Source organism: Microbacterium sp. GXF0217, assembly GCF_054798195.1.
Map to the genome: position 1 here is coordinate 1 of NZ_JBSJZG010000004.1, position 112,043 is coordinate 112,043.

116 protein-coding genes, 3 tRNA genes and 1 pseudogene (1 of these 120 running past the window's edge) are annotated in these 112,043 nt (G+C 67.3%); 67 read left to right on the forward strand and 53 right to left on the reverse strand.

Annotated elements, in window-relative coordinates:
* Positions 1–621 precede the first annotated feature (621 nt).
* The gene (locus ACWAT3_RS09060; protein ID WP_460797760.1) at positions 622–1,197 is read left to right on the forward strand and encodes a hypothetical protein; all 576 of its coding nucleotides are present in this window, start codon (positions 622–624) and stop codon (positions 1,195–1,197) included.
* A gap of 481 nt (positions 1,198–1,678) precedes the next feature.
* Here ACWAT3_RS09060 and ACWAT3_RS09065 read toward each other — a convergent pair whose 3' ends face one another.
* Both ACWAT3_RS09065 and ACWAT3_RS09070 read right to left on the reverse strand, forming a co-directional pair.
* On the reverse strand, positions 1,679–2,275 hold the full coding sequence (locus ACWAT3_RS09065; RefSeq protein WP_460797762.1) for an RNA polymerase sigma factor: 597 nt from the start codon (positions 2,273–2,275) through the stop codon (positions 1,679–1,681).
* A 178-nt stretch (positions 2,276–2,453) separates the two neighbouring features.
* Positions 2,454–2,828 (reverse strand): helix-turn-helix domain-containing protein, encoded by a 375-nt coding sequence (locus tag ACWAT3_RS09070; protein ID WP_460797764.1) that lies wholly within the window; start codon positions 2,826–2,828, stop codon positions 2,454–2,456.
* A gap of 382 nt (positions 2,829–3,210) precedes the next feature.
* Between ACWAT3_RS09070 and ACWAT3_RS09075 the strand changes: the two genes are divergently transcribed.
* Entirely contained in the window at positions 3,211–4,098 is an 888-nt protein-coding gene (locus ACWAT3_RS09075; RefSeq protein ID WP_460797766.1) for a sce7726 family protein, read from the forward strand.
* Positions 4,099–4,100: 2 nt separating this feature from the next.
* Positions 4,101–5,039, forward strand: a complete 939-nt coding sequence (locus ACWAT3_RS09080) for a sce7725 family protein (RefSeq protein ID WP_460797768.1) — start codon at positions 4,101–4,103, stop codon at positions 5,037–5,039.
* Positions 5,040–5,201: 162 nt separating this feature from the next.
* Here ACWAT3_RS09080 and ACWAT3_RS09085 read toward each other — a convergent pair whose 3' ends face one another.
* Positions 5,202–6,065: a hypothetical protein gene (locus ACWAT3_RS09085; protein ID WP_460797770.1), complete on the reverse strand. Its 864-nt coding sequence runs from the start codon at positions 6,063–6,065 to the stop codon at positions 5,202–5,204.
* Between the two features lie 62 nt (positions 6,066–6,127).
* On the opposite strand from ACWAT3_RS09085, the gene ACWAT3_RS09090 reads away from it, so the two are divergent.
* Positions 6,128–6,523 (forward strand): hypothetical protein, encoded by a 396-nt coding sequence (locus tag ACWAT3_RS09090; protein WP_460797772.1) that lies wholly within the window; start codon positions 6,128–6,130, stop codon positions 6,521–6,523.
* A 13-nt stretch (positions 6,524–6,536) separates the two neighbouring features.
* Here ACWAT3_RS09090 and ACWAT3_RS09095 read toward each other — a convergent pair whose 3' ends face one another.
* Positions 6,537–7,034, reverse strand: coding sequence for a hypothetical protein (locus ACWAT3_RS09095; protein WP_460797773.1), 498 nt, complete (start codon positions 7,032–7,034; stop codon positions 6,537–6,539).
* A 122-nt stretch (positions 7,035–7,156) separates the two neighbouring features.
* Here ACWAT3_RS09095 and ACWAT3_RS09100 point away from each other — a divergent pair, with 122 nt between their 5' ends.
* Positions 7,157–8,455, forward strand: coding sequence for a hypothetical protein (locus tag ACWAT3_RS09100; RefSeq protein ID WP_460797776.1), 1,299 nt, complete (start codon positions 7,157–7,159; stop codon positions 8,453–8,455).
* Positions 8,452–10,242: a hypothetical protein gene (locus tag ACWAT3_RS09105; RefSeq protein WP_460797778.1), complete on the forward strand. Its 1,791-nt coding sequence runs from the start codon at positions 8,452–8,454 to the stop codon at positions 10,240–10,242. The genes ACWAT3_RS09100 and ACWAT3_RS09105 overlap by 4 nt, the downstream gene beginning before the upstream one ends.
* Positions 10,243–10,264: 22 nt before the next feature.
* Here the strand turns inward: ACWAT3_RS09105 and ACWAT3_RS09110 are convergent, their stop codons facing one another.
* The 3 genes from ACWAT3_RS09110 to ACWAT3_RS09120 form a co-directional block, all read right to left on the reverse strand.
* Positions 10,265–10,723, reverse strand: coding sequence for a hypothetical protein (locus ACWAT3_RS09110; protein ID WP_460797780.1), 459 nt, complete (start codon positions 10,721–10,723; stop codon positions 10,265–10,267).
* A complete protein-coding gene (locus ACWAT3_RS09115) occupies positions 10,720–11,175 on the reverse strand; it encodes an ImmA/IrrE family metallo-endopeptidase (RefSeq protein ID WP_460797782.1) in 456 nt (151 codons plus the stop codon). The genes ACWAT3_RS09110 and ACWAT3_RS09115 overlap by 4 nt, the downstream gene beginning before the upstream one ends.
* Positions 11,176–11,497: 322 nt before the next feature.
* The gene (locus ACWAT3_RS09120; RefSeq protein ID WP_460797784.1) at positions 11,498–11,653 is read right to left on the reverse strand and encodes a zf-TFIIB domain-containing protein; all 156 of its coding nucleotides are present in this window, start codon (positions 11,651–11,653) and stop codon (positions 11,498–11,500) included.
* Between the two features lie 536 nt (positions 11,654–12,189).
* On the opposite strand from ACWAT3_RS09120, the gene ACWAT3_RS09125 reads away from it, so the two are divergent.
* Entirely contained in the window at positions 12,190–13,602 is a 1,413-nt protein-coding gene (locus tag ACWAT3_RS09125) for an ATP-binding protein (protein WP_460797786.1), read from the forward strand.
* Between the two features lie 253 nt (positions 13,603–13,855).
* Here ACWAT3_RS09125 and ACWAT3_RS09130 read toward each other — a convergent pair.
* A tRNA-Leu gene (locus tag ACWAT3_RS09130) sits at positions 13,856–13,939 on the reverse strand.
* A 261-nt stretch (positions 13,940–14,200) separates the two neighbouring features.
* Here ACWAT3_RS09130 and ACWAT3_RS09135 point away from each other — a divergent pair.
* The 7 genes from ACWAT3_RS09135 to pknB are packed head-to-tail and all read left to right on the forward strand — an operon-like array spanning position 14,201 to position 23,114.
* Positions 14,201–14,917: an FhaA domain-containing protein gene (locus ACWAT3_RS09135; RefSeq protein WP_460797788.1), complete on the forward strand. Its 717-nt coding sequence runs from the start codon at positions 14,201–14,203 to the stop codon at positions 14,915–14,917.
* Entirely contained in the window at positions 14,914–15,459 is a 546-nt protein-coding gene (locus ACWAT3_RS09140; protein WP_460797789.1) for an FHA domain-containing protein FhaB/FipA, read from the forward strand. The genes ACWAT3_RS09135 and ACWAT3_RS09140 overlap by 4 nt, the downstream gene beginning before the upstream one ends.
* A gap of 7 nt (positions 15,460–15,466) precedes the next feature.
* The gene (locus ACWAT3_RS09145; RefSeq protein WP_460797790.1) at positions 15,467–16,774 is read left to right on the forward strand and encodes a PP2C family protein-serine/threonine phosphatase; all 1,308 of its coding nucleotides are present in this window, start codon (positions 15,467–15,469) and stop codon (positions 16,772–16,774) included.
* The gene (locus tag ACWAT3_RS09150; RefSeq protein WP_460797792.1) at positions 16,771–18,156 is read left to right on the forward strand and encodes an FtsW/RodA/SpoVE family cell cycle protein; all 1,386 of its coding nucleotides are present in this window, start codon (positions 16,771–16,773) and stop codon (positions 18,154–18,156) included. The genes ACWAT3_RS09145 and ACWAT3_RS09150 overlap by 4 nt, the downstream gene beginning before the upstream one ends.
* A gap of 1 nt (position 18,157) precedes the next feature.
* Positions 18,158–19,615 carry a peptidoglycan D,D-transpeptidase FtsI family protein gene (locus ACWAT3_RS09155; RefSeq protein ID WP_460797794.1) on the forward strand — a complete coding sequence of 486 codons (1,458 nt, stop codon included), beginning with the start codon at positions 18,158–18,160 and terminating at the stop codon, positions 19,613–19,615.
* Complete coding sequence (locus ACWAT3_RS09160) at positions 19,612–21,378, forward strand: protein kinase domain-containing protein (RefSeq protein ID WP_460797796.1); 1,767 nt, start codon at positions 19,612–19,614, stop codon at positions 21,376–21,378. Before ACWAT3_RS09155 ends, ACWAT3_RS09160 begins: the two co-directional genes overlap by 4 nt.
* A gap of 44 nt (positions 21,379–21,422) precedes the next feature.
* Positions 21,423–23,114: a Stk1 family PASTA domain-containing Ser/Thr kinase gene (pknB, locus tag ACWAT3_RS09165; RefSeq protein WP_460797797.1), complete on the forward strand. Its 1,692-nt coding sequence runs from the start codon at positions 21,423–21,425 to the stop codon at positions 23,112–23,114.
* Here pknB and ACWAT3_RS09170 read toward each other — a convergent pair.
* The 3 genes from ACWAT3_RS09170 to ACWAT3_RS09180 are packed head-to-tail and all read right to left on the reverse strand — an operon-like array spanning position 23,096 to position 24,701.
* Positions 23,096–23,746 carry an anthranilate synthase component II gene (locus ACWAT3_RS09170; protein WP_460797798.1) on the reverse strand — a complete coding sequence of 217 codons (651 nt, stop codon included), beginning with the start codon at positions 23,744–23,746 and terminating at the stop codon, positions 23,096–23,098. The genes pknB and ACWAT3_RS09170 overlap by 19 nt on opposite strands.
* On the reverse strand, positions 23,743–23,898 hold the full coding sequence (locus ACWAT3_RS09175) for a hypothetical protein (RefSeq protein WP_460797800.1): 156 nt from the start codon (positions 23,896–23,898) through the stop codon (positions 23,743–23,745). The genes ACWAT3_RS09170 and ACWAT3_RS09175 overlap by 4 nt, the downstream gene beginning before the upstream one ends.
* A gap of 11 nt (positions 23,899–23,909) precedes the next feature.
* On the reverse strand, positions 23,910–24,701 hold the full coding sequence (locus tag ACWAT3_RS09180) for a class E sortase (protein ID WP_460797802.1): 792 nt from the start codon (positions 24,699–24,701) through the stop codon (positions 23,910–23,912).
* Positions 24,702–24,780: 79 nt separating this feature from the next.
* On the opposite strand from ACWAT3_RS09180, the gene ACWAT3_RS09185 reads away from it, so the two are divergent.
* Positions 24,781–25,020, forward strand: a complete 240-nt coding sequence (locus tag ACWAT3_RS09185; protein ID WP_429459153.1) for a cell division protein CrgA — start codon at positions 24,781–24,783, stop codon at positions 25,018–25,020.
* Between the two features lie 149 nt (positions 25,021–25,169).
* Here ACWAT3_RS09185 and ACWAT3_RS09190 read toward each other — a convergent pair whose 3' ends face one another.
* Positions 25,170–26,063 carry a rhomboid family intramembrane serine protease gene (locus tag ACWAT3_RS09190; RefSeq protein ID WP_460797804.1) on the reverse strand — a complete coding sequence of 298 codons (894 nt, stop codon included), beginning with the start codon at positions 26,061–26,063 and terminating at the stop codon, positions 25,170–25,172.
* Between the two features lie 22 nt (positions 26,064–26,085).
* Positions 26,086–26,643, reverse strand: a complete 558-nt coding sequence (locus ACWAT3_RS09195) for a peptidylprolyl isomerase (RefSeq protein WP_460797806.1) — start codon at positions 26,641–26,643, stop codon at positions 26,086–26,088.
* A gap of 159 nt (positions 26,644–26,802) precedes the next feature.
* On the opposite strand from ACWAT3_RS09195, the gene ACWAT3_RS09200 reads away from it, so the two are divergent.
* The gene (locus ACWAT3_RS09200) at positions 26,803–27,291 is read left to right on the forward strand and encodes a DNA helicase (protein WP_460797808.1); all 489 of its coding nucleotides are present in this window, start codon (positions 26,803–26,805) and stop codon (positions 27,289–27,291) included.
* Entirely contained in the window at positions 27,288–27,770 is a 483-nt protein-coding gene (locus ACWAT3_RS09205) for an aminoacyl-tRNA deacylase (RefSeq protein WP_460797810.1), read from the forward strand. Before ACWAT3_RS09200 ends, ACWAT3_RS09205 begins: the two co-directional genes overlap by 4 nt.
* A gap of 7 nt (positions 27,771–27,777) precedes the next feature.
* Here ACWAT3_RS09205 and ACWAT3_RS09210 read toward each other — a convergent pair whose 3' ends face one another.
* Positions 27,778–28,200: an NUDIX hydrolase gene (locus ACWAT3_RS09210; protein WP_460797812.1), complete on the reverse strand. Its 423-nt coding sequence runs from the start codon at positions 28,198–28,200 to the stop codon at positions 27,778–27,780.
* 59 nt (positions 28,201–28,259) lie between these two features.
* Between ACWAT3_RS09210 and ACWAT3_RS09215 the strand changes: the two genes are divergently transcribed.
* The 4 genes from ACWAT3_RS09215 (at position 28,260) to ACWAT3_RS09230 (ending at position 31,770) form a co-directional block, all read left to right on the forward strand.
* Positions 28,260–28,490, forward strand: coding sequence for a tautomerase family protein (locus ACWAT3_RS09215; RefSeq protein ID WP_460797814.1), 231 nt, complete (start codon positions 28,260–28,262; stop codon positions 28,488–28,490).
* A gap of 3 nt (positions 28,491–28,493) precedes the next feature.
* Complete coding sequence (locus ACWAT3_RS09220) at positions 28,494–29,516, forward strand: acetylxylan esterase (protein ID WP_460797815.1); 1,023 nt, start codon at positions 28,494–28,496, stop codon at positions 29,514–29,516.
* A complete protein-coding gene (locus ACWAT3_RS09225) occupies positions 29,513–30,472 on the forward strand; it encodes an acetylxylan esterase (protein WP_460797816.1) in 960 nt (319 codons plus the stop codon). Before ACWAT3_RS09220 ends, ACWAT3_RS09225 begins: the two co-directional genes overlap by 4 nt.
* 218 nt (positions 30,473–30,690) lie before the next feature.
* A complete protein-coding gene (locus ACWAT3_RS09230; protein WP_460797818.1) occupies positions 30,691–31,770 on the forward strand; it encodes a 3-deoxy-7-phosphoheptulonate synthase in 1,080 nt (359 codons plus the stop codon).
* Positions 31,771–31,779: 9 nt separating this feature from the next.
* Here ACWAT3_RS09230 and ACWAT3_RS09235 read toward each other — a convergent pair whose 3' ends face one another.
* Entirely contained in the window at positions 31,780–32,055 is a 276-nt protein-coding gene (locus ACWAT3_RS09235) for a hypothetical protein (protein ID WP_460797820.1), read from the reverse strand.
* Between the two features lie 101 nt (positions 32,056–32,156).
* Here ACWAT3_RS09235 and ACWAT3_RS09240 point away from each other — a divergent pair, with 101 nt between their 5' ends.
* Entirely contained in the window at positions 32,157–32,708 is a 552-nt protein-coding gene (locus ACWAT3_RS09240; protein ID WP_460797821.1) for a hypothetical protein, read from the forward strand.
* On the forward strand, positions 32,591–33,550 hold the full coding sequence (locus ACWAT3_RS09245; protein WP_460797823.1) for a hypothetical protein: 960 nt from the start codon (positions 32,591–32,593) through the stop codon (positions 33,548–33,550). The genes ACWAT3_RS09240 and ACWAT3_RS09245 overlap by 118 nt, the downstream gene beginning before the upstream one ends.
* Before the next feature lie 33 nt (positions 33,551–33,583).
* On the opposite strand, the gene ACWAT3_RS09250 is transcribed toward ACWAT3_RS09245, so the two are convergent.
* From ACWAT3_RS09250 to dnaA, 13 genes are all read right to left on the reverse strand, one after another.
* Positions 33,584–34,291, reverse strand: coding sequence for a hypothetical protein (locus ACWAT3_RS09250; protein ID WP_460797825.1), 708 nt, complete (start codon positions 34,289–34,291; stop codon positions 33,584–33,586).
* A gap of 302 nt (positions 34,292–34,593) precedes the next feature.
* Positions 34,594–34,666: transfer RNA gene (locus ACWAT3_RS09255), tRNA-Ala, on the reverse strand.
* A 27-nt stretch (positions 34,667–34,693) separates the two neighbouring features.
* A tRNA-Ile gene (locus ACWAT3_RS09260) sits at positions 34,694–34,767 on the reverse strand.
* A gap of 52 nt (positions 34,768–34,819) precedes the next feature.
* The gene (locus ACWAT3_RS09265; protein ID WP_460797826.1) at positions 34,820–35,761 is read right to left on the reverse strand and encodes a DUF4097 family beta strand repeat-containing protein; all 942 of its coding nucleotides are present in this window, start codon (positions 35,759–35,761) and stop codon (positions 34,820–34,822) included.
* A complete protein-coding gene (locus ACWAT3_RS09270) occupies positions 35,758–36,441 on the reverse strand; it encodes a response regulator (RefSeq protein WP_460797828.1) in 684 nt (227 codons plus the stop codon). Before ACWAT3_RS09270 ends, ACWAT3_RS09265 begins: the two co-directional genes overlap by 4 nt.
* Positions 36,429–37,694 carry a sensor histidine kinase gene (locus ACWAT3_RS09275; RefSeq protein WP_460797830.1) on the reverse strand — a complete coding sequence of 422 codons (1,266 nt, stop codon included), beginning with the start codon at positions 37,692–37,694 and terminating at the stop codon, positions 36,429–36,431. Before ACWAT3_RS09275 ends, ACWAT3_RS09270 begins: the two co-directional genes overlap by 13 nt.
* 152 nt (positions 37,695–37,846) lie before the next feature.
* On the reverse strand, positions 37,847–38,251 hold the full coding sequence (locus ACWAT3_RS09280) for a DUF3566 domain-containing protein (RefSeq protein WP_429459087.1): 405 nt from the start codon (positions 38,249–38,251) through the stop codon (positions 37,847–37,849).
* 5 nt (positions 38,252–38,256) lie between these two features.
* The gene (gene gyrA, locus ACWAT3_RS09285) at positions 38,257–40,806 is read right to left on the reverse strand and encodes a DNA gyrase subunit A (RefSeq protein ID WP_460797832.1); all 2,550 of its coding nucleotides are present in this window, start codon (positions 40,804–40,806) and stop codon (positions 38,257–38,259) included.
* 63 nt (positions 40,807–40,869) lie between these two features.
* Complete coding sequence (gene gyrB / locus ACWAT3_RS09290) at positions 40,870–42,939, reverse strand: DNA topoisomerase (ATP-hydrolyzing) subunit B (RefSeq protein WP_460797834.1); 2,070 nt, start codon at positions 42,937–42,939, stop codon at positions 40,870–40,872.
* Positions 42,940–43,057: 118 nt separating this feature from the next.
* A complete protein-coding gene (locus ACWAT3_RS09295; protein ID WP_460797835.1) occupies positions 43,058–43,561 on the reverse strand; it encodes a DciA family protein in 504 nt (167 codons plus the stop codon).
* Positions 43,558–44,751 carry a DNA replication/repair protein RecF gene (recF, locus tag ACWAT3_RS09300; protein ID WP_460797837.1) on the reverse strand — a complete coding sequence of 398 codons (1,194 nt, stop codon included), beginning with the start codon at positions 44,749–44,751 and terminating at the stop codon, positions 43,558–43,560. Before recF ends, ACWAT3_RS09295 begins: the two co-directional genes overlap by 4 nt.
* 83 nt (positions 44,752–44,834) lie before the next feature.
* Positions 44,835–45,977, reverse strand: a complete 1,143-nt coding sequence (gene dnaN, locus ACWAT3_RS09305; protein ID WP_460797839.1) for a DNA polymerase III subunit beta — start codon at positions 45,975–45,977, stop codon at positions 44,835–44,837.
* A 664-nt stretch (positions 45,978–46,641) separates the two neighbouring features.
* Positions 46,642–48,033: a chromosomal replication initiator protein DnaA gene (gene dnaA / locus ACWAT3_RS09310; protein ID WP_460797841.1), complete on the reverse strand. Its 1,392-nt coding sequence runs from the start codon at positions 48,031–48,033 to the stop codon at positions 46,642–46,644.
* A 318-nt stretch (positions 48,034–48,351) separates the two neighbouring features.
* On the opposite strand from dnaA, the gene rpmH reads away from it, so the two are divergent.
* The 11 genes and pseudogenes from rpmH to ACWAT3_RS09365 all read left to right on the forward strand — a co-directional run bounded on the left by rpmH (position 48,352) and on the right by ACWAT3_RS09365 (position 58,117).
* Positions 48,352–48,489 carry a 50S ribosomal protein L34 gene (rpmH, locus tag ACWAT3_RS09315; protein ID WP_013584598.1) on the forward strand — a complete coding sequence of 46 codons (138 nt, stop codon included), beginning with the start codon at positions 48,352–48,354 and terminating at the stop codon, positions 48,487–48,489.
* A gap of 6 nt (positions 48,490–48,495) precedes the next feature.
* On the forward strand, positions 48,496–48,846 hold the full coding sequence (gene rnpA / locus ACWAT3_RS09320) for a ribonuclease P protein component (RefSeq protein WP_460797844.1): 351 nt from the start codon (positions 48,496–48,498) through the stop codon (positions 48,844–48,846).
* Positions 48,843–49,193 carry a membrane protein insertion efficiency factor YidD gene (gene yidD / locus ACWAT3_RS09325; RefSeq protein ID WP_460797845.1) on the forward strand — a complete coding sequence of 117 codons (351 nt, stop codon included), beginning with the start codon at positions 48,843–48,845 and terminating at the stop codon, positions 49,191–49,193. Before rnpA ends, yidD begins: the two co-directional genes overlap by 4 nt.
* A gap of 3 nt (positions 49,194–49,196) precedes the next feature.
* The gene (gene yidC / locus ACWAT3_RS09330) at positions 49,197–50,264 is read left to right on the forward strand and encodes a membrane protein insertase YidC (protein ID WP_460797847.1); all 1,068 of its coding nucleotides are present in this window, start codon (positions 49,197–49,199) and stop codon (positions 50,262–50,264) included.
* A complete protein-coding gene (locus ACWAT3_RS09335; RefSeq protein WP_460797848.1) occupies positions 50,264–50,758 on the forward strand; it encodes a Jag family protein in 495 nt (164 codons plus the stop codon). The genes yidC and ACWAT3_RS09335 overlap by 1 nt, the downstream gene beginning before the upstream one ends.
* Positions 50,724–51,412: pseudogene (gene rsmG / locus ACWAT3_RS09340) on the forward strand (16S rRNA (guanine(527)-N(7))-methyltransferase RsmG). Before ACWAT3_RS09335 ends, rsmG begins: the two are co-directional and overlap by 35 nt.
* Before the next feature lie 2,269 nt (positions 51,413–53,681).
* On the forward strand, positions 53,682–54,575 hold the full coding sequence (locus ACWAT3_RS09345) for a ParA family protein (protein WP_460797849.1): 894 nt from the start codon (positions 53,682–53,684) through the stop codon (positions 54,573–54,575).
* The gene (locus ACWAT3_RS09350) at positions 54,575–55,534 is read left to right on the forward strand and encodes a ParB/RepB/Spo0J family partition protein (RefSeq protein WP_460797851.1); all 960 of its coding nucleotides are present in this window, start codon (positions 54,575–54,577) and stop codon (positions 55,532–55,534) included. The genes ACWAT3_RS09345 and ACWAT3_RS09350 overlap by 1 nt, the downstream gene beginning before the upstream one ends.
* Before the next feature lie 70 nt (positions 55,535–55,604).
* Positions 55,605–57,044, forward strand: coding sequence for a sugar porter family MFS transporter (locus ACWAT3_RS09355; protein ID WP_460797853.1), 1,440 nt, complete (start codon positions 55,605–55,607; stop codon positions 57,042–57,044).
* A 9-nt stretch (positions 57,045–57,053) separates the two neighbouring features.
* Positions 57,054–57,389 (forward strand): tryptophan synthase subunit alpha, encoded by a 336-nt coding sequence (locus ACWAT3_RS09360; protein WP_460797855.1) that lies wholly within the window; start codon positions 57,054–57,056, stop codon positions 57,387–57,389.
* A 209-nt stretch (positions 57,390–57,598) separates the two neighbouring features.
* Positions 57,599–58,117, forward strand: coding sequence for a GrpB family protein (locus tag ACWAT3_RS09365; protein ID WP_460797857.1), 519 nt, complete (start codon positions 57,599–57,601; stop codon positions 58,115–58,117).
* A gap of 54 nt (positions 58,118–58,171) precedes the next feature.
* On the opposite strand, the gene trxA is transcribed toward ACWAT3_RS09365, so the two are convergent.
* The 4 genes from trxA to ACWAT3_RS09385 all read right to left on the reverse strand — a co-directional run bounded on the left by trxA (position 58,172) and on the right by ACWAT3_RS09385 (position 63,357).
* Positions 58,172–58,495, reverse strand: a complete 324-nt coding sequence (trxA, locus tag ACWAT3_RS09370; protein WP_429459046.1) for a thioredoxin — start codon at positions 58,493–58,495, stop codon at positions 58,172–58,174.
* 60 nt (positions 58,496–58,555) lie between these two features.
* Positions 58,556–59,530 carry a thioredoxin-disulfide reductase gene (gene trxB / locus ACWAT3_RS09375; RefSeq protein ID WP_460797859.1) on the reverse strand — a complete coding sequence of 325 codons (975 nt, stop codon included), beginning with the start codon at positions 59,528–59,530 and terminating at the stop codon, positions 58,556–58,558.
* 69 nt (positions 59,531–59,599) lie between these two features.
* Positions 59,600–61,216, reverse strand: a complete 1,617-nt coding sequence (gene murJ / locus ACWAT3_RS09380; protein WP_460797861.1) for a murein biosynthesis integral membrane protein MurJ — start codon at positions 61,214–61,216, stop codon at positions 59,600–59,602.
* Entirely contained in the window at positions 61,213–63,357 is a 2,145-nt protein-coding gene (locus ACWAT3_RS09385) for a DUF6049 family protein (protein ID WP_460797863.1), read from the reverse strand. The genes murJ and ACWAT3_RS09385 overlap by 4 nt, the downstream gene beginning before the upstream one ends.
* Positions 63,358–63,429: 72 nt before the next feature.
* Between ACWAT3_RS09385 and ACWAT3_RS09390 the strand changes: the two genes are divergently transcribed.
* From ACWAT3_RS09390 to ACWAT3_RS09400, 3 genes are all read left to right on the forward strand, one after another.
* Complete coding sequence (locus ACWAT3_RS09390) at positions 63,430–64,974, forward strand: class I SAM-dependent methyltransferase (RefSeq protein ID WP_460797864.1); 1,545 nt, start codon at positions 63,430–63,432, stop codon at positions 64,972–64,974.
* A gap of 149 nt (positions 64,975–65,123) precedes the next feature.
* On the forward strand, positions 65,124–66,179 hold the full coding sequence (locus tag ACWAT3_RS09395; RefSeq protein ID WP_460797866.1) for an LLM class flavin-dependent oxidoreductase: 1,056 nt from the start codon (positions 65,124–65,126) through the stop codon (positions 66,177–66,179).
* A gap of 129 nt (positions 66,180–66,308) precedes the next feature.
* Positions 66,309–67,736 (forward strand): CCA tRNA nucleotidyltransferase, encoded by a 1,428-nt coding sequence (locus ACWAT3_RS09400; protein WP_460798560.1) that lies wholly within the window; start codon positions 66,309–66,311, stop codon positions 67,734–67,736.
* 18 nt (positions 67,737–67,754) lie between these two features.
* Here the strand turns inward: ACWAT3_RS09400 and ACWAT3_RS09405 are convergent, their stop codons facing one another.
* Together ACWAT3_RS09405 and ACWAT3_RS09410 are read right to left on the reverse strand one after the other, a co-directional pair.
* Complete coding sequence (locus ACWAT3_RS09405; RefSeq protein ID WP_460797867.1) at positions 67,755–68,759, reverse strand: LacI family DNA-binding transcriptional regulator; 1,005 nt, start codon at positions 68,757–68,759, stop codon at positions 67,755–67,757.
* 9 nt (positions 68,760–68,768) lie between these two features.
* Positions 68,769–70,028 (reverse strand): Gfo/Idh/MocA family protein, encoded by a 1,260-nt coding sequence (locus ACWAT3_RS09410; protein WP_460797869.1) that lies wholly within the window; start codon positions 70,026–70,028, stop codon positions 68,769–68,771.
* 138 nt (positions 70,029–70,166) lie between these two features.
* Between ACWAT3_RS09410 and ACWAT3_RS09415 the strand changes: the two genes are divergently transcribed.
* Genes ACWAT3_RS09415 through ACWAT3_RS09425 form a run of 3 tightly spaced genes read left to right on the forward strand, consistent with a single transcriptional unit; the run spans position 70,167 to position 73,411 of the window.
* Positions 70,167–71,108, forward strand: coding sequence for a carbohydrate ABC transporter permease (locus tag ACWAT3_RS09415; RefSeq protein WP_460797871.1), 942 nt, complete (start codon positions 70,167–70,169; stop codon positions 71,106–71,108).
* A 15-nt stretch (positions 71,109–71,123) separates the two neighbouring features.
* Positions 71,124–72,041, forward strand: a complete 918-nt coding sequence (locus ACWAT3_RS09420) for a carbohydrate ABC transporter permease (RefSeq protein WP_460797873.1) — start codon at positions 71,124–71,126, stop codon at positions 72,039–72,041.
* A gap of 20 nt (positions 72,042–72,061) precedes the next feature.
* Complete coding sequence (locus ACWAT3_RS09425) at positions 72,062–73,411, forward strand: ABC transporter substrate-binding protein (RefSeq protein WP_460797874.1); 1,350 nt, start codon at positions 72,062–72,064, stop codon at positions 73,409–73,411.
* A 129-nt stretch (positions 73,412–73,540) separates the two neighbouring features.
* Here the strand turns inward: ACWAT3_RS09425 and ACWAT3_RS09430 are convergent, their stop codons facing one another.
* From ACWAT3_RS09430 to ACWAT3_RS09440, 3 genes are all read right to left on the reverse strand, one after another.
* The gene (locus ACWAT3_RS09430; protein WP_460797876.1) at positions 73,541–76,138 is read right to left on the reverse strand and encodes a carbohydrate-binding protein; all 2,598 of its coding nucleotides are present in this window, start codon (positions 76,136–76,138) and stop codon (positions 73,541–73,543) included.
* A gap of 163 nt (positions 76,139–76,301) precedes the next feature.
* Complete coding sequence (locus ACWAT3_RS09435) at positions 76,302–77,435, reverse strand: hypothetical protein (protein ID WP_460797877.1); 1,134 nt, start codon at positions 77,433–77,435, stop codon at positions 76,302–76,304.
* Positions 77,432–78,388 (reverse strand): hypothetical protein, encoded by a 957-nt coding sequence (locus tag ACWAT3_RS09440; RefSeq protein ID WP_460797879.1) that lies wholly within the window; start codon positions 78,386–78,388, stop codon positions 77,432–77,434. Before ACWAT3_RS09440 ends, ACWAT3_RS09435 begins: the two co-directional genes overlap by 4 nt.
* 168 nt (positions 78,389–78,556) lie before the next feature.
* On the opposite strand from ACWAT3_RS09440, the gene ACWAT3_RS09445 reads away from it, so the two are divergent.
* The 9 genes from ACWAT3_RS09445 to rplI all read left to right on the forward strand — a co-directional run bounded on the left by ACWAT3_RS09445 (position 78,557) and on the right by rplI (position 86,262).
* Positions 78,557–79,528, forward strand: a complete 972-nt coding sequence (locus tag ACWAT3_RS09445; RefSeq protein WP_460798561.1) for a glycosyltransferase family 2 protein — start codon at positions 78,557–78,559, stop codon at positions 79,526–79,528.
* Positions 79,525–80,874: a polysialyltransferase family glycosyltransferase gene (locus ACWAT3_RS09450; RefSeq protein WP_460797881.1), complete on the forward strand. Its 1,350-nt coding sequence runs from the start codon at positions 79,525–79,527 to the stop codon at positions 80,872–80,874. The genes ACWAT3_RS09445 and ACWAT3_RS09450 overlap by 4 nt, the downstream gene beginning before the upstream one ends.
* Positions 80,871–82,139 carry a cytidylyltransferase domain-containing protein gene (locus ACWAT3_RS09455; RefSeq protein ID WP_460797883.1) on the forward strand — a complete coding sequence of 423 codons (1,269 nt, stop codon included), beginning with the start codon at positions 80,871–80,873 and terminating at the stop codon, positions 82,137–82,139. Before ACWAT3_RS09450 ends, ACWAT3_RS09455 begins: the two co-directional genes overlap by 4 nt.
* Positions 82,140–82,223: 84 nt before the next feature.
* A complete protein-coding gene (locus tag ACWAT3_RS09460) occupies positions 82,224–83,096 on the forward strand; it encodes an N-acetylneuraminate synthase family protein (RefSeq protein WP_460797885.1) in 873 nt (290 codons plus the stop codon).
* Positions 83,093–84,493 (forward strand): DUF6716 putative glycosyltransferase, encoded by a 1,401-nt coding sequence (locus tag ACWAT3_RS09465; protein ID WP_460797887.1) that lies wholly within the window; start codon positions 83,093–83,095, stop codon positions 84,491–84,493. The genes ACWAT3_RS09460 and ACWAT3_RS09465 overlap by 4 nt, the downstream gene beginning before the upstream one ends.
* A 152-nt stretch (positions 84,494–84,645) precedes the next feature.
* Complete coding sequence (rpsF, locus tag ACWAT3_RS09470; RefSeq protein ID WP_429458997.1) at positions 84,646–85,011, forward strand: 30S ribosomal protein S6; 366 nt, start codon at positions 84,646–84,648, stop codon at positions 85,009–85,011.
* 5 nt (positions 85,012–85,016) lie between these two features.
* Positions 85,017–85,517 carry a single-stranded DNA-binding protein gene (locus ACWAT3_RS09475; RefSeq protein WP_429458995.1) on the forward strand — a complete coding sequence of 167 codons (501 nt, stop codon included), beginning with the start codon at positions 85,017–85,019 and terminating at the stop codon, positions 85,515–85,517.
* 26 nt (positions 85,518–85,543) lie between these two features.
* Positions 85,544–85,798, forward strand: a complete 255-nt coding sequence (rpsR, locus tag ACWAT3_RS09480; protein WP_071641238.1) for a 30S ribosomal protein S18 — start codon at positions 85,544–85,546, stop codon at positions 85,796–85,798.
* An 11-nt stretch (positions 85,799–85,809) separates the two neighbouring features.
* Positions 85,810–86,262 (forward strand): 50S ribosomal protein L9, encoded by a 453-nt coding sequence (rplI, locus tag ACWAT3_RS09485; RefSeq protein WP_460797889.1) that lies wholly within the window; start codon positions 85,810–85,812, stop codon positions 86,260–86,262.
* Between the two features lie 10 nt (positions 86,263–86,272).
* On the opposite strand, the gene ACWAT3_RS09490 is transcribed toward rplI, so the two are convergent.
* The 3 genes from ACWAT3_RS09490 to ACWAT3_RS09500 form a co-directional block, all read right to left on the reverse strand.
* Positions 86,273–87,268, reverse strand: coding sequence for a DNA topoisomerase IB (locus tag ACWAT3_RS09490; RefSeq protein ID WP_460797891.1), 996 nt, complete (start codon positions 87,266–87,268; stop codon positions 86,273–86,275).
* 249 nt (positions 87,269–87,517) lie between these two features.
* Positions 87,518–87,748, reverse strand: coding sequence for a hypothetical protein (locus ACWAT3_RS09495; RefSeq protein ID WP_460797893.1), 231 nt, complete (start codon positions 87,746–87,748; stop codon positions 87,518–87,520).
* A 92-nt stretch (positions 87,749–87,840) separates the two neighbouring features.
* A complete protein-coding gene (locus ACWAT3_RS09500) occupies positions 87,841–88,968 on the reverse strand; it encodes a hypothetical protein (protein WP_460797895.1) in 1,128 nt (375 codons plus the stop codon).
* A gap of 504 nt (positions 88,969–89,472) precedes the next feature.
* Between ACWAT3_RS09500 and dnaB the strand changes: the two genes are divergently transcribed.
* Positions 89,473–90,867 carry a replicative DNA helicase gene (dnaB, locus tag ACWAT3_RS09505; protein ID WP_460797896.1) on the forward strand — a complete coding sequence of 465 codons (1,395 nt, stop codon included), beginning with the start codon at positions 89,473–89,475 and terminating at the stop codon, positions 90,865–90,867.
* Between the two features lie 84 nt (positions 90,868–90,951).
* Here the strand turns inward: dnaB and ACWAT3_RS09510 are convergent, their stop codons facing one another.
* Positions 90,952–91,389: a hypothetical protein gene (locus ACWAT3_RS09510; protein WP_460797898.1), complete on the reverse strand. Its 438-nt coding sequence runs from the start codon at positions 91,387–91,389 to the stop codon at positions 90,952–90,954.
* Positions 91,390–91,525: 136 nt separating this feature from the next.
* Between ACWAT3_RS09510 and ACWAT3_RS09515 the strand changes: the two genes are divergently transcribed.
* Genes ACWAT3_RS09515 through ACWAT3_RS09525 form a run of 3 tightly spaced genes read left to right on the forward strand, consistent with a single transcriptional unit; the run spans position 91,526 to position 92,967 of the window.
* A complete protein-coding gene (locus ACWAT3_RS09515) occupies positions 91,526–91,834 on the forward strand; it encodes an Rdx family protein (RefSeq protein ID WP_460797899.1) in 309 nt (102 codons plus the stop codon).
* Positions 91,835–91,864: 30 nt separating this feature from the next.
* Positions 91,865–92,839, forward strand: coding sequence for a quinone oxidoreductase family protein (locus ACWAT3_RS09520; protein ID WP_460797901.1), 975 nt, complete (start codon positions 91,865–91,867; stop codon positions 92,837–92,839).
* Positions 92,836–92,967: a hypothetical protein gene (locus ACWAT3_RS09525; RefSeq protein ID WP_460797902.1), complete on the forward strand. Its 132-nt coding sequence runs from the start codon at positions 92,836–92,838 to the stop codon at positions 92,965–92,967. The genes ACWAT3_RS09520 and ACWAT3_RS09525 overlap by 4 nt, the downstream gene beginning before the upstream one ends.
* A gap of 15 nt (positions 92,968–92,982) precedes the next feature.
* Here the strand turns inward: ACWAT3_RS09525 and ACWAT3_RS09530 are convergent, their stop codons facing one another.
* From ACWAT3_RS09530 to pnuC, 3 genes are read right to left on the reverse strand one after another with little or no spacing between them, the layout of a single operon-like run.
* On the reverse strand, positions 92,983–93,282 hold the full coding sequence (locus tag ACWAT3_RS09530) for a Dabb family protein (protein ID WP_460797904.1): 300 nt from the start codon (positions 93,280–93,282) through the stop codon (positions 92,983–92,985).
* Positions 93,283–93,312: 30 nt separating this feature from the next.
* A complete protein-coding gene (locus ACWAT3_RS09535; RefSeq protein WP_460797906.1) occupies positions 93,313–93,540 on the reverse strand; it encodes an RNA-binding S4 domain-containing protein in 228 nt (75 codons plus the stop codon).
* Between the two features lie 9 nt (positions 93,541–93,549).
* Entirely contained in the window at positions 93,550–94,260 is a 711-nt protein-coding gene (gene pnuC / locus ACWAT3_RS09540) for a nicotinamide riboside transporter PnuC (RefSeq protein ID WP_460797908.1), read from the reverse strand.
* Positions 94,261–94,318: 58 nt separating this feature from the next.
* On the opposite strand from pnuC, the gene ACWAT3_RS09545 reads away from it, so the two are divergent.
* The gene (locus ACWAT3_RS09545) at positions 94,319–94,585 is read left to right on the forward strand and encodes a GntR family transcriptional regulator (RefSeq protein ID WP_460797910.1); all 267 of its coding nucleotides are present in this window, start codon (positions 94,319–94,321) and stop codon (positions 94,583–94,585) included.
* 9 nt (positions 94,586–94,594) lie between these two features.
* Positions 94,595–94,774: a hypothetical protein gene (locus ACWAT3_RS09550; protein WP_460797913.1), complete on the forward strand. Its 180-nt coding sequence runs from the start codon at positions 94,595–94,597 to the stop codon at positions 94,772–94,774.
* On the opposite strand, the gene ACWAT3_RS09555 is transcribed toward ACWAT3_RS09550, so the two are convergent.
* Positions 94,775–95,752, reverse strand: a complete 978-nt coding sequence (locus ACWAT3_RS09555; protein WP_460797915.1) for an FUSC family protein — start codon at positions 95,750–95,752, stop codon at positions 94,775–94,777.
* 106 nt (positions 95,753–95,858) lie between these two features.
* Between ACWAT3_RS09555 and ACWAT3_RS09560 the strand changes: the two genes are divergently transcribed.
* On the forward strand, positions 95,859–96,245 hold the full coding sequence (locus tag ACWAT3_RS09560) for an SHOCT domain-containing protein (protein WP_460797916.1): 387 nt from the start codon (positions 95,859–95,861) through the stop codon (positions 96,243–96,245).
* A gap of 70 nt (positions 96,246–96,315) precedes the next feature.
* On the opposite strand, the gene ACWAT3_RS09565 is transcribed toward ACWAT3_RS09560, so the two are convergent.
* The 3 genes from ACWAT3_RS09565 to ACWAT3_RS09575 form a co-directional block, all read right to left on the reverse strand.
* A complete protein-coding gene (locus ACWAT3_RS09565) occupies positions 96,316–96,987 on the reverse strand; it encodes a GAP family protein (RefSeq protein ID WP_460797918.1) in 672 nt (223 codons plus the stop codon).
* The gene (locus tag ACWAT3_RS09570; protein WP_460797919.1) at positions 96,984–98,645 is read right to left on the reverse strand and encodes a SulP family inorganic anion transporter; all 1,662 of its coding nucleotides are present in this window, start codon (positions 98,643–98,645) and stop codon (positions 96,984–96,986) included. The genes ACWAT3_RS09565 and ACWAT3_RS09570 overlap by 4 nt, the downstream gene beginning before the upstream one ends.
* Before the next feature lie 92 nt (positions 98,646–98,737).
* Positions 98,738–99,640, reverse strand: a complete 903-nt coding sequence (locus ACWAT3_RS09575) for a DnaJ domain-containing protein (protein ID WP_460797921.1) — start codon at positions 99,638–99,640, stop codon at positions 98,738–98,740.
* Positions 99,641–99,716: 76 nt separating this feature from the next.
* On the opposite strand from ACWAT3_RS09575, the gene ACWAT3_RS09580 reads away from it, so the two are divergent.
* Complete coding sequence (locus ACWAT3_RS09580) at positions 99,717–100,214, forward strand: hypothetical protein (protein WP_460797922.1); 498 nt, start codon at positions 99,717–99,719, stop codon at positions 100,212–100,214.
* 18 nt (positions 100,215–100,232) lie between these two features.
* Here the strand turns inward: ACWAT3_RS09580 and ACWAT3_RS09585 are convergent, their stop codons facing one another.
* Complete coding sequence (locus ACWAT3_RS09585) at positions 100,233–100,745, reverse strand: GNAT family N-acetyltransferase (protein ID WP_460797924.1); 513 nt, start codon at positions 100,743–100,745, stop codon at positions 100,233–100,235.
* Between the two features lie 133 nt (positions 100,746–100,878).
* Between ACWAT3_RS09585 and msrA the strand changes: the two genes are divergently transcribed.
* Complete coding sequence (gene msrA, locus ACWAT3_RS09590; RefSeq protein WP_460797926.1) at positions 100,879–101,415, forward strand: peptide-methionine (S)-S-oxide reductase MsrA; 537 nt, start codon at positions 100,879–100,881, stop codon at positions 101,413–101,415.
* A 122-nt stretch (positions 101,416–101,537) separates the two neighbouring features.
* On the opposite strand, the gene ACWAT3_RS09595 is transcribed toward msrA, so the two are convergent.
* Together ACWAT3_RS09595 and ACWAT3_RS09600 are read right to left on the reverse strand one after the other, a co-directional pair.
* Positions 101,538–102,455, reverse strand: a complete 918-nt coding sequence (locus tag ACWAT3_RS09595; protein ID WP_460797928.1) for a DUF808 domain-containing protein — start codon at positions 102,453–102,455, stop codon at positions 101,538–101,540.
* A gap of 31 nt (positions 102,456–102,486) precedes the next feature.
* Positions 102,487–102,957, reverse strand: a complete 471-nt coding sequence (locus tag ACWAT3_RS09600; RefSeq protein WP_460798563.1) for an MFS transporter — start codon at positions 102,955–102,957, stop codon at positions 102,487–102,489.
* A gap of 41 nt (positions 102,958–102,998) precedes the next feature.
* Between ACWAT3_RS09600 and ACWAT3_RS09605 the strand changes: the two genes are divergently transcribed.
* The gene (locus ACWAT3_RS09605; protein ID WP_460797930.1) at positions 102,999–103,172 is read left to right on the forward strand and encodes a helix-turn-helix domain-containing protein; all 174 of its coding nucleotides are present in this window, start codon (positions 102,999–103,001) and stop codon (positions 103,170–103,172) included.
* Positions 103,173–103,240: 68 nt separating this feature from the next.
* Positions 103,241–103,774 carry a VOC family protein gene (locus ACWAT3_RS09610; RefSeq protein ID WP_460797932.1) on the forward strand — a complete coding sequence of 178 codons (534 nt, stop codon included), beginning with the start codon at positions 103,241–103,243 and terminating at the stop codon, positions 103,772–103,774.
* Positions 103,775–103,780: 6 nt separating this feature from the next.
* Here the strand turns inward: ACWAT3_RS09610 and ACWAT3_RS09615 are convergent, their stop codons facing one another.
* Positions 103,781–104,830 (reverse strand): NAD(P)-dependent alcohol dehydrogenase, encoded by a 1,050-nt coding sequence (locus ACWAT3_RS09615; protein ID WP_460797934.1) that lies wholly within the window; start codon positions 104,828–104,830, stop codon positions 103,781–103,783.
* A gap of 131 nt (positions 104,831–104,961) precedes the next feature.
* Here ACWAT3_RS09615 and ACWAT3_RS09620 point away from each other — a divergent pair, with 131 nt between their 5' ends.
* Positions 104,962–106,467: an MATE family efflux transporter gene (locus ACWAT3_RS09620; RefSeq protein ID WP_460797935.1), complete on the forward strand. Its 1,506-nt coding sequence runs from the start codon at positions 104,962–104,964 to the stop codon at positions 106,465–106,467.
* On the opposite strand, the gene ACWAT3_RS09625 is transcribed toward ACWAT3_RS09620, so the two are convergent.
* Positions 106,406–107,176 (reverse strand): alpha/beta fold hydrolase, encoded by a 771-nt coding sequence (locus ACWAT3_RS09625; RefSeq protein WP_460798565.1) that lies wholly within the window; start codon positions 107,174–107,176, stop codon positions 106,406–106,408. The two genes, ACWAT3_RS09620 and ACWAT3_RS09625, sit on opposite strands and share 62 nt — an antisense overlap.
* A gap of 197 nt (positions 107,177–107,373) precedes the next feature.
* Here ACWAT3_RS09625 and ACWAT3_RS09630 point away from each other — a divergent pair, with 197 nt between their 5' ends.
* The 6 genes from ACWAT3_RS09630 to ACWAT3_RS09655 all read left to right on the forward strand — a co-directional run.
* Entirely contained in the window at positions 107,374–107,574 is a 201-nt protein-coding gene (locus tag ACWAT3_RS09630) for a hypothetical protein (RefSeq protein WP_460797937.1), read from the forward strand.
* An 82-nt stretch (positions 107,575–107,656) separates the two neighbouring features.
* A complete protein-coding gene (locus ACWAT3_RS09635) occupies positions 107,657–108,541 on the forward strand; it encodes a MurR/RpiR family transcriptional regulator (RefSeq protein ID WP_460797938.1) in 885 nt (294 codons plus the stop codon).
* Between the two features lie 130 nt (positions 108,542–108,671).
* Complete coding sequence (locus ACWAT3_RS09640) at positions 108,672–109,811, forward strand: ABC transporter ATP-binding protein (protein WP_460797940.1); 1,140 nt, start codon at positions 108,672–108,674, stop codon at positions 109,809–109,811.
* Positions 109,812–109,843: 32 nt separating this feature from the next.
* Complete coding sequence (locus ACWAT3_RS09645) at positions 109,844–111,190, forward strand: extracellular solute-binding protein (protein ID WP_460797942.1); 1,347 nt, start codon at positions 109,844–109,846, stop codon at positions 111,188–111,190.
* On the forward strand, positions 111,187–111,939 hold the full coding sequence (locus tag ACWAT3_RS09650; protein ID WP_460797944.1) for a tyrosine-protein phosphatase: 753 nt from the start codon (positions 111,187–111,189) through the stop codon (positions 111,937–111,939). Before ACWAT3_RS09645 ends, ACWAT3_RS09650 begins: the two co-directional genes overlap by 4 nt.
* A 24-nt stretch (positions 111,940–111,963) precedes the next feature.
* On the forward strand, positions 111,964–112,043 hold the start of the coding sequence (locus ACWAT3_RS09655; protein WP_460797946.1) for a phosphodiesterase. The gene runs 826 nt beyond the window's last position; 80 of the gene's 906 nt are visible here — the first part of the coding sequence; it begins with the start codon at positions 111,964–111,966; its stop codon lies off the right edge, out of view.

Consider the following 112,043-nt stretch of genomic DNA (forward strand, 5'->3'; position numbering starts at 1 on the left):
CGAGCCGCGCCCGACCAGACTCCGCCTTGGGCCAGATCAGACCGTCACCCCTGGGCCACTTCAAGTTGACATAGCCAGACCTTTTCGGCGTACTGCTGGATCGCCGCTGTTGACAGTCGCGAAACGGTGTGTGCCATGATGCCCCTCCCCTCAGGTGGACAGTTTAGACGTAGATCCCGACACTCCGCGTGATGCCTTGCCGAATGTGTGAGGTGTCGTCTAGTCACCTGAATCCGATGGGCCTTGATACGCGTACCGAGTCTTTTTCTGGGCATGCTCATCTATGCGCGGCGCCAGCATATTCATCCGTAGATGAGCGTTTCGGGCGTGCGGCATGGTCGCGACAAGACGTTCGGTGACCCTCGGCAGGTGTGCAGTGAGCTCGGGTAGCGCTTCGCAGTAGCAGCGTTGCGGGTCCGGTCGAGCGCGGCCGTCGTCGCCCACGCCGAGTCACGCCTCGATCTACCACCGGTCTAGCCCCTACTACAGGGTTTGCGCCAACTGTCTTTCTTATTTCAGCGACTTCTCCACGTATTCGGACAGCGGTGACCCCGGCGGCCGGAACCCCCGAGACGAGGTTGGACATACCGAAGCGAATCCAACCCTTACGGAGGAGCTTCTGTGTCCCGACCACTTTTGTCTGCAACCGCAGCGCTGTTCACCGCGCTCGTCATCATGATCCCCACATCCGCACACGCGGAGACATCATCCGAACCACCGGCAGCCTGCACTGTGGGCGGCGTGGCCGTTCCGGACGGCGCAGTAGTCCCGGCGGAAATACCGAGCATCATCTCCTGCTTCGAGTCCGTCGAGGAAGCGGAACAGTTCATCGCGGATGGTGCGCCAGGCGACTATGAACAGCTCCAGCCCGCCGGGCTGGCCGCGCCTCTTGCCGCGGCAGCCACCGTAACCATCGGAAAGGTGTGGACAGGCACGTCGCGCAGTGGCTCGGTCCTGATCCATTGGGGATCTGGAACGGGGTGCCATGGTGTGACCTACGGGTTCCCGAGCCTCACGTCGAGTTGGAACAACAACATCCGTTCCGCTGAGGGCTTCAGCAATTGCTGGTCGTCACAGTACGACGGCACCAGCTACAGCGGATCGGTGCTGACCTGCGCGCCGTACTGCTCGGCCCTCGGGTCCATGGCGGCGAAGACTTCTTCTATCGTCTACCGCCCCGTTGGCACCTTCGGTTGATATGGGTGCAGTTTGAGGACAGAGCACTCGATCCGCTCAGGGACGACTGCGGCTTCGCCCTGATCTGTCACGCACACGGTGAAGTCGGACGGCGCTTGCGCGGGGGCCGGCGTCGCAGCTAACGGGTCAGTTTCGGCGAAAGCGCCCGACTCCCACATCTGAGCGCACAGTGCCTCAGCATCCTCGATTGCAACGACGCCGTCTGGCGTGGCAATACTGACCGCCGCGCCAGACAGCGTCCCATCGGAGTTTCGATAGGGCCCCTCCATGCATTGCACAACGCTGGTTTCGTTAACCGGACGCTCCTCAAGCAGAACGACGGCCGCGACCCCGGAGCCGACGAGGGCGAGTGCCCCACCGCAGATGGCGATTCGGCCCCAGATAGTTGCCCACCACTTCTTGCGGGACAGATCACGTCGCATTCTCTCGATGAGAAGGTCCTGTACCTCAAAGTGGTGCGGCATTTGGCCACCATCACGGTTCACGCTTGCACCTCCTTCGTCGTAGGAGAGTACCGCTCAAGAGCGCCGCGGAGGCGGGCCTTGACCCGAGACAGCCGAGATTTTACGGTGCCCTCAGGAATTCCCAGCGCGACGGCGGCTTCATGCATCGGCAGTTCATGGATTACACACAGGACCAGGACGCTCGCATCACGAGCTGGAAGTTTCAGCAGCGCGTCACGCACATCGCCGGAGATGTGTAGGACGTCCATCGCGTGGGCTACCTCATCAGCGTGGTCGGGAACGTCCCCGTCATGGGGAATGCGGCTCAACAGTCGCTGATAGCGTCGGCTCGAACGCTGACTGTTCTTAGCTGCATAAGAGGTCGTGGCGAACAGCCACGGCAGAACCGAACCGTCGACAAGACGAACCTTGTCGCGCTTCCTCCACAACTCAAAGAAGGCTGTAGCCGCAACCTCTTCAGCGTCCCAGGTGGACCGCATAAGTACGAGAGCGAGGCGATAAACGGCGGCTTGGTGACGGTCATGGAGGAGCCGGTAGGCGGGTTCATCGCCGCGCGAGAGACGAAAGAGCAGTTCCCCGTCGCTTGGCGCGCTCTGGGGCTTGAACTCCGGCACAACTCACCTCGAACATCAGGGCAGAATCGTTCTATCTGACCACTGAGCATCGAGTCTACGTCGACTCACCTACGCCTCATGCCGAAAGCCCCAAACGTTCAGGTTTCGTGATCCAGCAGATTCTGCGGGCAATGGACTGCAGAGATAGAGACGAACCCGGATGCGGACGAACGGAAGCTCACGCAGCTTCGGACGGTTCACGGACCGCACGCAACGCCCCCGCGCGGTCGCGGCGTGCCTCGCGCGGCGAGCAACGTAGGTACCTGTGGCACTGAGCTCGGAAGGTCTCGTAGTTGCTGTACCCGCAATATCGTGTGATCTCCGCCATGGCGACGGTCGGGTTCAGCGCGGCGAGCACCACCACCTGCTTCAAGCGGCGCTTGGCCAGGAGCTCCGCAACGCCTGCACGGGCGGAGAACGCCCGGTCCAACTGCCGCCTTGAGACGTACAGCTCGCGCGCGAGCCAGGTCGGGCCGACCTGAGGATCTCGATAATGCTCGTCGATGAGTGCAAGACATCGCTGACGCAGCGCTATGAAATCGGTAGCCCTCATATCTAGTCATGTCCGCCACGACGTTTGGGGTTCCATTTTCATTGCGGCCGTGAAGAACCTGATCTGCGTACTGTGATGCCAGAGCTCGATACCTCGTTTTCCGTGCGTTAGAGCGGATGCACAGGGTCGGCAGCATCTCCGCATGCACACGGCCTACAACGGGCTGAACCTCACGGCCGTGACCTTCGAGACAGCTAGCGGCTCGCGTAACGACAGCAAGCGGCACCGCCTCGTACATGAGCGGTATGCACGTTCGACTCGCTATCCGTCTGAAGGGTTATGCGGCGCGCATAGAGAGGTAGTCGTCGTGCTCCGGGAGGCGACAATCAGCGTTGGGTAGAATCGGGCCGCACCTCCGGCTCGGGGATGGGAAGGGGAAACGGTGAACCTTAGCAGCGCCGAACTCGCGCCCCTCAGCCGCATGTTCTCCTCGGCAGTCCTGCGGGAGCTTGGAAAACACGGTCAGTCCGCGCTGCTTGGCCGGCTGCTTGCTCAGACAAAGATTCCCTCGGCGATGAGCTCGCGGGCGACGGTCGGCGATGCGTTCGACCACGCCTTTGCGACGCTGAGCCGTCTGGGTAACCGTGACGAGTACGTCTACCGCACAGCCATCACTCAGAAGATCCTTCTCGGACATCACAGCCTGCGCACCGCATCGATGCTGGGCGAGGCGCGAGTCGGGATGAACAAAGCAGACGTTGTCGTGCTCAACGGCACATCGACCGCATATGAGATCAAGTCCGAGCGTGATTCGTTGTCCAGGCTTCAGAGCCAAGTGACGAGCTACAGCACAGTGTTCGCGGCTGTGAACGTCGTCACGAGCTCGAAGCATGTCGAGCAGATTCTCCGCCAGGTACCGTCCGATGTCGGAGTGCTGGTCCTGTCGCGACGGTTCACCCTGCAAACAGAGCGAGCAGCAGCCATCGACGCGAGCCGAACAAGTTCGCTCGCCATCCTCGACTTCGTGCGCGTCGACGAAGCCGCGGCGATACTCAGGGCATTCGACATTCAGATGCCGCAGGTCCCGAACACTCAAGTGCGCTCCAGACTTAGAGACATTTTCGCGACCCTCGACCCCGCGCGTGTTCATGCAGAAATGGTCAATGTTCTCAAGCAAACGCGTTCACAGAGAGCCTCCTCCGAGCTCATGAAGTCGATTCCCTCATCTCTGCGTGCTGCCATGCTGATGTTGAAGATGGATCGCGCGTCGGAACATAACATCCGGGAAGCGACACTTCTCCCTGTCAGCGCCGCAGTCACCTGGAGATAGCCATGTACCACCCGTACTTCCGAGGTAAGCAGTACGAACTTCTGGCGCTGCGGGAGACTGCGGAAGTTCTGGCTTCCGCATCTTTTGTCCCTATCATCGAGCCCGTGCGTCAGTCGCTCGCGGGACTCGAACGGGCGCTTGACGAGCTCAGTGACGCAGGCGCTCAGGCTATCGTCATCGTCAACCCCCGTCATGGGGACCTCCGCGTCGATGGTAGCGACGTTAGCGCGTTCCTCGACCGTCACTACCGTAACAACGACGCGATCTTCGCTGGCCTTCTCCTCCACAGCAACGTATCGACGGCGGCCGCGGTCGCACTCATAGACAATCATGCTGACCTCAACCCGGTCGTCATCCACGCTGGCTTCACTGAGGCTCGCGCTCTCGCAGAGGCGCTCGGTGACCGGGCACTGTCGTTCCCTCACGTCTTCGTCGAGGACCAGGCCAGCACCTTGTACCGGAGGCACTTCGAAGGCGCCATCCGAATCCTCGTCCGCGACGGCTTTGAAGCGATGAACAACGCAGATTACGGGGCCGTCGATCCGTTCTCAGACCTGCATGTCACGTTCCCCGAGTTCGGCGTTCAAGGCTATGGTGATTTCCTCACGGTTGGAGACCGCTACACCGAGGGCGGTGGGCCGGCATACGCGGTCGCGATCCACCTGACGTTCATCGATCCTGACAACGATGACGAAATGCTCGTTCAGCACTTCGTCTCAGATACGAACGGAACCCCGTCGGACACCGCGGGAAAGTTCCTGGAGGCGCTGGACAAGCTCATCGCTGAAGTCGACAGTGGTCACTCGAAGATTCTAGGAACATCGGGCGTGGATGAGTTCCGCAGACTGCATGCAGATGGGCACTACCCCGGACTCGGCTACGTCAAGAAGCTCTCGATGCGACACCACATCGAGACGCTGGCGGACTTTCACGGACATTGAAGACGCCGCACCCGCAAGTGACTGATCCCTACCGGCGCTCCTGGCTTGCGCGCTGCGCTCAAGAGGTGTCGGGAGCTCGCGCCCGCTCTCTTCAGAATCCTCCCCGCCTGCAGTTCGACCAGTTCGGAATGCGGGCTGTTGGAGCACGCTGGCCTCTGATCCTCAAGCCCGCGGCGATGAGTGCATCGTGAGTTCACTGAATTCCCGTCGAGAATCGGACGCTTCGGCAAATCCGGTGTAGCGGGTGAATGCTTCAAGGGAGTCCACACCAGCTGCTCTCATCAACGTGATGACGTTCGTGCCTGCGTTGAGGTGCGCGACGATCCACGTTGCGCGCAGTCGCTGCGGTTGAGGGCGGATGTCCTTCGGGAGGCGGCTGACGAAGTTAGAGACTACGTTGCGCCAACTCGTCTCGCGGTCTGGTCGGAACAGGAATCCGTCGGGATCGCCATCGTTGTTGGGGATGATCTCGTGCGCCCAGCGTCTCACCATGACCACCGAACGCTCACGCGCCCCGTGGACGAGGAGGACGACGTCGTTCCCCTCGAACGTGACGTGTCGCCAGCGCAGACTGGCGATCTCGCTCGTGGAGAGACCTGCGCCCAACCCCAGAGCCAGGAGGTTGATAGCGCTGGCCCGGCGGCTCGGTGTCGCATGGGTGTTCGCCCACGACATCATCGATGCGATCTCGCGTCGCCCGTATGGCTTCGCTGGATTCGCTGGCGGCAACGCGGAGATGGGGACCCGGCGACCGTCGGGGTCGCCTATCTGTTCTGCCAACCGGAACAGCCTTGTACGAATGTTGCCGAGCACACCAGCGGAGTAGTCTCGGGCTGCCGATTGAACATACTGCTCGATAGTTCGGGTGGAGAACAGCTCGTCGAGCTCGGGATCCATACCTGCCTCCAGCACCGTCCATCGAAGGAACGGCACGACGGCGAAACGAATATCGGTTTCGCTGTACGGGGTGCGGCGGCCGAGCTCGACGCACTGCTGGATGATGTGGGCAACGGACGTGGCTGGCATGTCGACGTTTGTACCGCGCGGCACGGACATGCACGAACCGCCAGACCGCGCATATGTGATGCATGACTTCGATTCGCCACTCGACCTATCTGTTCCACACCTTCGCCGACATCTACGACTGCCGAGGAACCTTCACCTGGGCCGACGAGTTGCCCGAGGGCATCATGCTGGGCCCCTGGGCGGTCCACCGCGCGGATCAGGTCGCCGAATGGCTTCGCCAGTACCCGGAGATCGAGGCGGACTACACTCCCATGCCCCCGGCCTCGATGTTCCTCCGACTCACCGACACGGACGGCGTCACGCACGAAGTGCCCATGAACCCCATCCACCTCCGGCACCTGGAACGCGAATCCGAGAACAGGGGAGTATCTGTCTCGGATGTCGCGGCGGAGCTCGCGTTCCAGGGCGGGATCACCCCGCCGCTTCGCCTAAGCACCGGTCAGATCACGGCCTGGTAGACCGGCCCCCCAATCACGCCTCCCGCTCACGCGGGCGAAGCGCCGAAGACAAGGCGAGGAACGTACGTACCGCCCTGTCGGCGTCGACGGAAAGATCGGCACTCACGAGCAACCCCGCCATCAGCCCATCCGCCGCACTCGCCAGCCCGGCGATACGCGCATTCGCAGACTCGGAGGATGGTACGACTCCCAGGCAGTCGGCGCACACGTCCCGCAGACGTTCGGCGCACTCGCGCGTCACGACGTCGTACGGCCGCTCCCAGCGGCCCGCGCCTTCGTCGTACACCCGGTAGTGACGCATCTGAACCTCGATTCGAGCCCGCGCGCGGGTCACATCGTCAGTGGACAGCAGCACACGCGCACGATTTTCGGGGTCGCGTTGAGCCAGCACCCACTTGTAGTGATCCCGGGTCCGCGACTGCAGTTCGTCGGCGAGGAGCCTGCGGAGTGCGTGCGTGTTCGGGACCGTCCGGCGCAGCCCACCCAGTGACAGGCCGGCCGTGTCGGCCAAGCGTCGCAGTGTGAGCCATTCCACTCCTCCCTCAGCGACCAGGCCCCACGCCGCTGCCCCCAGCTCTCGCTGGCGACGGGCACGGTCCAGAACGCGGGGCATGCACGCAAAATAGCACAGGCGTGCTCTTTCAGAGCCTTGAGTTTCTGCGGATCCCCGACTGTGCTGTCGCGTTTTCCTGGCCGGTGCGTATAGCCGCCCCGGAAAGGAAACACGTCATGACCTCACAATCCGGGCCACACCGCCCGCCCCAGAACCGACTCCGCTCGAGCGACGAGCTGGACACTCGGCCAAGTTCGGCCCTCGACGACACCGAGGAGCGTGGAGTGGTTCACGCCGAGCTGCTTCGCGAACGCGCGAAGTCCACGCTCAGCGATGACCTCACGGAGCACAATCGCGACACGTCGGGCGACCTCGCCGGCGACGTCCTCGGAGGCAACGTTGGGCCAGCTGCCGCTGAGGTCAGCGGGGCTCTTGCGGGGAACTCCGACCATGCCGCCCATGCTATGTCGGCGGGTAGTGGTTATGTTCTCAACCACCCCTTGTGGCCCGCCCTGGAGAGGTACGAGCCACAGGACACGCACCTCTGGAAGGACATCCGCACCATGGTCATGCACGTCGTCGCCGCATCTGTCCGTCCGGGCTTGAAACGCCCAAGCGTGCGTCTCAAGCTCGCTCGCGATTTCGTCCTGTACGCCCACGAGCATCTGGCCGCTGAGCTTGACCTTGAGGACGTGTTCACCGAGCACAACGCCCGGCTCTTCCTTCAATACGGTACCGACGCTGGTTACCCCCGCCCCAAGCACAACACGTACCCTGCTCTGGCGCGGATGGTGCTGGCCGTAACAGGCGTCCGCCCCGACCTGAAGGTGTACGAACCGGCGGTGCCCGCGCCGTACACGAATGCTGAGCTCGCTGATTGCGTGTCGGTCGTGCAGTCGATGCGGACCGCTCAGCGTCGACGCAACGGCATGCTCGTCGTTGCTCTCAGCGCTGGCGCCGGCCTCAGTACTCGCGAACTCATCGACGTGCGCTGGTCCCACGTCTCGGGCGACTGCGTCTCTGTCCGGGGCGAGCACCCGCGCATCGTTCCCATCCTGCCGGCATGGCGTGACCAGCTGGATTCGGATTCGCGCGATGACCTCGACCCGTACGTGCTGCTTCCGCACATGCCACGCGATAACCGCAACATCATCAGCAACTTCCTCAGCGGACTACCCCGAGGAAGGCCCAACGTCCGGCGCCTGCGCGCGACGTACCACTTGGCCTTGCTCAGCCACGGCATCAGTGCACAGGACTTCGTCTACCTATCAGGACGCGCTTCCTTCACTTCCCTCGACTCCTACCTCCCCCTCCTCCCGGACCGCAGCTCAGACCTGCTCGCCGTGGTTGACCAGCTCTTCCCGAAGGACCACTCATGACCCATTGCATCTCGGCCGATAGCCGTTCCGTCCACTCACCGAGCACCCGCACGAGCATGTTCACGGCCGACGACGTCCGGGACGCACAGCACTCGCTTCACCTGGTGCCTATCGTGTCGATGCTGGAGGCGTGGCGGAAAGAGGACAACGGTCCCGGAGGCCGACCCGCAGTGCTTTCGTTCGAGGCGCTGTTGACCGTGATGCTCATGCTTCGCGCGGAGCAGGCGCCCCAGCTGGTCACCGAGCTCGCGAACGTCTTTTATCAGCGGCTCACCGAAGAAGCCCGCGAGCTCCTCGGCGTTGCGGGCATCCGACCACGAGCAACATTCACACAGGACTGGAAACGCTGGTATCACGTCACCTCCCGGTGTTTTCACCGACTCCTCGACATCATCGATGGGTTCCCGGCGCGCCGTCAGGTGATGAACGCGGAGGAACGGGCCTATCAGTACTCGCTGCGCGACGACGAGACAACAGCCATCAAACGCACCCGCCTGGACTGGTTCTGCAACGCGCTCCTCGAGATGACGTTCCAGGAACTCCCGGCCGACGTGCGTGACCTCTGGGAGGGTGACATTTCCATCGACCAGACCAAGGTCCCCGCGGTCAGCAACCGTGGCAAGCGAAAAGTCGCCCGCAAGGCAGGCAACCGCTACGTCCGCGAGACAACCGATGCGCTGGTCATGGAAATCGACGCGGACTGGTACGCACACCAGCCGGACCACCGTGAGACCGGGGACCCCCGGGCGATGGACTTCACCTGGGGATACGCCGCGAGCATCGCCATCTCGGTCCCGCCCGACCCGGCTGCGAAAGGCGACAAGGCACGGCTGTATCCGGCGATAGCCATCGCCATGAAACTCTCCACCCCAGTTGCGGACGCGCTGGCGCCCGAGACCCTCGCCATGCTCGGCAGCATCGTCGAGCGCGGCCACAAGCCTGGCCGGGTAACCGCTGACAGGGCGTACTTCAGCCAGCTCCTGCCCGACGACCTCCTGCTGCCGGTCCGCGCTCTCGGATACAGTCCGGTGTTCGACTACAAGGTCAACGACCTCGGCGCCAACGGGCACATCGGCGGCGCCATCCAAGTCGAAGGACGCCCCTACTGCCCGGCCATGCCGCGCGGCCTGGTGAACGCGACCAAACTGCGCAACGCCGGGGACATCTCCGCCGATATCTACAAGGCGCGCATCGAAGAACAACGCCCGAAATGGGAGGCAAAACGAAAAGGCCTGCCGGACGAGAACGGGTCATACTCCGTGCGATGCCCAGCGCTCGGAGTCGCCCCGGGCGTCGAGTGCCCGCTCCGCAAACTCGACCCGAAGGCCGCGAAGAAGGCACGTCCGATGGCGAAACCGCCGGCACAGCACGCCCGCGACCGCATCTGCACACAGACGAGCGTCACAGTCCATGCCGATGAGAGCACGCGGTACCTGCAAGAGCTGCGATTCGGCTCAGAACAGTGGCAGCGAGTGTACGGATACGACCGGTCGGCCATCGAGCTCATCAACAACGTCGTCAAGGACGGCAGTCACGAGGACCTTGAGAACGCGAAGCTGCGTGCTACCCGCGGCCTGACGGCCGCTGCCGTGTTCACCGCATTCGCTCTCGTATCTGCCAACCGCCGGATGGCTCGCGCCTGGGTGCGCAAGAACACCGAGCAAGCGGTCTTGCGTACAGCACCGCGCAAGAAGACCCACACGCCGAACGGGTTGGCGCGGTACCGGCCGCGCCTGCCCATGCTTGCAGCCGATGGCACCATCACCCTCCCGGGCGTCGCTGCGTGATTGGCGAGGACGGAGGAGCCTCTCAGTCTCCGCCCGACTCCACCGCTCGCATGATCTTGCGGAGGTCCCGCTTTCCCATTGCTTTCGCCGACGGAAACAAATTGCGAGCAATAATGACGACAATGCCGATGACTTCGACGACCGTGGCGGACAACCACGCGACCATAATTGTGGTGTCAACCTCGTCCTCGCGGAACAGGTAGTGGCCGAAGAAGACATTCGCAACGATGAGCTGCGCAGACACCACGACGATTGCGAACCACGCGAGTTGCATCCGCAGGCGCATGTTCTGCCTGCGGTCGCGCAGCTTGAGCGAGCTCTTCGAGAGCTCCTCCTTCGGAGACTCGACATTCACCCGGATCGGCTGACGCCGGTGGACTGCTGGTACATCTGCGGGCGCTGCGGAGGCACGTCGGAGGATGTCGAGCGCTCGTTGCAGTTCCTGCCGGCCCCGCGGAGCCTGCGGTGGATCTTCAGTCACGCGAGCCCGAGCCGTTCAAGGCGGATGTCCATCGCCTGTCGTGAGACGTTGAATTCCTTCGCGAGCCTCGCCGGCGTCATACCTTCCGCGAAGTAGTGCCTGACGGCGAATCCTGGCATGAGCAGCTCCGCTGCGAACCCGTTCGACCAGATCTCTTCACGATCCACGCCCTGCGAGGCAAGGTCGGCGCGCTCATCGACGTAGCCGAACTCGTGGTCGCCGGACTCCAGGTGTCGGAAGTAATGACCGAGTTCGTGCGCAAGGGTAAAGCGTTGCCGGTTCGGCGATTCAGCGCTGTTGAGGACGATGCGTGGTTTCGCATCACCCTCCTGCATCGCGATGACCCCCGCCGTGCCAGGCTCCAGCGTGCCGATAGACACATCGATACCCAGCTTCTGCGCCAGAGCGAACGGGTCGACTGGAATCGTCAACATGTTGTCCGAGTCCGCCAAGTGCGTCTGGAGGACATCGAACGCGGACTCATGTGCGCGCCTCATTTGTGTCACCCCTCGTCCTTTCCAGGTTAGTCGTTCACCCGACACCCTGCGGCGAAGCGTGACGCTAAGTGCTTACGGTCGGCGCGGACGCCGCTGCAGGAGGCTCTCATATCGCTAGCTTTGACCGCGAAGAGGACCAGGGAATCCGGATATCGTGATGTCCTTTCCATCGTCTCCTGGGACGCTGTCGTCTGGCTATGAGAGCCCGGGTAACGGACGCCGCATCACGCACCGTCTGATGGCGAGACCTCGGAAAGGACTACCAGTGGCGGCAGTTTCAGTCCTGCTCGGTGCCGCATTCGTAGCAGTGCCACATCGCGACGCCGGTGCGCTCGGTGGTGTCCATGCGGTGCAGACAGTTCGGGCAGTTAGGCGTCGACAGCACCTCGTCACGAGCAACGCGGAGCTCTCGCTGCCTTTCAAGGTCGTCCATGGCGACAGCCTAGGCGGGACCGTGGGTTGGCTCTGCAAAGGCTGGCGGCCCAGACGGCGTCCTCTTAGCATGGTTGATCGGCGTGCACCCTGAGGCCAACGGAGCCGGGTTCGGACGCGAGCACTGCGCTCACGCCCGCGCAGAGGGCACGTAGGCGCCTACGGCCCTGCAAGTGGTCACAGACCTCAACCACGGGTTCGCTCGCATCGGACGGCTCCGTGACACCGTCGGTCCGCGCGCCACGTAGGTACGAGTTATCCACAGGCTGGTCCCCATTGCATCCAAGCGCCTTTAAAGCTTCTCCACAGGCCTCGCCCTGTGCATAACTACACCGGTGTAATTTCAGACACGAACTGGCAACGAGCCTTCAAGCCTCCTACAACCGCGCGATCCTGCGGCTACAGGCCACGACAAACTACTGGAAGTTATCCACAGGCGGACGTTCTTCTTAAGTCATCAACGGCGCGCGAGCGCATACGGCCTCCAAAGCCCTGCTATACAAGGGATCGCCCATTTAAATCAAACGCGGAGTTGCCTTGCCGGATCGATCAGACGACGAGCGCTATCTCGACGAGCTCCTCCTACAGGTCGAGCGACGCGACCTGGAGTACAAGAAGGCCGAGAACAGCTTCGGTACGGATAAGGCCGTCTCATACTGCGCGGGAATCGCCAACAGCGGCGGAGGCTTCCTCATCCTGGGGGTGACGAACGACCGACAGGTGCATGGGACCGCAGCCTTCGGAGACCCCAGGACGCTTGAGCTTCGCGTGCACGAGAAGCTCTCGATCTCCGTCGTAGTAAAAGAGCTCTCGTACGAAGGCAAACGGGTTTTGGTCATTCAGATCCCGAGACGGCGCCGTGGCACGCCAGTCAGTTACGACGGTCGATACTATCTTCGCGTCGGTGAAAGCCTCGTCGACATGACTCCCCACCAGCTCGGCGAGATCTTCGACGAGCTGCGGGAACGTCCCGGGACGATGGCGGTGAAGAGCGGGTTATCCGAAGGAGACGTCGCGGATCTTCTGGATCTAGACAAGCACTTCGCGCTGCTCTCAACACCGCGGCCGAGCGATCTGGTCGATGCCCTCGCCGTCCTGGAATCGAAGAACCTAGTCATCCTCGACCAGTCGACGCACACGTACTCCGTCACAGCCACGGGTGCGCTCTTCCTCGCCAACGACCTCGCCGACTTCGATCTCCAGTGGAGGCGAATCCGATTGATCCGTTACGCGGCGACTGACCGCGTGAACGCCGTCTTCGAGCATCTCGAGGTCCGTGGATACGGACTGTGCTTCGAAGAGGTGCTCGACCTTGTCCGTGCGCACATACCTGTGGTCGAGGTCATCGAATCCGGTCTACGGGAAACTCGACCCATCTACCCGGGAACGGCTATCCGCGAGTTCCTGGCGAACGCGCTCGTACATCAAGACCTGGATGAACGCGGGGTCCAGATCACCATCGAGATATTTGAAGACCGGATCGAGATCCGCAACCCCGGAAAGCCCCTGATTGATGTCAGGCGCTTCGTCGACGACACTCGAGCCAGAAATCCTGAGCTCGCGGAGATCATGCGGCTGGCGAACATCTGCGAGATTCGCGGCAGCGGCGTTGACCGAGCACTGCTCGCCATCGAGGATCTGACCCGCCCGGCCCCGGACTTCAACGCAGGCGACAGCGCCACAACCATCGTTCTCCACAAGGAACGCAGCTTCGACGAAATGAATATCGACGAACGCGTTTGGGCAGCCTTCCTCCACGCGTCCGTCCGATACGCAGCCAGCGACAGCCTGACTAACTCGTCGCTGCGGCGGAGATTCGGTCTTCCCGATTCCAAGGCAACCGTCGTGTCCCAGGCCATCGCGGCAGCGGTCGAATTGCAGATCCTCAAGCTCGACCCACGTTCGGGTTCATCGCGGCGACACGCTCGCTATCTCCCGTTCTTCGCATGAGCCGCTCCATGGACGAACTGCGCTGAGCAGCCAACTACGGCTGACACAGCCGCCTGGCAAGCGTTTATGTCCCCGCACACGCTCTGAGGACGACGCCGTTGCCCCGGGCCAGTCCAACGCCAGCCGTACAACCGCGCCCAGGACGACAGAATTCGAGTCTGGCCTGGGAAAAGAAAAAAGCCCGGGTTTCCTAAACGGATCCGGGCCAGTTTCCTAAACGATGTGCGGATAAAACATAACCACACCGTGGTTGTGCGCGAGGGGGGACTTGAACCCCCACGTCCTTGCGAACACTGGCACCTGAAGCCAGCGCGTCTACCTATTCCGCCACTCGCGCGAGCGTCTCGTTCCGAAGAACTCAACTTCCCGAGGATATCACGCGTTCCGACCCCCGACGAATCCACGGCTCCTCCCACGCGCCACACGCGAGACTCCTTTTGCGGGATGAGACTTGCATAGCCCACGTACATCTCACCCCGCAGCGCACGTCTCACGGCGCAACAACGCTGGAACAACGGGGCAATCGCGCGGCAGGAAGGCGTTCACCCAGGACACCTGACTACGATGGCCGTACCAGTCGGCATGCCAGAGGAGCCCCGTGGGACTACTTGACAGCTTCGAGAAGGGTCTCGAGCGCGCGGTGAACAGCGCGTTCGCGAAGACCTTCCGCAGCGGCATCCAGCCGGTGGAGATCGCCTCCGCCCTGCGCCGCGAAGCCGACACCAAGGCGGCGATCGTCAGCCGCGACCGCATCATCGCGCCCAACAGCTACCTCGTGCGACTCAGCCCCGACGACGCCGAGCGGATGCAGTCGGTCGGCCGCCCCCTCATCGACGAACTCCTCGCCCTGCTCACGAAGCACGGCAAGACGCAGGGCTACAGCTTCGCCGGCCCGCTCAGCGTCGCCCTCGAGGCGGACGAGAAGGTCGCCACCGGCACCGTTCGCGTGAACTCCACGACCGTCGAAGGCCGCGTCACCTGGCAGGCAGTCGTCGACGTCGACGGCCGCCGTCACTCCGTCTCCCGCTCGCGCACCGTGATCGGGCGCGGCAGCGATGCCGACATCACGATTTCGGATGCCGGGTCGAGCCGACGCCATGCCGAGATCCTCTGGGACGGCGAGCGCGCCATGATGCGCGACCTCGGTTCGACGAACGGCACCAAGGTCAACGGGCAGAAGGTGCGCGAAGCGCGCCTGGAATCGGACACCACGATCAGCATCGGCCGCACGGATCTCGTGTTCCGCATCGTCCCTATCGCCTCGCCGCAGCGCCGGGACGACGACTCGACGCGCGCGTTCGGGGTGAGCTCGTGAGTACTCCCAGCGAACTGATCCTCCTCCTCCTGCGCATCGGCTTCCTGCTGCTGCTGTGGTTCTTCGTGTTCGGCGTCGTCTACTCGCTGCGCGCCGACCTCTTCGGCGTCCGCGCCCGCAAGCTGCCCGCCGAAGCCGCAGCGGCCCCCGCCGCCGCACCGGCCCCGGCCGTCTCGACCCCCGCGACGACCCCGGCATCCGGCATCGCGGCGAAGGCACCGGCCCCCGGGTCACCGGCGACCGCCACGAACGCTACGCGCCTCGTCATCACCTCCGGCCCGAAGGCGGGGCTCGAGATCCCCCTCGGCAGCGAACCGATGACGATCGGGCGCTCCAGCGAATCCGGCCTCGTCATCCGCGACGACTACACCTCCAGCCACCACGCGCGCCTGATGCTGCGCGGCGGCACCTGGACCATCCAGGATCTCGACTCCACGAACGGCACGTATCTCGAGGGCAAGCGCCTCGCCGCCGGCCCGGCCGTGATCGGCATCGGCATCCCCGTCAAGGTGGGCGCCACGACCTTCGAACTGCGAGCCTGAGCGCGGCATGGTCTTCGAGGGCTCGAGCGCCGCGATCTCCCATACCGGGAAGGTCCGCTCCAACAACCAGGACTCCGGTTACGCCGGCGCGAACCTGTTCGCGGTCGCCGACGGCATGGGCGGTCACGCCGGTGGCGACGTCGCCTCGAGCGTCGCGATCCAGCGCCTCGCGCCGCTCGACACCGGCTACGCCACGACCGACGATGCGCAGGCGTCCCTGCAGGCCGCGGTCACCACCGCCGCCGGCGACCTGATCCGCGCCGCCAAGGATCGCCCAGAGCTCGCCGGTCTCGGCACCACCGTCAGCGCGATCATCATGGTCGACGAGTACGCGGTGATCGGCCACATCGGCGACTCGCGCATCTACCTCTTCCGCGATGACGAGCTCACGCAGATCACCGCCGACCACACGTTCGTGCAGCGCCTCGTCGACTCCGGACGCATCACCCCTGAGGAGGCGCGATACCACCCGCGCCGCTCGGTGCTGATGCGCGTGCTCAGCGACATGGACCACGATCCAGAGCTGGACATGTTCGTCATGCCCACACTGCCGGGCGATCGCTGGCTGCTCTGCTCCGACGGCCTCTCCGGCGTGGTCGACGAGCTGCACATCGCCAAGGTCATGCGCCAGGGCCTCGCCCCAGGCCGCACGGCCGACACCCTGCTCAGGCAGGCACTGGACGGCGGCGCGCCGGACAACGTCACGATCGTGCTGGTTGACGTGGGCGGACAGCATCCGCTCTCCTCCGGCACCGCGACGATCGTCGGCTCGGCATCCAACCCCTCCGGCATCCTTGTCCCCGCCGCCCGAGCCGGACGCAGCAGCTGGCTGCACCCGGTGCGGCAGGCGGCCAACGAGCCGACGCACTTCGAGCCGGCCGCCGACTACCTCGAGGAGCTCATCGAGGAGGACAAGCGCCGCGCGAAGCGCCGGCGCATCGGCTGGATCAGCGCCCTGCTCGTCGCCCTCCTCGCCCTCGCCGGCGCCGGACTGCTCGCCTACAACTGGACCCAGACCCGCTACTTCGTCGGTGCAGACGAGGACAGCGTCGTGATCTTCCAGGGCGTTCAGCAGAACATCGGCCCGATCACACTGTCGACGCCCATCGAGGACACCGACATCCTCCTCGCCGATCTGCCGCCGTACCAGCGCGCGTCCGTCGAGCGCACGATCAACGCCCGCTCCCTGTCGGATGCCGAGGCCATCGTCGAGCGTCTCCAGGCCGGAGCGGATGCCGTCAAGGCCGACGAGGCTCAGCAGACCGCCACCCCGACTCCCACACCTTCCCCCACCACGGATGGGGGGACGCCGTGAGCACCGACGTCGTCGCAGACACCGCCGTCATCAAGGCTCTGAAGAAGATGCGCCTGCCGCAGACGCAGCGCAACCGCGAGTTCTGGCTGCTGCTGTTCGCCTGTCTGCTGAGCGGCGGCGCTCTCGCCCTCGTCCAGCTCGGCGCCCTCGGCGCGATCGACCCGATGATCCTCTTCATCGCCGGCGCCCTCGCCGTGCTCGTGTTCGCGCTGCACATCGTGCTGCGGATCGTCGCGAGCGACGCGGATCCGTTCGTCGTCCCGATCGCCACTCTGCTGACCGGTCTCGGCATCGCGATGATCTACCGCATCGACATCGCGAAGAACCTCACCGGTTGGGGCGCCTATTCGTCCAAGCAGCTCGCCTGGACCGCCATCTCGATCGCCTTCGCGATCGCGCTCGTGATCGCGCTGCGCAACTACCGCGTGCTGTTCCGCTACACCTACATCTTCGGCCTCGCCGGCATCGTGCTGCTGCTGCTGCCGTTCGTCCCCGGCCTGCGCGTCACCGACGCGAACGCCGACGTGTGGGTGTCGCTCGGCGGATTCATCTCGTTCCAGCCCGGCGAGCTGGCGAAGCTGTGCCTGGCCATCTTCTTCGCCGGATACCTCGTCCGCACCCGCGAGAGCCTCACCTCGGTCGGCACGCGCTTCCTCGGCATCACCTGGCCGCGCGCCCGCGAGCTCGGTCCGGTCATCGTGGTCTGGCTGATCTCGCTCGGCATCATCGTCTTCCAGCGCGACCTGGGCACCGGCGTCCTGATCTTCGGCATGTTCATCGCCATGCTCTACGTCGCCACCGGCAAGACCAGCTGGGTCGTCATCGGTCTCGCCCTCGTCGCGATCGGCGTCTTCCTCGCCACGCAGATCCTCAGCTACGTGCGCGGGCGCTTCACGAACTGGCTCTACGCGTTCGATCCGAGCGTCGTCGACCCGGAGGGCGCCGGATACCAGATCCAGCAGGGCATCTTCGGCCTCGCGCACGGCGGACTCATCGGCACCGGTCTCGGCCTCGGTCGCCCCCAGGTCACGCCCCTCGCGCACAGCGACTACATCATCCCGAGCCTCGGCGAAGAGCTGGGTCTCGTGGGCATCTTCGCGATCCTCTGCCTCTACATGGTCTTCATCAGCCGCGGCATCCGGATCGGCATGGCCGGGCAGGACGACTTCGGGAAGCTGCTCGCGACGGGTCTGTCGTTCACGGTCGCGCTGCAGGTGTTCATCATGGTCGGCGGTGTCACGCGGCTCATCCCGCTGACCGGTCTCACGACCCCGTTCCTCGCGGCCGGCGGTTCGTCACTGGTCGCCAACTGGCTCATCGTCGCGCTGCTGCTGCGGATCTCCGACGGCGTGCGCCGCCAGCCCAGGGTGGTGATCGGCTGACATGACCAAAGAACTCCGCCGCCTCAGCATCATCATGCTCGCGATGTTCCTGTCGCTGTTCATCGCGACCAGTTGGATCCAGGTCGTCGAGGCCGACGCGCTCGCCCAGAACACCAACAACAAGCGCACCCTGCTGAACAGCTACGAGATCCAGCGCGGATCGATCATCGCGTCGGGAAGCCCCATCGCGTACTCGATCCCTGCCGACGACACCTACGCCTTCCAGCGCGTCTACACGGATGCCGCGATGTGGGCGCCGGTGACGGGATACTTCAATCCGGCGCTGCAGTCCGCGACCGGCCTCGAGAAGGCGATGAATGCCGACCTCTCCGGCACCGGCGCCGGCGCGTTCTTCGCGGAGATCGAGCGCATCGTCTCCGGCCAGCCGCAGACCGGTTCGAGCATCTCGCTGTCGTTGGATGGCGATGTGCAGCGCGTCGCCTACGAGGCGCTGAACGGTCTCGAGGGCGCCGTGGTGGCGATCGAGCCGTCGACGGGGCGCATCCTCGCCCTCACCTCCACTCCGAGCTTCGACACGAACCTGCTCGCCTCGCACGACGTCGCCGCTGTCCGCAGCACGTACGACGAGCTCGAGAACGCGGTCGACAACCCCCTGTACAACCGGGCGATCGCCGGCAGCCTCAACCCACCGGGCTCGACCTTCAAGGTCGTCGTCGCCTCCGCGGCGTTCGAGACGGGGGACTGGACGCCTCAGTCGACGCTTCCGAACCCGGCGCGATACACGCTCCCCGGCACCAACCAGCAGATCGCGAACTCCGGCGGCGGGACGTGCGGCCCCGGCGAGACCGTCTCGATCGCGGATGCGATCCGGCTCAGCTGCAACATCCCGATGGCGCAGCTGGCCGTCGCGATCGGCGAGGACGCGATCCGCGAGACCGCCGAGGCCTACGGCTTCGATCTCTCGTTCGACATCCCGCTCACCTCGACCGCCTCGACGTACCCGCGTGGTCTCAGCGACGACCAGGTGGCGCTCACCGGCTTCGGCCAGGGCGACGTCCGTGCGACGCCGCTGCAGATGGCCATGGTGTCGGCCGGGCTCGCGAACGACGGCGTCGTGATGAACCCGCGGATGGTGGATGCCGTGATCCGCGAGGATCTGTCCACGCAGACGGCGTTCGAGAACACCGAGTTCGGTCGCGCCGTCGAGGAGTCGGTGGCGCAGGATGTCACGGACGCCATGGTCGCGAGTGTGGCTTCCGGAGCCGCGTCTAATGCGAGAATAGACGGGGTCGACGTGGCCGGTAAGACCGGTACGGCCGAGAACGGCGACACCGAGCCGTACACGTTGTGGTTCACAGGTTTCGCCCCCGCGGATGATCCGCAGGTGGCGGTGGCAGTCGTCGTCGAAGACGGCGGTGGTAAGGGTCAGTCCGGATCCGGCAATTCGATTGCCGCTCCGATTGCGAAGAAGGTCATTGAGGCGGTGCTGAACAAATGAGGCCGACGCAGGGTGTGTCGTTCGGTGGACGGTACGAGCTCCAGTCGCGGATCGCGATCGGCGGCATGGGCGAGGTCTGGGAGGCCACCGATCATGTGATCGGGCGCACGGTCGCCATCAAGATCCTCAAGGACGAGTACATGGGGGACCCTGGGTTCCTCGAGCGCTTCCGCGCCGAGGCCAGGCACGCCGCACTCGTCAACCATGAGGGCATCGCGAGCGTGTTCGACTACGGCGAGGAGAACGGCAGCGCCTACCTCGTCATGGAACTTGTTCCCGGCGAAGCGCTCTCGACGGTCCTCGAACGCGACGGTGCGCTCAGCGCCGACAAGACGCTCGACATCGTCGCGCAGACCGCCGCAGCTCTGCAGGCCGCGCACGCCGCCGGCCTCGTCCACCGTGACATCAAGCCGGGAAACCTGCTGATCACGCCGGACGGCCGCGTGAAGATCACCGACTTCGGCATCGCCCGCATCGCCGACCAGGTGCCGCTGACCGCGACCGGACAGGTGATGGGCACTGTGCAGTACCTGTCGCCGGAGCAGGCATCCGGTCACCCGGCATCCCCGGCGACCGACACCTACTCGCTCGGCATCGTCGCGTACGAGTCGCTGGCTGGCAAGCGTCCCTTCACGGGCGAGTCGCAGGTCGCGATCGCGATGGCGCAGATCAACGAGCAGCCGCCGCCGTTGCCGCCGACCGTCCCGATCCCGGTGCAGAACCTCGTGATGGCCATGATCGCCAAGAAGCCGGCCGATCGGCCGAGCTCCTCGGCGACCGTCGCGCGCGCCGCGCAGGCGCTGCGTCGCGGCGATCTGAACTCCGCGGCGATCGCCGTGCCCGCGATCGCCACCGGCGGGGTCGCCGACGAGACTACGCGCATGATGGACACGGCAGGTGACGACGCCACGCGCATCCTCACCACGACCGCGGCCCTCGAGACCGATGAAGCGGTCGACGAGACGAAGAAGAAGAAGCGCAGCCCGTGGACCTGGCCGCTGATCGCCCTCATCGCGATCCTCGTGCTGGCCGTCGGCGGCACGATCATCGCGCTGCTGTCCGGCGATCCGGAGGAGAAGCCGACCACGCCTCCGCCGACCACGCAGTCGCAGACCCCGACGCCCGACCCGACACCGACGCCGACCGCCACGCCCGTCAACGTCGGCGCGCTGGGCCTCGTCGGCATGACGTGCGACGCGGCCGTCGCCGCAGCGGACGCCGTCGACCTGGACGCCAGCTGCGTCACCGGTTCGACACCGGCCGCCACGGCAGAGCAGGTCGGCACGGTGCAGAGCGTCGAACCGACCGGCATGGTCGAACCCGGCACGCCTCTCACGCTCACGCTCTTCGCCGAAGTCGTCGCCGTGAGCCCGCCCGGGTCCGCTCCGACGCTCTCGGGCGACGCGATCGCCGGTGAGACCGCCACGCTGAACTGGACGAACTACACGTGCCCGTCCGGTGTGCCGGCGCTGAGCTCCTACGAGGTCACCATCACGAACGCGACGTTCGAGGACGGCACGACCACCCGCAGCTTCACCCCGGACGTGCGCAGCGCCGAGATCACGATCGATGCCGACACCGCCGGCCAGAACGTGACCGCGACCTACCAGGCGTTCTGCGGCGGCGATCGCCCCTCGGGCGCATCCCCGCAGATGACGGTGGCCATCGAGGCGGCGACCGATCCGGAGCAGACCACCCCGCCAGCCGACGACGAGGCGGATGCGGGCGGCGAGGCAGACGCGGGCGGCAACAACGAAGGGTAGCCTTGGTAGGCAGTCAGCAGTCGTCAACGCAGGGGGGGTCGTACGTGTCCACAGAGCAACGTGTCCTCGCGGACCGCTACCGCGTCGACCAGCTCATCGGCCACGGCGGAATGGCGAAGGTCTACCGCGGTTACGACCTGACCCTCGGTCGCGACGTCGCGATCAAGATCCTCGACCCCGAGCTCGCGCGCGACACCGCCTTCCGCACCCGCTTCCGCCTCGAGGCGCAGGCCGCCTCGAGGATGTCGCACCCGACCATCGTCCGCGTCTTCGACGCCGGTGAGGATGCCTCGGGCGCGCAGCCCGTCCCGTACATCGTGATGGAGCTCGTCGAGGGAACACTGCTGAAGGCGATCATCGCCGACGGCCCCGTCCCGGCTGCGGATGCGGTGCGCTACGTCGACGGCATCCTGGAGGCCCTGGAGTACTCGCACAAGGCCGGCGTCATCCACCGCGACATCAAGCCGGGCAACGTCATGGTGACCCCCAAGGGCACCGTGAAGGTCATGGACTTCGGCATCGCCCGCGCCGTGTCCGACTCGTCGTCCACGGTGGCCGAGACGACCCAGATCATCGGCACCGCCGCGTACTTCTCGCCCGAGCAGGCCAAGGGCGAGCCCGTCGACGGGCGCACCGACCTGTACTCGACCGGCGTGGTGCTCTACGAACTGCTCACCGGACGCCAGCCCTTCCGCGGCGATTCGCCCGTGGCGGTCGCGTACCAGCACGTCAGCGAGACGCCGGTGCCGCCGACCGAGGTCAACGAGCTCGCCCCGGCCGCGCTCGACCCGATCGTGCTCCGCGCGCTCGCGAAGGATCCGTACCAGCGGTATCCGGATGCCGCGAGCTTCCGCGCCGCCCTCGACACCGCATTCGGCGGCAAGGCTCCGAGCAAGAAGCAGATCGGCGCGCTCACCAGCGAGCTCTACGGGCCGAGCCCCCGCGCCGCGCAGGAGACCGCCCGCACGCTGCGACAGCTCTCCACCGACACGACCATGGCTCGGACCCAGTCCGGACCGCCCGTGGCGTGGATCTGGGCCGGCGTCGCGCTGCTCGCCGTGCTGCTGGCCTCGGTGCTGTTCTGGGTCGTCACGGTGCAGGGTCCGAGCGTGCAGTCCTCGTCGCGCAGCGTTCCTGATCTCGTCGACGTCAGCTCCGAGCGCGCCCAGGAGGCGCTGGACGACCTCAATCTCACCTCGACGCTCGTCATCGAGCCGAGCTCCGACATCGCCGAGGGCAACGTCACGCGCACGGACCCCGAAGCCGGCACCACGGTCGAGCAGGAGACCGACATCACGGTCTACGTGTCCAGCGGCGTCGAGATGGTCGAGGTCCCGCGCCTCGTGGGCATGTCGCAGGCCGACGCCGAGAAGGCGCTGAGCGATGCCGGGCTCCAGCTCGGCACGATCCGTCCGGCCAGCAATTCCGATCAGCCGGCCGGTGTCGTGCTCGAGGCCAGCGTGGCCGACGACGAGATCGAGGACGGCGAAGAGGTTCCGCCGGGGACGACGGTCGACCTCGTGGTCGCGAGCGGCATGGTCGCGCTCAAGAATGTCGAGGGCTTCACGCTGGATGCCGCGACCGAAGAGCTCGAGAGCGTCGGGCTCCAGGCGGTTCCGACACCGGACACGAGCTGCCCCGCATCCGACCCGCCGACCGTGATGTCGATGTCGCTCGCCCCGGGCGATGTGCCGGTGCACTCCCCGGTCGAGCTGCGTTACTGCACCGGCGAGTAGCCGGACAACGGGCTGAGCTCGGCGGCGCGAGCCACGGCATCGGGATCGCCGACGAGCGCGATCCAGTTCGCGAGCAGGCGGTAGCCGCCCTCGGTCAGCACGCTCTCGGGATGGAACTGCACCCCGAGGATCGGCAGGTCGCGGTGCGCGATCGCCATGACCGTGCCGTGCTCGGCGCGCGCGGTGACGACGAGGTCGTCCGGCAGGTCCGCCTCGGCGAGGGCGAGGGAGTGGTAGCGTCCGGCGGCGAAGGGCGACGGGATGCCGTCGAACAGCGCCGAGGAATCGTGGACGACCGGCGAGACCATGCCGTGCATGAGCTCCGGCGCCTCCGAGACCTCGACGCCGAAGGCCGCCCCGATCGCCTGATGGCCCAGGCAGACGCCGAGCACCGGCATCCGTCGCGCGGCTGCGCGCGAGACCACCGCGACCGAGGCGCCGGCATCGCGAGGCCGGCCAGGACCGGGAGAGAGCATGACGGCGTCGGCAGCGGTCAGCAGCAGGTCGATGCCACCCGGATCCACGGCATCCGCCTCGACGACGGTCGTGACGGCGCCGAGCTCGTGCAGGTAGCCGATGAGGGTGTGCACGAAGCTGTCGTGGTTGTCGACCACGAGCACCCGCACGGTCATTCCAGGTCGACCTCACCGGGCGTGATGAGCGGCGCGATCCACGGGAAGACGTAGAAGAAGAGTCCGTACAGGACCGCCGCGACGAGCACGAGCAGGATGAACACCCGCAGCCACCAGGGGCCGGGGAGGATGCGCCAGAGAGCTGCGTACATCGTGGGGCTCCTTAGATGGACGGCGGGGCGACTTCGACGGGAGCGAGCGAGTCGGGCGGACCCTCGGCGCGCGGCTGGAAGCCGTCGAACACACCGTAGGCGACGATGCGCTCGGCCAGCGAGTACAGCGGCGAACAGGCGGTCAGGGTGATGTACCGCTCACCCGTCTCCACGGCGGGCATCTGAGGGACATCGAGCAGCACGTCGACCTGCGTCGGGGTCACGTATTCGAGCGTGCGGAACCGATATGTGTACCAGCCCTCCGGCGTCTCGACCACGATCGCGTCGCCGACCTTGAGCTTGTCGATCTTGTTGAGCGGCTTGCCCCACGTCGTCCGGTGTCCTGCGACGGAGAAGTTGCCGACCTCGCCCGGCATCTTCGACTGGTCGTAGACGCCGATACCGATCTTGTCGAGGGTCACCGACCGGCTCGTTCCGCCGGCGACCGCGACGTTGTAGTCGTCACCGAAGCGCGGGATGAGCATCCGGGCGAACTCCACGCCGTCGCCGGGGTGCTCGAGGATGGGGGGGTCGTAGTACGTCTCGCCCGTCGCCTCGTCGGTGACGACGGGCGGGGGCTCCGGGGCCGGCTCGTTCGCCCACTCCTGGGAGATCGCGGCGCCCTCGGCGTTGTGCTGCGCACTGATGATGATGTCGCCGATCCACATTTGCCAGGCGACGAACAGCATGACCAGCACGCCGGCGGTGAGCAGCAACTCGCCCAGCACGCTGGTGAACGTCGCGCGCGGACGCCGACGTCGACGCCGCGCGCGACGGGTCTCAGGCACGGCGGTTGCAGTCACACGCGCGATCCTATCCGTTCCGCGTGAACGTCGGCCGGGAGGCGCGGGGGTTCTCGGGCCGCATGGGTAGAATGTCCCCATGGCACGAGACCGCAAGAGCGAAGAACCCGTCGTCGAGCGCGCCGAAGGCGAGCAGGCGCCCAATGCCGTCTGGTTCAAGCCCGTCATGGTCGGCTTCATGCTGCTCGGGCTCGCCTGGATCCTCGTGTTCTACATCTCCGGGATGCAGTACCCGATCCCCGGCATCCAGTCCTGGAACCTCGCGATCGGCCTCGGCATCGCACTGATCGGCTTCCTCATGACCACGCGCTGGCGCTGACGCCCGCAAGCACTGCAGAAGAACCCCCTCACCGCATCGGTGAGGGGGTTCTTCTGTTGTGCCCCGAGGAGAGTTATCCACAGGCTCATCCACAGGCTGGGGAGAATTACACCGGTGTTATTCACACCCTCGAGTGCAGAGCGGGCGACTCAGCCGAGGAGCACAGCAGGAGGCACGAAGACCAGCAGCGCGATAAGCGCGAGCCCGAGGGCCACGAGCCAGAGGATCTGCCACAGGCGCTGATCCCTCCGCTGCGTGCGGGTGATGATGAGCGCCACGAACAGACCGACCACCGCCCCGCCGATGTGCGCCTGCCAGGCGATGTTGAAGCCCGGAATGAAACCGATCACGAGGTTCAGCCCGATGATCACCAGGATGCCGGTGACGTTCGCGCCCATGTGCCGGCCGATGATGATCAGGGCGCCGAAGAGCCCGAAGATCGCTCCAGAGGCGCCGACCACCGACTGCAGGGGCTCGATGCAGGCGACCGCGACCGAGCCGCCGATCGCACTGAGCACATAAAGCACGAGGAAGCGCCAACGGCCGAGCATCGGCTCCAGCGTCCGGCCGATGACCCACAGCGAGAGCAGATTGAACCCGACGTGCCAGAGCCCGGGGCTGTGCACGAGCGCTGCGGTCAGCAGTCGCCACGGTTCGAACGGCAGGCCGGTCAGATTCGGGTACAGGTACGCGGCGTTGAAGAACAACGCACCCCTGATGGTGTCGCCGATACCGGGGATGAGAGTCAGCAACCAGACGAACGCCGTGAGCGCCATGATCGCGTAGGTGACGACCGGCCTGCCGGTGGCGGGGGCGAGGATCGACCGCCCGCCCTTCCATCGGCGATCCGCCTTCTTCTGCGCCGGAGTGCGGTTGTTCTTCTGCTCCTTGAGGCACTCGGGGCAGATGACGCCGACGGCGGCCTGGGTCTGGCACTCGGGGCAGATCGTGCGCATGCAGCGCTGGCAGAGCACGAAGCTCTGCCGATCCGGATGCCGATAGCAGAAGTTGTCGCGATTGCTCGCGAATTCGGTGTTCGTCATCCGGATCGGAGAGTGTTGTCGGTCAGGCCGCGACGATGTCGATCGACTGCAGCACGACGGGCTCGATCGGGCGGTCGCCCGGTGCCGTCGGGACGGCGGAGATCGCGTCGACGACCGCGCGGGACGCGTCATCGGCGACCTCGCCGAAGATGGTGTGCTTGCCCTGCAGCCACGGGGTCGGGTCCGTGGTGATGAAGAACTGCGAGCCGTTCGTGCCCTCGGCCTTGCCGGTGATGGCGTTGCGACGCAGACCGGCGTTGGCCATCGCGAGGATGTAGGGCTCGGTGAAGTCGAGCTCCATGTTGATCTCGTCGTCGAAGTTGTAGCCGGGGCCGCCGACGCCCTGACCGAGCGGGTCGCCGCCCTGGATCATGAAGTTCGGGATGATGCGGTGGAAGACGACGTCCTTGTAGAGGGGACCCTCGCCGGGCTTACCGGTGGCGGGGTGCGTCCAGTCCTTCGATCCGTCGGCGAGGCCGACGAAGTTCGCGACCGTCTTGGGAGCGTGGTCGCCGAAGAGGTTGACGACGATGTCGCCGTGGTTGGTGTGCAGAGTTGCGACGTGAGAAGCGTGAGGCATGCTCCCATTCTCGCAGAGGCCGCCCACGGATGGCCTGGATGCCGCTCGTGATCGCTTAGCGCGATCAGCCGACCCTGGCAAGGGTGGTCGAATCTCTGCCCGCATCCAGTCATGTCTGGCATGATGGGGAACCCGTACTCCAATGGACAGGAGAGCATCGTGAGCCTCAGCCGCAAGCGGAAGAAGGAACTGCGTCGTCTGCAGAACGACGCGAACAAGCTGTGGGAGTCGCAGCAGGTGCTCGTCGGCCAGGCCGCGACCGTCGCACGCGAAGCCGGTCGCCAGCTCGGCAAGATCAACAGCGAGCAGGTCGTCCCCGTGGTTCAGGACGCGTACAACCGCAGGGTGGCGCCCGTCGTCGACCAGAGCGTGCGCTTCGGCAAGCACGTCGTGGACGACAAGTTCGTCCCCATCGTCGGTGGCGTCGTCGGCTCGGCGCTTTCCGCGTGGGACATCGCCAACGCGAAGCGCCACGGCATCGTCGTGAAGACGGCGCCCGCGAAGAAGGGCCCCGGCCTCGGTTCGGTCGTCGCGATCGTCCTCGGTGCAGCCGCCGCGGTCGGCGTGCTCTACGCCGCCTGGCAGGCACTGCGCGCCGATGACGAGCTCTGGGTCGCGGACGACCCGCTGTCCGCCCCGAACGCGTGACCGAGCCCCACTCCAGGGTCAAGAATGCTGCGGCCGCCCGTGGTCTCGAGATCGAGATCCGCGAGCGGCCGCAGGCACGCAGTCTTCCCGAGGCCGCCGAGTTGCTCGGCATCCAGCCCTCGGGAATCGTCAAGACGCTCGTCGTCAAGCGCTCGGATGACACCTACCTGTTCGCGCTGATCCCCGGTGGCCGGTCGATCTCGTGGCCGAAGCTGCGCGCTGTCGTCGGCGTGAACAAGTTGCGGCTGCCTGAGCCCGAACTCGCCCTGGCTGCGACCGGCTACGAGCGCGGCACGATCGTCCCGATCGGCAGCACCACCGACTGGCCGATCTACGCCGACGAATCGATCGTGGGCCAGCGAGTCGCGATGGGTGCCGGGGCGCACGGCTACAGCCTGTTCGTCGACGCCGACGATCTCATCGCCGCCTACGGCGCAACGGTCGCCGACATCTCGGTCCCCGAGGAACCGCGCGACTGACCTCGATCTAGAGGATGCCCGCTTTGCGCAGCGCGATGTCGACGAGCTTCACGCGGTGCAGTTCGTTCACGGCGGCGGCGCTGAACCAGCCGGCCATATCAGTCGACCCGTCCTTCTCGAAGCGCAGGCGCCCGCCGGTGACCTCGGCGCGGTACAAGATGCGCAGGGTGTGCAGCGCCGTGTCGGACTTCTGCACGCGTCGACTCGCCGGGATCACCCGGGAGTGGATGCCGAGCAACTCGCCGACCCGCACGGAGTAGCCGGTCTCCTCACGGAGTTCGCGGCGCACGGCATCCTCCGGGTCCTCACCCGGTTCGAGTCCGCCACCCGGCATCGTCCACGCAACGCGACGGCCCTCGGTCCAGCGGGCGAGCAGGATCCGATCGTCGTCATCGGTGACGACCGCGTAAGCGGCGACTCTCAGGTCCATCCACTCACAGTAGCGCTCGGCGACACGCCGTACGCTGCATATCGCCTAGGCTTCTGGCCATGCCGAATATCAGAGTCGAACTCCTCCCCGGTCGCTCCGTCGACCAGCGCCGTGCCTTCGCCGAGGCCGTCACGGATGCCGCCGTCGATGCACTCGGGGCGCGCCGCCAGGACGTGCGCATCATGTTCGAGGAGGTCGCGGCCGATTTCGTCGCGAACGGCGGCGTGCTCGCGAGCGAGGACGACTCGCGCGCCGCGCAGGTCGAACGGGTGACCTCAGGGTCGAACTGAACCATGGCCCAGTTCGACCTGCCCATCGGCCAGCTCCGCGAGTACCGTCCCGAACGCGAGGAGCCCGCCGACTTCGACGCCTTCTGGGCGGAGACGCTGACGTCCTCCCGCGGTCACGGCGAGCCCCTCTTCACCCGAGTCGACACGGCCCTGCGCACCCTCATCGTCGAGGACGTGACCTTCCCCGGGTTCGCGGGGCACCCGATCAAGGCGTGGTTCGTCCGTCCCGTCGGCGAGATCCGTGCCACCGTGGTGCATTTCATCGGCTACAGCGGCGGGCGAGGCGTGCCCGAGCAGTGGACGCTGCTGCCGAGCGCGGGGCACGCCGTCTTCGTGATGGACAGTCGCGGCCAGGGCAGCGGCGGCTACGCAGCGGCCACGGCCGATCCCGTGGGCTCCGGCCCTCGCATCCAAGGTCAGATGTCCAGCGGCATCGAGGATCCGCAGACCTACTACTACCGGCGGCTGTTCACGGACGCCGCCCTCGCCGTCGACGCGGCACGCAGCCACCCTGCTGTCGACCCGTCCAAGGTGGTCGTCGCCGGCGGCAGCCAGGGCGGCGGCATCGCGGTCGCGGCGGCCGGGCTCAGCGACGGTCTCGCCGGCGCGATGATCGACGTGCCGTTCCTCAGCCACTACCGCCGGGCGCTGCGCATCACCGAGTCCAACCCGTACAACGAGCTGGCCCGCTACATGCAGACCCGCCGGGGCGACGAGGAGGACGTCTTCCGCGTGCTCAGCTACTTCGACGGGATCAACTTCGCCGCCCGCGCCACGGCGCCCGCGCTGTACTCGGTCGGCCTGTACGACGCCGTGTGCCCGCCGTCGACCGTGTTCGCGCAGTTCAACCACTATGCGAGCGAGGACAAGACCATCGAGGTGTACCCCTACAACGGGCACGAGGGCGGGCAGTGGACGCAGTCGCGTCGACAGCTCGAGTTCCTGGACGGGCTCTTCCCTGCGGAGGATGTCGAGCGGACCGAGACGTCCTCGCACGACGCGTCGTCCCTGCAGCTGCACCGATGACCGACGCGATCCCCGAAGAGCTCACCGAGTATCCGCTCTCGGCTCTGCTGACGCCGCCCCCGGCGCTTCAGGAGCCCGCGGATTTCGACGCGTTCTGGCAGGACACCTTCGACGAGTTCGGTGCCGGTCCCGTCGACTGGAACGTCGCAGAGACGCTCGAGGCGACCCCGACGCATCGCGTGGACCGGATTCTGTTCGCGTCCTCGACCGGCGAGCAGGTCGTCGCCTGGCTCGCCGTGCCGCACAGCCCGGTCGCCCGTGGTCGTGTGATCGGCCACGGCTACGGCGGTCGCGCCGAACCCGCACTCGACGACCTCCCCGCTGACACTGCGGCGATCTTCCCGGTCGCGCCCGGCCAGGAGGCGAATCCCCCCGGTCGGTTCCCCGCACTGTCGGCGCGGCACGTGCTCGCCGGCATCCAGCACCGCGAGACCTACTCGCACCGGTACTCGGCCGCCGATCTCTGGCGCGCGGCCACCGTTCTGCTGGATGCCGCTCCGGATGCCGCGGCGGCGCTCGATTATCAAGGCGGCAGCTTCGGCGGCGGAATGGGCGCGCTCGCGCTGCCCTGGGACGAACGGTTCCGTCGCGCGTCCCTTGACGTGCCCAGCTTCGGGCATTTTCCGATCCGGCTGAGCAGGCGCTGCACGGGCAGCGGCGAGTCGGTGCGGCAGCATCTGCGACGGCATCCCGACGTGCGCCCGGTGCTGGACTACTTCGACGCGGCGATCGCGGCGTCGCGCATCCGAATCCCCGTGCACGTCGGGGCAGCGGTCAAGGACCCCTCGGTCGATCCGAGGGGGCAGTTCGCCGTGTTCCATGCGCTGGCGGGTACGAAGCGGTTGACGGTGCGCGGTTCCGGCCACCTGGACGGACCGATCGAGGAGCTCTCCGACCGGTTCTTCCGGCAGGCGACCGAGGATTTCTTCGCCGCTTCCCGCATCGAGCAGGGCTGATGCGGCATCCGCGCCGCGCGCGCTCGTCGATGCGGTAGGGTCTTCACCATGACATCCCGTTGGTATGCGTATTTCGAGTCGGCTCTGGAGGGGCCGGCGCTGATCTAGCGCGTACCGACACCTTCAGAGCCGACAAGCCAGAGCATTCGCTCTGGCTTTCGCCGTTTCGGCGGGCTCTGCATCGGGTCCGCCCTCACCAGGACAGGACCCCTTGCACAATGAACGACGCAGCCACGATCGACGCCACCGCCGATCTCCACGTCGCGGCCTTCACCACGATCCCGACCCCCGCGGACATCGCCGCCGAGCTTCCCGTCGGCGATGAGCGCGCAGCACTCGTGTCGCGCACGCGCGACGAGATCCGCGCGATCATGTCCGGCGAGGACGACCGTCTTCTCGTCGTCACGGGTCCGTGCTCGATCCACGACCCGGAGGCGGGCCTCGAGTACGCCGGTCGTCTGACGCTCGAGGCCGAGCGCCACCGCGACGACCTGCTCATCGTCATGCGCACCTACTTCGAGAAGCCCCGCACGACGGTCGGTTGGAAGGGTCTGATCAACGACCCGCACCTGGACGGCAGTCACGACATCGAGACGGGACTGCGGCTGGCCCGTGCCTTCCTGCGCGACGTCACGGCCCTGGGGATGCCGTGCGCGACCGAGTTCCTCGAGCCGATCAGCCCGCAGTACACCGCCGACCTCGTCAGCTGGGGCGCGATCGGCGCACGGACGACCGAGAGCCAGATCCACCGGCAGCTGGCTTCTGGCCTGTCGATGCCGATCGGTTTCAAGAACGGTACGGATGGCGGGCTCCAGGTCGCTCTGGATGCTGCGGCCGCGGCATCCTCTCCCCAGGCGTTCCTCGGGATCGGCGCCGACGGAAGGGCGAGCCTGGTCACCACGACGGGCAACCCGGACACGTCGGTGATCCTACGCGGCGGGGCGGATGGACCGAACTACGGCGCCGAGCACGTCGAGCGGGCTGCCGCGCGCCTCGAAGCCGCCGGTCTGACCGCACGCCTGATCATCGACGCCAGCCACGGGAACAGCGGCAAGGATCACGTACGTCAGGGCGAGGTCGCCCGCGAGCTGGCGGCGCAGATCTCGACCGACGGGGCGGCGATCGCCGGCGTCATGCTGGAGAGCAACCTCGTCGCCGGAGCGCAGAAGCTCGACGTGGCGCAGGGCCCTGGCAGGTTGGTGCGCGGTCAGAGCGTGACGGATGCGTGCATGGGGTGGGACCCGACCGTCGATGCCCTCGCGGGTCTGGCCGCCGCTGTGCGCGCCAGGCGCGGCTGACACGTCGGGTCAGGCGAGTCGGACGTTCAGCAGCTGCCAGCCCTCGGGGACCTTCGCCTCGAGGGCGGCCATGTCATCCGCCGAGATCTCGGTGACCTGGTCGCGGCGGGCGAACGTTCCGACCGCCTTCAGGATGGCCGCGCCCTTGATCATCTCGACCGGGGAGGAGACGAGATCGAACCCTTCCGGTCGCTGCGCGGCCAGCTGCGTCTGGACGTCGGCGAGGTCGGTGGCCTCGATGGCGACGGAGCGGGTTTCCACGGGACGCATGAGACCGATCAGCACCTTCTGATCCTAAGAGGTGGATGGCGTCTGCCGCGCCGAAGCGGCAGACTGTGGGCGGGCTGCCGCGGAGAGCGCGGTGGCGGACATCGGAGGAGTCCTGAATGCAGAACGTGCTGCGAAGCGTCTCAGCGGGGATCGTCCTCGCGGTCGCCCTGGTCGTTACCGCGTGCTCGACCACGCCCGCGGCACCCTCACCCGAGGCCGTCGGAGACGGCTTTCCCGGCTCCTGCATGCCGCCGGAGCTGACCTGGCCCACGGATTTCCTCGAGGCGCTGCCGAGCGAGGGCGGTGTGGGCGGAAGCGTCGTCGGTCTGCGCCTCGAGTACATCGATGAGGAGTGGGTCTGGCGGATCAGGGCTGCGACGGATCGACACGACATGTTCGGCGAGCGGGTCGATGATCCGAGCGCCGGCCAGGAGACCCTGCTCGATGTGCGGACGCTCGCGAACATCAGCGAGCACGAGGTTGAGCTCACCGAGGCGGAGCAGAGCACGGGAACCGGCGCTCTGCTCGCGGCAATGCAGTCCGGTGAGACATGGCCGAGTCCGCTGATCATCGAGATGGCGCGCGTCATGGAGGACGGATCCGCGGTGTGGCGGATCACCACCTGCGACACCTCGACGAACGAGCACTCCGTGATCACGATCCCGTAGAGACCCACGGAAAGGGTGCCCCATGGCTGAGTCCGTTGTCTTTGCTCATGGTGAGAGCGAACGGCCCCCGTTCGAAGATGGGTCGGTGGGATAGTTTCGACACCATGTCGCTGCCGAACATCGGTCCTCATCCGCTCAGGCCTCATCTGTGGGCCCAGCGCGTCAGTCGTTCGGCCCCGCACGGTCTCGATGTTCTCGAGGCGCACGTTCTTGCGTACACGACGGAGGCGGACGAGGCGTCGAGGACGCCATGGTGGCGGATCGCGTGGGGCGTATCGCCGTTCCTGGCGCTGCTGGCATCCATCGGCGGTTTCGCGGCCGTCTTCGGCAGCCCCAGGGATATTCGGATCGGGCGGACGGACGCACCGGATGCCGCTGACATTCCGTGGGCGATGGTGTCCTACAGTGTTGCCGCGATCGGAGTGGTACTGATCTTCGTCTACTGGATCGTGACATCGAAACGCCACAGAAACGGGGCGTTGCAGATCACGCTCGTCCTCACTTTCGCGTTCGGAGTGTTCGGTGTGTTCATCACCCATCAGCTCGCACGTGACGCCGGCACCCGCCCGGAGCTGATGCCGATGGTTCCCGTGTACGTGATGGTGGTGCTGGCGGTGATCGTGTTCGTGATCATCCAGTGCTCCCCGCCGATGCCACCCGAGCCCGACATCCCCCCGATGCCGGTCGATCAGCTCGGGCCGAAGGCGATGAAGATTCTGATGAGGGAGCGAAACGACGCCATCAAGACTCTCGCGGAGCGCAGGCTGCTGCCGGGCGTCGATGTCGACGAGCTGCAGGCACGCCCGCTCGGTCGGCTGCACATCAGCGACGATACGGCGTGAACGGACCCTCCGTCAGCGCAGGCCTCCCGCGTCCTACGCGGTGTTCTTGTGGGCGCTCCTCTTGCGGCGCATCATCGCCCAGATCGCGCCTCCGACCAGCACGACCATGATGACGCGCACGATCCAGAGCCCCGGCTCCCACACGACCTCATAGTCGCCCGGAATGCCGAGCAGCGCCTGAACGATCTGTCCGATCGCCGCCCTGCTGCCTTCCAGCTCACCAAGGCTGAGAACGACCGTCACGCTGAGAGCGGGAATCGCGAGAAGGATGAGCGGCGCATAGACGCGGAACCCGGCGACGCGGTTTCCGCGAATGGCATCGAACACGGCCAGCCCCAGCATCCGCAGAGGAAACACGACCAATGCCCAGAAAACGAAACTGAGTCCAAGGCCGAGGAGAACGAGGAACGCGAACGAGAACATGACTCCGACAGCACTCGAGAAGCTGCTCACGTCGAAGTAGTCGGGGTCGGCGAGCATCGGCCCGACACTCAGGGCGAGCAGCCCTGCCGGCAGGACGACGAGCGGCCACCACAGCAGCGTCCAGTCGGGGTCCTGTTGTCCGAGCTTGCAGAGAACCACCATTTCGATGATCACGGCCCCCGCGATCATCGGGATGAGGAACAGGACCAGCATCGGCGAGCCGTCTGCGCTGTCCGGATCCAGCAGCAGCAACGGGACAGCGGCGACGGAGAGAGCGATCAACGAAATGACCGCGACGGGGAACGAGATGCTCCTCACCGACTGTGCCGGATAAGCGATCGCTCGGCCGCGGTCAGAGAGCATTTCGACCGCGTCCCAGAAACTCACTGTGCTCGTCCTCGCCACGCGTCTCCACGCTCCCTACCCCGGCAGCAGCCTCGTTCGCTGCGGTTTCCGAGAGTTCGGGCAGCGACACAAGCCTACGGAGTGCTTCCGGTTCATAGGGCTTGCCGCAGCGACCGGCGATCCGAACCGTTGGCGACGATAGAAAGTACTTCTGAACCGCTATTTCCAGGAAGAAAAGAACTCCGCTTCAGAAGACTGAAGCGGAGTTCTGCGTGTGGAGCCTAGGAGATTCGAACTCCTGACATCCTGCTTGCAAAGCAGGCGCTCTACCAACTGAGCTAAGGCCCCGTGAGGGTATTGATTTGGAGGAAAGGGTGGGGCTACCAGGACTTGAACCTGGGACCTCTTCATTATCAGTGAAGCGCTCTAACCGCCTGAGCTATAGCCCCGTCAACCTCCAAGAGATTACCTGAGATTGACGAAAAAACCGAATCGAGCCGGTCAGTCCCCCGCCCGCAGCGTCGCCGACCCGGCGGAGACGCGCGCGTCGATCGTGCTGGACGCCGTCGTGGACGTTTCCACACGGTTGTCGAACGACCCCGCACTGACTTCCTGAGTGACGTTGTACACGTCATCCGGCACGGTCAGCTCGAGCGAACCGGCGCTCACCTCGAACGAGATCCGGTCCGGCGTGGTGCCGGTGAGCTCGGCGGTCAAGCGGCCGGCCGAGATGCCGAGATCCGCCTCCGTGACGTCCGCGAGTGCGATCTCGGCCCGACCCGCGCTGATGTCGGCATCCACCGATTCGGCGGATCCCTCGATCGTCATCGCGCCGGCACCGACGTGCAGGTTGACCTCGCCGAACTCGCCGGCGACCTCGAGGCTGCCCGCACCGAGGTCCAGATCCAGGTCCAGACCGGCCGTCTGCAGGCTCTCCGGCAGCATCAGCACGACGCGCTCGTCCTCTCCCCACCAGCCCCCGAACCACCAGCCGAAGGTGCGGTTCGGGCTGCGGACGACGAGCTCGTCGTCGTCGCGCTCGACCGTCCACGCCCCGTCGGTGTCACCGTCGACCCGCAGTTCCGCCTCGTCGACGTCACCGAACTCGACGCTCACATCGCTCGCCCCGACCTCCAGGTCCAGGCCACGGATGCCGTCGGCATCCGCCGTCGTCGAGAACGAATGCCCGCTGCTGAGCTGTGCGCCCGCGGCGACGGCCGCCGTCGCTCCTGAACCGATCAGAGCGATGCCGCCGATCACCGCGAGCGCGATGCCGATCGGCCGTCCGGGCCCCGAAGCCCGTCGCGCCGGCCCCGCCGGAGGAACGGATGCCGCCGGAGGCACCGGTGCCGACGGGGGAACGGATCCGGCAGCCGGACCCGAGGGGCCGGCCGGGGGAGGAGTCAGCGGGATCTCGTGCCCGCCGTTGTCATTCGTGCTCATCGTGCCGCTCCTGTCTGTCCGGCGGCAGAGCCGCCGTTGTTCTCGATGTGGGCGAGCGCTGCCAGCACCCGCCGGTTGCCCGACTCGTCCTGCTCGAAACCGAGCTTCTGGAAGATCGATGTGATGTGCTTCTCGACACTGCCCTCCGAGAGGAAGAGCAGCCCGGCGATCGCCTGGTTCGACTTCCCCTCGGCGATCAGGGCGAGGACGGTGCGCTCGCGTTCCGTGAGCCGCAGCATCCGATCGTCCTTGTTTCGGCGGGTCAGCAGTTGCGCGACGACCTCGGGGTCGAGCACGGTGGCGCCGTCCGCGATCCGCTCGACCGAGGCGACGAAGTCCGCGACGTCCGCGACGCGATCCTTCAGCAGGTAGCCGAGTGGTCCGCCCTGTGCGGCGATCAGGTCGCTGGCGTAGCGCTCCTCGACGTACTGCGACAGCACGAGGATCGGCAGCTGCGCCTGTCGCGCCCGGATCTCGAGCGCCGCCCGGATGCCCTCATCCGTGAAGGTCGGCGGCAGCCGGACGTCCAGGATGCAGAGATCAGGTGCGTGCTCGGTGACCGCGTCGTGCAGACCGTTGGTGTCGGGGAGGGCTGCGACCACCTCGTGGCCAGCATCCTCGAGGAGCCGAACGAGACCTTCGCGCAGGAGAACAGAGTCCTCGCAGATCAGGATGCGCATGGCACACTCACCTCCAGGCTGGTCGGACCGCCCTGCGGGCTATCGAGTCGGAACGTCCCGCCGGCGGCGAGCACGCGGTTGGAGATGCCGTCCAGGCCGCCGCCGGGCTGGATCTGCGCCCCGCCGATGCCGTTGTCCTCGACGCGCGCCCAGAGCACCCCGTTGTCGCGTCGGCGCACGATCACGCGTGCCTCGCTCGCTCGTGAGTGCTTCGCCGCGTTGGTCAGCGACTCGGCGATCGCGAAGTAGACGGCGGCCTCGGCATCCCTGCTGCATCGCCCGTCCATGCGGATGTCCAGATGCACGGGGATGTGCGACCGACCGGCGAGGGCCGAGAGGGCGGCATCGAGACCGCGGTCGTCCAGGACGGAGGCGTGGATGCCGCGGGCGAGCTGTCGCAGCTCGGTGATCGCCGCCTTGGTCGAGGTGTGCGCCTCGGCGATGAGCTCCTTGGCCTGGGCAGGGTCGTCGTCGATCTTCTGCTGCGCGAGGCCCAGGGTCATGCCGACCGAGACGAGTCGCGGCTGGACGCCGTCGTGCAGGTCCCGCTCGATGCGGGTGCGCTCGACATCGGCGGCGCGGACGGCGCCCTCGCGCTGCGCACTCGTGGTGCGCACCTGCTCGGTGAGTTCGGCCTCGCGGCTGTGCACGATCAGCGCGCGGCTGATGGTGCGGTGCAGCATCGCGACGCCGACGATCGCGCCGGCGGACAGCACCACGCCAAGGATGCCGACCACCGGTGCCCACGCGACCAGGATCTCGCTTCCGAACGGACCGTCCACGGTGCCGTCGAGCGCGAGAGGGGCGAAGGCCGTGATCGCCGACCAGACCATCGCCGAGAAGAGACGCAGGATCAGGAAGCCCGCGAGGCAGGCGAGCGCGAAGTTGGCCAGTGCCCGCCACATCGAGCCGTCGATCGCCTGTCGACCGAGCGAGCGCACCCACCCGCCGAAGCCGGGCCTGGTGCGCGGACGCCAGCGCAGCGTCGGCAGCGCGAGATCGTAGAGGCTGCTCACGCGGGCGACCTCGAACCAGGCGACGCCGAACAGCGCGTACACGAGCCCGACGAAGAAGACGAGCCCGATGCCGAACACGAACACGAGCCCGAGACTCGCGGCGAACAGTCCGCTGAGGATGCCGAAGGCGATGGACCCGAGCACGCCGAGTGCGGTGAGCTGCAGGATCGTGAGGAACAACCGCGTCGGCGGCCGCTCCGCGACCGGCGCTGCGGGGTGAGCAGTCTGATTCGTCATGCCCATAACGCTACGGTTCCGGACGCGGTCGGGATACCGAGGCATCCGGACAGCTCGGTTCGGGTTTTCCCTACCGTGATACCCGGGAATGACGGAAGGCGGATGCCGAAGCATCCGCCTTCCGATCCAGCCGGCTCGGTGAGCCGACGTCGTCAGTTCGAGGTGAAGCCGACCAGCAGACCGCCGGTGACCTTGACCGCGAGGTTGTAGATGCCCGCGACGACCGCACCCAGCACGGTGAAGACGATGAGGTTCAGGATCGACACGACCGCGGCGAACGCCATGACCTGCGGCAGGCCGATCGTCTCGGACAGCGAGAACGCACCGTCGGTGAAGCTGCCGAGGATCTCATCGACCTGCGAGATGACACCCGTCGCCTGCAGCACCATGTACACCAGGAAGAACGAGACCATCGTGACGACCGCGAACGCGATCGCACCGAGGAACGCGAGCTTCACCGCGGACCAGAAATCAACGTAGACCAGGCGCAGGCGAACCTGCTTGCCCCCGGACTTGCGCGTCGATTTCTTCGCGAGCTTGTCGGCTACTGTGCTCATGCGTCTTAGTTTTCCTCAGGAGTCTGTGTGTTGTCGGAGTCGGGTGATTCGGCATCCGCTTCGGCAACTTCCTCAGCGAGCCCCCGCTCTCCGTTGCGGGCGATGGCCAGGATGCGATCGTCCGCAGACGTCCTCGCGAACACGACACCCATGGTGTCGCGGCCCTTCGCCGGGACCTCGGCCACGGCAGAGCGTACCACCTTGCCGCTGGACAGAACCACCAGGACCTCGTCGTCGTCCGCGACCATCAGGCCGCCCGCGAGCGTGCCCCGATCGTCGTTCAGCTTCGCCACCTTGATGCCGAAGCCGCCGCGTCCCTGGACGCGGTACTCCTCGATCGCCGTGCGCTTGGCGTACCCGCCGTCGGTCACGACGAAGACGAACTGGCCGGGGGCCGCGACGGATGCCGAGAGCAGACTGTCTCCCTCACGGAACTTCATTCCCTTGACGCCGGCGGTCGCACGGCCCATCGGCCGCAGCGCCCCGTCAGTCGCGCTGAAGCGCACCGACATTCCGCGGCGGCTGATGAGCAGGATGTCGTCCGCGCTGTCGACGAGCAGAGCGCCGACGAGCTCGTCCTCCTCGTTCAGACGGATCGCGATCACGCCGCCCTGACGGTTGGTGTCGTAGGCCGACAGGCTCGTCTTCTTCACGAGGCCCTCGCGCGTGGCCAGGACCAGGTAGTCGGAGACCTCGTAGTCGCGGATGTCGAGGATCTGCGCGATCCCCTCGTCCGGCTGCAGCGCGAGCAGGTTCGCGACGTGCGTGCCCTTCGCGTCGCGGCCGGCCTCCGGCACCTCGTAGGTCTTGGTGCGGTAGACGCGGCCCTTGTCGGTGAAGAACAGCAGCCAGTGGTGCGTGGTCGTCACGAAGAAGTGCTCGACGATGTCGTCCGCGCGCAGTTGGGCGCCCTTGATCCCCTTGCCGCCGCGGTGCTGCGAGCGGTAGTTGTCGCTGCGCGTGCGCTTGATGTAGCCGTCGCGGGTGACGGTGACCACCATCTCCTCTTCGGCGATGAGGTCCTCCATGGACACATCGCCGTCGAAGCCGTGCAGGATGTGCGTGCGGCGCTCGTCGCCGAAGCGGTCGACGATGCCGACGAGCTCCTCGCGGATGATCGCGCGCTGACGCAGCGGGTCGGCGAGGATCGCGTTGTAGTCGGCGATCTTCGCTTCGAGCTCCGTGGCCTCGTCGATGATCTTCTGACGTTCGAGCGCGGCGAGGCGACGCAGCTGCATGGCCAGGATGGCGTCGGCTTGGATCTCGTCGATGTCGAGAAGGCGCTGCAGTCCGTCGTTCGCATCCTGGGCCGTCGGCGAGCGACGGATCAAGGCGATGACCTCATCCAGCGCGTCGAGCGCCTTGAGGTAGCCGCGCAGGATGTGCATCCGCTCTTCGGCCTTGCGCAGGCGGAACATCGTGCGGCGGACGATGACGTCGATCTGGTGGTCGATCCAGTGCGTCACGAAGCCGTCGAGCGCGAGCGTGCGGGGCACGCCGTCGACGATCGCGAGCATGTTCGCGCCGAAGTTGTCCTGAAGCTGCGTGTGCTTGTACAGGTTGTTGAGCACGACCTTGGCGACGGCATCCCGCTTGAGGACGACGACGAGGCGCTGTCCCGTGCGGTCACTGGTCTCGTCGCGGATGTCGGCGATACCGGTGATCTTGCCCTCGCGCACGAGGTCGCCGATCTTGACGGCGAGGTTGTCGGGGTTCACCTGGTACGGCAGCTCGGTGATCACCAGGCACGTGCGGCCCTGGATCTCTTCGACGTTGACCACCGCGCGCATGGTGATCGAGCCGCGTCCCGTGCGGTACGCCTCGTGGATGCCCTTGGTGCCGAGGATCTGCGCGCCGGTCGGGAAGTCCGGACCGGGGATGCGCTGGACCAGACCGTCGAGCAGCTCGTCACGCGAGACATCGGGGTGATCCATCGCCCACAGTGCGGCGTCGGCGACCTCGCGGAGGTTGTGCGGCGGGATGTTGGTCGCCATTCCGACCGCGATGCCGACCGACCCGTTGACGAGGAGGTTCGGGAACCGTGCCGGCAGAACCGTCGGCTCCTGCGTCTGACCGTCGTAGTTCGGCTGGAAGTCGACGGTCTCCTCTTCGATGTCGCGCACCATCTCGAGCGCGAGTGGAGCCATCTTCGTCTCGGTGTAACGAGGGGCAGCGGCACCCATGTTGCCCGGGGAGCCGAAGTTGCCCTGACCCAGCGCGAGCGGGTAGCGCAGTGCCCACGGCTGCACGAGACGCACAAGGGTGTCGTAGATCGCCGAGTCGCCGTGCGGGTGGTACTGACCCATGACCTCGCCGACGACGCGGGCGCACTTCGAGTACGACTTGTCCGGACGGAAGCCGCCGTCATACATGCCGTAGATCACACGGCGGTGCACCGGCTTGAGTCCGTCGCGCACGTCGGGCAGCGCGCGGCCGACGATGACGGCCATCGCGTAGTCGAGGTAGCTGCGCTGCATCTCCGACTGGAGGTCGACCTGGTCGATCTTTCCGTGCTCGTGCGCGGCACTGGAGTCGGGACGTTCTTCGTCAGTCATGTGTCATTTCCTGGTTTGCTGAGCTCACGGAGCTTGTCGAAGTGCGAAGCGAGACGAAACGCGTCAGATGTCGAGGAAGCGGACATCCTTGGCGTTGCGCTGGATGAAGTTGCGTCGCGACTCGACGTCCTCCCCCATCAGCACGCTGAAGATCTCGTCTGCCGCGGCCGCGTCGTCGATCGTGACCTGCTGCAGGGTCCGCGTCGTGTGATCCATCGTGGTCTCCCACAGTTCCTTGGCGTTCATCTCGCCGAGACCCTTGTAGCGCTGGATGCCCTCCTTGGGGATGCGCTTGCCGTTGGCGAGTCCATCCTTGAGCAGCGCGTCACGCTCGGCATCCGAGTACACGTACTCGTGCGGCTGGTTCGACCACTTGAGTCGGTACAGCGGCGGCATGGCGAGGTAGACGAAACCGGCTTCGATGAGTCCGCGCATGTAGCGGAACAGCAGGGTCAGCAGGAGCGTCGTGATGTGCTGGCCGTCGACGTCGGCATCCGCCATCAGCACGATCTTGTGGTACCGGGCCTTCTCGATGTCGAAGTCCTCGCCGATGCCGGTGCCGAACGCCTGGATCATCGCCTGGACCTCGCGGTTGGCGAGTGCCTTGTCGAGACGAGCGCGCTCGACGTTGAGGATCTTTCCGCGCAGCGCCAGGATCGCCTGCGTGTGCGGGTCGCGCCCCTGCACGGCCGAACCACCGGCCGAGTCGCCCTCCACGAGGAAGATCTCGCTGATCGACGGGTCCTTGCTCGTGCAGTCCTTGAGCTTGTCCGGCATCGCGGCCGATTCGAACACGCTCTTGCGGCGCGCTGTCTCGCGCGCCTTGCGGGCCGCGAGACGTGCGGTCGCGGCATCGATCGCCTTGCGGATGACGTTCTTCGCCTGCGCAGGGTTGCGGTCGAACCAGTCGCCGAGCTGATCGCCGACGACCTTCTGCACGAAGGCCTTCGCCTCGGTGTTGCCCAGCTTGGTCTTCGTCTGCCCCTCGAACTGCGGCTCAGACAGCTTGACCGAGATGACCGCGGTCAGCCCCTCGCGGACGTCATCACCGGAGAGGTTGTCGTCCTTCTCCTTGAGCAGGTTGTTCGCGCGGGCGTACTTGTTCACCAGTGTGGTGAGCGCCGCGCGGAAGCCCTCTTCGTGCGTGCCGCCCTCGTGTGTGTTGATCACATTGGCGTACGTGAACACGTTCTCGGTGTACGAGGTCGTCCACTGCATCGCGATCTCGACCGAGATCTTGCGGACGGTGTCCTCCGCGGCGAAGTCGATGATCTCCTCGTTGACGACATCGGCGTGGCGCACCTTGTTCAGATACTCGACGTAGTCGACGAGTCCGCGCTCGTAGAAGAAGACGTCGGCGCGCTGCTTCGTGACCGGCTTGCCGTCCTCCTCGGTCTCGTACGTCGCGCCCTCGCGCTCGTCGCTCAGCTCGATGCGCAGACCCTTGTTCAGGAACGCCATCTGCTGGAACCGCGTGCGCAGCGTCTCGTACTCGAACTCGATGCTCTCGGTGAAGATCTCGGCATCCGGCCAGAACGTGATGCTCGTTCCGGTTTCGGTCGTCTCCTCGCCCTTCTCGAGCTTCTGCTGCGGGACGCCGCCGTCGGCGAAGCTGTGCCGCCAGACGAAGCCCTTCTGCCTGACCTCGACGTCGAACCGGGTCGAGAGTGCGTTCACGACGGACGAGCCGACGCCGTGCAGACCACCGGAGACGGCGTAAGCGCCACCGCCGAACTTGCCGCCGGCGTGCAAGATCGTCAGCACCACTTCGACGGTCGACTTGGTCGGGTCGGACGAGTGCGGGTCGACAGGGATGCCGCGGCCGTTGTCGACCACGCGCACACCGCCGTCGGCGAGCAGCGTCACGACGATGGTGTCGGCGTGACCGGCCATCGCCTCATCGACCGAGTTGTCGACGATCTCCTGCACGAGATGGTGCAGGCCGCGGGGCCCCGTGGAGCCGATGTACATGCCGGGGCGCTTGCGCACGGCTTCCAGACCCTCGAGGATCTGGATGGAGTCGGCACCGTACTCGGTTTCGATCTTCGCGGAGTCGCCGGCGACGCGCGCCTGGGAGTCGGGGGTGCCCCCGGTCGTCGATTCCGTCTCGTCAGCGGGGGATTCAGGCGTCATCAGAGGGCAGTCTCCACATCGATCTTGTGAAGTCCAGTCTACCTGCACCGGAAGCGGTTCATCGCGCTGAAAGGCCGTGTGTGGCCCTCAAATCGATCGAGATGCCTCTCATGGTGTCCTACCCGTAGGTATCGCGTGGGCCCCGCCCTGGGACGGCTCTCGGACCCCATTTCCACGAGGGAACGTCCGGTCCGATGAAACGGAGGTTCTCCACACCCGCTGCCGGATACCTCTTCCCGATCTCGGTGAGGATTGTTCCGCGCATGTACTGCAGGTTCTTCGCCCAGGCGGTCGAATCGCACTTCACCGTCAGCATCCCGTTCTCCAGCGACACCGGATCCGAGTGCTTCGCGGTGTCGGCGCCGGCGAGATCCGCCCACTGCCTGACCAGGTCCTCGCGGGCCATCGTCGACTCCCAGCCGGCCTGCTTGGTGAGCACGTCGAGGACCGCGCCGAGCGAACCGGGATCGCGGCCCGGTGTGAACGGCGCGTTGTCGTCGTCGTCCGCGATCCGGCGCTTGCGCTTCCAGTTCTTGGCGCTCGGCTTGAGTCCGCGCAGGCGCAAATAGGTCGCGACGGTCTCGGGGATCTCCGCAGCGGTATGGGTGACGTGCTCGGTCATGCGTCGTTCCCGTCATCGCTCTCGTCGGATGCCGCATCCGATCGGTCGTCCCTGATCGTTCCTGCGGAGATGCGCACCACGTGTCGGTGCAGCACATCAGGGATATCCTCCTCGACAGCGGCGGTGACCACCACCTGCTCGTACCCGCTCGTGAGGGTCGCGAGCCGCCGACGTCGGTCGGCATCGAGCTCGGCGAACACGTCGTCGAGGATGAGCACGGGGTCCCCCGCCGGCGATTCGCTGCGCAGAAGCTCAGCGGACGCAAGACGCAGAGCGAGCGCGACCGACCAGGATTCACCGTGCGACGCATAGCCCTTCACCGGAAGCGAGCGCACCCGCATGAGCAGGTCGTCGCGATGAGGGCCGACGAGCGTGAGTCCCCGATCCAGCTCCTGGGTGCGCTTGGCCATCAGCGCGGCGCGGAACGCCTCGGCGATATCCGCGCGTTCGATCGCGACGGACTCGGCCGGCTGCCCTTCTTCGGGATCACCGCCGCGCACCGACAGCGCCCACTCGAGCTCGGGCTGATGGTCGGCGCCTGCGATCGCCGCATACGCGCCGGCCAGGGGAGCCTGCAGATCGGCAGCGAGTCGCTGGCGGGCGGCGATGATCTCGCTCCCGAGGGCCACGAGCTTGTCGTCCCACACTTCCAGCGTGGTGAGCGCGTCACCGCGGATGCCGCGGGCTCGGGCGGATTTCAGCAGCGCGGTGCGCTGCTTCAGCACCCGGTCGTAGTCGGCGAGCACTCCCGACATCCGCGGTGCGCGCTGGATGAGCAGCTGATCAGCGAACCGGCGCCGGGATGACGGATCGCCGCGCACGATCTGCAGATCCTCCGGCGCGAACAGTACGACGTGCGCGTAGCGCGGGAGTTCGCTCGTCTTCACCGGCGAACCGTTGATGCGCGCCTTGTTGGAGCCCTGTCTGTTCAGCTGAACTTCCGCGAGCACACGTCGCTCGCCGACCGAGAGTCGGGCGCGGATGATGGCGAACTCGTGTCCATCGCGCACCATCGGCGCATCCGATGAGACCCGATGCGATCCGAGCGTTGCGAGAAACACGATCGCTTCGGCCAGGTTCGTCTTGCCCTGGCCGTTGCGGCCGACGAGGACGTTCGGGCCGGGGTGGAGCGTGAGATCAGCGGTCGCGTAATTGCGGAAATCAACCAGGTTCAGGTGTTCCACGATCACGGGAGTCAGCCTACCTGCGGCTGCGGACACTCACTCCGGGACGAGGCACTCGCGTCGTGGGAACACGAGCGAGAAGTCGCGAGTCAGCGCAGCAGCAGGTTGGGCTGCAGCAGGTACTTATACGAGTCGTTGCCCGCCTGGTCGACCGAGGTCTGGCTCGTCACCAGGATCGGGCTGAGCTTGTTGGCGTTGTCGCTCGAAGTGAAAGTCACGCGAACGAACTCGCTCTTCACGGCACCGAGGGCCTCGACGAGGTACTGCGGGTTGAGGCCGAGCGTGACCTCTTCGCCACCGGAGAGGTGCGCATCGACCGACTCGGATGCGCGGGCCTGCTCGCTGCCGGATGCATCCATCGTGACGCTGTCGCTCGAGAACGTGAAGCGCAGCGGAGCCGCGCGGTCGAGCACGAGCGAGACGCGACGAACAGCCTCGATCAAATCGGCGGTGTTGACGACCGCGTAGTGATCCGTCTGCTCGGGGAACAACCGGCGCACGGGCGGGAAATTGCCCTTGATCAGGAGAGAAGTCACCGTCTTGTTGCCGGCGGTGAACGCGATGATCTCGCGATCTCCCTCGCCCGAGAAGGCGATCTCGATGTTTCCCGCGTGCGCGAAGGTCTTCCCGACCTCCTGCAGGGTGCGCGCGGGGACCAGGGCCATCTGGTCTTCCGACGTGCCGTCCCACGGGACGTCTCGCAGCGAGACGCGGTAGCGGTCGGTCGCGACGAGGCTCAGGCTGTGGCCGGACACCTCGAGCTGGACGCCGGTGAGGACCGGAGTGACGTCATCGCGCGACGCCGCGAAACCGACCTGAGCGATCGCCGTGCCGAAATCCTCGGCGGGGACGACACCGGAGGACCCGGAGACCTCAGGAATTGACGGATATTCCTCAACCGGCATGGCCGCGAGCGTGAATCGTGCAGAACCGCAGGTCACCGCGATGCCGCCGTCTTCCTCGACGGCGATCTCGATGGGAGCGTTCGGGAGTCGGCTGGCGATGTCCGACAGCAGACGACCGTGGACGAGGATCGTGCCCGGTGTCTCCACAGTCGCTTCGATGGTCGTACGCGCCGAGGCCTCGTAGTCGAATGCCGACAGCGTCAGACCCGCATCGCCTGCCTCGATCAGCACGCCGGCGAGGATCGGCTGGGGATTGCGCTGCGGCAGGAGTTTGACGACGAAGGACACTGCTTCGCTGAAGACATCGCGATTGACCTGGAACCTCACGGGCGCTCCCTCGTCGTAATTACAAGACCTGCGCAGGCGGGCCCACCGCAGGGCTTCCCATCGTAGCCCCACGGGGCGACGAAGCCCTACGCCCCGGTTTCCACACCCTTGAGGTGATCGGATCGACATCCATTCGGGTTAACTCCTTAACGGTGTTAACAGCTGTGGATACTGTGGATAACTCGGTGGATAGCAGTCGAGAGTAGGAAACTACACCGCTGTGAGTTGTGGAATCCCTGAGGAAACCGCGGGTTTCGGCATATTGGGCGGTGGCCAGGATCACTGGAGTTATCCACAGGATGCCGCGATCGGCATCGATTCGTCCCGTTAACATTCGGATTCATCCACAAGTTATCCACATGTGCAAACGGGCCTATCGGTGAGGGCTGCGGCGTGTCAAGTAGGCGGAGGGTCCCTCCCGCTTCGCGAGTCCCTCCCGATGCTCGCGCATGGAGCATCCCTCCGCCCTGTCCGGGACGGCGGCGTGCATGCGGCCACCGGATGCCGGGGAAGGGGGAGGCGAAGGCAGCGTCGGCTTCGCCGACGACTGCGTTGGATCCGGTCTGGGGTCGCTTGACGGAGGTCGACTCATCAGACGTGAACGATGGGCACCGGACGCGTTCGGCGAGCAGGGTTGAGCGTCCGCCCGCTCAGAGAGCGAGCGTCAGCGACGGCCGAGCTGCGTGGTGATCTCGGTGACCTGGTTGTAGATCGAGCGACGCTCCTTCATGAGCTCGCTGATCTTCTTGTACGCGTACATGACGGTGGTGTGGTCGCGGTTGCCGAAGAGCTGGCCGATCTTGGGCAGGGAGAGGTTGGTGCGCTCGCGACACAGGTACATCGCGATCTGGCGGGCAGTCGCGATCTGCTGCGATCGACTGGAGCCGTACAGATCGTCGACTGTGAGTTTGAAGTACTGCGCCGTGGCCGTGATGATGTCGGTCGGCGAGATGATGTTGTCCTCGGCCGTGTCGACGATGTCGCGCAGCACCGTCTGGGCCAGGGAGATGTCGAGCGACGAGCGGTTCAGGCTGGCGAAAGCCGAGACACGGATCAGCGCGCCCTCGAGTTCGCGGATGTTCGACGAGACCACTGTTGCGATGTACTCCAGCACCTCGTCGGGAATGTGCAGGGCCTCGCTCTGCGCCTTCTTGCGCAGGATCGCGATGCGCGTCTCGAGGTCGGGCGCCTGCACATCGGTGATCAGACCCCACTCGAAGCGGCTGCGCATCCGATCTTCGAAGCCGGTCAGGTGCTTCGGCGCGACGTCGCTTGTGATGACGACCTGCTTGTTGTGGTCGTGCAGGGTGTTGAACGTGTGGAAGAAGGCTTCCTGGGTCTCGGCGCGTCCCTGCAGGAACTGGATGTCATCGATGAGAAGGATGTCGACATCGCGGTAGCGCGCCTGGAACGCGGAGCCGCGGTTGTTCGCGATCGAGTTGATGAAGTCGTTGGTGAATTCCTCGCTCGAGACGTACCGGACCTTGACGCCCGAGTAGAGGGACTGCGCGTAGTCGCCGATCGCATGCAGCAGGTGGGTCTTGCCCAGCCCGGAGTCGCCGTAGATGAACAGTGGGTTGTACGCCTTGGCCGGCGCCTCGGCGACGGCGACCGCTGCGGCGTGAGCGAAGCGGTTGGACTGGCCGATGACGAAGTTGTCGAAGGTGTACTTCGGGTTCAGACGCGATTCGTGACGCACCGCGCTCGGCTGCTCCATCGGCGATTCGACGCGGGGCGGTTCGATCCGTGCGAAGTCGGAGACCGCGATCGGCGCGGTGGGCTGATCGGCGAGCTCATGGTTCACGACGACGCGGAACGAGGTGACCTCGCCGCCGGTCTGGGCGAGCCCTTCCATGAGCGGAACGCGCAGTCGCTTGTTGATCTGCGCGGCGGTGAGATCGTTCGGCACGTCGAGATAGAGGGTCGCACCCATGACTCCGGCCGGCACAGCGAGGGAGAGGAAGCCCTGCAGCTGCGGTGTGACGCGGTCGTCATCCGCCAGGACCTCGAGCACCTCGTTCCAGACAGGGACGTCGGGGTGGGCAGGCGAGGACATGGCGCTCCGTGCGGACGAGGATCGGAAAGTCGCCTTATCGGCAGGCCCCCCTGTGGATAACTTCGGATGCCACGGTAGTCATCACAGCTGTGAACGGCAACCTGCCGCGGAATACCGGCGGGCGTGTTGCGCTTCGCCGAGTGGATGAGGCTGTGGATAATGGCTGTGCGGATCGGATGCCGGAGTCGGCGCTGTCGCGCGGGGATTTGCCCTGCGCGCGAGACTGACGTACCCTAAATCGGTTGACTTATGCCCAATTGGGCAGCCCCCATGTCCCCGGTAGATCTGCATCCGGTGACTGACTTCCCGGAGTGATCCATGAGCAAGCGCACTTTCCAGCCCAACAACCGTCGTCGCGCCAAGAAGCACGGCTTCCGTGCCCGCATGCGCACCCGCGCCGGCCGCGGCATCCTGGCGGCCCGTCGTGCGAAGGGCCGCACCGAGCTTTCGGCGTAACCCGCTGTGCTCGCCCGTCCGCATCGTCTGACCCGCGGCGACGACTACCGCATGGTGGTTCGGCGCGGATCGAGATGCGGCGGAAACCGCGTCGTCACGTCGGTCCTCACGACCGCTGACACGGAGCGAGCAGCCCGATTCGGGTTCATCATCAGCAAACAGGTGGGTAACGCTGTGATCCGCAACACCGTGCGTCGTCGGCTCAAAGCCGTCTGCGCGGAGTTGCTTTCAGAGGTTCCACAGGGCACGGATGTCGTCATCCGTGCCCTTCCTGCATCCGCGACGGCTTCCTTCGCTGACCTGCGCGCCGATGTGGATCGCTGCCTCGGACGCCTGATCCGGCCGGTGGCGCTGTGAGCGCGCTTCCGTCGTATGCGTTCGGACAGGCGCAGTTCCATGCGGGTGACCTGGTGCGCAGCATCCCTCTGCTCCCCCGGAATCTGGTCCTCGGATTCCTTGCCGGGTATCGCAAGGTGATCTCTCCGCTCTATGGAGACGTCTGTGCCTATTACCCATCTTGTTCCGCCTACGCTGTAGGTGCGGTGCAGCAGCACGGTGCGGTGAAGGGAGCCCTGCTCTCGGCATGGCGGATCCTACGCTGCAACCCCTGGACTCAGGGCGGCGTCGATGACGTCCACCCGCACAAGCATTTCCATTACGGCCTGACCTCGCACGGTTTCGTCGTTCCTCTTCGAAAGGACTGAACAGTGGGTCTTGACCTTCTGCTCGCGTCTGCGACATCGACACCGGCTCCCACGAACACGGGGTTCGACCTGCTGGGTACGATCCTGTGGCCACTGAAGTGGGCGGTCGAGGCCGTGCTCGTCTTCTGGCACTGGTTGTTCACGACGATGGGGCTTCCGGCCGCAGCCGGCATCACCTGGATCCTGTCGATCGTCGGTCTGGTGATCGTGGTGCGCGGCGCGGTTTTCCCGCTGTTCGTTCGCCAGATCAAGAGCCAGCGCAAGATGATGGAAATTGCTCCTGAACTGCGAAAAGTTCAGGAGAAGTACAAGGGCAAGAAGGATCAGCTCTCTCGCGAGGCCATGAGCCGCGAGACCATGGCACTGTACAAGAAGCACGGCACGACGCCGATGTCGAGCTGTCTTCCCCTCCTTGTGCAGATGCCGATCTTCTTCGCGCTGTTCAGCGTGCTCAACGACGTGACCAAGCACGCCGTCGCAGGCAGCGGTGGCGTCGGCCTTCTCAGCCCCGAGCTGACCAAAGAGTTCTACGACGCGACGATCTTCGGAACCGTGTCTCTGCACGGCACCCTCGGTCAGGCGATCGAAGAGGGCAACACCCCGGCGATCGTGCTGTTGGTCATCCTCGTCGTCCTGATGATCGCCTCGCAGTTCTTCACCCAGCTGCAGATCATCTCGAAGAACCTGTCCCCCGAGGCCAAGACCGGCCAGGCGTACCAGATGCAGAAGATCATGCTCTACGTCCTGCCCCTCGGCTTCATCTTCTCGGGTGTGTTCTTCCCCCTCGGCGTCGTCGTCTACTGGTTCGTGTCGAACCTGTGGACCATGGGCCAGCAGTTCCTCGTCATCCGTGAGATGCCGACGCCCGGGTCCGAGGCTGCCAAGGCACGTGAGGAGCGACTCGCGCGCAAGGGCAAGGCCATCAACGCCGAGGGCAAGGTCGTCCCGATGGCCATCTACGAGGCCGAGCAGCAGCGCAAGGTCGAGGAGATCGAGAAGGCCAAGGCGGAGGCGCCCAAGCGTCAGCAGCCGGTCGGCAAGAAGCGTGCGAAGAAGAAGGGCACCAACTGATGAGTGTCGAGAACGTCACCGAGCGCCCCGCTCCCACCGTCGCCGACCTCGAGGCCGAGGGTGATGTCGCGGCAGACTTCCTGGAGGAGCTGCTCGACATCGCTGACATCGACGGCGATCTGAACCTCGATGTGCGCCAGGGTCGTGCGTACGTCTCGGTCGAGGCGGAAGGCGACGGCATCGAGCTGCTTTCCGCTCCGGACACGGTGCAGGCGCTGCAGGAGATCACGCGGCTGGCCGTGCAGAACAAGACGGGTTCGTTCTCGCGCTTGATCCTCGATATCGGCGGATCCCGCGATGCCCGTCGTCGTCAGCTCGAGAAGCTGGTGGATGCCGCGGTGGTCAAGCTCGACGAGGGAGCGTCGCAGGCGTCGCTGCCGGCGATGTCGAGCTACGAGCGCAAGCTGGTGCACGACGTGGTCGCCGACCGCGGTCTGATCTCCGAGTCGTACGGCGAGGGTGCAGACCGGCACACGGTCATCCGCCGCCGCTGATGTTTCACGTGAAACGCCATGGAGTGATCGATGAGTGAGGTCGAACCGGAACCCGCCGTGGCGGCGGATCTTTTCGGGGCGCGCATCGATTCGGCGCGCGCCTTCACTGCAGCGCTCGCTGAGCAGGGGGAAGAGCGCGGGTTGATCGGGCCTCTCGAACTGCCGCGCCTGTGGACCCGTCACGTGCTGAACTCGGCGATCGCCGCTCCACTCATGCGGGGATCTGTCGCCGACATCGGATCCGGTGCCGGTCTGCCCGGCGTCGTTCTCGCTATTGCGCGCCCGGATGTGCAGTTCACCCTCGTCGAGCCGATGGAGCGTCGAGTGAACTGGTTGAACGAGCAGGTTTCGACCCTGGCGTTGGACAACGTGGAAGTTCTGCGTGCACGCGCGGAAGAGGTCGGTCGGCCGCAGAAGTTCGATGTGGTGACCGCTCGCGCCGTGAGCGCGCTGCGCACGCTCGTTCCTCTGACCGCACCACTGGTGCGGGATGGCGGTGAGCTCGCGCTTCTCAAGGGCATCAATGCGGCGAACGAGATCGAAGCAGCGCAGAAGCAGCTGAAAAAGTTTCAGCTCACGGACGTGCGGGTTGAAGTCCTGGGTGAAGGTGTGATCCCCGAGACGACACGCGTGGTTCGGGCCACCGTTCGCTGACTCGATGTAGGTGCTGATGTTTCACGTGAAACATCGGCGAGCGTTGTGAGTCCGAGCGCGGGATCGTCGTGGTTGCCACAGACCCGGCTGTTCCCTGCGCTGACGCCGTGTCGGACGCAGTTCGGATTCGATCGTGCAGCTCGCTGGTGCAGGGAGCGGGGTGTGTCGCTACCCAGGCCCGTTGATCCGCCGCGTGATCGCTCACACGACCATGCGAGGGGGAGGGGTGCTCGTGCTGGGCTGCGTACGTGCGTCCCATCGCCTCTCTCCCAAGGATCTGGCCGATGCATCTGCGTGTAAGGATTACCAACATCACGCGAAGCGGTCGTCCCGACATGAATGTTTCACGTGAAACATCCATGTCCGCAGCGCGTGCCGATAATGCGCTGAGGTTCGATCTGCTGGGCGGCGTGCGCGACCGCAGGTCCACGTCACTGGATAGTCGGCTTGTGGCCCATTCGGAAGACTGGTGCCGCTGTGAGAAGTACGGAGGCCTGAGGGGGAGCAGTTGCACCAGCGTGAGGGGCGCTTGGCCGCCGCAGTCGCTCCAACAGTGCAGCATTCGATGTTTCACGTGAAACACATGCACGCTCACGGGGCGCCATCGCATTATCAGCGCGTGCGGTTTCGCGCCGATCGCTCGTGATACGCCCCCACGAAAGGACGTTTGCTCGGGATCTCAGAGAGATGCGGACGGGCGGGGTTGTCCCCGCAAGGCTCAGGTGCTTGAGGCTCTGCGCATACGTAAGCGCTTGGCAACGGTCTCGGCTCTCGCAATGCCTGCCGTCGCGAAGAGCGGAGTCGCCGTAGCGATGGATGAGCGCGTCTGGATGAGTTGGTATCTCCAGGTACGGGCGCCCCGGGAGTAGGCGTGTTGCGCGTGCATCGTGGGCCCGGAGCGGCGTGCCCGTTCGATTCGGCCGCCTTCTGATGACAAGCGCGTTCGCACGCAAGGCATGGGAGCGGCGGAGATCGTCCCAGACGGGAAGCTTGTTTCACGTGAAACATCGTGCGCGAGAACAACTCAACTTGTTATCAACAGGCTCAACGCGCCGGAGGCGGAGCGGTGGGAGGCTCTTGCATGCGCAGTGCTCGGTCTGCCGAACACCTGGCACCATTTCAGATCGTGCTCAGAATCGGCTGGAGAAGTGGGGGTGAGCAGCGCGAGCCCGACACTTGGTTGTGGTGAGCGTGCGCACGGCTCGCTGGAATGCGCGGCAGCGGGGGTCTTGATGCATCGCCCTTCGACGAAGAGGGGGCACTGCGGTGAGCGCATTCTTGTAGCGGGACGCTCGTGATCTGCTCGGGCGTCGACAATGCCGGGTCACCCGACGTGCTCCGATGTCGGAGGGCGTGTGGTTGCGACCTGTTTCGGCCTCGCCGTCATGCTCGTGCGCAGGAGTGCGAGGAGGGCACCGACGGACGCGCAGCCTCTGCGGGGTGCGCCACTGTTCGATTCGGCGGGAGGTCTCTCTGAAGCCTGATGCATCGAGGCTCACGGACATCGGTCCGCCTGGTGGTCCGTCCCCGGATCAAGTGTTTCACGTGAAACATGCTCGTGGGGCAGAGCATACGACTCCGGTGTCTTCGACGCTCCTGCTTTCCACGCTCGAACCAGAGGGATGCTCGATTCGCGCACCTGGGCGCTGGGACGCCCAGATCAGATGCAACAGGCGGACGAGGTCCTGCGGACACCGTTCGAGCGCGATCGCACCGCTGGTGGGGGAGGGCGCGCCTCCACTCTGAGACGCTGAGACGCTGAGACGCTGAGACGCTGGGTGGTCGGGTGGCTGGGTGGCTGGGTGGCCGGGCTGGGTCGGCGAGTCGGCGAGTCGTCGAGCCGCTGGGGCGCTGGGTGGTCGAGCCGCTGGGCTGCTGGGCCGGCGGGCTGCTGGGGCGCTGGGTGGTCGAGCCGCTGGGGCGCTGGGTGGTCGAGCCGCTGGGCTGCTGGGCCGGCGGGCTGCTGGGACGGCGGACCGCTGGGCCGTCGAGGGGCTGGGCCCTTGGGCGGCTGAGCCGTCGGGCTGCTGTGTCGTCGAGCCGCTGTGTCGTCGAGACGCCGAGCAGGAGGGCCGGCAGCGTGCAGGACTGCGGGCCGAAGCGCATGTTTCACGTGGAACGCTCGGTTGTTTCGATCCCTCCCGATCGCCGAGCCGAGCATCTGGCGGTGAACGTCCGCAGCCTCGATTAGAGTGGAACGCGGCCCCGAAAGGAGTGGATGTTTCACGTGAAACAACCCGACAAGGCACCACCGAGCGATGGATTCGGAATGGACACCCCGCTCGCGCGAGAACTCGCTGATCTCAGCGCACGCCGGCGGGCCCTGGAGGAGGTCGACCTCGAGTTCGACGGCTCCCACCCGAGGGTTCTGACGATCTCGAACCAGAAGGGTGGCGTCGGAAAGACGACGACGGCCGTGAACGTCGCTTCCGCCCTCGCTCACCTCGGCGCCAAGGTGCTGGTCATCGATCTCGACCCTCAGGGTAATGCGTCGACCGCGCTCGGCATCCCGCACAGCGCGGATGTGACGAGCATCTACGATGTCCTGATCAACGACGTCCCGCTCGCGGAGATCGTGCAGCAGAGCCCCGAATCCGAGAACCTCTTCTGCGCCCCGAGCACCATCCACCTGGCCGGCGCCGAGATCGAGCTGGTCGCCCAGGTGGCGCGCGAGCATCGGCTCGGGCGCGCCCTCGACGCCTACATCGCCGACCACCCGCTGGACTTCGTGATCATCGACTGCCCGCCGTCGCTCGGGCTGCTCACGATCAATGCGTTCACCGCGGCATCCGAAGTCTTCATCCCCATCCAGTGCGAGTACTACGCACTCGAAGGTCTGAGCCAGCTGCTCGGCAGCATCCAGATGATCCAGAAGCACTTGAATCCCAAGCTGCACCTCTCGACGATTCTCCTGACGATGTACGACGGCCGCACCCGGCTCGCGCAGCAGGTCGCCGACGAGGTCCGAGGCCATTTCCCGGAGCAGGTGCTCCACACGGTCATTCCCCGATCGGTTCGCGTCTCCGAGGCTCCGAGCTTCGGTCAGACCGTGATCGAGTACGACGGCAACTCGGCGGGAGCCGTCGCGTATCGCGAGGCAGCAGTCGAGATCGCGCAGCGCACTGCGGCGCGCACCAGCAGCACACAGAGCAAGGAGAACTGATGGCCAAGCGAACCGGACTCGGGCGGGGGATAGGAGCCCTCATCCCCACGACCGAGCAGACCGAACGGCCTGTCGATGTGTTCTTCCCCGGCGCGAAGCTGAAGCCGGAAACCACGATCGAGATCTCGGGCGAACCTGAACTCGCGGCGATCCCGGGTGTCCGACTCGTCCACGTGAACCCGAACTCCATCGTGCCGAACCCGCGCCAGCCGCGCACGCATTTCGATGCCGACCATCTCGCCGAGCTCGTGCACAGCGTCCGCGAGTTCGGCGTGCTGCAGCCGGTGGTGGTCCGCACCAACGCCGACGGCGAGTTCGAGCTCATCATGGGTGAGCGCCGCACGCGCGCCGCACGCGAAGCGGGCCTCGAGACGATCCCCGCGATCGTCCGCGACACGACTGACGAGGACCTCCTCCGTGACGCGCTCCTGGAGAACCTGCACCGGTCGGAGCTCAACCCGCTCGAAGAGGCATCCGCCTACCAGCAGCTTCTCGAGGACTTCGGGATCACGCAGGAAGAGCTCGCCACGCGCATCGGGCGTTCGCGCCCGCGCATCAGCAACACGATCCGCCTCCTGAAGCTGCCGGTCCCCGTGCAGCAGCGCGTTGCCGCCGGTGTGCTCTCGGCCGGCCACGCACGCGCGATCCTGAGCCTCGACGATGCGGAGGCCATGCAGCGTCTGGCCGACAAGATCATCAACGAGGACCTCTCGGTGCGGGCCGCCGAAGAGGCCGCGAAGGCGACACCTCGGGATGCCGGAACGAAGGCCGCCAAACCGCAGCCCGGCGCGCGTCGCGCGTATCTCGACGAGGTCGGCAGCAAGCTCGGCGACCGCCTGAACACGCGCGTCAAGGTGAATCTGGGCTCCCGAAAAGGCCAGGTCGTCATCGATTTCGCATCGATTCAGGATCTCAACCGCATCCTGGCCGAACTCGGCGAAGAAGGATACGGTTCCTGACCGCGCGCGCGTGATGCTGACGCCTGTGGCGACCAGCCGATAGGCTCGCCCTAGAGCGGGGGAGTGACTCATGTCGGATCAGAAACCCCCGGCGCGCATCAGCGGCCGGGTCATCGGAATCAGCATCGCGGCGGCCCTGGGTGGCTTCCTCTTCGGCTTCGACACGGCGGTGATCAATGGCGCCGTCGACGCCCTCGCCGGTGCCTTCGACCTCGGTCCGGCGCTGCAGGGCTTCGCCGTGTCGTCCGCGCTGATCGGCTGCGCGGTCGGTGCGTGGTTCGCCGGTTCACTGGCGAACAAGTGGGGGCGCATTCCCGTGATGGTGATCGCCGCCATCATGTTCCTCGCGTCCTCGATCGGCTCCGGACTGGCGTTCGGAGTCATCGATCTGATCGTCTGGCGCGTGATCGGCGGGCTCGGTGTCGGCGCGGCATCCGTCATCGCCCCCGCCTACATCGCCGAGGTGTCGCCCGCCCGGATCCGCGGCAGGCTCGGCTCGCTGCAGCAGCTCGCGATCGTGCTGGGCATCTTCACCGCGCTCGTGTCGAACGCGATTCTCGCGAACGTCGCCGGCGGCGCTGCGAACATGCTCTGGTTCGGCCTGGATGCCTGGCGCTGGATGTTCATGGCGGAGGCGATTCCGGCCGTCGTCTACGGCGTGATGGCGCTTCGACTACCGGAATCTCCACGATTCCTCGTCGCACGAGGCGAGTTCGACAAGGCATCCCGGGTTCTCTACGACTTCACCGGTGAGACGGACGTCAACCTCAAGATCGAGGAGATCAAGGCGACGCTCAACACCGAGAAGAAGGAGTCTCTGCGGGACCTCCGCGGCAACCGGTTCGGGCTGAAGCCGATCGTGTGGGTCGGCATCCTGCTCAGCGTCTTCCAGCAGTTCGTCGGCATCAACGTGATCTTCTACTATTCGACGACCCTGTGGCTGTCCGTCGGATTCGACGAGTCGAACGCGCTGCTGACGTCCGTCATCACGTCGATCACGAACATCGTCGTGACGATCGTCGCGATTCTCCTCGTCGACAAGGTCGGGCGGCGTCCGATGCTGCTGATCGGATCGATCGGCATGACGGTCACGCTCGGATTGATGGCTCTTGCCTTCTCGTTCGGCACGCTCGAGGACGGCGCCGTGGTGCTGCCTCAGCCGTGGTCGCTGATCGCCCTGGTCTGCGCCAACGGGTTCGTGGTCTTCTTCGGAGCGACCTGGGGACCGCTGGTCTGGGTTCTTCTCGGCGAGATGTTCCCGAACTCGATCCGCGCCGGCGCGCTGGCGGTCGCCGCCGCAGCGCAGTGGATCGCGAACTTCTTCATCTCGACCACCTTCCCTGCCTTCGCCGAGATCGGACTCACGTTCGCCTACGGCTTCTACGCGTTCTTCGCGGCCCTGTCGTTCTTCTTCGTGTACTTCCAAGTGCCCGAGACGAAGGGCCGGGAGCTGGAGACGATGACGGATGTTGTGCAGATCACGCGCCGACCTCACAAGGAGCGCGCGTAGGCTTGTCGGGTGACAGAAGCGATTCCCCGCAGAGCCAGCCTTGAGGTACTTCGTGCCGAAGCGGCCGACGAGCTGGCCGTGCTCGTGCAGGAGCGGCTGCTGAGCGGCGAGGACCCGTGGGACTTCATGGAGGATTTGCCGAGCGTCGACGAACTCGTCGTGTTCCTGCTGCGCGCGGACAACATCGCTGCGAACGACGGTGTCCGTCCGAACGCCGCCCGGCACTATCGCGTGCTGCGTCAGATCGCGCTGGAGTATCCGCCGCTGACGCCGGCGGTGTGGAAGCTCCTGGGCGACGGCCCGAAGTACCGGCGATGGGATGCGTCGATCGCTGACGCCAGTTGACGGGCTGACGGGCTGAGCGGGGGCGGGCTCGGCTTCGCATCGCTGACGCGGGGCTCCGTGATCCTCCGTTCGCTCGCCGAGGGTCCCTCCCGCTTCGCGGGGCCCTCCCGACGCTCGCTCTCGGAGCATCCCTGCGCCCTCCCGGGGAGAACGAGCCAGCGTGCATCGATGACAGTGGGTAAGGGAGGATCTGCGGATAAGGTGAGGATGTGCTCGTCGACTACGACCCGAACTGGCCGCGGATGTTCCGGGAGATCGCCGCGGAGTTACGGATGCTCGGGAATGCGGACTGGGAGATCGAGCACATCGGCTCGACCGCCGTTCCGGGGATGAAGGCCAAGCCGATCATCGATGTCGCGGTGCGTCTCGTCGACCTCGACCGGCTGGATGTCCACCTCGTCCGGCTGGAAGAGGCCGGCTGGCGGATCGGCAGCGCTGTGCGGACGCATCCTGTGCTGGTCTTCGAACCCGGCGGTATCCGGACGCGTATCGCGCATTTCTTCCCGGCCGAGCAATGGGATGCCGCGAATCAGCGCATCCTCCGGGACTGGCTCCTGGCGCATCCCGATGATGCGGACCGCTACCAGGAGGTGAAGCTGGTTGCGATGGAGGAGGCGATCGCCGGACGCGCGCCTTACAACGCAGGCAAGACCGCGGTCATCCAGGAAATCGTCGATCGCGCACGCGCCGCACGCGGGCTCGCTTCGGTACCGGTCTACGACAAGTAGAGCGAAGGCCCGCCCCTCGACAGAGGAACGGGCCTTCGTAACGTCCGGGGACGCTCAGCCGATGAACTCGGCGAGGTCCTGCTCGAGCGCGAACTTCGGCTTGGCGCCGATGATCGTCTTGCGCTCCTCACCGGCGGCGAAGACCTTCATCGCCGGGATCGACGTGATCTGGTACTTCATGGCCAGCTCGGGGTTCTCGTCCACGTTGAGCTTGAGGATCGTGATCTTCTCAGGGTGCTCGGACTGGATCTGGTCCAGAACGGGAGCGACCATGCGACACGGTCCGCACCACTCAGCCCAGAAGTCCACCAGCACGGTGCCCTCGGCCTGCAGCACGTCCTGATCCCACGTCGCCTGGCTCGTCGCCTTAGCAGTCATCAGTCATCTCCTTGATCGAAGTCTCACCTGCATCAACAGCAGGCGGGTGGAAAGTGTTCCCTAGCCGACGATGACCTCGGCGGCTTCCGCAGCCGGGACCTCGACGGAAGCATCCTCAAAATCCGCGAGGAAGTGCTCGGCATCCAGCGCAGCGACCGTGCCGGAGCCGGCCGCCGTGATCGCCTGACGGTAGTGCGGGTCGATGACGTCGCCGGCGGCGAAGACACCGGGCTTGGACGTCACGGACGTGCGACCGTCGACCCAGATGGTGCCCTCGGCCGTGAGGTCGAGCTTGCCGTGCACGAGGTGCGTGCGCGGGTCGTTTCCGATCGCCACGAACAGGCCGTCGAGCGGCAGGTCGCGCAGCGCACCGTCCGTCGTGGAACGCAACTGCACGCCGGTGACGGCCGAATCGCCCAGGATCTCGGCGACCTCGCTGTTCCAGATGAACTCGATCTTCTCGTTGGCGAAGGCGCGCTCCTGCATGATCTTCGAGGCGCGAAGCGTGTCCTTGCGGTGGATGATGTAGACCTTCTCCGCGAAGCGGGTGAGGAAGGTCGCCTCCTCCATCGCCGAGTCGCCGCCGCCGACGACCGCGATCGTCTTCTCGCGGAAGAAGAAGCCGTCGCAGGTGGCGCACCAGGAGACGCCGTAGCCGGACAGGCGCTCCTCGCCCGCGACTCCGAGCTTGCGATAGGCGGATCCGGTCGCGTAGATCACGGTGCGCGCTTCGTGCGTCGCGCCGGATCCGAGCACGACCTTCTTGACCTCGCCGTCCAGTTCGAGCGACGTGACGTCGTCGTAGACGACCTCGGTGCCGAACTTCTCGGCCTGCTGCTGCAGCTTCGCCATGAGCTCGGGGCCCTGGATGCCGTCGGGGAAGCCCGGGAAGTTCTCCACCTCTGTGGTGTTCATCAGTTCACCGCCGACCTCGACGGAGCTCGCGATGAGCAGCGGCTCGAGGTTCGCGCGTGCCGCGTAGATGGCGGCCGTGAACCCGGCGGGGCCGGAACCGATGATGATGACCTGACGCATGTGCTCTCCTCGTTCCACTGCTTCAACCCATGGTAACCGCGGGACATTCCCCCGACAGGATGCGGGACATCAGCGCCCGGGCAGGATGCGCTTCACGATGCTCTTCGCGACCTGCAGCTCTGGCGCGCGCAGCACCCACAGGAACACGACGTAGACGGCGGCCGCCGCAACCGCGATGATCCCGGCGCCCAGCACCCCGAGGATCTTGTCGCTCGTGGTCCAGCCGCCGACGCCGCCCAGCAGCAGGAAGACGCCCCATCCGGCCGCCGCGGCGGGGATCGCTGCGACAGCGAAACGGCCGAGCGACAGCATCCATCGACCGGTCTCGAGTGAGCCGAGCCGACGGCGCAGCAGCAGAGTCGCGACAATCGTCTGCACGGCGCCGGCCAGCGACTGTCCGAGCGCGACCGCCGCGGCGAGGAGCGTCAAGGGAAGGGCGCCGGAGGCGGACAGCCCCCACGCGATCGTCGCGGTGATGGCCACGAGCGCGCACTGGAACAGCGTGAAGAAGAATGGCGTCCTGGTATCACCGTAGGCGTAGAACGTGCGCTGCACGATGAACAGGACGGCCAACGGCAGCAGGCCGACGAGGTAGCAGATGAGCACGACCGCGGCATCGACGGCATCCGACGAGGAGTTCGTGAAGACCCGGGAGGCCGGCACGGCCGCCGCGACCACGGCCGCGAGCGCGCCCATCAGGAAGAATCCGAGCGTGCGGATGCTGCGCGAGATGTCCCCGCGCACCTCGTCGTCCCGTCCGGCGGAGGCGTGCTCGGACAGCTGCGTGAAATACGGGGTGCCGATCGAGTGCACGATGATCGAGTACGGCAGCATGAAGATCAGCCAGGCGTTGTTCATCACCGTGACGGCTGCGCCTTCACCCGAGGCTTCGTTGGCGACCCAGTTCTGGTAGAAACCGGCCGCCATGCTCGACACGGCCATGAGCAGCGTCCAGCCGGCGACCCGGCCGACGTTGCCGAGTCCGACGCCGCGCCAGCGGAAGTCGACCTTGAGCGCGAGCCCGGTCTTGCGCCAGAACACCAGCAGGATGCCGGCCTGCACCGCGATTCCCGCCGTCGCCGTTCCGCCGAGCCACGCGACCATGTCGGGTGTCCAGTCCGCGAGGTTCACGAGGTCGCTGCCGAAGACCGCGCCGATGATGAGGAATCCGACGATCGAGATGATGTTGTTCGCGATCGGGGCCCAGGTGAACGGGCCGAAGATGCGCTTGGCGTTGAGCGTCTCGCCGACCAGCGCGTACAGACCGTAGAACAGGATCTGCGGCAGGCACCAGTAGGCGAAGGCGGTCGCCAGCGCGAGCTGCTCGACGTTCTCGGCTTTCAGCTGCAGCCCCACGAGCCACGGAGCCGCGACCATCGCCACGGCCGTGGCTGCGACAAGAACCACCGTTCCGAGGGTGAACAGCTTGGAGATGAACGCATTGCCGCCGTCGTCGTCGCGACTCGCCCTGACGATCTGCGGCACGATGACGGCCGTCAGCACTCCGACGGAGATGAGGTTGAAGACGCTGTTGGGCAGCTGGTTCGCGACCGAGAACGCATCGGCGGCCTTTGACGCGTTCGACCCGATCACGCCGACGAGCACGATCGTGCGCAGCAGCCCGGTCAGACGCGAGATGAGGGTTCCTGCGCCGAGCAGAGCGCTGGCGCGGCCGAGGCTGGTCATCGAGCTCCTTCGTCCGCCGGAGATGCTCCGGATGCGGCGACAGGCTCAGCGAGCTCAGCGGACGCGGACGCGCGCTCCCGCCGACGACGGCGGACCGTGCGGACGACGCCGAAGACCAGCAGCAGCACGATCACGGAGCCGAGGATGCCGAGGCCGATGTTCTCCCACTCGGCCCGTACCGTGACGTCGGCCGACTGCGAGTCGCCGATGGCGACGCCGCTCGGGCTCCAGAGCGTGAAGCGCACCTGCAGTTCGCCGCTCGCAACGCGCGATTGCACGGGGATGAGCACGCGGGTGTTGCTCTGCGCGGTCGCCTCGACCGCGGTGTACGGATCAATCACAACGCGCGGATCGGACGGCCGCACCTCGAGGTTGAGCTTCACCGGCCAGGGCAGATCGTTGCGGATCCACACCGGCAGGTCGACGTTCGCGCTGATGAGCTGGATCGGTGCCGGGTCCTGGATCGCGACCGAATCGAGCGTCGTCGCTGTTGCCGCGCGGTGATCGACGAACCCGGATTCGAACTGCGCATCGCTCAGTCCGACACCCAGGAGGCGCAGGATGCGGATTCGCTCGGGCGCGAGCATCACCTGAGGATCTTCGAGGATCGTTCCGAAGGACTCGAGAGAATCCTCATCGGCGAGCAGTGTCGTCAGGGCCGCCGCTCGCTCGGCATCCGGCTCGGCATCCGGCGTCGCGGTGGCCGGTGCCGTGCCCTGCAGGGTGCGCAGCGGCACTGTCCCGGTGGCGAGCACGACGTCACGCAGCGCCGCAGCGGTCCGCTGCTCGTTTCGATCGAGCGCGATGAAGATGCCGGAGGCCGGGGACCCGGCCAGCGCCAGCTCGGCGTTCGCCTCGGCGAGCAGGGCTTCGCGGAGATCGTCATCCGGCTCGTCGGCCGCGGCGGACATGAGCGCCGAGATCTCGGCGTCGTGCACGAGCACGGCGGAGGCGCCGGCGCGGGCGTTGCCGGCAGCATCCGTCTCGGAGACCGAAGTGGACGGCAGGATCGTCGTCGCGGAGGATCCGACGTAGGAGTCGAAGACGGCGAGGTCCGCGGCGGTCACGTCGTCGCGCGGCCACAGGATGCCGTCGATCTCGCCCCGAAGCGCCGTGAGCTCGGCGATGTCCGGAAGGGTCGGCGGGACGCTGGCCGAGGGTGTCGGCGTCGGTGACGGGGTCGCCGCGTCGTCCTCGGGGAAGTCCGCGGCGCTCATGAACGGGTCGAGTGCAGTCGGTGCGAGCGCGGTGGCGAGCCCGGCGTGGGACTGCGTGGCAGGGTCCGCGTCGCCGAACTGCAGCGCGAACGTCTCGTTCGCGAGCGCTTCGAGCCGCTCGAGCCACGACACGGCTGTGATCGGGGCGGAGTCGCCGAGCACTCGGATAGAGGCGGCGATGGCCGGATCGACTGCGAGCACGGCCATTGTGCCGGTCACGGCGTCGAGCTGCGCGCTGAGCGCGCCATCGGCAGCGGTCAGTGACGACAGCTCGTCGGCGCTGAGCAGGGTGCCGGATGCTGGGGTGGCCGTGATCGGAACCACGACGCTCACCTGCGCGGCCACCGCCGGTCGCACCGTGAGCACCGAGCGGACCGTGGCGTCCCAGGACGTCCCGTCGCTCGTGGTCGCGCCGGACAGCGATGCACTCACGGCGTACACACCGGGTGCGAGCTGCTGCACGAGATCGGAACTGGCGAGGATCGGGGTCTCGAGATTCGCGTTCCCGCCGACGGCAGCTGTCGGCGCGGAGAACAGCGAGGTCAGGGTCCCGCCTCCACCACCAGAGCCCAGCCACGCCGTCACGGCGGCGGTATCCGCGAACGGAGTCGCACCCACCTCGAGCGCGACGCGGGCGGGCGAGAGCTCCTGGCCGGTGTCGTTGACGACTGTGACGGTTCCCGAGATCGGGGAACCGACCGGGATCGCACCGTGCGTGCCGAGCGAGAGCGAGAGCGATACCGTGCCGTCGGTGGTGGGCGCCTCGGTTGGTTCGGCGGCGGCCGGTGCGGCGACGCCGAAGACGCCGAGGGCCGCCGCCATCAGGGTGACGACGAGCACAGCGACGGCGCGGGCGAGGGGATGCCGGCGCGCGCGCGGAGCTGTACGGGGGATGATCACGGTTTCGGGGTCTTCCTCGAACACGGCGGGCGGTTCGTGAGTGCGGACCCTGTGATTCTAGGCGGGGCGCCGATCCGAAGCCTGAAGGCGCGTAGAGTGACGGCCGTGTCCGACACGCCAGCCATCACCCCGGATCCTCTGCTCGCTTCCGCTCTCGCCGCCGATCTCGACGCCGCCGACTTCCGTTCGGAGCCGCTGCGCCGGCTCTGGGGAGAGGAGTACGACGACGCGCTCGCCCGAGGCCTGCGCGCACCGATCCTCCGCGCGATCGAAGGGGATGCCTCGCCGCTGGCCACTCTCGGACGACTCCTCGTGCTCGGCATCCCGCAGCCCGCGGCGGCCGTGGCCGATGCACTGCCGCGGACGGGGACCGCTGGACTCGCGGCGCTGGGCATGGCGCGCGTCGACGCGTCCGACATCCGACCGACCGCGCTGGTGCGTCCGCAGTCGTTCGTCGACGCGGACGGCATCGGCGAATGGTGGATCGCGAGCGATCTCGACGAGGTCGCGCTGGGGTCGGCGCTGCCGGCCGATCACGTGCTCGGTGTCGGTGGAGCCTCCCGGACGCTTGCCGAGCTCGTCATCCCCCACCCCGTGGGCCGCGCGCTGGATCTCGGCACGGGCTGCGGCATCCAGGCTCTGCTGGTCTCGCGTCACGCCGGCGCGGTGGTCGCCACGGACATCTCGGAGCGGGCCATCGCCTTCGCTCGCCTCAACGCGCTGCTGAACGGCGTCTCGAACATCGAGTTCCGGCTGGGGAGCATGTTCGAACCGGTCGCCGACGAGGCGTTCGACCTCGTCGTCTCGAACCCGCCGTTCGTCATCACCCCCCGCGCGGAGGGCGTTCCCGAGTACGAATACCGCGACGGCGGCCTGATCGGCGACGCCCTGGTCGAGCAGTTCCTGCGGACGGTTCCGGACCACCTGACCCCCGGCGGCATCGCCCAGCTGCTCGGCAACTGGGAATCGCGCTCCGGGGTCGCCGGTCTCGACCGGCTGCGGTCGTGGATCCCCGCCGAGCTGGATGCCTGGGTCATCGAACGCGAGGAGCTGTCGCCGCTCGCCTACGCCGAGCTGTGGATCCGCGACGGAGGGACGACGCCGAGGGATGCCGGATTCACACCGCTGCTCGAAGCCTGGCTGGATGACTTCGCCGCACGCGAGGTGACGGCGATCGGGTTCGGGTATGTGCTGATCCGGCGCTCTGCCCGCGTCACTGAGCCGTCCCTTCAGCTTCCTGAGCCTGTCGAAGGGCTCCGCCGCTTCGAACAGGTCGCCCAGCCGATCTCGCAGACCGGGAGGGCGCTGCAGGCGGGTCTCGCCGCGCACGATGCGCTGGCCCACGACATCCCGCAGACCCTGTTCGTCGCGGGCGACGTCACGGAAGCGCGTCATCTCATGCCAGGCAACGACGATCCGAGTGTGATCGAGCTGCGTCAGGGCGGCGGTTTCGGCCGCACGATCGCCGTCGACTCTGCGCTGGCGGCGTTCGTCGGCGCGTGCGACGGCGATCTCACGGTCGCGCAGATCGTCGCCGCGCTGGCGCAGCTGTTCGAAGTGCCGCTGCCCGAGCTCTGGGCCGATCTCGAGCCGCGCATCCGGCAGCTGGTCCTGGACGGATTCCTGACGCCTGTGCCGTGACCGCCGGCCGTGCCGCCCAGGACACCTGCACGACCAGGGAACAGATGCACGGTGAGATCGGCGGATCGGCCGTGCAGGTGTACCCGCGTCGTGCATCTGTGCCGATGCGCGCAGGAATACCCACCGCATTTCATGCGTTCGAATAAATCATGAAGGCTTTCGGATTCCTCTCGTTCGGCCACTACGCCGATGTCCCCGGTTCGTCGACGCGCACAGCCGGCGACATGCTGCGCCAGACGATCGAGATCGCCGAGGGCGCTGACGAGATCGGCGTGAACGGCGCATACGTGCGGGTGCACCACTGGGCGCGGCAGGCGGCGTCCCCCATGCCGCTGCTGAGCGCGATGGCCGCTCGTACGAAGCGCATCGAGGTCGGCACCGGCGTGATCGACATGCGCTACGAGAACCCGTTCCAGTTCGCTGAGGAAGCGGCCGCCCTCGACTACATCGCCGACGGACGCATCGCGCTCGGCGTGAGCCGTGGTTCACCCGAGACGGCGCTGCGAGGCTACGAGACGTTCGGCTACGTCGATGGCGAAGATCCGGAGCGCGGCAGCATCCTGGCTCGCGAGAAGTTCGATCTGTTCCTGCGCGCGATCGACGGCGAGCGGATCGCCCCCGGCGACCCGCGCATGGTGGGGCCAGGGCAGTACCTGCACGTCGAGCCGCATTCGCCGACGCTGCGGGATCACATCTGGTGGGGGTCCGGTTCGCGGGCGACGGCCGAGGCCACCGGCCGCATGGGGCTGAACATGATGAGCTCGACCCTCGTCACCGAGGCGACAGGTCAGCCGTTCCACGAGCTCCAGCGCGAGCAGATCGATCTGTTCCGCGCCGCCTACAAGGATGCCGGTCACACCGGCGCTCCTCGTGTCTCGGTGAGCCGCAGCGTCTTCCCGCTGGTCAGCGACATCGACCGGGCGTACTTCGGCCTGCGCAGCGAGGACGGCGACGACCAGATCGGCATCATCGACGGAATGCGTTCGACGTTCGGCAAGACGTACGCCGCCGAACCGGACGTGCTGATCGCGCAGCTGAAGCAGGACGAGGCGGTCATGGCCGCGGACACCCTCATGCTCACGATCCCGAACCAGCTGGGACCGGACTACAACCTGCACGTGCTGCAGGCCTTCGCCGAGCACGTCGCCCCGGCGCTGGGCTGGAAGCCGAACACCGAGGGTCCGGTGCAGGGCGACCCGGTCTGATTCGTCGCTTGCGCCCCGCGCTGGCCTGAGCGGATGGTCGCGATCACGCCGCTTCAGCCGCAGGACCGCGCGGACTGGCTTCCGCTCTGGAACGGCTGCCTGGCAGGGGCGCCCGGTACCCTGGAGATCATGCTCAACATGGCCGATGGCCTCGCTCGACTCGGCGCGCTCGCCGCCGACCCCGTCGTCCGCACCCTCGCCGATGCCTTCGCCGCGCAGGGCTTCGAACTCGCCGTCGTCGGCGGCCCGGTGCGCGACGCGCTGATCGGGCGACCCACCCACGACCTCGACTTCACCACGAATGCGTCGCCCGACGAGATCCTCGCGATCGTGAAGCCCATCGCGACCGCGCACTGGGACATCGGACGCGCGTTCGGCACGATCGGCGCCCGCGTGCAGGGTGAGCAGGTCGAGATCACGACCTATCGCGCCGACAGCTACGACGGGGTCACCCGCAAGCCGACCGTCGAGTTCGGCGACACGATCGACGGAGACCTCGTCCGCCGCGACTTCACCGTCAACGCGATGGCGCTGCAGGTTCCGGCGGTCAAGCTCGTCGACCCGACCGGTGGAGTGGAAGATCTCGTCGCCGGCATCCTGCGCACTCCCGCCGACCCGGCCGTCAGCTTCGGCGATGACCCGCTCCGGATGCTGCGGGCCGCACGCTTCAGCGCCCAGCTCGGCTTCGCCATCGACGACGCGACGCAGGACGCGATCGCCGACCTCCGCGGGACGCTGGAGATCGTGAGCCCCGAGCGCGTCCAGGGCGAACTGATCCGCCTCATGCAGACCGACGACCCCGTCCGCGGCATCCGGGTCCTGGTCGACACCGGCCTGATCGAGGAGTTCCTGCCCGAGGTGAGCGCCCTGCGCCTCGAGGTCGACGAGCACCATCATCACAAGGACGTCTACGAGCACTCGCTGACCGTGCTGCAGCAGGCGATCGAGCTCGAGCACTCGCGGCATCCGGGAGCCGAACCGGATGTGGCGCTGCGCATCGCGGCGCTGCTGCACGACATCGGCAAGCCCCGCACCCGCAAGCTCGAGCACGGCGGCGCGGTCACATTCCACCACCACGACGTGGTCGGCTCCCGCATGGCGCGCAAGCGCCTGCAGTCCCTGCGCTTCGATGGCGAGACGACGGATGCCGTGGCCCGACTGATCGAGCTGCACCTGCGCTTCTTCGGATACGCGGAGGGGACGTGGACCGACAGCGCCGTCCGCCGCTACGTGCGCGACGCAGGCGACCTGCTGGATCGCCTGCACATCCTCACCCGCGCCGACGTCACGACGCGCAACCGCCGCAAGGCCGCGCTCCTCGCGCACGCGTACGACGACATCGAGTCCCGCATCGCCGCGCTGCGCGAGCAGGAGGAACTGGATGCCATCCGCCCCGAGCTCGACGGCAACCAGATCCAGGAGATCCTGGGCATCGCCCCCGGCCGCGAGGTGGGCGAGGCCTACCGTTTCCTGCTCGAGGTGCGCCTCGACGAGGGCGTCATCGGTCCGGATGCCGCGCAGCGGCGTCTGCGCGAATGGTGGGCGAACCGGAGCTGACTCTCACCGATCCCGACGTCAGCAGCCGCAGGAGCGGCCGATGACGAGGTGCGCCTCGACCACCATGTGCACGGGCTCGTGCGGTGGGCCCAGCAGTGCTTCGACGGCCGCCTCGGCCATCTCGGCCAGCGGCTGCGCGACGGTCGTCAGCGTCGGCCAGCTGTAAGCGGCATCCAGCGATCCGTCGAACGAGACGATCGCGACGTCCTCCGGGACGCGCAGCCCGGCCTCGTGCGCTGCCTTGAGCACCCCTCGACCCATCTGGTCGGAGCTGACGAAGAGCGCCCGCGGCACAGCATCCGATCGGATCAACCGGCGCATCGCCTCGTACCCGCCGTCCGGGGTGAACCAGCCCCGCGCGATCGGACCGGGCTTCAGGCCGAGGCGCTCCAGGCTCTCGCGCCATCCGGTCTCGCGGCCGTCCTCCTCGTCGCCGGTCGTGCCGCCGATGACGATGCCGATGTCGTCGTAGCCGTGCCCGGCGAGGTGCTCGACCGCGAGGTGGGCGCCGTGCAGGAGGTCGACGCCCACCGAATCGCGCGTCGGGACACTGGCGCTGTTGTTCAGCATGACGATCGGGATGCCGGCGATATCGAGATTGCGCAGATCGGGCTCGAAGACCGTGCTGCACAGGAAGATGCCGTCGACGAGCCGGCCGGCCAACTGCTCGAGCTGGGTGCGCTCGGTGGCGACCGACGAGTCGGAGCTGGACGTGATGAGCATGTACCCGCGCTTCGCCGCCGCGACCTCGACCTCGTGACCCAACTGGGCGAAGTACGGGTTCGTGGTCGTGGGGGTGACCATGCCGAGCATCTCGGTGGAGCCGAGACGCAGCGCGCGGGCGGACGGGTTCGCCCGGTAGCCGAGCTTGGTCACGGCATCCCGTACCCGCTCCTCCGTATCCGCACCGACCCGCTTGGTCCCGTTGACGACGTAGCTGACCACAGCCGGGCTCACCCCGGCGAGCTTCGCGACGTCGTTTCGGGTGGCCCTGCTCGGGGAGGAGGAAGAGGAGCGGGACACGGCGCCATCCTAGCCGCGCGCGGCCTCGGCCAGCCGTCCGTCGTCGTCGACCGGAACGTCGAGCTGAGCCGGAGCGTCGCCGAAGTCCGGGATCGACAGACGCTCGCCGCCACGGAGCGCGGAGCGGTGCGCGATGATGCCGGGCAGCGTGTAGCGCGCGGCCTCCCACGCGTTCACGGGCGGCAGCGTGCGCGTCGCGACGGCCGTGGCGAAGTCGTCCACGAGGAAGTGGTGGCTGCCCTCGTGGCCACTGGGCAGGCGCTTGAGCGATTCGGGCAGTCGTGACGCGTCGTGCACGGGGGCGAGTCCGGAGATGAACGCGTCGCGCAGCGCGGGGTCCACCCCGGCGAGCGATGGGTCGTCCGCGGACATCGACGGCTTCGTCTCGAGGAGCTCGGAGACGTCCTCGTAGCCCTCTTTGTTCTGCCAGACGGCGTTGGCGACGAGCTGCTCGAAGCTGCCCTCCGTGCCGAAGTAGCGGAACCGCGACTCGCGCAGGTGCGACGGGTAGCCGACGCGACGGAACTCGTTGATCCGCATGCTTCCGCCGCCGTCCAGCTCGAACAGAGCGGTGGCGTTCGAGAAGTCGTTGTCGAACATGCTGACCTCGCGGTCGAACACGCCGTCGCCGCGGTCGTCGCGCACCCCGATGCAGCTGACGCTGACCGCGTGAGAGCCGATGGCCCCGATCACGCCCCCGACCGAGTGCGTCGGGTAGAGCATGGGCGGGTAGCTGGCTGTGCTCTTCCACTCCTCGCCGCCGCTGTACTGGTAGGCGGCGTAGAAGCCGAGGTCCATGTCGTGGACGTAGTCGCCCTCGGCGTAGAAGATGCGACCGAACGCGCCCTCGGCCTTGCGCCCCCTGGCGTACACGGTCGCCGGGTTGTAGTAGCTCGTCTCGCCCATCATGTATGTGAGCCCTGTTTCGCGGACGGCCTCGATGATCGCCGCGATCTCGTCCTCGCTGATCGCCATCGGGACGGCGGAGTACACGTGCTTGCCTGCGCGCAGCGCGCGGACCACGAGCGGGCCGTGCGTCCAGCGCTGCGTGAAGATCGCGACGGCGTCGACGTCGGATGCGAGCAGCTCGTCGAAGTCCTCGACGGTACCGGCGAGGTGCTCGCGTTCGGCGAGCTCCGTCGCGCGTTCGGGAAGGACGTCGGTCACGACGACCGATGAGACGAAGGGGTGGGCGTTGAAGAGCTTCGCGAACTGGCCCGCGAACTGCCCTGCGCCGACGATGCCGAGGGAGAAGGTCTGGTGTGTCATGCGCGAGAGTCTTCCACAGGCGGTTACACGAGTCAACCGCTGGTTCTCCGCGGAAAAGCAATTCAGAACTTGCCCTTGCGCCCGGATAGTGACTCGTGTAACTTCACGGGCATCCTGATCATCGCATAACGACGGAGTATGAAGATGACAACGAGCACGATCGTCCTCGGGCGTCGCGGAGCGACGCGTGACGGGGGAGCGAGAACGCGAAGAACGCGAAGTGATCTCAAAACCGCCCTGCTTTTCATCGCCCCGGCGTTGATCGGTCTGATCCTGTTCTACTTCGTACCGACCATCCGCGGCCTGTACCTCAGCTTCACCGAATACAGCGTGCTGGACGACCCGACGTGGGTCGGCACGGCGAACTACGAACGCCTCGCCCATGACCCGCTGTTCTGGAACGCTCTGGGCGTCACGGTGCAGTACGTCGTCATCAACATCGTTCTGCAGACCGCGATCGCCCTGGGGCTCGCGCTTCTCATGCAGCACGTCGCGCGCTCGACCGCCGTACGAGGGATGCTGCTGATGCCGTATCTCATGGCGAACGTCATCGCCGCACTGCTGTGGTTCTGGATGCTGGATTACCAGCTCGGCATCGTGAACAACATCATCGAGTGGCTGGGGCTGCCCCGCGTCGCCTTCTTCGGCAGTGCGGAATGGGCTATCCCGACGCAGGCCCTGATCAACACCTGGCGGCACATGGGCTACACCGCGCTGCTGCTGTTCGCGGGGCTCCAGGCGATCCCCGGCACGGTCTACGAAGCCGCGAAGCTGGACGGCGCGAATCCTTTCCAGACGTTCGGCCGGATCACGCTGCCGCTGCTGCGGCCGGTGATCGCGCTGGTGCTCGTCCTCACGGTGACCGGATCCTTCCAGGTCTTCGACACCGTCGCCGTCACCACGCAGGGTGGCCCGGTCAACGCGAGCAGGGTGATCCAGTACTACATCTTCCAGAAGGCGTTCACGCAGCTCGAGTTCGGCTACGCGTCCGCTCTGGCGATGATCCTGTTCATCATTCTGGGCATCGTCGCATTCGTGCAGATGAAGCTCCTCCGCGGCAATGAATCCGACCTGGCGTAGCGAAAGGAAGAGGCCATGACCACGACCACGACCATCGTCACCCAGGGGCGCCGCATCCGACGGCGCGTGACCTGGGGTGCCGTCTTCGGCTGGATCTGCCTGGGAATCGCGATCGCGATCAGCATCCTGCCGTTCTACTGGGTGCTGCGCACCTCGCTGTCGATGAACAGCGGCCTCGCAGCCAACTCGTCGAGCCTGCTCCCCGTCGACGTCAACCTGGGCGCGTTCGCCCGTGTCTTCGGGCTGCAGTCCACCGAGGAGGCGCTCGCGCAGGGCGGCTCGGGCGCGGAGATCAACTTCTGGCAGTACCTGTTGAACTCCACGATCTTCGCCACGCTGACCACCGCCGGCGCGGTGTTCTTCAGCTCGATGGCGGCCTACGCGTTCGCGCGACTGCGCTGGAAGCACCGCGACCTGGTGTTCGGGCTGTTCCTCGCGACCGTGCTCGTGCCGCCGATCTTCACGGCGCTGCCGAACTTCCTGCTGATCAAGAACCTGGGGCTGCTGGGGACGATGTTCGGCATGATCCTGCCGTACATCTTCATGACCCCGTTCGCCATCTTCTTCATGCGGCAGTTCTTCCTGAACATGTCGCGAGAGGTCGAAGAGGCCGCGATGATCGACGGCGCATCGCAATGGCGCATCTTCGTGCAGGTCGTGCTGCCCAACGCGGCGGCGCCGCTGGCGACGCTGGCGCTGCTGACGTTCATGGGGCAGTGGAACGAGTACTTCTGGCCGCTGCTCGTGTCGGACGAGAGCACGCGCGTGCTCACGGTCGGGCTCGGCACGTTCAAATCCCAGTCGCCGCAGGGCGCCCCTGACTGGTCCGGCCTGATGGCCGCGACGCTCGTCTCGGCCGTGCCGGTGCTGATCCTGTTCGCCGTCTTCGGCAAGCGGATCGTCAACTCCATCGGCTTCAGCGGACTGAAGTGATCATGAAGGGACATCGGATCATGAGTCGCACGTTCACCAGGGTCGGAGCCGGCGCTCTCGCCGTGCTGTCGGTCGCAGCCCTCGGCGGATGCGCCGCCGGGGATGACCCGAACGTCATCGACTACTGGCTGTGGGACGCGAACCAGCTCCCCGGCTATCGGCAGTGCGCCGCGGACTTCAACGCCGCGAACGGGGATCTCACGGTGAAGGTCACGCAGCTCGGCTGGGACGACTACTGGGGAAAGCTCACCAACGGGATGGTCGCCGAGAACGCACCCGACGTGTTCACCAACCATCTGTCGAAGTACCCGGACTACCTGCGCTTCGAACAGCTCGTCCCGCTGGATGACACGGAGGTCGACTTCGATCGGTATGCCGATGGTCTCGCCGATCTCTGGGTCGGGCAGGATGGTCAGCGGTACGGCGTGCCGAAGGACTGGGACACCATCGCGCTGTTCTACAACCGCGACATGCTCGCGGACGCCGGCATCGGCGAGGACGAGATGGCCGAGCTCACCTGGAACGCCGAGGACGGCGGAACCCTCGAGGAGGTCATCGCGCATCTCACGATCGACTCCGCCGGCGTGCGCGGCGACGAGGAGGGCTTCGACAAGAACGATGTCGAGGTGTACGGCATGGGGCTGGCGAACTCAGGGTCGGGGATGGGCCAGGCCGAATGGAGCTGGTTCACCGGCACCACGGGGTGGAGCCACACGAACGAGAACCCGTGGGGCGACCACTACAACTACGACGACGAGCGCTTCCAGAGCGCGATCACGTGGTGGGCCGGCTTGATCGAGAAGGGGTACATGCCTCGGCTCGAAACGACGATCGGCGCATCGATGCCCGACAACTTCGGCGCAGGGCGCGCGGCGATCAACTCGCACGGATCCTGGATGATCGGGCAGTACGCGAGTTATGACGGCATCGATCTCGGCATCGCCCCGACCCCGATCGGACCCGAGGGCGAGCGCGCCTCCATGTTCAACGGGCTGGCCGATTCGATCTGGGTCGGCACCGACAACCTGGCGGGGTCGAAGAAGTGGGTCGAGTACCTCGGCTCACCCGCCTGCCAGGACGTCATCGGTGATCAGGGCGTGGTGTTCCCCGCCATCCTCTCCTCGGCCGATCGCGCCGTCGCCGCCTATGAGAAGCGCGGGCTCGACGTCTCGGCCTTCACCGAGCACGTCACGGACGGGACCACCTTCCTCTTCCCGATCACGGCGAACGCCGCGCAGATCGACGGGATCATGAAGCCCGCGATGGACTCGATCCTGACCGGCCAGGCGGATGCCGGTTCGCTGACGACGGCCAACGATCAGGTGAACAAGCTGTTCGAGAACGCGGGAGAGGATGCCGCGGACGAGTGAGCGTCGTCCCGCAGCGCCGCTTCAGACGCGGCGCTGCGGGACGACGATCTCGAGGCGGTTCACAACGGTCGCGTCATCTCGGCCCGAGCTCTGCAGGGAACGCCAGGGCTCGGGGTCAGGATGCCGGCGCTACCCGATCTGCTCCCAGGCGCCGTTGCGCTTCGACCCCGGCTCCTCGCCGCGGGTCCACCACTTCGCGCGCCAGATGCCGTCATCGAGGCCGACGATGTCCCCCGTGTCGAACACGCGGCTCGCCGTCCAGATAGCGATGCCGTCGGCGGTCGCCGAGATCTCCTGCCAGGCGCCGTTGCGCTTCGACCCCGGCTCCTGCCCACGCGTCCACCACGAGGCGATCCAGACGGAGTCGCCGTGGGTCACGACATCCCCGTCGTCGTAGATCGTCGTCGCGGACCAGTCCGCCGGCGCCTCGGCCGATGCGGCGTCGTCTCCGACGACGATTCCACGACCGTTGGTCGCGATGTAGACCCGGCCGAACACGTCCGGGTCACCGGTGATGTCGGCGCCGATCCATCCCCATTCGTGCTCGTCGTCGTTGATGCGCTGCCAGGTCGCCCCGTCATCGATCGACCGGAAGACCCCGCGCACGCCGTCGCGGGACGCCGCGGTGTAGATCGCGGGTGTGCCCGCTCCCGTAGCCGACTTGCCGAACCCGATCGTGTCGGCTTCGTCGAAGCCCGGCACCGCGGTCCAGGTCGAACCGCCATCGCTCGATCGCCACAGGCCGTACGTGCTGTCATCCTCTCCACCGGCCAGCCACACGTCGCCGATCGAGCCGGGCATCGCCTGGAAGCGCGCCGGACCTGCCGTGGGCAACGTCCCTTCGCTCACTGCCTGGAAGCTCGCCCCGGCATCCTCCGACCGGTAGAAGGTCCCGGCGGCGAAGCCGTACATGCGCGCGGGCAGGACTCGATCGCTCTCCACGCGCGCACCCGCCGGGAGGCCATCGGACTCTGCCCATGTCGCGCCGCCATCGGTGGACACGCGCGCCGCCGCTCCGGTCGGCGCCCAGACGATCGCTGATCCGTCCGCGTTGACCGTGACGGTGCCCGGACCGCTGGCGCCGTCCGCCGCGGGTGAGGTCGTCCAGTTCTCGCCGCTGTCGGTCGACGCCGCCACGACGTGCGCACCACCGGCATCGGTGCCGGCCCGTACGATGACGTTCGATGCGCGCCCTGCGACGTCGACGCTCGTGCCGCCCCCGAAGTACGGGTCGCGGAAGCTCTGCGGCACGGTCTCGAGATCGTCGTGCACGAAGCCGCCGAGGTCGAGCATCGCGGATACGAGATCGACGTCGCCCGCCGGCGCCACGACCTCCTGGATCGCGGTCTCCTCGATGCCGTATGCCTCTGGGGTGATATGAATAACGCCGCCCGGCTCATCCCAGGCGGTGAGGTCCTCGCTGCGGTAGATCGTGGCCCCGGTGCCGTACATCAGCTCGTCCGAGTCGAACGGGTCGATCTCGAGCGCCGACGTCATCCAGCCCAGCTTCGGCGTCGGCTCCGCCCACGCCATCGGCTCGCCGACCTCCTTGCCGAACGACAGCCAGGGCACCCCGTCGATGGACTGCTCGTAGCGACGCGTCATGGTCGCCGCGCCGTCCTCGCCGTAGGCGTAGTCCCAGATCGGCGTCCAGGTCGCGCCACGGTCGGTCGAGCGGAAGATCAGGATGTCGGGCCACCACTGGATCTGCGTCGCCACCATGATCGTGTCGGGGTCGCTGCGGTCGATCGTCAGGCCGCTGAAGCCGAAGTCGCCGCCGACCGGACGCTGCGTCGGCGTGATGTCCGTCCAGGAGCCGTCGTCCAGACCGTAGCGCCAGACGTCGCCATCCGACCCGTCGTAGGGCCCGGACGTGCTGCTGGTGGTGATGTACAGGGATCGACTCGCCTCGTCGATGATCCCGTCGTGCGGCAGGAATCCCGTCGGTGCCCCCGCTACCGGCTGCCACGTCGCTCCCGCGTCATCCGAGCGGTAGAGGATGTCGTCGGTGTCCGCGACCGCTGCGAAAAGGGTGCGGGTCGGTTCGCCTTCGGCGGTGGATGTCGTGTCGAACGCTGTCCACAGCACGCCGAGGTTCGAGGTCAGGTACGAGTTGTCCGAGCCGGGCTCCGGAACGAAGTCGCCGACGTTGGGGAACGCGGCGACCTGCTCGAAACTCACGCCGGCATCCGTCGAGCGCCAGAGCCCCTGACCCTGCTCTGCGCCGTAGTACAGCACGTCGTTGTCGCTGGGGTCGACCTGCAGGCGCTCGCCGATGCCGCGCCCCGGCATGTTCCCGCCGACCTTGAAGGGCAGTGGTGTCGCCTCCCAGGTCGCCCCGTAGTCGTCCGATCGGAGGATCGCGCCGTTGCTCGGATCCCAGTCGTTGGTGTACATACCGGTGGCGGCATAAACGCGGTTCGGGTCGACCGGATCGGTGGCGAGACTGAGCACACCGAGCCGATTCCAGTCGTCCCAGCCGACGTGATCGAGCAGCGGCACCCAGCGGTCGGTCTCCCGATCGAGGCGGTACGCCCCGCCGATATCGGTGCGGGCGTAGACCAGTCCGGGTTCGGTCTGGCTGTAGATGATGCCGGGAACGTAGCCACCGCCGCTGATCGCGGCGTTGGACCAGGTGTAGTCGGATGCCGGCGCATCGGATGCCGCGGCCTGTGCGGCCGGAGCGACGAAGGCGAGCGGCACCAGAGCCCCGATGGTGACGGACATCGCAAGCGGGGAACGTCTGAATCTCACGGAAAACACTCCTGTCGTGTTCGTGGACGGTCTTCTTCGACCGTTCGCGACACTATCGAAGCGCTTCGAGTCTGTCGAGAGGCATTTCCTGGCGAATCGGCGGTGCGCCCGATTCGGGCAGTAGCGGATCAGCGGATCACAGCATCCGGAGCACTATGTTGATCACCACGACGAGAGCGACGACACCGATCCACACCCAGCGGGTGCGACGCTTCAGGCGCCGACCCGAGGGGGCGACTCCCGGCGGCGGAGTGATCATCCCGACCGGGGGCGCGAACGGCAGGCCGGTCATGCCGGGCGCCACGGCGCCGGAGTCGGGCATGGCACCGAGGCTCACAGCCGCGTTCTGGCTCGCCCGCAGTCGCTCGTCGCGCCAGCGCGCCCACTGGTCGAACTTGGTGATCAGCGCCCCGACCGCACCGAACAACCACGCCCATGTCGCCGGATCCAGCGTCGACGCCTGACGCTGCGTGTACAGGAACAGCCAGTCGTCGACGATCTCGACATCCAGCTGGGCGGCGCTGTCGATGAACCGCGCCATGATGTCGGGGGTGAAGAGGTAGAGCGCATCCTGCTCGTACCCGGCGGGGCAGTACAGCGTGAAGTACTGATCGAAGTCGCCCTCGAGCGACAGGTGCTGATCCTTGTCGAAGGATGCCGGCAGGTTCGACCCGAACCCGTTGTTGCCCACGGCATCCAGAACGATGTTCGGCAGCGGCACGTCCAGCTTCACCGCGACGTACCCCCAGTGGTAGGTCGTCGAGCTCTTGCCGTGCTTGATCGTGTACTGGTAGTTGCCGAACTCGACGAAGCGGGGGCTGTGCCCGCGCACCAGCCTGGTCGAGCGCCGCGCATTCCCGTTCTGGAAGATCATGCCCGGCAGGCCAGGATTGTCCACCCGATCCTCGTAAGTCATGTTGTTCGCGGCCGCGAACCGGCTCAACCGATACCGCGCCACGCGCCCGCGCCGATGGGTGACGAGGGCGAGAGCGCCGATCGCGGCGAACAGGATGCCGAAGATCGCGAACGGCAGGATCGCCGCTGCGGGGAATCCCTGCGTCGCCATCGCGACGAACGAGATGATCACGATCGGCAGCGCGATCGCGACGCAGAGCACGCCGATGATGATTCCGATGATGGCGCCCGCGGTCATGCCGGCGCCGGATCGCCGCGCGCGCATCTCGGCGACGAACGCGCTCACCGCGGCCGGGTCGACCGGCTCGGTGAGCGGGCTCGCGTCGAAAGCGACGGCGGGTTGGGACTGGCTCACCGATTGACCTCGTCACCGGTCCACGAGAGATCGGCGCCCTCGGGAATCAGGAGGGCCTCCAGTCGCTCGTCCGCGCAGATCGCGGCGACGAGGTCCTCGGATCCGGCCACGACGGTCGAGTCGAAATCGATCTCGCTCACCATCACCCAGGCGCGATCCGTCGGCCACAGGATGCTGGGGTGCTCGGTGCGCGGCTCGAAGCCCTGCTCCTCGCGCGTCCGGTCGGTCCAGGGTGCTTCGTGAACCCAACCGGCGTCGGCGAACACCGATGGCGCGGCGGAGAACAGGACGTGGTCGCGATCCGGCAGTTCGAGCCGCGCGCCCTTCGAGATCTCGTCGGACAGGGTGCCGGGGTGCCACGTCGGCTTCGCATACGGGTTGTTGAACCGGTCGTGGAAGCTCTGGTCCAGCACAGCCTGGTGGTTCGGGTCGCCGAGGAACCCGAGGTAGGACCGTGACGGTGCGGACTTGAGAGCGCCGACGATGTCGCCCCATCCTTCCCACACGGCGGCGAATCCGGCATCCGGAGTCGTGGTGTGTGCAACGAGGTGCGCGGCCAGCGCGGCGAGAAGCTCGGGCGCCATGCTGCCCTCTTCGGGGGACGTGAACTCGCGTCCGTCCGGAGCGATGCGCACCTCCCAGCCCGCGCCCTCGGGCGTCCGCACGATCCGCTGCCACTGCGCGAGCGGATGCATCGTCGTGCCGAAGGCCGCAGCCGTGTCGGCCCAGGTGATCTCGCGATCGTCGAACAGGGCGATCAGACGCTGCTGCTCGGCATCCGGCGTCCGCACCCACTCGTCCATGTCGGGCACGGGGCGGCCCGGAAGCGAGCGCACGCGCGCGGGATGGAACACCCTGGCGTACGCCGGAAACCCGTGCGGCACGTACTCGTGGTCGTTCATGCGTTCGCGCAGCCATGCGCCCACCGACTCGGGATCCGCCACCCACTCCATGCCTCAACGGTACCCGGCGCCCGACGCGACCACGCTGGGGCCGACACCGCCCCCGCACCGGCCGGCCCCGCACTCGACGGGCGAACCGGCCGACCGGGCTCCGCACCGGCCGTTCACCGCGCGGTCGCCTCCCGGCAACGCGCGCGTGTCACCATGCCCGCCGTGCGCATGCCACTCGTCACCGTGATCCTTCCCGCGAAGGATGCCGCGCCCTACATCAGCACGACGCTCGAGACCCTGACGCGCCAGTTCGAGGACTCGGACGCCCTCAAGCTCGTCGCGGTCGACGACGGGTCGTCGGACGGCACCGGGGCGATCATGCGCGCGTACGCCGATCGCTTCCGGCACGCCGAGGTCATCGCGAACCCGAAACCCCTCGGGCTGGCGACCGCACGCAACCAGGGCCTCGACCACGTCGAAGGAGAGGCGTTCTGCTTCATCGACGGCGACGACTGGATGCAGCCGGGTCGGCTGCGCGTGCTCACCGGCCGCCTCCACGAGCTCGAGTGCGACTTCCTGCGCACCGACCACGTCCGCGTCACGGGCATCAAGCGCTCCCTCGTCCGCGCGCCGTACGCCTGGCGCGGACGGGTCGCCTCGCCGCGTGACGCTATTCTGCCGGCCGACGACACCACCATGGTCGACTACCCGTATGCCTGGGCAGGCATATTCCACCGTCGGCTCATCGATCGGGGGCTGGCCGTCTTCGACGACGGTCTGTTCACGGCCGAGGACCGCCCGTGGATCTGGCGCCTTCACCTGCACGCGCGCTCCTTCGCCGTCGTCGACGCTCCCGCACTGCTCTACCGCCGCGGTCTGCCGACCTCGCTCACGCAGGTCCGCGACCGCCGACAGCTCGACTTCACCCGCGCGCTCGCCGCAGTGCTCGACACGGTGGAGCAGGATGCCGAGGCTCAGCAGTTCCTGCCGAAGGCGGTGTGGACCGTGCTCGCGCTGAGCTCGCACCACCTCGTGCGCTCGCGCCGGATGACACCGGTGCTGCGGCGGGAGATGCGCAGCGGCATCCGGGAGCTCCTCGCGCGCCTGCCTGCCGACCAGGCCGAGGCAGCGCTGTCCCGACTCGACGGCCCCCGACGCCGGGTGCTGGCGCGGAGCCTGCGACGGGCGGAGCGAGCATGACCCGACTTTTCATGCTGCACAGCGCATATGGGCTTGCGACAGCGGCCGCCGCGATCGACGCAGCTCTGTTCGACGACACTCACGAGAACGTCCTGCTGCCGGTCAACACCGCGCGCATCCCGGAGACGGCCACCGGCATCGACGCCCAGCAGAGCCTCGCCACGCTGCGGGCGCGGTTCGCCAGGTCCGAATCGCTGGATGAACTGCTCTCGCCGCGGCATCCGTCCACGTGGAAACCCCACGCGCCCGACCTGCCGATCCTGCGGCGGCTGCTCACTCGCGCCTGGGATCTCGACGAGGACATCGAGCTCTGCGTGCAGAGCCCTCAGGTCGCACCGGCGAAGACGCTCCTCTCACTGTTCCCGAACGCACGCATCACGATCATCGGCGACGGGCTGATGACCTACTCGCCGATCCGCGTCGATCTCGGCCGAACCGTGGTCGAACGCGTCGGCCGCGTCGTCTACGCCGACGTCGTGCCCGGCGTCGCACCCCTCGTCTTCAGCGAGGCAGGGGCGCAGCGGGTGCCCGTGCCTGCCGACGCGTTCCGGACCGCACTCGCCGAGACGGTCGTGCCCGATCCGGACCTGGATGCTCTCGCCGATGGGACGCCGACGGCGCTCGTGCTCGGCCAGTACCTCGCGGCGCTCGGACTCGTGGCCCCATCCGAAGAGATCGCGATGCAGCAGCAGATGATCGACCGGGCCATGGCGTGGAATCCGACGCGCATCGTCTTCAAACCGCATCCGTCCGCGCCACCGGCGGTCACGTCGGCGCTGCGCCAGCGCGCCCGCCGGCACGGCGTGACGCTGGTCGAGTACGACGGACCCACCCCGGCCGAGCTCGTGGCGGAGCGATTGGATGCCGCAGTCGTCGTCGCCGGTTTCTCCACGGCCCTCCCGACAGTGCGCACGCTGTACGACCGGCCCATCGCCTCCGCGGGACTCGACACCGTACTCGCGCGGCTGGCGCCGTACGAGAACAGCAACAGGGTGCCGGTCGTCCTCGTCGACGCGCTCACGCGCGCGGACTCGCGCTACCGGGATCCCGAGCGGCTGCAGCTGCTCATCGACGCCGTCGGCTACGCCATGCAGCCGCGAATCGCCGCTCACCTTCGGCCGCGGGCCGAGCAGCTGCTGCAGACGATGGATGCCGCGGAACGCGACCGCTACTTCGCCCCCGACCGGCTCATCGCGCTCGGGCTTCCCGGTGCGCCGAGGGAGCGCATCGTGGCGCGGATGCTCCGCTCGCGGGGCGGAGTGGGGCGCGCGGAGGAGATCCGTCTCACGGTGGCGGGGGCACGGCGACGCGCCGGACGGGCATGGAAGGCGGCACGAGGAAGATGACGCACGAGCACGAGCACGAGCACGAGCACGAGCACGAGCACGAGCACGAGCACGAGCACGAGCACGAGCACGAGCACGAGCACGAGCACGAGCACGAGCACGGGGGCGCAGCACCAGCATCGACGGTGGCGATCATCCCGGCACGGGGCGGCTCCAAGCAGGTGCCGCGCAAGAATCTCCGACGGGTCGGCGGGCTGCCGCTCGTCGAACGCGCCGTGCGCGCGGCGACCGCGGCATCCGGAGTCGACCTCGTCGTGGTCTCCACCGACGATGCCGAGATCGCCGCGGTCGCGACCGCCGCCGGCGCACGCGTGGTCGCTAGGCCCGCGGAGCTCTCGGGTGACACGGCCTCGTCCGAGAGCGCGGTCCTGCATGCGCTGGACGAGCTCGAGGGCTCCGGCATCCGCGTCGGCACCGTGGTGTTCGTGCAGGCGACATCGCCGTTCATCCCGTCCGGGGGGATCGACGAGGCCGTCGCACTCATCGCCGATGACTGTTTCGACAGCGTGTTCTCGGCGCACGAGACCTACGGGTTCCTGTGGCGTCGCGACGAGGGCGGCGCGGCGGCGGCCATCAACCACGACGCGGCGCACCGCCCCAGGCGCCAGGAGCGCGAGCCGCACTACCTCGAGACCGGGGCGTTCTACGCGTTCACCGCCGCCGGATTCCGCACCGCCGGGCACCGCTTCTTCGGCCGGATCGGGATCGTCGAGGTGCCGGAGCAGACCGCGGTCGAGATCGACGACGCCCATCAGCTCGCGATGGCCGCAGCCGTCGCCGGCCTCGTCGACCCGAAGGAGGATCGCATCGACGTGCGAGCGGTCGTGACCGACTTCGACGGCGTGCACACCGATGACACGGCGCTCGTCGACAGCGAGGGGCGCGAGCACGTGCGGGTCAGCAGGGAGGACGGCATGGGGGTCTCGCTGCTGCGTCGCGCCGGCATCCCGATGCTCATCCTGTCGACCGAGACCAACCCGGTCGTGCGGGCTCGCGCCGAGAAGCTCCGGGTGCCGGTGCTGCACGGCATCGACGACAAGGCGACCGCGCTGACCGGCTGGGCGGCCGAGCAGGGCATCGCGCTCAGCGAGATCGCGTACCTCGGCAACGACGTCAACGATCTCCCCGCCATGCGGATCGTCGGATGGCCGGTGGCCGTCGGGAACGCTCATCCGGCCGTGCGGGAACAGGCGCGGGTGGTGCTGAACCGCAACGGCGGGCAGGGTGCTGTTCGCGAACTGGTCGAGAGGGTGTTGCCTCGGTGACCGGTGCCGGTAACCGCCAGGTCGCGTGACGTTCACCGGCGCGGCGTACCCAGGAGAGACAGGGTTTCACGACTGGAGGACGACATGACCGTAAGCATCGGATCACACGTGATCGGCGGCGGAAACCCCGTCTACGTGATCGCCGAGATCGGACTGAACCACAACGGCGATGTCGAACTCGCCAAGCGACTCATCGACGTCGCAGCCCGCAGCGGTGCGAACGCGGTGAAGTTCCAGAAGCGCACACCCGAGATCTCGACCCCCGAGCACATGCGCGATGTGCCGCGCGAGACGCCGTGGGGCACGATGACCTACCTCGACTACCGCCGCCGGGTCGAGTTCGGCCGCGACGAGTACATCGCGATCGGCGACCACGCCACCATGCTCGGCCTCGACTGGTTCGCCTCGCCGTGGGACGTGCCCAGCGTGCACTTCCTCGAGGACCTCAACGTCGTCGCCCACAAGGTCGCCTCCGCCAGCCTCACCGACACCGAGCTGCTCGAAGCGCTGCGCGCGACGGGCAAGCCGGTGATCCTCTCCACGGGGATGTCGACGCTCGACCAGATCGACCGAGCGCTCGAGGTGCTCGGCACCGACCGCGTCGTCCTCATGCACGCGACCTCGACGTACCCGATGGAGCCGGAAGAGGCGAACCTGCGGGTCATCGCGTCGCTGCGCGACCGGTACCCCGGCATCCCGGTCGGATACTCCGGCCACGAGCGCGGACTGCAGATCTCGCTGGCCGCCGTCGCGATGGGCGCTGTCGCGGTGGAGCGGCACATCACGCTCGACCGCACCATGTGGGGCTCGGACCACGCCGCTTCGCTCGAGCCCACGGGCCTCGACCACCTCGTCCGCGACATCCGCGTGATCGAGACGGCGCTCGGTGACGGCATCAAGCGCGTGTTCCCCGGCGAACTCGCCCCGATGGCGAAGCTGCGCCGCGTACCGGCATGAGCGCCCGCCTCCGCGTCGTCGCGATCGCCGATGCCGACTCATTCGTCAAGTGGTCGGCATCGCTGCTGGCGGGTGTCGACGGCATCCGTCGGCATCTGCTCGTCGTGACGACCCCGCTGACCGTGAGCCGCGCCCAGGAGGGCGCGGCGCTGGCCGGCACCGGCTTCACGGATGCCGAGGTCACCCGGCTCTCGTTCGACGAGGTCCGCGGCTGGCTCGCCGGACACCAGCCGGATGCCGTGGTCCTCGCGGGACGCGGCGCCTTCGTGCGGCTGCTCGGCGCGCAGATCGACCGGCTCGAGAAGCGGCCGGTCGTCGTCGGAGGACTGCCGGGGATGTCGATCCCCGCCCAGCGCGGAGCGCTGGAGTACCGGAAGCACTGCGATCTGGTCGTGTTGCACTCGCACCGCGAGCGGCGCGCGTTCGCGGAGCTCGGCGCGCGCATCGGCGTCGACGTCCCGCTGGGGCTGGCGACGTTGCCGTATGCCGCACCGTCGGAGCGACCCGCGTTCGTCGAGCGGGTCGAAAGGGTCGCGACGGCCTCTCGGTCGCACGCGCGTTCCGGCTCGGTCGGCACTGCGGTGCTCGCTCGACGCCCGGTCGGAACGGCAGGGGCACAGGCGACCCTGCGTCCGCCGGCGACCGACCTCGTGTTCGCCGCGCAGGCCATGGTCCCGGTCGAGCGCCACGAGCGTCAGGCGGTTGCCGACATCCTGGTCAGGGCGGCTGAGGCCGATCCGCGCCGTCGGGTCGTCGTGAAACTGCGATCGCGCCCTGGCGAGGCCGAGACGCACCTCGAGCACGACGCGTATACCGACCTGTTCCGGTCCCGTCCGGACAACCTCGTGTTCTCCTACCAGCCCATGTCCGTCGCGCTGGAGCGTGCCGAGGGCCTGGTGACGGTGAGCTCGACCGCGGCGATCGAGGCGCTCGCCGCCGGCGTGCCCGTCATCGCCCTCGACACGTTCGGCGTGCGCAAGTCGCTGCTGAACACCGTGTTCATCGGCAGCGGCCTGCTCGGCGGCGGCGAAGAGGTGTTGCGGCGGCAGTTCCGGCATCCGCATCCCGGCTGGATGTGGGACAACTACTTCCACCCGGCATCCGAGTCCGGCTGGTGGCGCGATGTCGAGACGCTCATCGCCCGTCGGCGTGCCGGCGAGCTCGCGCCGCGACCCGTGCCGCCGCCGCGTGGCGGCGCGCTGCACGAGGCGTGGCATCGCAAGAGCGTCCTCGGCTCCGCCGATCGCAGCCTCAGCGGCGCCGTGGCGCTGGCGATCGGAGCGCCGCTCGTTCGCGGCATCCTGTCTCGTCGTCGCACCTCGGCCGACACGTGGTCCGAGACGGGTACCGACTTCACTCTGGAACCGGCCCCGCACGCGGACTCGCTGCGCCGATGATTCGTCGGTTCGCGACACGCCCGGAACTCCGGTAGACTGTCACGGTTGTCTGCCTGCCGGCATCCATTCGGATTCCAGGGCGGACACGTGCACACACCCTCCTGCTTCCAGGAAATCCTTGGAAGCCGTTCTAGTCCGAAGGAGGTGGGTAAGTGACGCACCAGTACGAACTCATGGTCATTCTGACCCCCGAGATCGACGAGCGCCAGGTCGCCCCGACACTGGACAAGTTCCTCAAGGTCATCACCAACGATGGTGGCTCTGTGGACAAGGTCGACATCTGGGGTAAGCGCCGTCTGGCCTACGAGATCCAGAAGAAGACCGAAGGCATCTACGCCGTCGTGAACTTCACCGCGACCAGCGAGGCCACCCAGGAGCTGGACCGTCAGCTCGGCCTCAACGAGCAGATCATGCGCACCAAGGTGCTGCGTGCTGAAGAGGCTCAGGCGATGGTTGCCGCGGAGGCGAAGCGCTCCGAGGAGAAGGCCGCTCGCAAGTCCAAGGCTGCGAAGGCCTAAGACCCATGGCCGGCGAAACCGTCATCACCGTGGTGGGAAACCTCACGGCCGACCCCGAATTGCGTTACACGCAGAACGGGCTGCCGGTGGCGAACTTCACCATCGCATCGACGCCGCGCAACTTCGACCGTGCCGCGAACGAGTGGAAGGACGGCGAAGCGCTGTTCCTCCGCGCGTCCGTCTGGCGCGAGTTCGCCGAGCACGTGGCCGGGTCGCTGACGAAGGGCATGCGCGTCATCGCGCAGGGCCGTCTGCGTCAGCGCTCGTACCAGGACCGTGAGGGCAACAACCGCACGGCCATCGAGCTCGAGGTCGACGAGATCGGACCGTCGCTGCGTTACGCGACGGCACAGGTCACGCGTGCGGCTTCCGGTGGTGGCGCCGGTGGCGGGCAGTCGCGTCCGCAGCAGCAGGTATCCGAGGAGCCGTGGTCCACACCCGGTTCGTCGACCAGCGCTGACGCCTGGAGCACTCCGGGCAGCTTCGGCGACGACACCCCGTTCTGAACAAACACTTCATTTAAGGAAAAACCATGGCTGGAAAGTCGAGCGGCGACCGCCGCAAGCCGCGGAAGGGTGGCAAGCCCACCGCTCCCGCGAAGTCGATCCGGGTCGGCGTCATTGACTACAAGGACGTCGCGACCCTTCGCAAGTTCATCTCGGAGCGTGGCAAGATCCGCGCCCGTCGTATCACCGGTGTCTCGGTTCAGGAGCAGCGTCTGATCGCCAAGGCGATCAAGAACGCGCGCGAAATGGCGCTCCTGCCCTACGCCGGCGCTGGCCGCTGAGGGGTACGGACATGGCAAAGCTGATTCTCACGAACGAGGTCGCCGGGCTCGGAAGCGCCGGTGACGTGGTCGAGGTCAAGAACGGGTACGCCCGCAACTACCTCATCCCCCAGGGCTTCGCTACGGCGTGGACCCGTGGAGGCGAAAAGCAGGTCGACCAGATCCAGGCCGCCCGCAAGGCGCGTGCGATCCACGACCGCGACGAGGCCGTGGCGCTCAAGGACAAGCTCGAGGGCACCAAGGTCCGTCTGGCCGTCAAGGCCGGCGCGACGGGTCGCCTGTTCGGTTCCGTCAAGACCGCCGACGTCGCGAACGCCGTCGAGGCCGCTGGTCTCGGCAGCATCGACAAGCGCAAGGTGCACATCACCAACGCCATCAAGGCGACCGGTGAGCACGAGGCCACGGTTCGTCTGCACGACGACGTGACCGCTGTCATCACCCTGCAGGTCGTCGCCGCCAAGTAAGGCGCGATCCTCACGAACGCCGTCCTCCTTTCGGAGGGCGGCGTTCGTCGTCTCCGGGTGTGCGGCCGAGAAGCCGGAGCAGGGCGTTCTCGGGCGATTGCTTCGTGTCGACGAATCGGCCCTTCCGCGCGGCGGCCAGCACACGAGGATCGATGTAGCTCGCCCTGGCGACGGCTCGGGTGTTCCCGAGAGCTGCGGCCACAGCATCGACGGCAGCGCGCTCGCGGACCTCGGCATCCTCGTCGGACTGCTCGGCGAGGATCAGCGCTGCCGTCGTCGTGCCGCGGAGCGTGCGGAAGTCCTTCGCGGTGAAGGGCTCGCCCGCGGATGCCGCGAGGAACGCGTTCACATCGGCGGGACCGATCGCACGGCGCCGGCGCCCGACGCTGTACCGCAGCAGGAACGCCCGGGGCGGATGCGCCGGATGCATCATGATCCAGGCCGCGAGGTCCTCGTCGTCGAACGCGATCGTATGGACGAGGTTCATCTTGCCGCGGAACGACAGCGTGATGTTCGCGTCGTTCCAGGTGATTTCCGCCCACCGCAGCGTCGTGAGTCCTCGGGTCCCGTAGCGGCGCAGGTATCCGGGAGACCCGACGCGGATCGCGGTGCGGTCGAGGAGGCGGAACGCGACCGCGAGCACGCGGGCGCGGTCATCGTCGGAACGCAGGGCACGCGTGGCCTGGGCTCGCAGTGCAGGCAGGGCCGCTGCGAGCCGCAGCGCCCGCTCGAACTTCTGCCCATCGCGGCGCGTGCGCCAGGCCGGGTGGTAGAGGTACTGACGCCGCCCCGCGGCATCCGTTCCGACCGCCTGCAGGTGCCCGTCGGGGTCGGGGCTGATCCAGACGGAGGTCCACGCCGGCGGGATCACCAGGGCGGCGATGCGCTTGCGGTCGTCGCTGCTCACGGCCGTGCCATCCGGGTGAAGATAGCGGAAGCGGTCGCGTGAGCGCACTCGACGGATGCCCGGTACGGATGCCGGGTCGACACGATGGATGCGCGGCATGTCCACCTCCTCGGTCACAGCAGACCGCGCGGGTGTCCGGCCGTCAAGGGGCTTGAGAAGGGGCGTGGAGCGCGCGACGGATGCCCCGAGGGACGAACTCGGGGCATCCGCCTGTTGTGCACGCGGTCGTGCCGATTATCGGCAGCGTGGAGGCACGGGTCGGGTGGCCCGGCCGTTCATCGCGCGCACGGACCGGACGGGATCGGCGGCTCCTCCCCCGAGGACGCCGACCCGGTCCGGCGTCCTGAGCTACGCCGAACCGGGGCGCAACCGTGCTGGTCGGCGCTGGGGGTGGGCGTCGACCGTCTCGATGTTGGGGTCCTCCGCCGCCGGAGCCGGTTCGGCCTGGGGAGCCGAGTCGGCTTGGGGAGCCGGGCTCTGGCGGGAGACCTGGGGGATCTCCCGCATGGGTACGACGGCGGAGGCCCCGGCCTCGGAAGATTCGGGGACACGCAGAGCGTGCGAGGGGAAAGCGGGCATGGTTCAGCTCCTGACCGAGGGGTGATCCGGGTGGCGCGCGCACGTGCGCGCAGCACCGCATGGCCGTCCGCGAGGGACGGCGCGATCACCGATCAGTCAGGAGAGACGTCGGTGCCGGCGACCGGTGACGACGGCAGGGCGTCGTCCGGAACGCTGTGGGTCCGCATCCAGCCGTGGAGCGGGTTGGGGAAGGCGTCGCCGAGGCGAGCGCTGTCCGTGGAGGAGCCGCCGCCGTGGCCGGCGGCGGAGGTCGGAGCGGTCGAGGTGCTCACGGGCAGCACCGCGCTGTCGGAGGCGGGAGCGCCGGGGCTGCCGGTCTGACCGACCGGCGTCGGTGCGGCCACCGAAGGGCTCGCTGCCGGCCATGCGGATGCCACGATGCGGGTGAACTCGGGATCGGATGCCGCGGTGGCGGGCGTCTCTGCGAGCGACGAGGCGTCGGGTGCGGGCAGCGTCTGTGTGGCTGTCGGCGGTGCCGTGCGGATGGCGTCAGCGGTCAAGGAGACGTCTGGCGTCGTAGGTGTGAAGATCGGCGAGGACGGCGTCGTGGGGCTGGCGACGACCACGTCCGGACGGGTGCCGCCCACGATCGGGGTGGTCGGGGAGGTCGGCGTGACGATCGGGCCGATGATCGGCTGGACGACGTCGTCGACGACAGGCGCCACGATGGGGCGGACGGCGTCATCCACGATCGGGCGGACGACGTCCGTCACGATCGGTTGCACGATGCCTTCGACGACCGGGGTCACCACCGGCTGGACGATGTCCGTCACGACGGGGCTGACCACGCCCTTCACGATCGGAGTCACCACGGGTTCGATGACCGGCTGGACGACGTCCGTCACGACCGGGTTGACGACGTCCTCGACGACCGGCGCCACGACCGGCTGAACCACGTCCTCGACGACCGGCGCCACGACCGGCTGAACGACGTCCTCGACGACCGGCTGAACGACCTCGGACACGACCGGCTCGACCACCTCGGTCACGACGGGCTGAACGATGTCCTCGACGGCATCCGTGACGGGCGCGACCACATCGGCGACCGTGTCCGTCACGCCGCTGACCACGGCGGTCAGACCCGCGGCATCCGCACTCTCGTCGGAAGCATGCGCTGCGCCGGGGCTCGCGAGGAGGGTGATCGCGGTCCAGGCGAGGATGCCGAACGCGCTCCACAGGACACCGTGCGACAGTCGGTGTCTGACTGATGTGGAGGCCACGCTCACCTCCCCCTCCGAAGCGAAACGCTGTCGGCGCGCTGCGCGCCGCTGCGCCGAGGTTACTCCGGCCGACCGGCGACTGTCCAGAGCCTGCGGCGCCTCTGTTTCGCCGTCCTTCCTTCCATGACGCGCCCGGACGAATCGGGACTTGACTTTCCCCAAGTTGTGCACATGTGTCCCCAGCTGGGGAAACCTTAAAGCGACCATTGAGACTGAATTCCATCCACAGCCTGGGGAATCAGGAAAAACCTGATCCCAGCGTAATATTTTGGTTCATCGATGACTGTCCCACAGTGTTATCCACAGCCGTTCTACACAGACACTCCGAGGTTCTCCGCAAGCTCTCCACAGAGTTATCCACAGGCCGTGTTGCATGTGGAGAACGTCGCTTCTAGCGTTATCGAGCGACGAGATGTCCGAAGTCCGTGGTTCTCTGTGTTCAGCCCCGGACGTCGTCGCAGCGGGGCTTCCGGCCCATATGTTCACCGCACCGAAGGGAGCCCTGTGTCGATCAGTGACATCTCGGAGGAACGACTCGGTGAGCGCCGCACGCCGGAGCGGACCCCGCCTCACGATCTGCTCGCCGAACAGAGCGCGCTCGGCGGCATGCTGCTGTCGAAGGATGCTGTCGCCGACGTCATCGAGACGCTCAAGGGCGCGGATTTCTACATCCCCAAGCACGAGCTCATCTACGAAGCGATCCTGTCGCTGTACTCGCACGGCGAACCGACCGACGTCGTCGCCGTCACTGACGAGCTCATCAAGACCGGCGAGCTGAGCCGCGCCGGCGGCGCGGACTACCTGCACACGCTCACCTCGATCGTTCCGACGGCGGCCAATGCCGGCTACTACGCCGGCATCGTGTCCGAGCGTGCCATTCTGCGGCGCCTCGTCGACGCCGGCACGCGCATCGTGCAGCTCGGGTACGACGGCCAGGGTGACGCCACCGATCTCGTCAACAACGCTCAGGCCGAGATCTACTCGGTCACGGGGTCCGAGACGGCGGAGGACTACGTCCCGCTCACGGTCGCGGTGGATGCCGCGCTCGAAGAGATCGAGGCCGCGAACGGCCGCGACGGTTCGATGACCGGCATCCCGACCGGGTTCAAGGAGCTGGACGAGCTCACCAACGGCCTGCACGGCGGGCAGATGATCGTCGTCGCGGCGCGACCCGCTATGGGCAAATCGACCCTCGCCCTCGATTTCGCTCGCGCGGCATCCATCGGCCACAACATCCCGTCGATCTTCTTCTCCCTCGAAATGGGCAAGAGCGAGATCGCGATGCGTCTGCTCAGCGCCGAAGGCCAGATCCCGCTGCAGAGCATGCGCAAGGGAACGCTCGACCCGCGCGACTGGACCACGGTCGCTGCGACCCGCGGGCGGATCAACGACGCGCCGCTCTACATCGACGACAGTCCGAACATGACCCTCGTCGAGATCCGGGCGAAGTGTCGACGGCTCAAGCAGCGCGAAGGGCTGCGCATGGTCATCATCGACTATCTGCAGCTGATGACATCCGGCAAGCGTGTCGAGTCGCGCCAGCAGGAGGTCTCGGAGTTCTCACGAAGCCTCAAGCTCATCGCCAAGGAGCTGCAGGTGCCCGTGATCGCACTGAGCCAGCTGAACCGTGGCCCCGAGCAGCGGCAGGACAAGAAGCCTGCGATCAGCGACCTTCGCGAGTCGGGCTCGATCGAGCAGGATGCCGACATGGTGATCCTGCTGCACCGCGACTCGGTCTACGACAAGGACGTGCGTCCCGGCGAGGCCGACCTCATCGTCGCCAAGCACCGCAACGGTCCGACGGCGACGATCCAGGTCGCCTTCCAGGGGCACTACTCGCGTTTCGCGGACATGGCGCCTGGCGACTTCGGCGGTGGCGGCGGAGGCGACTTCCACTAGTCGCCGCGGCTGTCAGCGCCATCTGGAGCCGGGGACACGCGGAGCGGCCCCGGCCGGTGCACCGACCGGGGCCGTCGCCGACCGTCAGGAACCCGCAGCCTTGCGGATGTACTCGGTGACGCGAGGTTCGGTCTCCGGAGTGAGCGCCTTCAGCGCGAAGGACGTCACCCACAGGTCGCCGTCGTCGAGCTGCGCGGCCTCTTCGAAGCCGAGCGTCGGGTAGCGCGTCTCGAACTTCGACGCGGGCTTGAAGAAGACCACGATCTTGCCGTTCGCATCGGCGTACGAGGGGAATCCGTACCAGGTCTTCGGGAACAGATGCGGCGCGACATCCTTCACGATGCGGTCGATGCCTTCCGCGATCGCACGGTCGTCATCGGGCAGTGCGGCGACCGCTTCGCGGAGCGCCTTCTCGCCCACTTCGCGGGTCTTGCCCGCCTTCGCCTCGGCGCGCAGCTCCGCCGCGCGCTGCTTGACCGCTGCGCGTTCGTCGGCAGAGAGGCCGTCATTCTTCGTAGCCATGGGATGCTCCTTCGTCGTGGTGCTCTGGGGGTGGCGTCTGGTTCCAACCTAGGGACAGCGGAACGGCTGCACTTCTCGATTCCTGATCATGTCGCCCGGCCGTGCGGCTGAAGCAAACGCCGAGTACCGTGGCGGCATGAGCCACAGCATCCGCATCGAATACTGCACGCAATGCTCCTGGATGCCGCGGGCGACCTGGGTCGCGCAGGAACTGCTGACCACCTTCGTCGACGAGCTGCGCGGCGGAGGTGTCACGCTCGTTCCCGGCACCGGCGGAATCTTCGAGATCCATGCGGACGGTGAACGGATCTGGTCTCGCGTGGACGACGACGGCTTCCCGGACATCGTCGAGCTCAAGCGACGGGTGCGCGATCGCATCGCCCCCGATCGCGCTCTCGGCCACGCCGACCGAGCCGCGGCGAAGGCGACCGGCGACCCGGCCTGAGCCAGCACCCGGCACGAGGCGCCCGGCAGGATGGATGCAGACCGAGAGGAGCCGGCGATGGCGTGGCACTGGATAGCACCGCAGTGGGGAAGCCCCGACGTGTGGCGGTTCGAGGAGCACACGCCGCCGCACCCCGGACCGGGCGAGGTCACCATCCGTGTGCGTGCGGCCGGGGTCAACCCCGCCGACGCCAAGCATCTCGCCGCGGAGCGTCCCGGCCTCAGCCTGCCCGTGGCGATCGGCTACGAGATCTCCGGTGAGATCATCGCGATCGGCCAGGACACCGAGATCGGCTCCGGCCCGGCATCCGTCGGCGATGAGGTGCTCGCGTTCCGCATCACCGGCGGTTATGCCACCGAGCTCACCGTCCCTGCTGAGAAGGTGTTCCGAAAGCCATCGAACGTGAGCCATCCGGAGGCGGCGAACCTGCTGCTGGCCGGCACGACCGCGGCTGAGATGCTCGCGGTCACCCGGGTCACGGCGGGGGAGACGGTGCTGCTGCACGCGGCATCCGGTGCCGTCGGCGTCAGCGTCCTGCAGCAGGCGGCCCTCATCGGCGCGCGTGTGATCGGCACAGCGAGCCCCGATCGGGCGGACGACGTGCGTCGCTTCGGGGGCATCCCGATCACCTACGGAACCGGACTGGCCGACCGCATCCGTGCGGCGATGGCGGATGCCGGAGTCGACCGGATCGGCGCGGCACTGGATGCCGTGGGCACCGACGAGGCCATCGCGACGTCGCTGGAGTTCGTGCCTGACCGTGCACGCATCGTCACCATCGTCGCCGCGGCGACCGCTCGGGGGGAGGGTTTCGCGGCGATCGCGGGTTCGATGCCGGCCAGTGCGGTCTTCCGCGACGACGCGCGATCGCGGTTGATCGACCTGGCCGGACGCGGCGACCTCGTCGTGCCGGTCGCGCGGACGTACCCGCTGAGCGAGGCTCGCGAGGCGCATGCGTTCCTCCGCCAGGGGCATCCGGGTGGAGCTCTCGCGCTGATCCCGTGACGGCCTCGCGCCGCTTCGACGGGTATCCGGATGTCCGCCTCGACCTCGTCGAGGCGCGCACGCTCGGTCAGCGCATCCAGCTGCTCGAGTACGTTCCCACGGTGCTCACCGGCCGGCCCGGAGCCTGACCGCCCGTCCGCTGCTTACACGGCGATGTAGTCGAACTCCTGGAACGCGGCGACCTCTGCGACCCAGCGGTCGGCGACGAAGGCGACGTGCGACGGATGCTGGTCGTATGCCGCGAAGGCGGTCTCATCCGCGAAGTGCATCGAGAACTGGAACGTCAGATCGCTCTTCGCACTGACCTGACGGTGGATGCGGAAGTCCTCCACCCCGGGGATGGCGGTCAACGTGCGGTGCGCATCGCTCAGAAACGTCTGCTCGGCGGCGGAGCCACCGGGATGGATCAGTCGGAATGTCACGGTGTGCTGAAGGCGAGGCATGCGACCATCCTCGCATCGTCCGACATGTGGTCAGGGCCGGACGCGGACCGTGCGTCCCTCGAACGTCACCAGGTCGCCGTCGTGCAGCTGGCGACCGCGCCGGCGGTCGACCTCGCCGTTGACGCTGACGTAGCCGTCGATGATGACCTCCTTCGCGTCGCCGCCGGAATCCAGCAGTCCTGCGAACTTGAGGAACTGACCGAGTCGGATCATCTCGCCGCCGATGGGGACATCGTCGATCGGATTGGGGGAGGCCATTCCTGAATGCTAGTCGCGCTCGGGAGGGCGCACCGTCGGATCCGGCAGGATCGTCTCCACCCGGGGCTTCGCGTTCGCCTGCGCACGGCACCAGACCACGAATCCGATCGCGGTGAACACGCCGTAGAAGACGTACATGAACCCGGTCGCGTAGTAACCGGAGCTGAACAGCAGCGGCACGCCGACGACGTCGACGGCGATCCAGATCAGCCAGAACTCGGTCCAGCCCTTCGCCATGCCGTAGGTCGCCAGGAGCGAACCGACGAACGTCCAGGCATCCGCCCAGACCGGCTCCCACGAGCCGAGCGCACGGAAAACCGGTGTCAGGGCGATGGTCCCGACGATCAGGACGACGACGAGCCCCACGCGCGTGGGATTGGATGCCCAGCGCGGCGTCACCTGGCCGCCGTCGTTCGCGGCGCGGCGCCAGCGGATCCAGCCGTAGATCGCGACCGCGATGAACATGATCTGCCGCCCGGCCTGCCCGAGGAGGGCGGGCAGAGAGTGCGCCGGATCGAGGATCGACGCGAGGAACACGGTGAGCAGCAGCAGGTTGCCGACGATGCCGACCGGCCACGCCCAGACCTTGCGCCGCATGCCGCCCAGTGCGCTGGCCAGGCCGAAGACGTTGCCGATCACCTCTCGAGCGAGCAGCGTCTGCCCACCGGGCAGCACCCACTGCGACGAGAAGACGTCGACGAGCCAGCGCAGGAAATCCATCGGGTCGATTCTCTCAGGGCGGCGCGGCCCCGACGGCGCCGGCGAGCGTCTGCCCACGGTGCGTCAGACCGCTGCCGATCTCGGCGTCGCTCCCGGGACGGCGGCTAAGGCCTACAAGATGCTCGAGCAGGAGGGCCTGGTCGTCACGCGGACGGCCGCCGGGACGCGGGTCGCCGAATCGGCGGCGGTCCTGCCGAAGTCGGTCAATGGCCGCATCCGAGAGCTGGTGGACGAGGCTTCCGCGACCGGCGCGGATCGCGAGGACGTCCTCACCGTGCTGCGCCTGGTCTGGCAGGTCGAAGTCGGACGGCCGACGACTCCGTAAGCTGGAGCCATGACGAAGAATACGATCTGGACCATCCTCGGCGTCATCGTCGCGGTCGTGATCGCATGGTGGCTGGTCGGGCTGCTGTTCTCGGTGCTGTGGTTCATCGCGAAGCTCGCGATCGTCGTCGTCGTGGCAGTGATCGTGTTCCTCGTCCTGCGCGGCGTGTTCAGCAAGCGCGAAGGCTGATCACCGCCGGCGGGTGATCTGCGCCCGCAGCAGGGCGACCAGGGACGGCACCGCCGCGCCGAAGATCAGCGCCAGCACGACGCCCAGCAGCGTCTCGACGATTCGCTCCACGAATCGCGCACTCGGCGCGGTCGTCGAAGTCGACAGGAGCAGCGTGAGCACCACGAGCGTGGTGAAAGCGGGTGCCACGTACCAGCGGCTCTCCTGCATGGCGCTCATGGCGCCGACAGCGAGGGCGATCAGCAGACCGATCAGAACCCCGCTCGGCTCGAACAGGGCGAAGGCGAGCGCCGCTGCAGCACCGAGGAAGACCGATGCCGCGCGTCCCGCGCTGCGCAGGATCACCTGCCCGCGTGCCGGCCGCATCACGAGCAGGACGGTACCGGCCGCCCACCCGACGTGCTCGAGGCCGAGGACATAGCCGATCGACGCCGCGATGGCGCTGGCCAGCCCGAGCAGGATGCCGTAGCCGAGAAGGTCCGCGCCCCGTGTGGTCTGCGGCGTCGGAGGCAGACGCTCGGCGCGCTCGGGCCACAGCAGGGAGACCAGCCAGGCGTACACGGAGCCTGCGAGGATGCAGGCCGCCATCATCCAGGTCGTCGACAGCTCGGGAAAGCTCAATCCGATGCCGACCAGTGGCAGCACCAGCGCGAGCAGCAGCTGCCCGACGCGTCCCCATCGTGTGCTGAGACTGGCAGCGATCGACAGGACGAAGAGCGACACGACCGCGACCACCGGTACACGGGTCAGCGTCGAACCGAGCAGGAGCCCGAGGGCGCTGAGAACACCCACGATCGGCAGGATCATCCGACGGCTGCGTCGCGCCGGCAGCCCGAAGGCCGCGGCGGGCAGGACTCCGATCGCCAGCGCGAGCCCCGCGGTCGGTGAGAACGGCGCCACCAGGATGCCGGGAAGAGCGAACAGCACCCCGAGCACGAATCGCGACCACTGCCACGAAAGTTCGGCGGGCATCTGCATGACACCGTTATACACGGGCGGGACCGTGGACGGGGATGCCCGGGGACGGTAGCGTTCTCAGCATCCGCTGACGTTTCGGCGGGGGAGCATCATCGAAAGGTTCGCCATGGGATTCTGGTCATCGTTCTGGGACATCATCTGGTGGTTCGTCTGGGCATTCGCCTTCATCGCCTACCTGTTCGCGCTGTTCGCGATCATCGGCGATCTCTTCCGCGACAGGAAGCTGAACGGCTGGCTGAAGGCGGTCTGGGTCCTCTTCCTGATCTTCGTGCCGTTCCTGACTGCGCTGGTCTACCTGATCGCGCGCGGCAAGGGTATGGCCGAGCGCAGCGCCGCCGAGGCGCAGCAGGTCAAGAGCGCGACGGACTCGTACATCCAGCAGGTCGCGGGATCGAGCCCGTCCGAGGAGATCGCGAAGGCCAAGGCGCTGCTCGACTCCGGTGCCATCACGGCAGAGGACTTCGCACAGCTGAAGGCCAAGGCGCTCCGCTGAACCGACTGAACACCACGGAAGAGGGACGATCCGACTTCGGATCGTCCCTCTTCTCGTCCATGCGGCGGCCTCAGAAGCTCCCGATGCCCTTGCCGACCATCGAGATCCCGATCACGAGCAGCAGCACGGCCATGATGACCGCGTTCTCCTTCGTGAGCCAGTCGCGCAGCGCATCCAGTGCGTGGCTGAGCCGGTCGGCGGCGAACAGGTACCCGACCACCGGGATCAGGACGGTGGATGCCGCGACCAGCGTGTAGATCGCGATCACGCCGACGATCGATTCGGTCGACAGCGCGGCGGCCCCGATGTCCGCTCCCGCACCGGCCGCCATGATGAGGTTCTTCGGGTTCAGGGCCGACAGCAGAAACCCCAGCCCGAAGGCTCCGAAGAACGACACCTTGTCGATCGCCTGCATCCAGCCGGGCAGCTTCGGATCGTCGCCCGCTTGGGGGCGGCCGCGCCACTGCTTCAGCGCAAGCAGGAACAGCAGCGCGCCGAGGACGAGCTGAATCACGCCCTTGATGGGCTGCGAGGCATCCGCATCGCTCTCCGGGAGGACCGCCGAGAGCAAGGTGAACACGGTCACCGCGAGCACGATCCCGACCAGCCAGCCCAGCAGGAAGCCGACACTCGTCACCCGCGCCTTCGGTGAGAGCAGCATGAGGATGGCGGCGATGATCGGGATCGGGCTGATCGCCACACCGAGCGCGAGGGGGAGGATCTCTCCGATGACACCGTTCATGAGCCGTCCTTCGTATCAGCGCCGGCGAGATCGATGATCGCTGCGCGGTTGGTGACGTAGATCTTCTCGTCGTCGAGCAGGTCGAGCCGGCTCAGGCGGCGCTGCGTCTTGGGGCGCACCCGGCTGAAACCGAGGGTCAGGTCCTGGTCGGCGATCCATTGCTTCAGTGCGGTGAAGGACTCGGCGCCCGTCACATCGACGTCGGTGACGGCCTCCATATCGATGACGACGTGCTTCACCGCACCGACTCCTGCGGCGGTCACGGCATCCTTGACAGCTGTCGTGAAGACGGCGCCGTTCGCGAAGAACAGCGGTGCCGCCATGCGGATGACGATGACGCCCGGCGCGGTGACCGTACCGGCCGGCGCGTCCTCGAGCAGGGACTCGCCCGGGTCGCCGGACGACTCGAGGACGTCGATCGCCGGGTTCGCCGCGCGCTTGGCGATGTTGATGAGCGCGAGCACGAAGGCGACGAGGATGCCGGGGATCGAACCGACGAACAGTGTGACGAGGAAGCAGATCGCGCCGATCAGGAATTCGAAGCGGTCGGCCTTCCACAGCTCCCGGAACTCCCGGATGCCGAGCAGAGGGATGACCGCGACGCCCACGATCGCCCCGATCACGGGCGAGGGGATGTCGGCGAGAAGCTCGGTGCCGAACAGGAGCAGCAGCAGCGTGCCGACGGCGAGCACGAGCGACGGCAGCTGGGTGCGGGATCCGGCCTGATCCATGGCCGCCGTGCGCGAGGTGGACGAGCCGACCGAGAAGCTGCCCTGCGCGCCGGCGGCGATGTTCGCGACGCCGAACGCCATCAGATCGCGATTCGCGTGAAACGGGTACCGGTGCTTCTCGGAGTACGACCGCGACACCAGGAGTCCCTCGGCCGTCGTCACGAGCGTGAGCGCGATGGCCGAGGGGATCAGTGCCGCCCACGTGGCCCAGTCCAGCATCGGCCAGGTGAACGCCGGAGCGCCGGCCGGCACCTCGCCGAGCACCGCTACGCCCTTCTGGTCGAGGCCGGCCGCGAGGACCATGACGGTCGCGAGCACCAGGACCACGAGAGCCCAGGGCACGGCCTTCAGGTAGATGCGCCCGACGAGCAGGATCGCGACCGAGACCACTGAGATCAGCACCGACCAGCCGTTGATGGTGCCGAGGCCCGTGACGAGGCCGGTGACCTTCTCGACGAACTCGCCGCCGGACTCGATCTTCACGCCGAGCATCTTGGCGATCTGGCTGACCATGATGTCGAGTGCCAGGCCGCCGACGAAGCCGACGAGGATCGGCTTGGAGAGGAAGTTCGCGAGGAACCCCAGTTTGAAGACCGCGAGCAGCACGAACATGATGCCGCAGATGATGGCCTGTGCCATCGCGAGCGTCGCGTAGTCGGCGCTGCCGGCGGTGGCAAGCCCTCCGACGGAGGAGGCGACGAGGGCTGCCGCCGCGGCATCCGGGGACGCCACCAGCTGACGGGACGAGACCACCAGTGCGTAGATGACCGTCGGGACGATCAGGGCGTAGAGGCCGGCCGTCGGCGGCAGGCCGGCGATCTGGGCGTAGCCGATGTTCAGGGGGATCGCGATCGCGAGGAGCGTGACACCCGCGGTCAGCTCGGAAGCCAGGTTCTTCGCAGTGAGGCCGGCCAAAGGACGCTGCATCGTGGTTCCTCTCGTTCGTCCTGTCCCACATTGGCACTGCGACGTGTTCCGAGGCCAGCGCCGGGCCGGAAGATCACGCGGTAAGGATGAGGTCAGCGCATCCGCACGGTCTGCTTCAGGCGGGTCCGCACGTCGAACAGCTCGTTGCCGCCGACGATCCGCGCACCTGGGACCCCGGCGCGGAGCACGCTGCGCAGAGCACTGCGCCGGACGGCGATCACGGGGACCCTGCCGACGACGCCGAGCCGGGTGACGGGTTGGACCACGTCGTCGTCCGGCAGCACGACGATCGCACCCCCGAAGCGCACGCGGGCCGCGCGGGCGATGACGCGCATACGAGCGAGCAGTTCGCCGACCGGCATCCGATCTCCGGCTTCGGGGCCCGTGATCTCGTCGCGACGGAACCCCACCGGACCGCCGAAGTCCTCCGAGACCAGGCCGTACAGGCCGGTCGGGCTGAGCACGACGTGGTCGAGCGTCTCCTCCTCGGGGCCCGCGACGACATCGTGCCAGACCGTGAAGCCGATGCCGAGGTCGGCGATCGCGCGAGCCGTGTCCTCTTCGGCGAGGGCGTCGGCGAGCAGCAGCCGCAGCGACCACGGCGTGGAGCGCACGAAAGCCGGGGAGTACGGGTCCGCGACCTCGCCTTCGGCCCATTCGCGAACGAGAGTGAGGTAGCGCTCGCGGCGCCAGGATCCGGCCTGGCCGTAGGATGCCGTCCGCGGACGGGTGCCGGTCCGTGACGCGTCGGTGCGGCCGCCCCACTGCAGCTGCGCGCCGTCATCGTGCCCGCGGTCGTAGGCGCGGCGGGCCTCGGGCGTGCCGATCAGCTCCCACGCGCGCTGGACCTGGATGAAGTCCGCAGCATCCCCTCCGGTGTCGGGGTGCGTCTCACGCAGCCGCAGTCGATGGGCGCGGCGCAACCCGTCGTCGTCGACGTCGGGGGCGACGCCGAGCACCTCGTACGCCGACGCTGAGAGAGGGCTGTCGAACACCGGTTCAGGCTACCGATCCGCGGGCGAGTGTGTTTGCATGAGGCGGTGCGCCGGACGGCGTCGAGGGGGTGGGCGCATGTCGCGCAGGGTGGGTGTGCTGGTGTGTCTCGTGGTGCTGGTGGCGCTGGTCGGATGCGCCGGGCGCGGAGCACCGGGGGCCGATGCGACTCCGACGCCCACGCCGTCCGCCGCATGCCCGCAGATCGAGGGCGTGGAGCTTCCGCCCGAATGCGCGCCGTACGACCCGGATGCGGCGATGGCGCAGAATGAGCGCTACCGCGAGCGGATGGAGCTCCCCGAAGAAGCCGCCGCGGCGGCGCAGGAGTTCGTCGCGCCGGTGCAGGCGGGCCTGGAGGAGATTCGGGTCTCCGGGACCATCTCGATCGAGAACGTCGAGCAGGTGATCACGGATGCCGGGCTGCCTCAGCCGCAGCTTCGCTCCGGTGCGGGAGACGTCCTGTTCGGCGTCGCCGGGCCCGAAGGCGGCTGCGTCTTCGGCGCGGTCACCCCGGAAGAGGTCACGATCGAAGTGGGCGGCAACATCATGGACGGCGGCTGCCTGCCGGCCCAGTAGGCCGCTGCGCTGCGCGGGTCAGGATGCCGGTACCGGCGCGTCGTCCAGGATGAGCTGCAGGAATGCCAGATCCAGCCATTCGCCGAACTTCGTGCCGACCTGCGGCATCAGGCCGGTCTGCACGAATCCGTGCTTCTCGTGCAGGCGGATCGACCCGGTGTTACGGCTCTCGATCGCCGCGACCATGACGTGCACGCCGTGCGTGCGGGCACGCTCGATGAGGGCTGTCATCAACACGTTGCCGATGCCGCGGCCCTGCTGATCGGGGTGCACGTAGACCGAGAGCTCGACAGTGTGGCGATAGCCGCTGCGCGCGCGCCACTGACCGAACGTCGAGTAGCCGAGCACGCCGGAGTCGTCCACCGCGACGAGCACAGGGAAGCCCTGGGCCGTGCGATCCGCGAGCCACGCCGCACGGTCGGCGACGTCGACGGTCTGCTCGTCCCAGACGGCCGTGGTGTTCGCGACAGCCTCGTTGTGGATCTCGGTGATCGTGGTGAGGTCGGCGGCCTCGGCATCCCTGATATGCACGTCTTCGACGCTAGCAGGGCGGTCGGTGAGCCCGCGTACGCTGGAGTCAGGACAGATCGGGACCAAAACAGCGCCCCCCTGCGTTGTCCCGGATGACGCCGCAGCCCGCGGTGCAGACGAAGGAGCAGCGAACATGACCGACACCGGAGCCATCACCCGCACACCCGGAACCGAGACCGCCGTCCTCGCCGGCGGCTGCTTCTGGGGCATGGAGGATCTCATCCGCCGTCAGCCAGGGGTGCTCGACACCCGCGTCGGCTACACCGGCGGCGAGAACGACCACGCGACCTACCGCAACCACCCAGGTCACGCCGAGGCGGTCGAGATCGTCTTCGACCCGACCAAGACGTCGTACCGCGACATCCTGGCGTTCTTCTTCCAGATCCACGACCCGTCGACGCTGAACCGTCAGGGCAACGACGTCGGCTCGAGCTACCGGTCGACGATCTTCCCGCTCAGCTCCGAGCAGGAGCAGGTCGCACGCGACACGATCGCGGACGTCGACGCATCCGGTCTGTGGCCTGGGAAGGCCGTCACCACCATCGAGCCGGAGGGGCCGTTCTGGGAGGCCGAGCCCGAGCACCAGGACTACCTGCTGCGCATCCCCAACGGCTACACCTGTCACTTCCCGCGCGCGGGATGGGTGTTGCCGCGGCGCGAGAACGCCTGAACCACGACGATCACGGGTGACGAATCACGGACCGGGTGACGAATCACGGATCGATTCACCCGATTCGTTCGTGATTCGTCACGGCGTTCGTGATTCGTCGCCTCGCCGGGGTGTTCACGGCGTCAGACGTGCACGTCGGCGGGGGACTCGCCGCCCTCGGTGAAGGTCGGGTTCTTGCCGAGCATCCGACTGATCAGCAGGACGATCCCGACGATCGCGAGCCCGAGGATCAGGCCGGCGATCGCTGACATCAGGGTGTCGCCGAACCACACGACGAACCCGCCGAGCGGCTCGAGCAGGTGCTCGATGCCGTGCACGAAGTCGGTGATGCCGACCAACCCGACCTCGCCGAGGTTCGCCAGCACGAGGTGACCGCCGACCCAGAGCATCGCCACCGTGCCGATCACCGAGATCGCGCGGAACACCGCCGGCATCGAGCGGACGATCCGCGTGCCGGTGTGCCGCACGCGACGGTCGGGGTTCTTCGCCATCTTCAGACCGATGTCGTCGATCTTCACGAGAATCGCGACGGCGCCGTAGACGACGCCGGTCATGAGCAGCGCGATCACGGCGAGGATGCCGAGGGTCATCCAGATGCTCAGCCCGGACTCGAGGTTCGCAAGCGAGATGAGCATGATCTCGGTGGACAGGATGAGGTCGGTGCGAACGGCGCCGAACACGAGCTTGTTTTCGTCGCGGGCGCCCTCGTCCGCGTGGCCGTGGTGGAACCCGAACCATTCGAGCACCTTCTCGGAGCCTTCGAAGCACAGGTACGCACCGCCGATGATGAGCAGATACGGCAGCACCCACGGGGCGAACGCGGTCAGCAGCAGCGCGATCGGGATGATGATCACGAACTTGTTGACCAGCGAGCCGAGCGCGATCTTCAGCACGACCGGCAGCTCGCGCGCCGGCGTGATGCCCTGCACGTACTGCGGCGTGACCGCGGCGTCGTCGATCACGACGCCGGCCGCCTTGGATGATGCCTTCAGAGCCGCGCTGAGGATGTCGTCGACGACCGCGAGCAGACCAACCGACATGGAACCCCCCAAAGTGTGTCGGGTTGCCACTCTAGCGGGAGGGCGTGACAGGCTCGCGTCTCAGCATCCCCCAGGCGGAGGCGCCGACCCCTGCGGTCAGCACCGCGAGGATGCCGAGACCGAACGGGACCCCGGCGACGGTGGCCACTCCGCCGACGACGAGCGGACCGGCGGCGTCGCCCAGCTCGCGCCCGAGTACGGCGCTGCCCATGGTGCGGCCCATCCGATCCGGCCGGGTCGAAGCGGCGAGGTGCGCGAAGGCGAGCGGCGTCACGATGCCGATCGCGAACAGGTCGCGCACGGTCGCGCGGGACTTGGGCAGCGGCGGCAGATGCGGCACGCGCAGCGCGACAGCGACGGCTGCGATCACGGCGAGGACGACCAGCGCCGCGTAGACCGCCTGCAGCCCGAATGCGTAGGCGAGCCAGATGCCGAGGATCGGGCCGAGCATGTAGCCCATGCTCTTCCACGCCCCGTAGCGGCCGAAGTAGCGGCCCAGCAGCTCGGCGCTTTCGTCATGTCGTCGGCCTCACCTCCGCTCAGGTGCGGCAGCTGGCCCGCGCGCAGCACGCGTACGTCCTGTTGCAGTCAGGGCTGTCCCCGGCGGAGGCGGCCTCGACCGCCGGGTTCTCGGACCAGGCGCACCTCACCAGGTCGCTGCGGATGATCCGCGGACAGACTCCGGCCGCGATCGTGGCCGCGCATCTCTCACGCTGATGCCCGGGTCCGCCGAGATGTCTTTCTCGTTCAAGCCTCTCCGGCGCCGTGCGCGATGGGATGGTCTCATGACCGAGACTCCCGCCGGATGCGCCACCGTCAACCCCTTCCTGATCGCGAACGACGCCGAGGGTCTCATCGCCTTCGTCGCGCACGTCTTCGACGGTGTCGCACGACCCGAGGCGCGCACGGTCGACGGAGATGGCCTGCTCCTGCACGCGGAAATGCAGATCGGCGGAACCACGCTCATGTTCGCGGAGCGCAAGCCGGACTGGCCGTTTCTGCCTGCGCTGCTCCAGGTCTACGTCGACGATGTGCCGCAGGCCCTTGAGCGGGCGAAGGCGAAAGGCGCGGAGATCGTCACAGAGCCGACCGAGTTCTTCGGCGACGTCTTCTCCCGTTTCCTCGACTCGTGGGGGAACCTGTGGTGGGTCTACAGTACGGCTACTGCGACCGACGACCAGTGGCAGGCGGCGGACGGCGCCGACGAGGAGTGGGGAGCCGAAGGTGCAGACGCGGCTTGGGAGCCGACACCGGAACTGGTGTACATCCACGACACCCTCATCGCCGCGATCCCGCGCCTGAGGGAAGCGGGCGCCTGATCGCGCTCAGGCGCCGATGGTGGCGGCGTCGATGACGAAGCGGTAGCGCACGTCGGACGCCAGCACGCGATCCCAGGCCTCGTTGACCTCGGATGCCGAGACGATCTCGACCTCGGGGGCGATGCCGTGCGCGGCGCAGAAGTCCAGCATCTCCTGCGTCTCGGCGATCCCGCCGATGTTCGAGCCGGCGAACGAGCGGCGGCCGCCGATGAGCGTGCCGACGTGCAGGCTGAGCGGCTCGGCCGGCGCGCCGACGTTGACGAGCGTGCCGTCGAGCGCGAGCAGCTTCAGGTGCGCGTCGACGTCGATCGGCGCCGAGACCGTGTTGATGATGAGGTCGAACGCGCCGCGCAGTTCGCGGAACGTCTCCGGGTCGTTCGTCGCGAACGCGCGGTCGGCGCCGAGCGAGAGGGCATCGTCCTTCTTCGCGAGCGTGCGGGTGAGGACGGTGACCTCCGCCCCCATGGCGTGCGCGAGCTTGACGGCCATGTGGCCGAGCCCGCCGAGCCCGACGACCGCGACGCGGGTGTCCGCTCCGGCGTTCCAGTGCCGCAGCGGCGAGTAGGTGGTGATGCCGGCGCACAGCAGCGGTGCGGCCTTCTCGAACGGGATCTCCTCGGGCAGGCGCAGCACGAAGTCCTCGGTCACGACGACACCCGTGGAGTACCCGCCCTGCGTGATCGTGCCGTCGACGTCCTTCGCGCCGTACGTTCCGATCGCGCCGTTGAGGCAGTACTGCTCCGACCCGGCGACGCAGTTCGCGCACTCGCCGCACGAGTTCACCAGGCATCCGACGCCGACGCGGTCGCCGACCTTGTGCCTGGTGACGTCCGATCCGACCTCGGCGACGACGCCGGCGATCTCGTGCCCGACGGTCAGCGGGTAGTGCTGCGGGCCCCAGTCGCCCTTGACCGTGTGGATGTCGGAATGGCAGATCCCGGCCCAGCGGATGTCGATGCGCACGTCGTGCGGTCCGACGTCGCGGCGCTCGACGGTGCCGGGGGTGAGACGGTCGGTGGCTGAGGGCGCGACGATCGCGGCAACACTGGTGGGCATAGGAAGAGCGTACGCCGCAATTCGTGCTCGACGCGCTCGAATCGATTCGATACAATCGGAGGTCGCACCTCTGCGTGTGCCGACCCGTTCTGCCCCGTTCTGTTCCGCCCTCTCCTGCCTGTCGAGCGACTGTGTCCACTTCCCTCACCACTGGCGCGCCCTGGCGCGTCATCCTCGCCTTCTCCGTGCCGCTGCTGATCGGCAACGTCGTCCAGCAGCTGTACCAGTTCGTCGACACCATCGTCGTCGGGCGACAGCTCGGCGTCGACGCGCTCGCCGCCGTCGGCGCCACCGGCAGCCTGCTGTTCCTGCTGCTCGGTTTCGCGTGGGGCCTGACGAGCGGCTTCGCGATCCCGACCGCGCAGGCCTTCGGTGCGGGCGATGCCAGGGCGGTGCGCCGTTCGGTCGCCACCGGCACGATCCTCACCGGCGCGATGAGCATCGTGCTCACGGTCGCGGCTCCCCTGCTCGCGGAGCCGGCGCTCACGGCTCTGCGCACGCCGCCGGAGCTCATGGACGACGCAGTGGTCTTCGCGCAGGTGAGCTTCCTCGGTGCGGCAGCCACCATGTTCTTCAACTACCTCGCCGCGATCATCCGCGCGATCGGCGACTCCCGCACACCGCTGTGGTTCCTCACCCTCGCGTGCGTGCTGAACGTGGGGCTCGTCATCCTCATGGTCGGCCCTCTCGGCTGGGGCGTCGCCGGCGCCGCACTGGCGACCGTCGTCGCTCAGGCCGTCTCGGTCGCGCTGTGCCTGGAGTACCTGCGCCGGCGCCTGCACGAGCTGCACGTCAAGCGGGCCGACTGGCGCGTCACTCGCGCCGAGATCTGGGAGCACCTGCGTCTCGGCCTGCCGATGGGCTTCCAGGCGTCGATCATCGCGATCGGCACGCTGGCCGTGCAGGTCGCGCTCAACGAGCTCGGATCGGATGCTGTCGCGGCCTGGACCGCCGGATCCCGCGTCGACAGCCTCGCGACCGCGCTGCTCGCGTCCCTCGGGCTTGCGACCAGCATGTACGTCGCGCAGAACGTCGGCGCGGGGCGCCCCGACCGGATCCGCCGCGGCGTCGTGCAGGCGACCTGGATCGCCGTCATCGGCTCCGTCCTCCTCGGCGTCCTCCTCATCGTCACGGGCGCCTCGATCGTCGAGGTATTCGTAGGCGACAGCGCCCCCGTGGTCGTCGATCTCGCCCACCAGATGCTCATCATCAACGCATCCTGCTACGTGATCCTCGGCGTGCTTTTCGTGCTGCGCGGCGCCCTGCAGGGCCTCGGCCACGCCATGATCCCCACGGTCACCGGCGTCGTCGAACTCGTCGCCCGCGTGGTCGCGGCCGTCGTGCTCGGCTCGCTGTGGGGCTTCGCCGGCGTCGCCTGGAGCAACCCGCTCGCCTGGCTCGGCGCCGTCGTGATCCTCATCCCGGCCTACGTGCGCGAGCACCGCCGACTGGCGCGGATGCCGATCACCTCGACCGTGCTCACCGAGACGACGCCGATTCCGCTGGTCGGCCCGACGAACAGCTCGCTCGTGGTGGATGCCGTCGTCACCTCGCCGATCACGCTGCCCGGCGCGATCAACCCTCCGCGAGGAAGGCGAGGGCGGCTTCGCGGAAGACGCGGGAACCGGGTGCGTTGAAGTGATGCCGGTCGGGGATCTCGAGGAACCGGCCGTTCGGCGCCGCGGAGGCCAGGTGGCGTGAGCCCTCGATGATCGCGTCCTGCGATCCGGTCGCGAACAGCACCGGCTGATGCGGGGCATCCGCCGTGTCCGGGTCGATCGTGCGCGAAGCGCGCATACCGGACGCGAGCGCGAGCAGCGCGTTCAGATCGTTGCCTGGGACGCGCTCGGTCAGCGCGATGTAGTTCTGCGTCGCCTGGTCGGTCACCGGCGTGCCGTCCTCGATGTGCGCGCGCACCTGGTCGAGGTCCAGACGCGCGAGGGGGATGCCCTCCGGCACGCCGCCCAGCACGACACGGGTGATGCGCGCCGGCAGATCGACCGCGACCTGCCAGCCGACGCGGGCGCCGAGTGAGTAGCCGACGTACTGCGCCTCCTCGACGAGATAGGTGTCGAGCACGGTCTCCAGATCCGACGCCAGCGCGCGGATGTCGTAGCCCTCCGGCTCGTGCGGCTTGTCGCTCAGGCCGTGCCCGCGCTGGTCGACGCCGAGGACGAAGTAGCCGGCCTGCTCCAGCATCCTCGTCCAGCCGGTCAGCACCCAGTTGTCGCGCGTGCTGGAGGCGAAGCCGTGCACGATCACGACGGCCGGAGCATCCGGATCGCCCCACGCGTAGGTCGCCAGGCGCACGCCTTCGCCGACGATGACCATCTGCGGGTCCGCCATCCGATTCAGTTCTGCGAGAGGTATGGCCACCCATCCATCATGGCCCGGGTGGATCGGGTGCCGTGCGCGAAAGATGCTTTCACTCCCCACGCATCAGGTGAACGAACCATTCACCTGATGTTGGCATCGTCGTCATCCGGCCGCCCTAGCGTGGCCGGGTCGCGCACGCGGCGTCCCTCAGAGACTTGGAGCCCAGGATGAAACTCGTCCAGATCACCGATACGCACGTCAGCCACTTGGGCGGCAGCCCGTCGACGAACGCCACGCGTTTCGTCGAGTTCATCAATGCGCTGGAACCGGACGTCGTCGTCCGCACCGGCGACGTGACGATCCTGGACCCGGACGTGGATCAGGACCGCGTCGCCGCCAAGGAGATCCTCGCGGGCATCACGCTCTGACCCTCTCCGCCACCGCCCGCCTCGTGGCGCCGTTCACCGCGGTGCCGCGAGACGGGCACCGACACGTGATAGACCGAAACCCATGAATGCGCGAAACGCCGAGCCGCCGATCGGCGGCACCATCGACCACATCCTCTCCGTGCTGCCCTCGCTCATCCCGAGCGCGCAGCGGGTGGCACGCATCTGCGCAGAGCGCCCGGAGGAGGTCGTGGAGATGTCGGGCGCCGATCTCGCCGCGGCCGCCGAGACGTCGCCGCCGACCGTGACCCGCACCTGCCAGGCGCTCGGCTTCCAGGGATTCCAGCAGCTGCGGATGCTGTTGGTGCGCGACCTCGGGGCGGCGGCGCGCGCGACGCGCTCGCATGAGTCGGGCACGGCCGGGTGGCTGCAGGGCATCGCCGACGGCGCCGGTGAGATCCTGCGCACCTCGCTCGCCTCGGTGGACACGGCCGCCTTCGAGGCCGCGGCCGATGCGATCGTCGTCGCACCCCGCGTGCTGCTCGTCGGCACCGGTGCGTCCGGACCGGCCGCGCAGTCGATCGCGCTCAAGCTCACGATGAACGGCCGCCCCTGCGAGGCGCCCGTCGACGGCGTCGCCCAGCAGCTCACCGCACGCGTGCTGCGTTCCGGCGACGTGTGCGTCGTGGTCAGCTCCTCCGGCGCCAACGCCGTCACTCTCGCGGCCGCCGCGGCGGCCAGGGAGGCCGGCGCCACCGTCGTCGGCGTGACCAGCTTCTCGCGCTCCGCGCTCGCCGAGTACACCGACATCCTGCTCGTCGCCGGAGCCCGGTTCCAGAGCTGGGACCAGGGGGCGGTCGGTGCCGGCCTCGTGCAGTACCTGCTGCTGTCCGTCCTGCAGCTTGCCGTCGCGGATCGCATGGACGGAGACGACGCCGAGCGCGCCCGCGGAGCGATCAGGGACGAGCTCGGGGCGATCGTCGCCGAGCCGGCCGGCCACGGGTCATAACGTTTCCCGTCGTACCGGATGCCGTTGGCCTGACGTTCTTCAGTAATTCACTTTCACGGTTCAAAGTGCTCAAGTAAGCGAATTCCACGGGAGGGTCCCGCGAGACAGTTCGCCTACAGGAGGCGAACCGATGGGCACCATTCAGCTCCGCGGGATCGGCCGCAGCTTCAAGAGCACCGCAGCGGTCCGGGACATCACACTCACCGTCGATGACGGCGACTTCCTCGTCCTGCTCGGCCCATCCGGCTGCGGCAAGACGACCCTGCTGCGCATGATCGCCGGTCTTCTCGAGCCCACGACCGGCCGCATCCTGCTCGACGGACAGGACATCACCGAGGTGCCGTCGAAGAAGCGCGACCTGGCGATGGTCTTCCAGAGCTACGCCCTCTACCCGCACCTCAGCGTCCGCAAGAACCTCGCCTTCCCGCTGCGCGTGCAGAAGCTCGCGAAGGACGAGATCGAGCGCCGCGTGCAGGAGGTGGCCGTCTCGCTGGAGATCGATCAGTACCTCGACCGCAAGCCCAAGGAGCTCTCCGGCGGGCAGCGCCAGCGCGTTGCGGTCGGGCGTGCACTCGTGCGCAACCCGAAGGCCTTCCTCATGGACGAGCCGCTCTCGAACCTCGACGCCAAGCTGCGCACGCAGACCCGCCAGGAGCTCACCGCCCTGCACCGCAGGCTCGGCGCCACCTTCGTCTACGTCACGCACGACCAGGTCGAGGCGATGACGATGGCGACGAAGATCGTCGTGCTCAACGCCGGCCGCATCGAGCAGTACGGCACGCCGGAGGAGCTCTACGACCGGCCGGAGTCGGTCTTCGTCGCCGGCTTCCTCGGCAGCCCGGCGATGAACCTGCTCGACGCCCGCATCACGAGCGACGCCGGGCGCATCGCGGTGAGCGCCGATGGCCTCGCCGGTGACCTGTGGTCCGGCGAGACGGAGCCGCTCGACATCGTGCTGGGCCTGCGTCCGGAGCACCTCCAGATCGTGGACGGCCCCGGGTACACCGGCGTTCATGTCGCTGTGACGGTCGACATCGTCGAGAACCTCGGCGGCGAGCAGATCCTCACCTGCTCCACGGGCGCAGGGCGCCTGCAGGTGCGGACCTCGCGCGAAGTGAGCGTCTCCGACGGCGACGAGCTCACGCTGCGCGTGGCACCCGAACACGTCCACCTCTTCGAGCGCGCCACCGGCCGCCGTCTGGAGTGGGTGCCTGACGCCGTCCCGGCCGTCGACGACGTCCACTCCGACGACCGCATTCTCGTTCCCTGACCCCTCGCACCGAACCCTAAGAGAGAGAACCGATGAACAATCGCTCCCGCCGCGCTGGTCTCGCAGGCCTCGCCGTAATCGCGGTCGCCGCCCTCGCCGGCTGCGCCACCTCCGCGGCATCCACCGCATCCACCGGCAGCATGGCGACGCTGACGGACGACGACGACGTGACCATCACCTTCGAGTCCTACAACCTCTCCAACGCCGGCATCTGGTCGGACACGATCACGAATCTGATCGACGAGTTCATGGCCGAGCACCCGAACATCACGGTCAATGCGCAGCCCTCCAGCTCCACCTCGACCGCCGGAAGCGTTCAGCAGCAGGTCCTCGCCGGTGGCGCTCCGGACGTCGCGCAGCTCACCTTCAACGAACTCGACTTCGCCGCCACCACGCTCGGCGCGCAGAACCTCAGCACGGTCGTCGGACCGGATGCTCTCGCCGAGGAGTTCGGCGGCGAGTACCCGTACCACGAGCGCGCGCAGACCCTCGCGGACTGGGACGGCTCCACCTACGGCATCCCGTACGTGTTCTCCACGCCGGTGCTCTGGATCAACGAGGACCTCTTCGCCCAGGCCGGTCTCGACCCCGAGACGGTCGACCTCTCGACGTGGGATGCCGTGGAGGCGGCCGGTGAGAAGATCACCGCCGTGACAGGTGAGCCCTCCGTGAGCGTCACCTGCACGGTGACCGGCGGCAGCTGGTGCATGCAGGGCGTGTTCCTCTCCGACGGCGCACAGGTGCTCAGCGACGACCGCACGACGATCGAGTTCGGCTCGGACGCGGCCGTCGACACGGTGCAGACGTTCCGCGACATGTTCGACGCCGGCGTGCTCGCCAATCAGGACTCGGTCTCGATGTACGAGGCCTTCGCTCAGGGCAAGACCGCCGTTCACGTGAACACCTCCGCGCTGCAGGCGGCCTTCATGGGCGGTGCCGACTCCGGAGGCTGGACGCTCGACGCCCGCACCCTGCCCGCGTTCGGTGACCAGGACGTCGTCCCGACCAACTCCGGCTCGTTCCTCGCGATGTTCTCCACCGACCCGAAGAAGCAGGCTGCTGCCTGGGAGCTGATCCAGTGGATGACCAGCCCGCACGCCTACGAGATCATCTCGACCGAGATCGGCTACCTGCCGCTGCGCAACACCATGACCGAAGAGGGCGGACCGCTCTATGAATGGGTCGAGGCGAACCCGCTCGTCAAGCCCAACCTCCAGCAGCTCGACACCCTCGAGCCGTGGGTCTCGTACCCGGGCGACAGCTACGCGCAGGTCGACACCGTGCTCGCGACCGCGATCGAGGAATCGGTGTTCTACGGCGCTGACATCGACACGTCCATGAAGGATGCCGCGGAGCGCGCACAGGGGCTGATCGAATGAGCATCGCCGAAGGAACCCCTGTCCGCCGCCACGTGACCCCCGGCGTCTACAACCTCCGCGACACCGGCGGCTACCGGGCAGCGACCGGCACATCCCGCTGGGGCAAGCTCTTCCGCTCGGACGCGCTGCACCTGCTGGATGCGTCCGGTCGGGACCTGATCGCCGAGCTCGGCATCGCGCACATCGTCGATCTGCGCGGCGACGACGAGCTGCGCTCCGCTCCGAGTGCCCTCGACGGGGTCGCGGTGCACGTGCACCACCTGCCCGTCTTCGACCAGGCCGCACCGGCATCTCAGGCCGACATGCGCCTCGGGCTGGCTCCGATCTACGACCACATGGTCGACGAGCGCGGCGCCCAGCTGGCGGATGCCGTCCGCGTGATCGCCGCGGCGGAGGACGACGAGGCCGTGCTGGTGCACTGCACGGCAGGCAAGGACCGCACCGGGCTCGTCATCGCGTTCGCCCTGAGCGCGGCAGGCGTCGACCGCGACGAGGTCGTGGCCGACTACGCCCAGACCGCGGACAACCTGCGTGGCGAATGGGCCGAGCGCATGCTGGCCGGCTTCCGCGACAGCGGAGCCGAACTCACCCCCGCGGTCGTCGAGCTGGTCACCGCCAGCCCGGCGGACGTGCTCGACGCCCTCCTCGCCCGCGTCGAGCGGGAGCACGGCTCCGTGCGCGCCTACCTTCAGGCGAACGGCCTGTCCGCTCCCGACCTCGACCGCCTCGCCGCGGTCCTGGTCGACTGACCCACATACTTCGAAAGGACCCTCATGAACGACCTCGACGGGCAGTTCTCCGCCCCTGACCACTTCATCCTGCACCTGTCGGACACGCACTTCGTCGGCGGCGA

Bases quoted from the DNA above. Each gene is read 5' to 3' on its own strand.
- ACWAT3_RS09530 (WP_460797904.1), bottom strand. From the start codon at position 93,282: ATGCCTCGCCTTCAGCACACCGTGACATTCCGACTGATCCATCCCGGT.
- ACWAT3_RS09625 (WP_460798565.1), bottom strand. From the start codon at position 107,176: ATGGCGGACCCGCAGATGGTCATCGTCGGCGAAGGCGTGCGCCTGGCG.
- ACWAT3_RS09615 (WP_460797934.1), bottom strand. From the start codon at position 104,830: ATGCCCACCAGTGTTGCCGCGATCGTCGCGCCCTCAGCCACCGACCGT.
- ACWAT3_RS09515 (WP_460797899.1), top strand. From the start codon at position 91,526: ATGAGCCACAGCATCCGCATCGAATACTGCACGCAATGCTCCTGGATG.
- ACWAT3_RS09465 (WP_460797887.1), top strand. From the start codon at position 83,093: ATGAGCGCCCGCCTCCGCGTCGTCGCGATCGCCGATGCCGACTCATTC.
- ACWAT3_RS09440 (WP_460797879.1), bottom strand. From the start codon at position 78,388: ATGGAGTGGGTGGCGGATCCCGAGTCGGTGGGCGCATGGCTGCGCGAA.
- ACWAT3_RS09265 (WP_460797826.1), bottom strand. From the start codon at position 35,761: ATGAGCACGAATGACAACGGCGGGCACGAGATCCCGCTGACTCCTCCC.
- ACWAT3_RS09090 (WP_460797772.1), top strand. From the start codon at position 6,128: ATGACTTCGATTCGCCACTCGACCTATCTGTTCCACACCTTCGCCGAC.
- ACWAT3_RS09215 (WP_460797814.1), top strand. From the start codon at position 28,260: ATGCCGAATATCAGAGTCGAACTCCTCCCCGGTCGCTCCGTCGACCAG.
- ACWAT3_RS09245 (WP_460797823.1), top strand. From the start codon at position 32,591: ATGGCCGAGTCCGCTGATCATCGAGATGGCGCGCGTCATGGAGGACGG.
- ACWAT3_RS09430 (WP_460797876.1), bottom strand. From the start codon at position 76,138: ATGTCCGTCACCATCGGGGCTCTGGTGCCGCTCGCCTTCGTCGCTCCG.
- ACWAT3_RS09240 (WP_460797821.1), top strand. From the start codon at position 32,157: ATGCAGAACGTGCTGCGAAGCGTCTCAGCGGGGATCGTCCTCGCGGTC.
- ACWAT3_RS09190 (WP_460797804.1), bottom strand. From the start codon at position 26,063: ATGACGAACACCGAATTCGCGAGCAATCGCGACAACTTCTGCTATCGG.
- dnaA (WP_460797841.1), bottom strand. From the start codon at position 48,033: ATGTCCTCGCCTGCCCACCCCGACGTCCCTGTCTGGAACGAGGTGCTC.
- rpsR (WP_071641238.1), top strand. From the start codon at position 85,544: ATGGCTGGAAAGTCGAGCGGCGACCGCCGCAAGCCGCGGAAGGGTGGC.
- ACWAT3_RS09520 (WP_460797901.1), top strand. From the start codon at position 91,865: ATGGATGCAGACCGAGAGGAGCCGGCGATGGCGTGGCACTGGATAGCA.
- rpmH (WP_013584598.1), top strand. From the start codon at position 48,352: ATGAGCAAGCGCACTTTCCAGCCCAACAACCGTCGTCGCGCCAAGAAG.
- ACWAT3_RS09560 (WP_460797916.1), top strand. From the start codon at position 95,859: ATGGGATTCTGGTCATCGTTCTGGGACATCATCTGGTGGTTCGTCTGG.
- ACWAT3_RS09400 (WP_460798560.1), top strand. From the start codon at position 66,309: ATGCTCAACATGGCCGATGGCCTCGCTCGACTCGGCGCGCTCGCCGCC.
- ACWAT3_RS09335 (WP_460797848.1), top strand. From the start codon at position 50,264: ATGAGTGTCGAGAACGTCACCGAGCGCCCCGCTCCCACCGTCGCCGAC.
- rplI (WP_460797889.1), top strand. From the start codon at position 85,810: ATGGCAAAGCTGATTCTCACGAACGAGGTCGCCGGGCTCGGAAGCGCC.
- ACWAT3_RS09345 (WP_460797849.1), top strand. From the start codon at position 53,682: ATGGACACCCCGCTCGCGCGAGAACTCGCTGATCTCAGCGCACGCCGG.
- ACWAT3_RS09425 (WP_460797874.1), top strand. From the start codon at position 72,062: ATGAGTCGCACGTTCACCAGGGTCGGAGCCGGCGCTCTCGCCGTGCTG.
- ACWAT3_RS09225 (WP_460797816.1), top strand. From the start codon at position 29,513: ATGACCGACGCGATCCCCGAAGAGCTCACCGAGTATCCGCTCTCGGCT.
- ACWAT3_RS09230 (WP_460797818.1), top strand. From the start codon at position 30,691: ATGAACGACGCAGCCACGATCGACGCCACCGCCGATCTCCACGTCGCG.
- ACWAT3_RS09450 (WP_460797881.1), top strand. From the start codon at position 79,525: ATGACCCGACTTTTCATGCTGCACAGCGCATATGGGCTTGCGACAGCG.
- ACWAT3_RS09220 (WP_460797815.1), top strand. From the start codon at position 28,494: ATGGCCCAGTTCGACCTGCCCATCGGCCAGCTCCGCGAGTACCGTCCC.
- pnuC (WP_460797908.1), bottom strand. From the start codon at position 94,260: ATGGATTTCCTGCGCTGGCTCGTCGACGTCTTCTCGTCGCAGTGGGTG.
- ACWAT3_RS09085 (WP_460797770.1), bottom strand. From the start codon at position 6,065: ATGCCAGCCACGTCCGTTGCCCACATCATCCAGCAGTGCGTCGAGCTC.
- ACWAT3_RS09185 (WP_429459153.1), top strand. From the start codon at position 24,781: ATGGCACGAGACCGCAAGAGCGAAGAACCCGTCGTCGAGCGCGCCGAA.
- ACWAT3_RS09490 (WP_460797891.1), bottom strand. From the start codon at position 87,268: ATGCCGCGCATCCATCGTGTCGACCCGGCATCCGTACCGGGCATCCGT.
- ACWAT3_RS09455 (WP_460797883.1), top strand. From the start codon at position 80,871: ATGACGCACGAGCACGAGCACGAGCACGAGCACGAGCACGAGCACGAG.
- ACWAT3_RS09350 (WP_460797851.1), top strand. From the start codon at position 54,575: ATGGCCAAGCGAACCGGACTCGGGCGGGGGATAGGAGCCCTCATCCCC.
- ACWAT3_RS09570 (WP_460797919.1), bottom strand. From the start codon at position 98,645: ATGCAGCGTCCTTTGGCCGGCCTCACTGCGAAGAACCTGGCTTCCGAG.
- ACWAT3_RS09275 (WP_460797830.1), bottom strand. From the start codon at position 37,694: ATGACGAATCAGACTGCTCACCCCGCAGCGCCGGTCGCGGAGCGGCCG.
- ACWAT3_RS09170 (WP_460797798.1), bottom strand. From the start codon at position 23,746: ATGACCGTGCGGGTGCTCGTGGTCGACAACCACGACAGCTTCGTGCAC.
- ACWAT3_RS09445 (WP_460798561.1), top strand. From the start codon at position 78,557: ATGCCACTCGTCACCGTGATCCTTCCCGCGAAGGATGCCGCGCCCTAC.
- trxB (WP_460797859.1), bottom strand. From the start codon at position 59,530: ATGCGTCAGGTCATCATCATCGGTTCCGGCCCCGCCGGGTTCACGGCC.
- ACWAT3_RS09080 (WP_460797768.1), top strand. From the start codon at position 4,101: ATGTACCACCCGTACTTCCGAGGTAAGCAGTACGAACTTCTGGCGCTG.
- ACWAT3_RS09295 (WP_460797835.1), bottom strand. From the start codon at position 43,561: ATGACCGAGCACGTCACCCATACCGCTGCGGAGATCCCCGAGACCGTC.
- ACWAT3_RS09155 (WP_460797794.1), top strand. From the start codon at position 18,158: ATGACCAAAGAACTCCGCCGCCTCAGCATCATCATGCTCGCGATGTTC.
- ACWAT3_RS09120 (WP_460797784.1), bottom strand. From the start codon at position 11,653: ATGGACGACCTTGAAAGGCAGCGAGAGCTCCGCGTTGCTCGTGACGAG.
- ACWAT3_RS09280 (WP_429459087.1), bottom strand. From the start codon at position 38,251: ATGAGCACAGTAGCCGACAAGCTCGCGAAGAAATCGACGCGCAAGTCC.
- ACWAT3_RS09070 (WP_460797764.1), bottom strand. From the start codon at position 2,828: ATGAGGGCTACCGATTTCATAGCGCTGCGTCAGCGATGTCTTGCACTC.
- ACWAT3_RS09105 (WP_460797778.1), top strand. From the start codon at position 8,452: ATGACCCATTGCATCTCGGCCGATAGCCGTTCCGTCCACTCACCGAGC.
- gyrB (WP_460797834.1), bottom strand. From the start codon at position 42,939: ATGACGCCTGAATCCCCCGCTGACGAGACGGAATCGACGACCGGGGGC.
- ACWAT3_RS09595 (WP_460797928.1), bottom strand. From the start codon at position 102,455: ATGTCGGTTGGTCTGCTCGCGGTCGTCGACGACATCCTCAGCGCGGCT.
- ACWAT3_RS09555 (WP_460797915.1), bottom strand. From the start codon at position 95,752: ATGCAGATGCCCGCCGAACTTTCGTGGCAGTGGTCGCGATTCGTGCTC.
- msrA (WP_460797926.1), top strand. From the start codon at position 100,879: ATGACCGACACCGGAGCCATCACCCGCACACCCGGAACCGAGACCGCC.
- ACWAT3_RS09355 (WP_460797853.1), top strand. From the start codon at position 55,605: ATGTCGGATCAGAAACCCCCGGCGCGCATCAGCGGCCGGGTCATCGGA.
- ACWAT3_RS09415 (WP_460797871.1), top strand. From the start codon at position 70,167: ATGAAGATGACAACGAGCACGATCGTCCTCGGGCGTCGCGGAGCGACG.
- ACWAT3_RS09580 (WP_460797922.1), top strand. From the start codon at position 99,717: ATGTCGCGCAGGGTGGGTGTGCTGGTGTGTCTCGTGGTGCTGGTGGCG.
- ACWAT3_RS09395 (WP_460797866.1), top strand. From the start codon at position 65,124: ATGAAGGCTTTCGGATTCCTCTCGTTCGGCCACTACGCCGATGTCCCC.
- ACWAT3_RS09640 (WP_460797940.1), top strand. From the start codon at position 108,672: ATGGGCACCATTCAGCTCCGCGGGATCGGCCGCAGCTTCAAGAGCACC.
- ACWAT3_RS09420 (WP_460797873.1), top strand. From the start codon at position 71,124: ATGACCACGACCACGACCATCGTCACCCAGGGGCGCCGCATCCGACGG.
- ACWAT3_RS09535 (WP_460797906.1), bottom strand. From the start codon at position 93,540: ATGGCCTCCCCCAATCCGATCGACGATGTCCCCATCGGCGGCGAGATG.
- ACWAT3_RS09410 (WP_460797869.1), bottom strand. From the start codon at position 70,028: ATGACACACCAGACCTTCTCCCTCGGCATCGTCGGCGCAGGGCAGTTC.
- murJ (WP_460797861.1), bottom strand. From the start codon at position 61,216: ATGACCAGCCTCGGCCGCGCCAGCGCTCTGCTCGGCGCAGGAACCCTC.
- ACWAT3_RS09550 (WP_460797913.1), top strand. From the start codon at position 94,595: ATGACGAAGAATACGATCTGGACCATCCTCGGCGTCATCGTCGCGGTC.
- ACWAT3_RS09475 (WP_429458995.1), top strand. From the start codon at position 85,017: ATGGCCGGCGAAACCGTCATCACCGTGGTGGGAAACCTCACGGCCGAC.
- ACWAT3_RS09210 (WP_460797812.1), bottom strand. From the start codon at position 28,200: ATGGACCTGAGAGTCGCCGCTTACGCGGTCGTCACCGATGACGACGAT.
- ACWAT3_RS09195 (WP_460797806.1), bottom strand. From the start codon at position 26,643: ATGCCTCACGCTTCTCACGTCGCAACTCTGCACACCAACCACGGCGAC.
- trxA (WP_429459046.1), bottom strand. From the start codon at position 58,495: ATGACTGCTAAGGCGACGAGCCAGGCGACGTGGGATCAGGACGTGCTG.
- ACWAT3_RS09160 (WP_460797796.1), top strand. From the start codon at position 19,612: ATGAGGCCGACGCAGGGTGTGTCGTTCGGTGGACGGTACGAGCTCCAG.
- ACWAT3_RS09650 (WP_460797944.1), top strand. From the start codon at position 111,187: ATGAGCATCGCCGAAGGAACCCCTGTCCGCCGCCACGTGACCCCCGGC.
- ACWAT3_RS09645 (WP_460797942.1), top strand. From the start codon at position 109,844: ATGAACAATCGCTCCCGCCGCGCTGGTCTCGCAGGCCTCGCCGTAATC.
- ACWAT3_RS09175 (WP_460797800.1), bottom strand. From the start codon at position 23,898: ATGTACGCAGCTCTCTGGCGCATCCTCCCCGGCCCCTGGTGGCTGCGG.
- ACWAT3_RS09510 (WP_460797898.1), bottom strand. From the start codon at position 91,389: ATGGCTACGAAGAATGACGGCCTCTCTGCCGACGAACGCGCAGCGGTC.
- ACWAT3_RS09610 (WP_460797932.1), top strand. From the start codon at position 103,241: ATGACCGAGACTCCCGCCGGATGCGCCACCGTCAACCCCTTCCTGATC.
- ACWAT3_RS09565 (WP_460797918.1), bottom strand. From the start codon at position 96,987: ATGAACGGTGTCATCGGAGAGATCCTCCCCCTCGCGCTCGGTGTGGCG.
- ACWAT3_RS09495 (WP_460797893.1), bottom strand. From the start codon at position 87,748: ATGCCCGCTTTCCCCTCGCACGCTCTGCGTGTCCCCGAATCTTCCGAG.
- ACWAT3_RS09635 (WP_460797938.1), top strand. From the start codon at position 107,657: ATGAATGCGCGAAACGCCGAGCCGCCGATCGGCGGCACCATCGACCAC.
- ACWAT3_RS09460 (WP_460797885.1), top strand. From the start codon at position 82,224: ATGACCGTAAGCATCGGATCACACGTGATCGGCGGCGGAAACCCCGTC.
- ACWAT3_RS09630 (WP_460797937.1), top strand. From the start codon at position 107,374: ATGAAACTCGTCCAGATCACCGATACGCACGTCAGCCACTTGGGCGGC.
- ACWAT3_RS09270 (WP_460797828.1), bottom strand. From the start codon at position 36,441: ATGCGCATCCTGATCTGCGAGGACTCTGTTCTCCTGCGCGAAGGTCTC.
- gyrA (WP_460797832.1), bottom strand. From the start codon at position 40,806: ATGACTGACGAAGAACGTCCCGACTCCAGTGCCGCGCACGAGCACGGA.
- ACWAT3_RS09145 (WP_460797790.1), top strand. From the start codon at position 15,467: ATGGTCTTCGAGGGCTCGAGCGCCGCGATCTCCCATACCGGGAAGGTC.